The 115,343-nt window shown below is 71.4% G+C and carries 105 protein-coding genes and 2 tRNA genes; 33 read left to right on the top strand and 74 right to left on the bottom strand.

Annotated elements, in window-relative coordinates; genetic code table 11:
- Positions 1–122 precede the first annotated feature (122 nt).
- Positions 123–1,085 carry a tyrosine-type recombinase/integrase gene (locus EDF27_RS18535; protein ID WP_132050434.1) on the top strand — a complete coding sequence of 321 codons (963 nt, stop codon included), beginning with the start codon at positions 123–125 and terminating at the stop codon, positions 1,083–1,085.
- Positions 1,082–3,154, top strand: coding sequence for a hypothetical protein (locus EDF27_RS18530; protein ID WP_132050432.1), 2,073 nt, complete (start codon positions 1,082–1,084; stop codon positions 3,152–3,154). Before EDF27_RS18535 ends, EDF27_RS18530 begins: the two co-directional genes overlap by 4 nt.
- 102 nt (positions 3,155–3,256) lie before the next feature.
- Here the strand turns inward: EDF27_RS18530 and EDF27_RS18525 are convergent.
- Positions 3,257–3,330, bottom strand: a tRNA-Pro gene (locus tag EDF27_RS18525).
- 259 nt (positions 3,331–3,589) lie between these two features.
- Between EDF27_RS18525 and EDF27_RS18520 the strand changes: the two genes are divergently transcribed.
- Positions 3,590–5,077 carry a hypothetical protein gene (locus EDF27_RS18520; RefSeq protein ID WP_132050430.1) on the top strand — a complete coding sequence of 496 codons (1,488 nt, stop codon included), beginning with the start codon at positions 3,590–3,592 and terminating at the stop codon, positions 5,075–5,077.
- A 66-nt stretch (positions 5,078–5,143) separates the two neighbouring features.
- Positions 5,144–7,330, top strand: a complete 2,187-nt coding sequence (locus EDF27_RS18515) for a RecQ family ATP-dependent DNA helicase (RefSeq protein ID WP_243698424.1) — start codon at positions 5,144–5,146, stop codon at positions 7,328–7,330.
- 77 nt (positions 7,331–7,407) lie between these two features.
- Here the strand turns inward: EDF27_RS18515 and EDF27_RS18510 are convergent, their stop codons facing one another.
- From EDF27_RS18510 to EDF27_RS18475, 8 genes are all read right to left on the bottom strand, one after another.
- Entirely contained in the window at positions 7,408–8,280 is an 873-nt protein-coding gene (locus EDF27_RS18510) for an oxidoreductase (RefSeq protein ID WP_132050428.1), read from the bottom strand.
- A gap of 35 nt (positions 8,281–8,315) precedes the next feature.
- Positions 8,316–8,630, bottom strand: a complete 315-nt coding sequence (locus EDF27_RS18505; protein WP_132050426.1) for a hypothetical protein — start codon at positions 8,628–8,630, stop codon at positions 8,316–8,318.
- Between the two features lie 9 nt (positions 8,631–8,639).
- Entirely contained in the window at positions 8,640–9,128 is a 489-nt protein-coding gene (locus EDF27_RS18500; RefSeq protein WP_123656468.1) for a hypothetical protein, read from the bottom strand.
- Between the two features lie 153 nt (positions 9,129–9,281).
- Positions 9,282–9,827 (bottom strand): hypothetical protein, encoded by a 546-nt coding sequence (locus EDF27_RS18495; protein WP_123656415.1) that lies wholly within the window; start codon positions 9,825–9,827, stop codon positions 9,282–9,284.
- A gap of 41 nt (positions 9,828–9,868) precedes the next feature.
- Positions 9,869–11,395 carry a ribosome biogenesis GTPase Der gene (gene der / locus EDF27_RS18490; RefSeq protein ID WP_123656414.1) on the bottom strand — a complete coding sequence of 509 codons (1,527 nt, stop codon included), beginning with the start codon at positions 11,393–11,395 and terminating at the stop codon, positions 9,869–9,871.
- 35 nt (positions 11,396–11,430) lie between these two features.
- Positions 11,431–12,300, bottom strand: coding sequence for a (d)CMP kinase (cmk, locus tag EDF27_RS18485; protein WP_311316799.1), 870 nt, complete (start codon positions 12,298–12,300; stop codon positions 11,431–11,433).
- Positions 12,291–13,406, bottom strand: a complete 1,116-nt coding sequence (locus tag EDF27_RS18480) for a prephenate dehydrogenase (protein WP_123656466.1) — start codon at positions 13,404–13,406, stop codon at positions 12,291–12,293. The genes cmk and EDF27_RS18480 overlap by 10 nt, the downstream gene beginning before the upstream one ends.
- A gap of 5 nt (positions 13,407–13,411) precedes the next feature.
- Positions 13,412–14,116 (bottom strand): TetR/AcrR family transcriptional regulator, encoded by a 705-nt coding sequence (locus tag EDF27_RS18475; protein ID WP_132050424.1) that lies wholly within the window; start codon positions 14,114–14,116, stop codon positions 13,412–13,414.
- A 92-nt stretch (positions 14,117–14,208) separates the two neighbouring features.
- On the opposite strand from EDF27_RS18475, the gene EDF27_RS18470 reads away from it, so the two are divergent.
- Positions 14,209–15,465, top strand: a complete 1,257-nt coding sequence (locus tag EDF27_RS18470) for an NAD(P)/FAD-dependent oxidoreductase (protein ID WP_132050422.1) — start codon at positions 14,209–14,211, stop codon at positions 15,463–15,465.
- A 22-nt stretch (positions 15,466–15,487) separates the two neighbouring features.
- On the opposite strand, the gene EDF27_RS20160 is transcribed toward EDF27_RS18470, so the two are convergent.
- Positions 15,488–16,321 (bottom strand): pseudouridine synthase, encoded by an 834-nt coding sequence (locus EDF27_RS20160; RefSeq protein WP_260233443.1) that lies wholly within the window; start codon positions 16,319–16,321, stop codon positions 15,488–15,490.
- A gap of 126 nt (positions 16,322–16,447) precedes the next feature.
- Here EDF27_RS20160 and EDF27_RS20155 point away from each other — a divergent pair, with 126 nt between their 5' ends.
- Positions 16,448–17,674 (top strand): hypothetical protein, encoded by a 1,227-nt coding sequence (locus EDF27_RS20155; RefSeq protein ID WP_243698423.1) that lies wholly within the window; start codon positions 16,448–16,450, stop codon positions 17,672–17,674.
- On the opposite strand, the gene scpB is transcribed toward EDF27_RS20155, so the two are convergent.
- From scpB to EDF27_RS18420, 9 genes are all read right to left on the bottom strand, one after another.
- Positions 17,601–18,329 carry an SMC-Scp complex subunit ScpB gene (gene scpB, locus EDF27_RS18460; RefSeq protein ID WP_132050418.1) on the bottom strand — a complete coding sequence of 243 codons (729 nt, stop codon included), beginning with the start codon at positions 18,327–18,329 and terminating at the stop codon, positions 17,601–17,603. The two genes, EDF27_RS20155 and scpB, sit on opposite strands and share 74 nt — an antisense overlap.
- Positions 18,319–19,176, bottom strand: a complete 858-nt coding sequence (locus tag EDF27_RS18455) for a ScpA family protein (RefSeq protein WP_132050417.1) — start codon at positions 19,174–19,176, stop codon at positions 18,319–18,321. Before EDF27_RS18455 ends, scpB begins: the two co-directional genes overlap by 11 nt.
- Entirely contained in the window at positions 19,160–20,038 is an 879-nt protein-coding gene (locus tag EDF27_RS18450) for a ParA family protein (RefSeq protein ID WP_123656408.1), read from the bottom strand. Before EDF27_RS18450 ends, EDF27_RS18455 begins: the two co-directional genes overlap by 17 nt.
- 47 nt (positions 20,039–20,085) lie before the next feature.
- Positions 20,086–20,886 carry an SseB family protein gene (locus tag EDF27_RS18445; RefSeq protein ID WP_243698429.1) on the bottom strand — a complete coding sequence of 267 codons (801 nt, stop codon included), beginning with the start codon at positions 20,884–20,886 and terminating at the stop codon, positions 20,086–20,088.
- Positions 20,887–20,900: 14 nt separating this feature from the next.
- Positions 20,901–21,647: a bifunctional 1-(5-phosphoribosyl)-5-((5-phosphoribosylamino)methylideneamino)imidazole-4-carboxamide isomerase/phosphoribosylanthranilate isomerase PriA gene (priA, locus tag EDF27_RS18440; RefSeq protein ID WP_123702756.1), complete on the bottom strand. Its 747-nt coding sequence runs from the start codon at positions 21,645–21,647 to the stop codon at positions 20,901–20,903.
- Between the two features lie 55 nt (positions 21,648–21,702).
- On the bottom strand, positions 21,703–22,338 hold the full coding sequence (gene hisH / locus EDF27_RS18435) for an imidazole glycerol phosphate synthase subunit HisH (protein WP_132050413.1): 636 nt from the start codon (positions 22,336–22,338) through the stop codon (positions 21,703–21,705).
- Complete coding sequence (hisB, locus tag EDF27_RS18430; protein ID WP_123656404.1) at positions 22,335–22,937, bottom strand: imidazoleglycerol-phosphate dehydratase HisB; 603 nt, start codon at positions 22,935–22,937, stop codon at positions 22,335–22,337. The genes hisH and hisB overlap by 4 nt, the downstream gene beginning before the upstream one ends.
- Positions 22,934–24,040, bottom strand: a complete 1,107-nt coding sequence (locus EDF27_RS18425) for a histidinol-phosphate transaminase (protein WP_132050411.1) — start codon at positions 24,038–24,040, stop codon at positions 22,934–22,936. The genes hisB and EDF27_RS18425 overlap by 4 nt, the downstream gene beginning before the upstream one ends.
- 86 nt (positions 24,041–24,126) lie before the next feature.
- Positions 24,127–24,546, bottom strand: coding sequence for a hypothetical protein (locus EDF27_RS18420; RefSeq protein WP_185021636.1), 420 nt, complete (start codon positions 24,544–24,546; stop codon positions 24,127–24,129).
- A 239-nt stretch (positions 24,547–24,785) separates the two neighbouring features.
- On the opposite strand from EDF27_RS18420, the gene lexA reads away from it, so the two are divergent.
- Positions 24,786–25,430: a transcriptional repressor LexA gene (gene lexA, locus EDF27_RS18415; RefSeq protein WP_123656402.1), complete on the top strand. Its 645-nt coding sequence runs from the start codon at positions 24,786–24,788 to the stop codon at positions 25,428–25,430.
- A 169-nt stretch (positions 25,431–25,599) separates the two neighbouring features.
- Here lexA and hflX read toward each other — a convergent pair whose 3' ends face one another.
- Positions 25,600–27,132 carry a GTPase HflX gene (hflX, locus tag EDF27_RS18410; RefSeq protein WP_132050409.1) on the bottom strand — a complete coding sequence of 511 codons (1,533 nt, stop codon included), beginning with the start codon at positions 27,130–27,132 and terminating at the stop codon, positions 25,600–25,602.
- Between the two features lie 61 nt (positions 27,133–27,193).
- On the opposite strand from hflX, the gene EDF27_RS18405 reads away from it, so the two are divergent.
- Entirely contained in the window at positions 27,194–27,808 is a 615-nt protein-coding gene (locus EDF27_RS18405) for a methyltransferase (RefSeq protein WP_123702764.1), read from the top strand.
- A 69-nt stretch (positions 27,809–27,877) separates the two neighbouring features.
- Here the strand turns inward: EDF27_RS18405 and dapF are convergent, their stop codons facing one another.
- The 14 genes from dapF to EDF27_RS18335 form a co-directional block, all read right to left on the bottom strand.
- Positions 27,878–28,768: a diaminopimelate epimerase gene (gene dapF / locus EDF27_RS18400; RefSeq protein ID WP_123656399.1), complete on the bottom strand. Its 891-nt coding sequence runs from the start codon at positions 28,766–28,768 to the stop codon at positions 27,878–27,880.
- Complete coding sequence (gene miaA / locus EDF27_RS18395; RefSeq protein ID WP_185021637.1) at positions 28,765–29,742, bottom strand: tRNA (adenosine(37)-N6)-dimethylallyltransferase MiaA; 978 nt, start codon at positions 29,740–29,742, stop codon at positions 28,765–28,767. The genes dapF and miaA overlap by 4 nt, the downstream gene beginning before the upstream one ends.
- Positions 29,729–31,222, bottom strand: a complete 1,494-nt coding sequence (gene miaB / locus EDF27_RS18390) for a tRNA (N6-isopentenyl adenosine(37)-C2)-methylthiotransferase MiaB (RefSeq protein ID WP_132050407.1) — start codon at positions 31,220–31,222, stop codon at positions 29,729–29,731. The genes miaA and miaB overlap by 14 nt, the downstream gene beginning before the upstream one ends.
- A 28-nt stretch (positions 31,223–31,250) precedes the next feature.
- Entirely contained in the window at positions 31,251–32,150 is a 900-nt protein-coding gene (locus EDF27_RS18385) for a regulatory protein RecX (RefSeq protein WP_123702768.1), read from the bottom strand.
- Positions 32,147–33,214 carry a recombinase RecA gene (recA, locus tag EDF27_RS18380; protein WP_123656395.1) on the bottom strand — a complete coding sequence of 356 codons (1,068 nt, stop codon included), beginning with the start codon at positions 33,212–33,214 and terminating at the stop codon, positions 32,147–32,149. The genes EDF27_RS18385 and recA overlap by 4 nt, the downstream gene beginning before the upstream one ends.
- Before the next feature lie 257 nt (positions 33,215–33,471).
- Complete coding sequence (locus tag EDF27_RS18375; protein ID WP_123656394.1) at positions 33,472–33,696, bottom strand: DUF3046 domain-containing protein; 225 nt, start codon at positions 33,694–33,696, stop codon at positions 33,472–33,474.
- 100 nt (positions 33,697–33,796) lie between these two features.
- Positions 33,797–34,105 (bottom strand): helix-turn-helix transcriptional regulator, encoded by a 309-nt coding sequence (locus tag EDF27_RS18370; protein ID WP_058725115.1) that lies wholly within the window; start codon positions 34,103–34,105, stop codon positions 33,797–33,799.
- Positions 34,106–34,259: 154 nt separating this feature from the next.
- Entirely contained in the window at positions 34,260–34,742 is a 483-nt protein-coding gene (locus EDF27_RS18365) for a CinA family protein (protein WP_123703451.1), read from the bottom strand.
- A 41-nt stretch (positions 34,743–34,783) separates the two neighbouring features.
- Entirely contained in the window at positions 34,784–35,428 is a 645-nt protein-coding gene (gene pgsA / locus EDF27_RS18360; RefSeq protein WP_123656393.1) for a CDP-diacylglycerol--glycerol-3-phosphate 3-phosphatidyltransferase, read from the bottom strand.
- Positions 35,425–38,397, bottom strand: a complete 2,973-nt coding sequence (locus tag EDF27_RS18355) for a DNA translocase FtsK (RefSeq protein ID WP_123702770.1) — start codon at positions 38,395–38,397, stop codon at positions 35,425–35,427. Before EDF27_RS18355 ends, pgsA begins: the two co-directional genes overlap by 4 nt.
- Positions 38,398–38,549: 152 nt before the next feature.
- Entirely contained in the window at positions 38,550–40,226 is a 1,677-nt protein-coding gene (locus EDF27_RS18350; protein WP_123656391.1) for a ribonuclease J, read from the bottom strand.
- Between the two features lie 48 nt (positions 40,227–40,274).
- Positions 40,275–41,252 carry a 4-hydroxy-tetrahydrodipicolinate synthase gene (gene dapA / locus EDF27_RS18345; protein ID WP_132050405.1) on the bottom strand — a complete coding sequence of 326 codons (978 nt, stop codon included), beginning with the start codon at positions 41,250–41,252 and terminating at the stop codon, positions 40,275–40,277.
- A 114-nt stretch (positions 41,253–41,366) separates the two neighbouring features.
- Entirely contained in the window at positions 41,367–41,891 is a 525-nt protein-coding gene (locus EDF27_RS18340; protein ID WP_132050403.1) for a dihydrofolate reductase, read from the bottom strand.
- Complete coding sequence (locus tag EDF27_RS18335) at positions 41,891–42,721, bottom strand: thymidylate synthase (RefSeq protein ID WP_132050401.1); 831 nt, start codon at positions 42,719–42,721, stop codon at positions 41,891–41,893. The genes EDF27_RS18340 and EDF27_RS18335 overlap by 1 nt, the downstream gene beginning before the upstream one ends.
- Before the next feature lie 102 nt (positions 42,722–42,823).
- On the opposite strand from EDF27_RS18335, the gene EDF27_RS18330 reads away from it, so the two are divergent.
- The gene (locus EDF27_RS18330) at positions 42,824–43,735 is read left to right on the top strand and encodes a TIGR01777 family oxidoreductase (protein WP_132050399.1); all 912 of its coding nucleotides are present in this window, start codon (positions 42,824–42,826) and stop codon (positions 43,733–43,735) included.
- On the opposite strand, the gene EDF27_RS18325 is transcribed toward EDF27_RS18330, so the two are convergent.
- A complete protein-coding gene (locus EDF27_RS18325) occupies positions 43,732–44,139 on the bottom strand; it encodes a tetratricopeptide repeat protein (protein WP_123703455.1) in 408 nt (135 codons plus the stop codon). The genes EDF27_RS18330 and EDF27_RS18325 overlap by 4 nt on opposite strands.
- A 38-nt stretch (positions 44,140–44,177) precedes the next feature.
- Positions 44,178–44,924 (bottom strand): 4-hydroxy-tetrahydrodipicolinate reductase, encoded by a 747-nt coding sequence (dapB, locus tag EDF27_RS18320; protein WP_132050397.1) that lies wholly within the window; start codon positions 44,922–44,924, stop codon positions 44,178–44,180.
- A gap of 23 nt (positions 44,925–44,947) precedes the next feature.
- Between dapB and EDF27_RS18315 the strand changes: the two genes are divergently transcribed.
- Complete coding sequence (locus EDF27_RS18315; RefSeq protein WP_123702778.1) at positions 44,948–45,451, top strand: GNAT family N-acetyltransferase; 504 nt, start codon at positions 44,948–44,950, stop codon at positions 45,449–45,451.
- Here the strand turns inward: EDF27_RS18315 and EDF27_RS18310 are convergent.
- The gene (locus tag EDF27_RS18310; protein WP_123653899.1) at positions 45,448–46,050 is read right to left on the bottom strand and encodes a histidine phosphatase family protein; all 603 of its coding nucleotides are present in this window, start codon (positions 46,048–46,050) and stop codon (positions 45,448–45,450) included. The two genes, EDF27_RS18315 and EDF27_RS18310, sit on opposite strands and share 4 nt — an antisense overlap.
- Positions 46,051–46,058: 8 nt before the next feature.
- Positions 46,059–47,393 (bottom strand): pitrilysin family protein, encoded by a 1,335-nt coding sequence (locus EDF27_RS18305; protein WP_132050395.1) that lies wholly within the window; start codon positions 47,391–47,393, stop codon positions 46,059–46,061.
- Between the two features lie 240 nt (positions 47,394–47,633).
- On the opposite strand from EDF27_RS18305, the gene EDF27_RS18300 reads away from it, so the two are divergent.
- The 3 genes from EDF27_RS18300 (at position 47,634) to EDF27_RS18290 (ending at position 50,400) form a co-directional block, all read left to right on the top strand.
- Positions 47,634–48,284, top strand: a complete 651-nt coding sequence (locus EDF27_RS18300; RefSeq protein WP_185017162.1) for a TetR/AcrR family transcriptional regulator — start codon at positions 47,634–47,636, stop codon at positions 48,282–48,284.
- Positions 48,285–48,470: 186 nt separating this feature from the next.
- Positions 48,471–49,436 carry a ferritin-like domain-containing protein gene (locus tag EDF27_RS18295; RefSeq protein ID WP_132050393.1) on the top strand — a complete coding sequence of 322 codons (966 nt, stop codon included), beginning with the start codon at positions 48,471–48,473 and terminating at the stop codon, positions 49,434–49,436.
- Positions 49,437–49,872: 436 nt separating this feature from the next.
- On the top strand, positions 49,873–50,400 hold the full coding sequence (locus EDF27_RS18290) for a YbhB/YbcL family Raf kinase inhibitor-like protein (protein ID WP_132050391.1): 528 nt from the start codon (positions 49,873–49,875) through the stop codon (positions 50,398–50,400).
- Positions 50,401–50,472: 72 nt separating this feature from the next.
- Here EDF27_RS18290 and EDF27_RS18285 read toward each other — a convergent pair whose 3' ends face one another.
- The gene (locus tag EDF27_RS18285; RefSeq protein WP_123702784.1) at positions 50,473–52,761 is read right to left on the bottom strand and encodes a polyribonucleotide nucleotidyltransferase; all 2,289 of its coding nucleotides are present in this window, start codon (positions 52,759–52,761) and stop codon (positions 50,473–50,475) included.
- A gap of 278 nt (positions 52,762–53,039) precedes the next feature.
- Between EDF27_RS18285 and EDF27_RS18280 the strand changes: the two genes are divergently transcribed.
- Positions 53,040–54,230 carry a hypothetical protein gene (locus tag EDF27_RS18280; RefSeq protein WP_132050389.1) on the top strand — a complete coding sequence of 397 codons (1,191 nt, stop codon included), beginning with the start codon at positions 53,040–53,042 and terminating at the stop codon, positions 54,228–54,230.
- 33 nt (positions 54,231–54,263) lie between these two features.
- Here the strand turns inward: EDF27_RS18280 and EDF27_RS18275 are convergent, their stop codons facing one another.
- The 5 genes from EDF27_RS18275 to EDF27_RS18255 form a co-directional block, all read right to left on the bottom strand.
- The gene (locus tag EDF27_RS18275; protein WP_132050576.1) at positions 54,264–55,184 is read right to left on the bottom strand and encodes an FAD:protein FMN transferase; all 921 of its coding nucleotides are present in this window, start codon (positions 55,182–55,184) and stop codon (positions 54,264–54,266) included.
- A 2-nt stretch (positions 55,185–55,186) separates the two neighbouring features.
- The gene (locus tag EDF27_RS18270; protein ID WP_132050387.1) at positions 55,187–55,453 is read right to left on the bottom strand and encodes a hypothetical protein; all 267 of its coding nucleotides are present in this window, start codon (positions 55,451–55,453) and stop codon (positions 55,187–55,189) included.
- A 112-nt stretch (positions 55,454–55,565) separates the two neighbouring features.
- Positions 55,566–56,189 (bottom strand): CE1759 family FMN reductase, encoded by a 624-nt coding sequence (locus EDF27_RS18265; RefSeq protein WP_123653907.1) that lies wholly within the window; start codon positions 56,187–56,189, stop codon positions 55,566–55,568.
- 154 nt (positions 56,190–56,343) lie between these two features.
- On the bottom strand, positions 56,344–56,613 hold the full coding sequence (gene rpsO / locus EDF27_RS18260; RefSeq protein ID WP_123653908.1) for a 30S ribosomal protein S15: 270 nt from the start codon (positions 56,611–56,613) through the stop codon (positions 56,344–56,346).
- Between the two features lie 119 nt (positions 56,614–56,732).
- On the bottom strand, positions 56,733–57,179 hold the full coding sequence (locus EDF27_RS18255; protein WP_165931566.1) for a VanZ family protein: 447 nt from the start codon (positions 57,177–57,179) through the stop codon (positions 56,733–56,735).
- A 110-nt stretch (positions 57,180–57,289) separates the two neighbouring features.
- On the opposite strand from EDF27_RS18255, the gene EDF27_RS18250 reads away from it, so the two are divergent.
- The 3 genes from EDF27_RS18250 (at position 57,290) to EDF27_RS18240 (ending at position 59,760) form a co-directional block, all read left to right on the top strand.
- Positions 57,290–58,351 carry a glycoside hydrolase family 6 protein gene (locus tag EDF27_RS18250; RefSeq protein WP_132050385.1) on the top strand — a complete coding sequence of 354 codons (1,062 nt, stop codon included), beginning with the start codon at positions 57,290–57,292 and terminating at the stop codon, positions 58,349–58,351.
- 63 nt (positions 58,352–58,414) lie between these two features.
- A complete protein-coding gene (locus EDF27_RS18245) occupies positions 58,415–59,467 on the top strand; it encodes a M4 family metallopeptidase (protein ID WP_132050383.1) in 1,053 nt (350 codons plus the stop codon).
- A gap of 20 nt (positions 59,468–59,487) precedes the next feature.
- Positions 59,488–59,760: a protealysin inhibitor emfourin gene (locus EDF27_RS18240; protein WP_123653912.1), complete on the top strand. Its 273-nt coding sequence runs from the start codon at positions 59,488–59,490 to the stop codon at positions 59,758–59,760.
- 145 nt (positions 59,761–59,905) lie between these two features.
- Here the strand turns inward: EDF27_RS18240 and EDF27_RS18235 are convergent, their stop codons facing one another.
- The 3 genes from EDF27_RS18235 to EDF27_RS18225 are packed head-to-tail and all read right to left on the bottom strand — an operon-like array spanning position 59,906 to position 63,434.
- Positions 59,906–62,149 carry an ATP-binding domain-containing protein gene (locus EDF27_RS18235; RefSeq protein ID WP_132050381.1) on the bottom strand — a complete coding sequence of 748 codons (2,244 nt, stop codon included), beginning with the start codon at positions 62,147–62,149 and terminating at the stop codon, positions 59,906–59,908.
- Positions 62,150–62,208: 59 nt separating this feature from the next.
- The gene (locus EDF27_RS18230; protein ID WP_132050379.1) at positions 62,209–63,063 is read right to left on the bottom strand and encodes an aldo/keto reductase; all 855 of its coding nucleotides are present in this window, start codon (positions 63,061–63,063) and stop codon (positions 62,209–62,211) included.
- Positions 63,063–63,434, bottom strand: a complete 372-nt coding sequence (locus EDF27_RS18225) for an FKBP-type peptidyl-prolyl cis-trans isomerase (protein ID WP_123653915.1) — start codon at positions 63,432–63,434, stop codon at positions 63,063–63,065. The genes EDF27_RS18230 and EDF27_RS18225 overlap by 1 nt, the downstream gene beginning before the upstream one ends.
- 48 nt (positions 63,435–63,482) lie before the next feature.
- Between EDF27_RS18225 and EDF27_RS18220 the strand changes: the two genes are divergently transcribed.
- Entirely contained in the window at positions 63,483–64,799 is a 1,317-nt protein-coding gene (locus tag EDF27_RS18220) for an MFS transporter (RefSeq protein WP_132050377.1), read from the top strand.
- A 136-nt stretch (positions 64,800–64,935) separates the two neighbouring features.
- The gene (locus EDF27_RS18215) at positions 64,936–66,015 is read left to right on the top strand and encodes a YihY/virulence factor BrkB family protein (RefSeq protein WP_165931565.1); all 1,080 of its coding nucleotides are present in this window, start codon (positions 64,936–64,938) and stop codon (positions 66,013–66,015) included.
- 75 nt (positions 66,016–66,090) lie between these two features.
- Here EDF27_RS18215 and EDF27_RS18210 read toward each other — a convergent pair whose 3' ends face one another.
- The 3 genes from EDF27_RS18210 to EDF27_RS18200 form a co-directional block, all read right to left on the bottom strand.
- Entirely contained in the window at positions 66,091–67,578 is a 1,488-nt protein-coding gene (locus tag EDF27_RS18210; protein ID WP_123653918.1) for an aspartate ammonia-lyase, read from the bottom strand.
- A 141-nt stretch (positions 67,579–67,719) separates the two neighbouring features.
- On the bottom strand, positions 67,720–68,016 hold the full coding sequence (locus EDF27_RS18205; RefSeq protein WP_123653919.1) for a hypothetical protein: 297 nt from the start codon (positions 68,014–68,016) through the stop codon (positions 67,720–67,722).
- The gene (locus tag EDF27_RS18200; protein WP_123653920.1) at positions 68,016–69,272 is read right to left on the bottom strand and encodes an inorganic phosphate transporter; all 1,257 of its coding nucleotides are present in this window, start codon (positions 69,270–69,272) and stop codon (positions 68,016–68,018) included. Before EDF27_RS18200 ends, EDF27_RS18205 begins: the two co-directional genes overlap by 1 nt.
- A 117-nt stretch (positions 69,273–69,389) precedes the next feature.
- On the opposite strand from EDF27_RS18200, the gene EDF27_RS18195 reads away from it, so the two are divergent.
- From EDF27_RS18195 to EDF27_RS18185, 3 genes are all read left to right on the top strand, one after another.
- Positions 69,390–71,078, top strand: a complete 1,689-nt coding sequence (locus tag EDF27_RS18195; protein WP_132050373.1) for a sodium:proton antiporter — start codon at positions 69,390–69,392, stop codon at positions 71,076–71,078.
- Between the two features lie 116 nt (positions 71,079–71,194).
- Positions 71,195–72,685, top strand: a complete 1,491-nt coding sequence (locus EDF27_RS18190; RefSeq protein WP_123653922.1) for an ABC transporter permease — start codon at positions 71,195–71,197, stop codon at positions 72,683–72,685.
- Between the two features lie 19 nt (positions 72,686–72,704).
- The gene (locus EDF27_RS18185) at positions 72,705–72,989 is read left to right on the top strand and encodes a hypothetical protein (protein ID WP_123653923.1); all 285 of its coding nucleotides are present in this window, start codon (positions 72,705–72,707) and stop codon (positions 72,987–72,989) included.
- Positions 72,990–73,321: 332 nt separating this feature from the next.
- On the opposite strand, the gene EDF27_RS18180 is transcribed toward EDF27_RS18185, so the two are convergent.
- Together EDF27_RS18180 and EDF27_RS18175 are read right to left on the bottom strand one after the other, a co-directional pair.
- Complete coding sequence (locus EDF27_RS18180; protein ID WP_132050371.1) at positions 73,322–76,093, bottom strand: non-ribosomal peptide synthetase; 2,772 nt, start codon at positions 76,091–76,093, stop codon at positions 73,322–73,324.
- Positions 76,094–76,231: 138 nt separating this feature from the next.
- The gene (locus EDF27_RS18175) at positions 76,232–76,747 is read right to left on the bottom strand and encodes an 8-oxo-dGTP diphosphatase (RefSeq protein WP_165931564.1); all 516 of its coding nucleotides are present in this window, start codon (positions 76,745–76,747) and stop codon (positions 76,232–76,234) included.
- Between the two features lie 64 nt (positions 76,748–76,811).
- Between EDF27_RS18175 and EDF27_RS18170 the strand changes: the two genes are divergently transcribed.
- Both EDF27_RS18170 and EDF27_RS18165 read left to right on the top strand, forming a co-directional pair.
- The gene (locus EDF27_RS18170) at positions 76,812–77,162 is read left to right on the top strand and encodes a tryptophan synthase subunit alpha (RefSeq protein ID WP_123653926.1); all 351 of its coding nucleotides are present in this window, start codon (positions 76,812–76,814) and stop codon (positions 77,160–77,162) included.
- A 19-nt stretch (positions 77,163–77,181) separates the two neighbouring features.
- On the top strand, positions 77,182–78,072 hold the full coding sequence (locus tag EDF27_RS18165; protein WP_123653927.1) for an aminodeoxychorismate lyase: 891 nt from the start codon (positions 77,182–77,184) through the stop codon (positions 78,070–78,072).
- 29 nt (positions 78,073–78,101) lie between these two features.
- Here EDF27_RS18165 and EDF27_RS18160 read toward each other — a convergent pair whose 3' ends face one another.
- Positions 78,102–79,301: an amidohydrolase gene (locus EDF27_RS18160; RefSeq protein WP_132050369.1), complete on the bottom strand. Its 1,200-nt coding sequence runs from the start codon at positions 79,299–79,301 to the stop codon at positions 78,102–78,104.
- 206 nt (positions 79,302–79,507) lie between these two features.
- On the opposite strand from EDF27_RS18160, the gene EDF27_RS18155 reads away from it, so the two are divergent.
- Both EDF27_RS18155 and EDF27_RS18150 read left to right on the top strand, forming a co-directional pair.
- Entirely contained in the window at positions 79,508–80,596 is a 1,089-nt protein-coding gene (locus tag EDF27_RS18155; protein WP_243698421.1) for a Fic family protein, read from the top strand.
- A gap of 9 nt (positions 80,597–80,605) precedes the next feature.
- Positions 80,606–82,777: a S9 family peptidase gene (locus tag EDF27_RS18150; protein WP_132050365.1), complete on the top strand. Its 2,172-nt coding sequence runs from the start codon at positions 80,606–80,608 to the stop codon at positions 82,775–82,777.
- A gap of 127 nt (positions 82,778–82,904) precedes the next feature.
- Here the strand turns inward: EDF27_RS18150 and EDF27_RS18145 are convergent, their stop codons facing one another.
- On the bottom strand, positions 82,905–84,434 hold the full coding sequence (locus EDF27_RS18145) for a CYTH domain-containing protein (protein ID WP_132050363.1): 1,530 nt from the start codon (positions 84,432–84,434) through the stop codon (positions 82,905–82,907).
- Between the two features lie 59 nt (positions 84,435–84,493).
- Here EDF27_RS18145 and EDF27_RS18140 point away from each other — a divergent pair, with 59 nt between their 5' ends.
- Complete coding sequence (locus tag EDF27_RS18140) at positions 84,494–84,766, top strand: mycoredoxin (RefSeq protein WP_123653932.1); 273 nt, start codon at positions 84,494–84,496, stop codon at positions 84,764–84,766.
- Between the two features lie 176 nt (positions 84,767–84,942).
- Here the strand turns inward: EDF27_RS18140 and EDF27_RS18135 are convergent, their stop codons facing one another.
- Together EDF27_RS18135 and EDF27_RS18130 are read right to left on the bottom strand one after the other, a co-directional pair.
- A complete protein-coding gene (locus EDF27_RS18135; protein WP_123702814.1) occupies positions 84,943–87,069 on the bottom strand; it encodes an SNF2-related protein in 2,127 nt (708 codons plus the stop codon).
- A gap of 514 nt (positions 87,070–87,583) precedes the next feature.
- Entirely contained in the window at positions 87,584–88,828 is a 1,245-nt protein-coding gene (locus EDF27_RS18130) for an aminoglycoside phosphotransferase family protein (RefSeq protein ID WP_132050361.1), read from the bottom strand.
- A gap of 80 nt (positions 88,829–88,908) precedes the next feature.
- On the opposite strand from EDF27_RS18130, the gene EDF27_RS18125 reads away from it, so the two are divergent.
- Entirely contained in the window at positions 88,909–90,024 is a 1,116-nt protein-coding gene (locus EDF27_RS18125; protein WP_132050359.1) for an aromatic acid exporter family protein, read from the top strand.
- Positions 90,025–90,277: 253 nt separating this feature from the next.
- Here EDF27_RS18125 and EDF27_RS18120 read toward each other — a convergent pair whose 3' ends face one another.
- The gene (locus tag EDF27_RS18120) at positions 90,278–90,601 is read right to left on the bottom strand and encodes a hypothetical protein (RefSeq protein WP_123653936.1); all 324 of its coding nucleotides are present in this window, start codon (positions 90,599–90,601) and stop codon (positions 90,278–90,280) included.
- Positions 90,602–90,828: 227 nt separating this feature from the next.
- On the opposite strand from EDF27_RS18120, the gene EDF27_RS18115 reads away from it, so the two are divergent.
- Positions 90,829–91,506 carry a response regulator transcription factor gene (locus EDF27_RS18115; protein WP_123653937.1) on the top strand — a complete coding sequence of 226 codons (678 nt, stop codon included), beginning with the start codon at positions 90,829–90,831 and terminating at the stop codon, positions 91,504–91,506.
- A gap of 20 nt (positions 91,507–91,526) precedes the next feature.
- Positions 91,527–92,999: a HAMP domain-containing sensor histidine kinase gene (locus EDF27_RS18110; protein ID WP_123653938.1), complete on the top strand. Its 1,473-nt coding sequence runs from the start codon at positions 91,527–91,529 to the stop codon at positions 92,997–92,999.
- Between the two features lie 34 nt (positions 93,000–93,033).
- Here the strand turns inward: EDF27_RS18110 and EDF27_RS18105 are convergent, their stop codons facing one another.
- The 15 genes from EDF27_RS18105 to rplU all read right to left on the bottom strand — a co-directional run bounded on the left by EDF27_RS18105 (position 93,034) and on the right by rplU (position 109,025).
- Positions 93,034–96,495 (bottom strand): error-prone DNA polymerase, encoded by a 3,462-nt coding sequence (locus EDF27_RS18105; RefSeq protein WP_132050357.1) that lies wholly within the window; start codon positions 96,493–96,495, stop codon positions 93,034–93,036.
- 13 nt (positions 96,496–96,508) lie between these two features.
- Positions 96,509–98,128, bottom strand: a complete 1,620-nt coding sequence (locus EDF27_RS18100) for a DNA polymerase Y family protein (RefSeq protein ID WP_132050355.1) — start codon at positions 98,126–98,128, stop codon at positions 96,509–96,511.
- Entirely contained in the window at positions 98,125–98,955 is an 831-nt protein-coding gene (locus EDF27_RS18095) for a hypothetical protein (RefSeq protein WP_243698420.1), read from the bottom strand. Before EDF27_RS18095 ends, EDF27_RS18100 begins: the two co-directional genes overlap by 4 nt.
- A gap of 70 nt (positions 98,956–99,025) precedes the next feature.
- Positions 99,026–100,579, bottom strand: coding sequence for an anthranilate synthase component I family protein (locus EDF27_RS18090; protein WP_132050352.1), 1,554 nt, complete (start codon positions 100,577–100,579; stop codon positions 99,026–99,028).
- Positions 100,558–101,478, bottom strand: coding sequence for an aldose 1-epimerase family protein (locus EDF27_RS18085; protein WP_165931563.1), 921 nt, complete (start codon positions 101,476–101,478; stop codon positions 100,558–100,560). The genes EDF27_RS18090 and EDF27_RS18085 overlap by 22 nt, the downstream gene beginning before the upstream one ends.
- A gap of 80 nt (positions 101,479–101,558) precedes the next feature.
- Positions 101,559–101,634: transfer RNA gene (locus EDF27_RS18080), tRNA-Ala, on the bottom strand.
- 108 nt (positions 101,635–101,742) lie between these two features.
- Entirely contained in the window at positions 101,743–102,132 is a 390-nt protein-coding gene (rsfS, locus tag EDF27_RS18075) for a ribosome silencing factor (protein WP_123653943.1), read from the bottom strand.
- A 116-nt stretch (positions 102,133–102,248) separates the two neighbouring features.
- Complete coding sequence (locus EDF27_RS18070) at positions 102,249–103,814, bottom strand: hypothetical protein (protein ID WP_132050350.1); 1,566 nt, start codon at positions 103,812–103,814, stop codon at positions 102,249–102,251.
- Positions 103,811–104,410, bottom strand: a complete 600-nt coding sequence (gene nadD, locus EDF27_RS18065; protein ID WP_123653945.1) for a nicotinate-nucleotide adenylyltransferase — start codon at positions 104,408–104,410, stop codon at positions 103,811–103,813. The genes EDF27_RS18070 and nadD overlap by 4 nt, the downstream gene beginning before the upstream one ends.
- A gap of 11 nt (positions 104,411–104,421) precedes the next feature.
- Complete coding sequence (locus EDF27_RS18060; protein ID WP_123653946.1) at positions 104,422–104,622, bottom strand: hypothetical protein; 201 nt, start codon at positions 104,620–104,622, stop codon at positions 104,422–104,424.
- Positions 104,623–104,663: 41 nt separating this feature from the next.
- Entirely contained in the window at positions 104,664–105,929 is a 1,266-nt protein-coding gene (locus EDF27_RS18055) for a glutamate-5-semialdehyde dehydrogenase (protein WP_123702833.1), read from the bottom strand.
- A gap of 49 nt (positions 105,930–105,978) precedes the next feature.
- Positions 105,979–106,797: a glutamate 5-kinase gene (gene proB, locus EDF27_RS18050; RefSeq protein ID WP_123653948.1), complete on the bottom strand. Its 819-nt coding sequence runs from the start codon at positions 106,795–106,797 to the stop codon at positions 105,979–105,981.
- A 7-nt stretch (positions 106,798–106,804) separates the two neighbouring features.
- Positions 106,805–108,364 (bottom strand): GTPase ObgE, encoded by a 1,560-nt coding sequence (gene obgE / locus EDF27_RS18045; protein ID WP_123653949.1) that lies wholly within the window; start codon positions 108,362–108,364, stop codon positions 106,805–106,807.
- Positions 108,365–108,450: 86 nt separating this feature from the next.
- Positions 108,451–108,702: a 50S ribosomal protein L27 gene (gene rpmA / locus EDF27_RS18040; RefSeq protein ID WP_071298800.1), complete on the bottom strand. Its 252-nt coding sequence runs from the start codon at positions 108,700–108,702 to the stop codon at positions 108,451–108,453.
- A gap of 14 nt (positions 108,703–108,716) precedes the next feature.
- Complete coding sequence (gene rplU / locus EDF27_RS18035) at positions 108,717–109,025, bottom strand: 50S ribosomal protein L21 (protein WP_123653950.1); 309 nt, start codon at positions 109,023–109,025, stop codon at positions 108,717–108,719.
- Positions 109,026–109,215: 190 nt separating this feature from the next.
- Here rplU and EDF27_RS18030 point away from each other — a divergent pair, with 190 nt between their 5' ends.
- Positions 109,216–109,488 (top strand): DUF4031 domain-containing protein, encoded by a 273-nt coding sequence (locus EDF27_RS18030; protein WP_123702835.1) that lies wholly within the window; start codon positions 109,216–109,218, stop codon positions 109,486–109,488.
- Between the two features lie 122 nt (positions 109,489–109,610).
- Here EDF27_RS18030 and EDF27_RS18025 read toward each other — a convergent pair whose 3' ends face one another.
- A complete protein-coding gene (locus tag EDF27_RS18025; RefSeq protein ID WP_132050348.1) occupies positions 109,611–110,441 on the bottom strand; it encodes a hypothetical protein in 831 nt (276 codons plus the stop codon).
- 2 nt (positions 110,442–110,443) lie between these two features.
- Positions 110,444–113,368: an Rne/Rng family ribonuclease gene (locus EDF27_RS18020; RefSeq protein ID WP_132050346.1), complete on the bottom strand. Its 2,925-nt coding sequence runs from the start codon at positions 113,366–113,368 to the stop codon at positions 110,444–110,446.
- 336 nt (positions 113,369–113,704) lie between these two features.
- On the opposite strand from EDF27_RS18020, the gene EDF27_RS18015 reads away from it, so the two are divergent.
- Positions 113,705–114,304: a vitamin K epoxide reductase family protein gene (locus EDF27_RS18015; protein WP_243698419.1), complete on the top strand. Its 600-nt coding sequence runs from the start codon at positions 113,705–113,707 to the stop codon at positions 114,302–114,304.
- A 94-nt stretch (positions 114,305–114,398) separates the two neighbouring features.
- A complete protein-coding gene (locus tag EDF27_RS18010; RefSeq protein WP_123653954.1) occupies positions 114,399–115,253 on the top strand; it encodes a thioredoxin domain-containing protein in 855 nt (284 codons plus the stop codon).
- The last annotated feature ends 90 nt before the right edge of the window (positions 115,254–115,343 follow it).

The following is a 115,343-nucleotide window of genomic DNA, read 5'->3' as shown; positions in this document are numbered from 1 at the left end:
ACCGCGCCCCGTGGTCGTCGCCTGAGTTCGTGCGGCGCCGCGACACGCCGTCCGACCCGCGCAACCGTGCGGATCAGAAGGGTTTCGCCCAGCTGGCCAGATGCAGCCCGCATAGCCAGTGCGTGATCAACAACGGCAAGCGCCAAGAGCGCAACGAAACTGTCCAGCCCGTCCTCGCTCAGAAGATCGACGACGCCATCGAGAAGTACAGGCCCATCATCAACCGCGGCACCTACGACCACGTCGGACCCTTCGTCCGCGACGTCGTCCGCACCATGTCCCCGACCACCTACGACAACGCGCGCCGCCTGCTGTCCATGGTGTCCGGTCTGACGTCTTGGCGGTGGACGCGAACCGGCTGCGACCTCACCCCCGAGCGCATCTTCCGCGACTCCACCATCTCCCTCTACGTCAACACCGTCCTCGCCAACCACTCCCACGCATACCGCTTCGACACGACGCGGCACCTCGGCGCAGTCACTACCCGGCTCACCGGAGAACGCACCAGTCGCCTCGCCCCGCCGGCATCGGTGCGCCTGGCGCCGTACACGAGCGCGGAAATGGCTCAACTGCACTCGTGGCAGATCGCGCTGCCGACTGCACAGGCACGACGGAACGGCGCCGCCTTGCTCGCCCTCGGCGCCGGCGCCGGGCTGACCCCCGCCGAGATCATCGCTGTCCGAAGGAGTGACATCTCGACTGACAGCAACCGCCGGTGGGTGACAGTCCGCGGCGCAGCCGAACGCCACGTGCCGGTGAAGGACCAGTGGGTCCGCACGCTCGACCAGGCACTCGCGTCCGACGAGGATCTCCTGTTCCACGGGTACGACTTCGAGGAGTACGCGCCGCGACCGATCCAGTCCTTCATCACCGCGAACCCCGGACCGGTTCGACTGACCCCGATCCGTCTTCGTTCCGGCTGGATCGTCAGTCTCCTCAACGCCCACATCCCACTCGATGTCGTCGCGGAGATCGCTGGCTTCTCATCGCTCACCTCGATCACCGACTACTTCGCCCACGCCACCTCCGCGAACATCGACGGCTGGCTCGACGCGATCGCCGGTCCCTTGCGAGCGACCCGATGAGCGCCCACGGCATCACCAACGGCGACGCAATGCGGTTCTTCGAGACCGACGGCCGCAAGAAGTCCACGGTCGACGAGAGCTCCCTGTACGACATCGCGAAGGAGAAAGCTTTCCGCAAGATCCGCCTCCGCGAGCACGAGATCGCCGACACCCGTTCAGGGTTCGCGGTCTTCAACCGCAAAGCAATCCGGCTCGCCAAGGCCCGGCTCAAGGCGACCGGCGTCGTCGACGCATACGCCATCTGGCGACACGAAGACGGTTTCCGGGAGTCGAACGGAGGCGCGCCAGCACTGATCTCCATCGAGAACCTACTGATCGGGTGGATGCTCGTCACGACTGCAGGTCAGCCCCAGCTGCTCCTGCAGCTCGGATCCGTCTTCTTCGGCATGCTGACCAACGGGGCCCGCGAAGAACTCGGTCTCCCCAAGCCGAGCAGCAAGAAGTCCCTCATGAAGGTCGAGAACTGGCAGCAGAACGTCGGCAACGCCCACCGACGCTTCATCGCGATCGTCGACCCCCACCTCGGAGAAGACCGCTACACGGCAAAGACGGTCGAGGAGAACGCCGCGACCATGGAGAACCTCGACAAGGAGCGGGAAGCAATCGGCATGGCACGTCTTGCCGAGTTCATGGCCCGGTTCCTCAACATGTCGTTCTTCCTCCAGCCTCGCGCTGTCCGGAACGCCCCGGAACGCAAGGAGGTCGATGTCAGCTTCGACGGGACGCACATGTCGTCTCCGCTGACGACCGGGATGTCGCACAACAAGGAGAAGATCGCGGCGCGCATCAAGAAGGACAAGCTCCTGTCTGCAGCCGGAAAGCCACGCTCCGGCCCGGTCTCGCCCTACGCCGCGTGGAAGGTCGTCGAGACGCCCAAGCGTATCGACGCACCTCCCGGCCAGATGGCGCAGTACGAAACCGAGACGGCGTACCTCTGGGGATGGAACGCCACCCTCGCCCGTCGCGTGTTCCTCAGGCCCGACGACCGTTGCAAGGCTCCGCAGCTCATCCTCGGCGCGACCCTGAGCATTCCGGGCAGCGGGAACGTCGAGGCTGCCGCGTTCGTCCTCCAGCAGATCGTGCGGGCCGGGCACCTCCCGGGCATTGCAGATGCCGACATGGAGTACTTCGCCAATGCCAAGCCGGAGCGGCTCTACGACCCGGTCCGAGAGATCGGCTGGGAGGCCAGTACCGAATGGCGGGATGACCGTCTCGGTCCGCGCGGCGGGTTCGCCGGAGCGATCTTCATCGAGAGCGCCGCCTACTGCCCCGCCATGCCCATTTCGCTCCAGATGGCCAGCCGGCACGTCAAGGACGGAGACATCGATGAGGTCACCTATCGTGCACGCATTGATGAGCGGGAGAATTGGGAGGTGCGCCCGAAGGCACGCCCCAACCCGGACGGCAGCGTCACCATGATGTGCCCAGCATCCGGCGACAGCCCCCGCGTCAAGTGCCCGCTGAAGAAGGCCCGAGCGCGCGTCTCAGAGGCCAAGCTGCTGACGATGGACGAAGTGGACCCGAGCGAGCCCGGCTACCCGGTCGGCGATGACCGGCCCCTCATCTGCTGCCAGGACTCCGTCAAGTTCCCGAAGGAGAACCTGCCACCGCTCTCGCAGGCGTTGCGCTACAAGTCCCGCGAGTGGTCTGACTTCCACGGCTACGCCCGGAACATGGTCGAGAACAGCAACTCGATGCTGAAGGCACCGAAGTACGGATCCCTGCAGGTCCACCTCAACCGTCAGTCACGCGGGTTCGCTTCCGGTTTCGTGTTCCTGACGTTCCTGCTCGTCGCACTCAACATCAAGCAGATCTGCGACTTCCTGAAGGCGAAGGAAATCGCAGACCGCCGAGCGGCTGAAAACCGACCGCCGAGGAGACCGCCGATTCAGCGACGCCGAGACCGCGAGTTCTTCAACGACTACACCGGCACGCGTCCTGGTGGAGTGGCGGACCTCGAGGTCCGTCAGGCGCGAGCCAAGGAGCGGCGAGAGAAAGAAGCCAAGGCAGCCGCGGCCAACGCCAGTCGATCGACGCGAGCTCGGAAGGGAGCTACGAAGCAGGGCTGAGCCCACAAGACCCAGAACAACGAAGAGAGGCCCGCAGCCAACCGGCTGCGGGCCTCTCTCCGCTGTTGGGTTCTTAAGACAGTTCTTAAGACACCCCTTCGGTCGGGCTGACAGGATTTGAACCTGCGACCCCTTGACCCCCAGTCAAGTGCGCTACCAAGCTGCGCCACAGCCCGCGAGTCCTTGCGAACTCGAAGCCCCGGAGGACTCCGCCACCCGCACCCGACCGAGCGCGGAGCAGCCCGACCAGCATAGCGGACGCAGGACCCTCGCCGCGCCACCCGCGCGCACCCGCCGCGCGCCGATCGAGTGCGCAGACGTCGTGGGTGTGCGGCCACCTGGAGCACGACGTCTGCGCACTCGATCGTTCCCGCCTGCGGAAGGGCGGCAACCACGGCCACGAGCCGCCCAGCGCGCCTCCCCTAGGGTGGCCCGATGCGTTCCCGTCCCGCCCGTGCCCTCCTCGCGCTCGCGGTCACCGGCCTCGTGGTCGGTGTCGCCGGATGCAGTGGTTCCGCACCCGACACCGCCCGCCCGACGCTGACGAAGGCACCGTCCGACACCGTGACCGTCGCCGCCGAGCCGGATCCGGCCGCACGGTCGATCCGGGCGAGTCGCGCGCTCTTCGCCAGCGCTCCCGGGGCGGTCGTCGCACCGTCGGACGACGCCGAGGCGATCCGCCACGCGGCGAGCGCCGCCCGCACCGCCCACGTCCCCGTCCTGCTGACGGACGCGAAGGACACGAAAGACACGAAGAGCAACGCCGTCGGCAAGGAACTCGACCGCCTCGACGCCCGCTGGTACCAGGCCGAGGGCGACGTCGAGGTCGACACCGGGCTCGAGCGCCGCGCCGCGCCGGACGCGACGACCGCTGCGGCGACGACCCGGGCCTCCCGGCCGGCGACCGTGGTGGTGGCGGACAGGACGGCCGACGCTGCGGTCGTCGGGACGGCGACGGCGGCGGGTGCGCACGTGGTGACCATGCCGGAGGGCGTGACCGACCCGGCGGCCGCACCCGACGTCCTCAAAGCGCTCCACGCGCACCGGTCGTCGCCGACGGTCCTGGTCGGGTCCGCGTTCGCGAACCTCGGTGACCCGACGTGGACGGTCCGCGCGGCGGAGAGCGGGTGGCAGCTGCCGCACGGTGGCCAGCGGCCGTTCGACGGGCACCGGTACGTCGCGACGTACGGCGCACCGGGCGCGCCGGCACTCGGCGTCCTCGGCGAGCAGGACCCGGCCGCGTCGGTGGCGCGGACGAAGCAGCTCGCGGCGTCCTACGACAGCGTGTCGGACGAGCCGGTCACGCCCGCGTTCGAGCTCATCGCGACCGTCGCGGCGGGCAGCGCCGGGGCGGACGGGGACTACTCGAGCGAGCTGCCGGTCTCCGCCCTCGAACCGTACGTCGATGCCGCGCACGACGCCGGCATGCCGGTGATCATCGACCTGCAGCCCGGGCGCTCCGACTTCCTGTCGCAGGCGAAGCGCTACGAGTCGCTCCTGGAGCGGCCGGGGGTCTGGCTCGCGCTCGACCCGGAGTGGCGACTCGGGCCGGACCAGGTCCCGCTGGAGCAGATCGGGAGCGTCAGCGCCACCGAGGTGAACCAGGTCTCGGACTGGCTCGCGTCGCTGGTCCGGTCGGAGGGCCTGCCGCCGAAGGCCCTGGTCCTGCACCAGTTCCGGCTGTCGATGATCCAGGACCGGTCCGCGTTGCGGTCCCATCCGGAACTGGATCTGCTCATCCACGCGGACGGCCAGGGCTCGCAGCCCGACAAGCAGGCCACGTGGAAGGCGCTGCACGCCGATGCCCCGGCGGGCGTGCACTGGGGGTGGAAGAACTTCTTCGACGAGGACCAGCCGATGCTCTCCCCGTCCCAGACCATGGACGAGGTGGCGCCGACGCCGTCGCTGGTCACGTACCAGTAGCGCGAGTTCTCCACAGCCTGGAGGCCCGGTGCCGGTTTCGTCGGCGGGTCCTGACAGCATGGGGTCATGTCCACCCCCGCGCTCGGCTCCGTCCCGTCCGTCCCGGCCTCGGTTCCCGCCCCGGCACCCGCCGCGGCTCCGCCGTCGGCGGAGATCGCTGCGGAAGCGCAGGAGGCCCTCGCGGCGCTCACCGGCCGCCCGGACGCGGTCTTCCACCCCGGCCAGCTCGAGGCGATCTCCGCTCTGGTGGAGCACCGGCAGCGCGCCCTCGTCGTGCAGCGCACCGGGTGGGGCAAGTCCGCGGTGTACTTCCTCGCGACCCTGCTCCTGCGTCGTCGCGGCGGTGGGCCGACGGTCCTCGTCTCGCCGCTCCTCGCGCTCATGCGTGACCAGGTCGCGGCGGCCGCCCGAGCCGGGGTCCGCGCCGTGTCGATCAACTCCGCGAACGCACACGAGTGGACGGAGACCCAGGCGAAGCTCGCGCGCGACGAGATCGACGTGCTCCTCGTCTCCCCCGAGCGGCTGAACAACCCGAAGTTCCGCGACGAACAACTCCCGTCGCTCATCGCCAGGATGGGGATGCTCGTCGTCGACGAAGCGCACTGCATCTCCGACTGGGGCCACGACTTCCGGCCGGACTACCGCCGGCTCGCCGAGCTCATCCGCTCCCTGCCGCACGGCGTGCCCGTCCTCGCCACCACCGCGACCGCGAACGAGCGCGTGGTCGAAGACGTCGCCGAGCAGCTCACCGCCGGCCCGTCCGACCCGGTGTTCACCATCCGCGGGTCGCTCGCACGGGCCTCCCTGCGGCTCGGTGTCCTGACCCTGCCCGACGCCCGCGCGCGCCTGGGGTGGCTCCTCGCGCACCTCGGCGACCTGCCCGGCAGCGGCATCATCTACACGCTGACGGTCTCCGCGGCCGAGGACATCGCCCGACTCCTGCGGGAGAGCGGCTACGCCGTCCGCGCGTACACCGGCCGCACCGACACCGACGAGCGTGAACAGCTGGAGCAGCAGCTCAAGGGGAACGAGCTGAAGGCGCTCGTCGCCACCAGTGCGCTCGGGATGGGGTTCGACAAGCCCGACCTCGGGTTCGTGGTGCACGTCGGTGCGCCGTCCTCCCCCGTCGCCTACTACCAGCAGATCGGTCGCGCGGGGCGTGCCACCGACAACGCCGACGTGGTCCTGCTCCCCGGGTACGAAGACCAGGAGATCTGGAAGTACTTCGCCAGCGCCTCGATGCCGACGTCCGCACGCGCCACCGCGGTGCTCGGAGCGCTCTCCACGGACAGCGCCCTGTCGACCGTCGCGCTCGAAGGGCTCGTCGACATCAAGCGGTCCACACTCGAACTCCTGCTCAAGGTGCTCGACGTGGACGGTGCCGTCCGCCGGGTCGCCGGCGGGTGGGTGTCCACCGGGCAGCCGTGGGAGTACGACTCCGTGCGGTACGAGCGCGTCGCCGCTGCCCGGGCGGCAGAAGCGGCGTCGATGCTCGACTACGAGTCGACCTCCGCGTGCCGCATGCAGCTCCTGCAGCAGGACCTCGACGACCCCTCGGCCGAACCGTGTGGGCGCTGCGACAACTGCGCCGGGGTCTGGTACCCGGTCGACGTCCCCGACGGCGCAACCGCCGGTGCCGCCTCGGCGCTCGACAAGGTCGGGGTGGAGATCGCCCCGCGCGCCCAGTGGCCGTCGGGCATGTCCGCGCTCGACGTCCCCGTCCGCGGCAAGCTCGCTCCCGGTGAGGTGGTCGCACCCGGCCGCGCCGTCGCACGCCTGACCGACCTCGGGTGGGGCGGCCCGCTCCGGGCGCTCTTCGCACCGGGGGTCCCCGACGCGCCGGTGTCGCGGGAACTCCTCGACGGGTGCATCCGCGCGCTGCGGGACTGGCCGTGGGAGACCCGGCCGACCGGCGTCGTGGCGATGTCCTCGCGGTCACGGCCGCAGCTCGTCGCGTCGCTGGCGCAGGCGCTGTCGTCGATCGGCAAGCTCGAGTTCCTCGGGACGCTCGACCGCGACGGTGGGGTGCCGCGCGGGGACGGCGCGACGAACAGCGCCTATCGCCTGTCCGGCGTGTGGGAGACGTTCGCGGTCGGCCCCGAGCTGTCGGCGGCGCTGCAGTCGCACGACGGGCCGGTGCTGCTCGTCGACGACCTGGTCGACAGCCGGTGGACGATGACCGTCGCCGGGCGGGAACTCCGGCGTGCGGGGGCGTCCGCGGTACTGCCGTTCGCCCTCGCGACCGTGGCGTAGCCGCGCGCGGGTTCCAGCCAGGGGCCGGGGGCCGGGGGCCGGGCCCGGCGGCCCGAGGCCCTGGGCCCGGGCAGCGCCTACTCGGCGCCGATCGCGTCCAGTTCCGCCAGGGCGTCCTCCGGCAGCGTGAACCCCGCCGACGCCACGTTGTCCCGCAGGTGCGCCACGGACGACGTCCCCGGGATGAGCAGGATGTTCGACGAGCGCTGCAGCAACCAGGCGAGTGCGACCGTCAGCCGGGACACCTCGAGCCGCGCTGCGACGGCGTCGAGCGCCGACGACTGGATCGGCGAGAAGCCACCGAGCGGGAAGTACGGCACGAACGCGATGCCCTGCTCCGCCGTCAGGTCCACGAGTGCGTCGTCCTCCCGGCGGGCCACGTTGTAGCGGTTCTGCACGCAGACCACCGGGGCGATGGACTGGGCCTCCGCCAGCTGCTCCGCGGTGACCGTCGACACACCGAGGTGGTTGATGAGTCCCTGCTGCTGCAGCTCGGCGAGTGCCTCGAACTGCGGCGCGATGGACCCGGGTTCGGGCGCGTCGAAGCCGCCCATCCGGAGGTTCACCGCGTCGAGCCGCTCGACGCCCAGGTTCCGGAGGTTGCCGTGCACCTGTTCGACGAGTTCGTGCGGCTCCCGGGCGTTCGGCCACCCGCCTCGCTCGTCGCGTCGCGCGCCGACCTTCGTCACGATGCGGAGGTCGGCCGGGTACGGCGAGAGGGCCTCGCGGATGAGCTCGTTCGTGACGTACGGCCCGTAGTAGTCCGACGTGTCGATGTGCGTGATGCCGAGTTCCACGACGGTCCGGAGCACCCGGATCGCCTCGTCGCGATCGGCGGGCGGGCCGAAGACGTGCGGTCCGGTGAGCTGCATCGCGCCGTACCCGACACGGGTGAGTTCGAGGTCGTCGGCGAGGCGGAAGGCACCGCCGGGGAGCGTCGTGTTCGTCATGGCGTCCACGATGCTCCGCACGCCGGCGGGGACGGTCAGGCCCGGTACCCCACCAGTCGTCGCACGGCTTCCTCGACGCGTGCGCGTCGCTCACCCGGGTGGACGTGCTCGGTGAACGCGTCGTCGGGCAGGCGTGCCTCGGCGTCGACGACCGCGAGCACGTACGCCAGCAGCTCCGCCGCGTCGAACGCCTCGACGTCGACCGCGCCGCCGCCGGACTCCGCGAGTGCGGCGATCGCCTCCGCGGTCGCAGCCGGCAGCGCCCCACCGGCCACCACGGACGCGAAGAGCTCACCCGCGAACCGCGGGAGGTCGTCCGGCCGGAACCGCACGCCGAGGATGATCGCCATGGACCGATCCTACGGAGCGGTGGGCCGTGCGGGCTTCGGGAACGTCGTGCGCATGTGGTCCGAGGTGAGCACGTCACCGATGCCGATCATGAGCACGGAGAACACGATCTGCTCGACGACCATCCAGAACGGGTACAGGTTCGGGATCGCCGCGATGACGAGCGTCACGACGGGGAAGATCCGGCTGAACAACCGGAGTCGCTGGTACGCCCAGTAGTAGCCGAGCTGCGCACGCCACGCGAAGACGTAGAGGGTCAGCGTGATGAGGAGCACGACGGTCGCCCGGAACCAGACCGCCCACGGGATGGTCTGGCCCGCGTGCGTGAGGACGATCGCGATGACGATCGCGGCGAGTCCGACGACGGTCTCGGCGACGAGCAGCCACCGGATCCAGCGGAAGGACCGCACGGTGTCCGGGTGCTCGAGCATCGACTCACGGATCACGTACCCGCCCGCTCGGCCGCCGGCCAGCCGGTCGAGCCGCAGGCGGCACCACATCCGGTCGGCCAGGGTCTGCTGCGTCACCCGTCCATGGTGCCGTATCCGGCGCACCCGGCGGACCACGAGCCTCCAGTCCGGAACGACGGCCAGGAGGCTGGACACGCGTCGCCAGCGCTGGTCGCGTCCGTCCCGTGCGCGGCTCCGGGGCCGTCAGCGGCCTGGCAGGAGCTCGGCACCACCCAGGATGGTGGTCGTGTTCCAGTCGAGGACGACGAGCGAGTGCACCTCGTCCGGCAGGATCTGCGGTATGCCGACGTCGATCACGGCCGAGGTGGCGCCGTGCGGGATCACCCCGATCTCGACGGGGTCGCCGTCCGGGATCCACCGCGCACGCTGCCCGGTGCCGACGACGTCACCCCCGGTGAGCTGCACGCGGATGTCGGCCGTCGCGATGTCGGTCGTGAAACCCGTGATCGTCACGCGGATCGACCGCGCGCCGGACCGGGTGACGGTCACGTGCCCGGTGGTGTGCACGCCGATCGAGACGATCGTGCCGTCGACGGGCAACCCGGTGCGGTACCAGGGCTCGTCGAGCGGGGGCAGCGTCGCCACCGCGTTGACCGGCGCCCGGCCGACGGTCGTGTGCGCGACCGGAGGCGGCGCGAGCAACCAGAAGCACAGCGCGGCGATGATCGCGACGCTGACCGCTCCGATTGCTGCCCAGCCGTTCGGCGTGGGCCCGTGCCCGGGTGACATGCACGGAGCGTACGCCTGTGCACGTCACCCGCGCTGGTGGATCAGGTGCGCTTCCGGCGCTCGCGCACGCGCATGTTCACGGTGATCGGCGTGCCGGCGAAGCCCCAGACCTCGCGCAGACGCCTGGTGATGAACCGGCGGTACTGCGGGTCGAGGAACTGCGTCGTGAAGAGCACGAACGTCGGCGGCTGGCTCGCGGCCTGCGTGCCGAACAGGATGCGCGGCTGACGGCCACCGCGGACCGGGTGCGGGTGCTCCTGCACGAGCTCGGCGATGAAGGCGTTGACCTTGCCCGTCGGGATGCGGGTGTCCCACGACTCGAGCGCGGTCTCGAGGGCCGGGACGAGCTTCTCGAGGTGACGACCGGTGCGTGCCGAGATGTTGACGCGGGGCGCCCAGGCGACGTGCGCCAGGTCCTGCTCGATCTCGCGCTCGAGGTAGCGACGGCGCTCGTCGTCGAGGAGGTCCCACTTGTTGTACGCGAGGACCAGGGCGCGACCCGACTCGAGGACGAGGTCGATGATGCGGAGGTCCTGCACGGAGACGGGCTCGGTGACGTCGAGGACGACGACCGCGACCTCGGCCTTCTCGAGGGCGGCCGTGGTGCGGAGCGAGGCGTAGAAGTCCGCGCCCTGCTGGAGGTGCACGCGCTTCCGGATGCCCGCGGTGTCGACGAAGCGCCAGACACGGCCGCCGAGCTCGACCTGCTCGTCGACCGGGTCACGGGTGGTGCCGGCGAGCTCGTTCACGACGACGCGCTCTTCACCGGCGGCCTTGTTGAGCAGCGAGCTCTTGCCGACGTTCGGGCGACCGAGGATCGCGACGCGGCGCGGGCCACCGATCTCCTGCTTCGCGACGGCGGAGACGTCGGGGAGGGTCGCGATGATGAGGTCGAGGAGGTCCGCGACGCCACGGCCGTGGAGCGCCGAGACGGGGTGCGGCTCGCCGAGCCCGAGGTTCCAGAGCGCGAAGGCCTCGAGGTCGCGGCGGTCGTCGTCGGCCTTGTTCGCCACGACGATCACGGGCTTGTCGGTGCCGCGGAGCATCTTCACGACGTGCTCGTCGGTCGCGGTGATGCCCACCGTGACGTCGACGACGAACAGCACGGCGTCGGCGAGGTCGATCGCGACCTCCGCCTGGAGCGCCACGGACGCGTTGATGCCCTTGGCGTCGGGCTCCCACCCGCCGGTGTCGACGAGGGTGAACCGCTTGTCGTTCCAGTCGGCCTTGTAGCTGACGCGGTCACGCGTGACGCCGGGGACGTCCTGCACGACGGCTTCGCGGCGACCGAGGATGCGGTTCACGAGCGCGGACTTGCCGACGTTCGGGCGACCGACGATCGCCAGGACCGGCAGCGCGGGGAGGTAGGCGATGCCGTCCTCGCCGAGGGTGCCGGCTTCGAGGAGGGCGACGTCTTCCTCGTCGAGCTCGTAGTCCTCGAGCCCGGCACGGAGCGCGGTCGCCCGCTGCTCTGCCTCGGATTCGTCGAGGCTCGCGATCCGCTCACCCAGGGAGTCGTCGTACTCCGGGAAGTCGTCGTGCTCTGGTCCGTTGTCCAGTTGCGCCATGGTGGTTTCCTTGCCGGCGACCGTGTGGTCGCGTGTCAGTGCCCGGCCGTGCGGGCCAGGTCGACGACCGCCTGGACGGTCTGGTCGAAGTCGAGGTCGGTGGAGTCGAGCGTCGTGACACCGTCAGCGGCGTTCATGAAGTCGACGACCTTCGCGTCGGCGGCGTCTCGTCGGGCGAGTGCTGCCGAGGTCTCGGCGGCCGACTGGGTCGTGACCTCTGCCGAGCGCCGAGCCATTCTAACCTGCTCGTCGGCGGTCAGGAGGATCCGGACCTCGGCGTCGGGTGCGACGACCGTCGTGATGTCGCGACCCTCGGTGATGATGCCCCGCGCGTCGGCCTTCCGCATCACGTTCCGGAAGAGCTGCACGAGGCGTTCGCGGACCTCGGGGAGCTTCGCGATGTGCGCCACTGCTCCGGTCACCTCGGGGGTGCGGATCGCGTCGGTCACGTCGGTGCCGCCGACCCGGACGAAGTACGCGTCGGGGTCGGTGCCGATCTCGTACTCGAACGTGTCCCAGCTGGCCAGGATCGCGCTCGCGTCGTCGAGGTCGACGCCGAGCTGCAGCGCGTGCCAGGCGAGCGCCCGGTAGGCGGCGCCGGTGTCCTGGTAGCCGAAGCCGAGCGCACGGGCAGCTGCCCGGGAGACGCTGGACTTGCCGCTCCCAGCGGGGCCGTCGACGGCGATCACGAACTTGGCGACGTACGCGCCGTCGGCGAGTCCGGACGGCAGCGGGTCACGGGTGAGACCGGGCTCGCCGCCACCCTGGCCGTCGGCGCCACCGCTGCCGGCGCTCCCCGTTGCCGGCCCGGGCTGGTCCCCCGGCGTCGGGAGACCCGTGTCGGGGCTGTCCGGGCCGCCGGTCACGCCGGACTCGTCGTGCATCTGGTCGGGGTTCAGGCCCATGCTGCTGCGATCCTCCATCCGCGGCTCTCGAGTTCCTCGACGAGTCGCTGTTCCTGCTCGGGGACGACCGACACCTCGACGATGCCGATCGGTGCGCCCGGTGAGTGCTCGAGGCGCAGGTCCTCGAGGTTGATGCCGATCTCACCGATGGTCGTCATGAGTTCGGCGATCTGCCCGGGTCGGTCGTCGACGAGGACGACGACCTGGGCGAAGCGCTTGGTGGTGCCGTGCTTGCCGGGGAGGCGCTCGACACCGCGGTTGCCCGACGCGATCGTCTCGGCGATCGTGCGGGGCGCACCGGGCGCCTCGGGGTCCGCGAGTGCGTCGATGACGCGGGTGAGCTCGTCGCGCAGGTCGGCGAGCACCGGTCGGATGTGGGCGGCGTTCGCACCGATGATCTGCACCCAGAGCCCCGGGTCGCTCGACGCCACGCGCGTGACGTCACGGACACCGCCGCCCGCGAGTTCGAGCGCCGCTTCGGGTGCGTCCTGCAGGCGCGACGCCATCAGGGTCGAGACGAGCTGCGGGACGTGGGACATCATCGCGACCGCACGGTCGTGGGGCTCCGGCTCCATCTGGATGACCGTCGCCTCGAGGTCGAGGGCGAGGTCCTCGACCACGGCGGCGCGCCGGTACGTGATCGCGTCGTGCCCTGCGATCACCCACGGACGGCCGATGAACAGGTCCGCCCTGGCCGCCGTCGGGCCGCTGCGTTCCCGTCCGGCCATCGGGTGGGACCCGATGTACCGGGAGACGTCGGCGCCGGCGGCGCGGAGCCGCTCGAGCGGCACGGACTTCACGCTGGCGACGTCCGTGACCACGGCGTCGGGGTAGGCCGCGAGCTCACGCTCCACCACCTGCGCGGTGACGTCCGGCGGGACCGCCACCACGATGAGCTCCGGCGCGTCGCCCTCGGCCGGACGGCGCCCGGCGCCGTAGTCGACGGCGAGTGCCAGTGCGGCCGGTGAGACGTCGTCGAGGATCACCTCGACGCCCTTCTGCCGGAGGCCGAGCCCGATCGAGGCGCCGAGCAGACCGGCACCGACGACGCGGACGGGCCCGCGGACCCGACGGTCGACCTCGGCGGTCGTGTCGTGCTGGCTCATGTCGGTCACCGCGTAAGCCTATCGACCGGCCCCGTGCTGTCGGTCGGCGTCGGTCGGGCGGTTGCTCCTGGTGGGGTGGTTGCTCCCGATCGGGTGGTGGCTCCTGGTCGGGTGGCGGCTCCTGGTCGGGTGGCGGCTCCTGGTCGGGTGAGGGCGAGCGTCGCGGCGCGGGCGGTGGCGATGACCTCGCCCTGCGGCGCGTCGGTCCCGAGGGCGGCGAAGAGCGCGGCGCTCACGGTGTCGAAGGCCATGCGCGCGCGGAGCTTCTCGGTCCACGGGGCGTCTGCCGGGACGAGCCGTTCCACCACCTCGTCGAACCAGGAGCGGATGTCACCGCCCTCGGTCGCGAGCTTGTGCATCATCGGGCGGTTGGCGTGGGCGAAGCGCATCCCGCGGATCCGTCCGGCCGACGTCGAGTCCACCCACCGGAGCGCCGCACGCTGCAGCAGGTCCGGGGCCGGCGGCTGGTCGTCGATCCAGGCGAGGAGTTCGTCGAGCTCGCTGCGACGGTCGTCGAGGAGCGCACGGAGGATCGCTTCCTTGCTGGCGAAGTGGTAGTAGAGCGACGACTTCGTGACCCCGAGCGCTTCGGAGATGTCCCGGATCGAGGTGCCTTCGAATCCCCGGCTCGTGAAGAGCTCGAGGGCGACGCGGAGGATCTCCGCGCGGGTCTCGCTGCCCGGGCGTCGGGTCGGGGTGCTGTCGGTCACGGTGATGAGTCTACTTGCCGAACGATCGTTCGGGAGGTACTGTTCCTCCTGACCGAACGATCGTTCGGCAGACAGCGTCGACAGGAGACCTCATGAACCCGCAGCCCCGCATCGCCGTCATCGGCGCCGGCCCCGGAGGACTCCTCTGCGCCCGCGTCCTGCAGCTCGCCGGTGTGGACGTCACCGTGTACGACGCCGACGCGTCGCTGTCCTCCCGGACGCAGGGCGGCACGCTCGACCTCCACGCGGACAGCGGGCAGATCGCGATCGAGGACGCCGAGCTCCTCGACGAGTTCATCGCGCTCGCCCGCCCCGAAGGCCAGTCGAAGCGGATGGCGGCGCCGGATGGCACCGTGCTGATGGAGCACCTGGCTGCGCCGGACGAGTTCGCGGCACCGGAGATCGACCGCGCGCAGCTCCGCACGCTGCTCGCCGACTCGCTCCGCCCGGGCACGATCCGCTGGGGGCACCGGCTCACGGAAGTCCGCGGCGGCTCGCGCGGTCTGCGCTTCGCCGATGCCGACGGGGCTTCGGCCGACGTCGTGATCGGTGCCGACGGGGCGTGGTCCCGCGTCCGTTCCGCCCTGACCGACGCACTCCCCCGGTACACGGGGGTCAGCTTCGTGGAGGTCGTCTTCTCGTCGGTGTCGACGGCGCACCCGCACATCGCACGGCTCGTCGGCGACGGCCACCTCTGGGTGAACGGCGACGGACGTTCGATGATCCTGCAGCGGAACAGCGACGACGTCGTCCGGGGGTACCTGGGCATGCGCGTGCCGCTCGACTGGCTCGCCGAAGCCGGCCTCGGCGTCGCGGACGGGCGCGGTGGGCTGCTCGCGAGCAGCCCGTCCCTCGATGCGAACGCGACCCAGCGGACGGACACCGAGCGCGTCCGGGCAGAGATCCGGTCTCGGTTCGCAGACTTCTCGCCCGACCTGCTCCGCATCGTCGACGAGAGCGAAGGGACGCTGCCGAACCGCCCGATCATGGCGCTCCCGACGCCGATGGCGTGGGAGCACGTCCCCGGCGTGACGCTGCTCGGGGACGCCGCGCACGTGATGTCGCCGTTCGGCGGCAACGGGGTGAACCTCGCGATGCTCGACGGTGCGGAACTCGCGCGTGCGATCATCCTGGCGCTGCGGGACGGCACCGACCTCGACGACGCGATCCGTGCCTACGAGCACACGATGATCGACCGTGGTGCATCGATCGGTGCGGGTGCCAACGCCGCGATCGTGGAGCACTTCGCCGCCGGTGGCCCCGACCTCGACGGCGTCCCGGACTTCGACGTCGAAGCCGAACGCTGGCGTGCGGGAGCGGACGAGTACCGTGCGGCACGACGCGAGTAGCCCACGCCGTGCCGCAGCGGCGTCAGTCGCTCGACTCCTCGGCCGTCTCGTTCGCCGCGGTGCCGCGCTCGGCGGCTTCGGACGTCGCGCCACGCGCGATGCCGAGCAGCTTGCCGAGCTCGACGCCGTTCACCTCGCGGGTGCGCCCGCTCGGCAGGCTCCCGAGGTGCAGCGGACCGAACGAGCGTCGGACCAGCTCGTTCACCGGGTGCCCGACCGCGTCGAGCATGCGGCGGACGATGCGGTTGCGGCCGGAGTGCAGCGTCAGCTCGACGAGCGACTCCCCGCGGGACGACTCGAGCAGCCGGACCTTGTCCGCGGCGATCGGGCCGTCCTCCAGGTCCACGCCGTCGAGCAGGACCTGCACGGTGGCCGGCGACACGTTCCCGGCGACCTTCGCGATGTAGGTCTTCGTCACGCCGAACGACGGGTGCGCGAGCACGTGGGCGAGCGCGCCGTCGTTCGTCAGCAGCAGCAGGCCGGACGTCTCGGCGTCCAGGCGCCCGACGTTGAACAGGCGCTCCTCGAACTTGTCGACGAACTGCGACAGGTCGGCTCGGCCGCGCTCGTCGAGCATGCTCGAGACGACACCGGTCGGCTTGTTGAGGAGCACGTACCGCCGGGTCGTGTCGACCTGCACGGGGACACCGTCGACCGCGATCGCGTCCTTCTCCGGGTCCACGCGACGCCCGAGCGCCTCGACGACCTCGCCGTTGACGCTGACGCGGCCCTCGGCGATGAGGTTCTCCGCCACGCGGCGCGATGCCACTCCGGCGGCGGCCATCACCTTCTGGAGGCGCTCACCCTCCGGCTCGGCCGGGGCTGCGGCGCCCTCCGCTGCGTCCCAGTCGGGGATGATCGGGCGTTCCGGCGTGCCCTCGAGCGGAGTGCCGTTGCCGTCTCGCTGCCCTTCGGGACGCGGGGTGGTGCCACGGTCACGGTTCCGGACGGTGGCCGTCCCGCCGACGTACCGGCGCCCGTTGTGCCACACGCGGCTCGCCTCGCCGTCGCGGGACTGGGTGCTCCGACGGTCGTCGCCGCGCCCACGCTGCTCACGGTCGCGCTGGTCGCGGTCGGCGTTGTTCCACCGGGGGCGGTCCACGCGGCGGTCGCCGGTCGGAGCCGGGCGTCCCTCGCCGTCGCGGCGGCCGTACCCGCGGTCATCGCGCCGGTCGCCCGAACGGTCGTCGCGGCGATCGGTGCGGTCGTCACGGCGGTCGGTCCCACGCGGGCCCGTGCCACGGGTGTCGTGGCGGCTGTCGTCGTGGCGGACGAACCCACGGTCGTCGCGGCGCGGGGCACCGCGGTCGTCCCGGCGGACGAACCCGCCGTCGTCGCGGCGGGGCGCGCTGCGGTCATCGTCGCGTCGGCCGTACCCACGGTCGTCACGGCGGGGCGCGCTGCGGTCATCGTCACGGCGGCCGTACCCACGGTCGTCACGGCGGGGAGCACCCCGGTCATCCCGACGCGGAGCGCCGCGGTCGTCATCGCGTCGGCCGTACCCACGGTCGTCACGACGGGGAGCACCCCGGTCATCGCGGCGCGGGGCACCCCGGTCGTCATCGCGGCGGCCGTACCCACGGTCGTCACGACGAGGAGCCCCCCGGTCGTCGTCCCGCCGGCTCGGCGCGCGGTCGTCCCGCTGGCCGTACGGACGGTCGCCGCCGGTGCGGTTGCCGTAGCCACCGCGATCCGCCCCACCGGGACGGTTGCCGTAGCCACCGCGGTCGGCCCCACGCGAACGGTCGCCACCGGGACGGCTGGTGTACCCACCTCGGTCGCCAGCGCCGGGACGGCTGCCGTAGCCACCGCGATCCGCACCACCGGAGCGGCCACCGCGGTCGTCATCGCGACGCCCGTACCCGCCGCGGTCGGAGCCGCCACGGTCCGAGCCGCCGGAACGTGCACCGTACCCACCGCGGTCAGCGCCACCGGAGCGGCCACCGCGGTCGTCATCGCGACGCCCGTACCCGCCGCGGTCCGAGCCACCACGGTCCGAGCCACCGGAACGCGCCCCGTACCCACCGCGATCCGACCCGCCCGGGCGACCCGAGCCTCCAGACCGTCCGCCGCCGGAGCGGCCCGCGTCTCCACGCCCAGCACCCCCGCGACCGGCGTCGCCATGTCGTCCGTCCTCATACGCGGCCATCGGGGATCCCTTCGTTCTGCTCGAAACCGTCAGCGCCGTCTTCCAAGAGCGGCGAGATGAGCGGCAGTTCCTCGAGCGAGTTGATGCCGAGCTGCTGCAGGAGCAGATCGGATGTGACGTAGTTGATGGCGCCGGTCTCGGAGTCGGTGAACGACTCCTCGATGAGCCCGCGCGCCACCAGGGTCCGGACGACCCCGTCGACGTTGACGGCCCGGATCGATGCGATCTGGGAGCGGGTGATCGGCTGCTTGTAGGCGACGACGGCCAGCGTCTCGAGTGCGGCCTGGGACAGCCGCGACGGCCGTTCGGCCTCGACGAACTGTTCGACCACGGCGTCGAGGTCGGCTCGGACGTAGAACCGCCAGCCGCCGCCGACCTCGCGGAGTTCGAACCCGCGGCGGATGGTGCCGTCGACGCCGTCGAAGTCCGCGACGAGGCGCTCGATGGCCTGCCGCACGACGGGCACCGGCGCACCGACCGCCGTGCCGAGTGCGACGAGCGACTGCGGCTCGTCCGCGATCATCAGGATCGCCTCGAGCTGCCGGTCGACGGGCGCCTCCGACGCGGGCGCCGGCGCTGCGGCTGCGGACGTGGATGGAGACGCGGACGCCGCGGCGGCGTGCGCGCGCATCGACTCCTCGATCGCCCGTGCGTCGCCGATCTCCTCGGCGCCACCGGGTTCGGCGCTGGAGACGTCGTGGACGTCATCCGTCATAGTCGGCTCCAAGGTTGGCGAGGCTCTCGTCGGTCCAGTGCTCCGCGGTCCACCGCAGGGTGAGTTCCCCGAGCGGCTCGTCCTGCTCGAAGGTGATCGACGCGTTCCGGTAGAGCTCGAGGATCGCGAGGAAACGAGCCACCACGATACCCGTCATGTCGACGCCGGCGACCAGTTCACGGAACGAGACGTCCGGGGTGCCCGACTCGGCGCGGGTGCGGAGGATCGACACGACGACGGCCGCTTGCTCCCGGATGCTCACGAGCGGGGCGTGCAGGTGGTCGAGTCCGACGGTCGGGATCTCCCGCGGTGCGAACGCCAGCGCGGCGAGCGCGGCGAAGTCCTGCACGGACAGCGTCCAGACGAGTTCCGGGGTCGTGGCGCGGAAGCGTTCCTCGAGCCGCACGCTCCGGACGTGACGGCGCGACTCGGTCGTCCACCGCGACCCGAACCAGTCCGCTGCCTGCTTGAACGCCCGGTACTGCAGGAGTCGGGCGAAGAGCAGGTCACGGGCTTCGAGGAGCGCGACGTCCTCCGCGTCGACGAGTTCGCCCTGCGGCAGGAGCCCGACGATCTTCAGGTCGAGGAGGGTCGCGGCGACGACCAGGAACTCGCTCGCCTCGTCGAGTTCCTCGGCGGACTCGGCCTGGCGGACGTAGGCGATGAACTCGCCGGTGACGACGCCGAGCGCGACCTCGGTGATGTCCATCTCGTGCTTCGTGATGAGCGAGAGCAGGAGGTCGAACGGTCCGTCGAAGTTCGTGAGCCGGACACGGAATCCCGGCGTGTCGGACGTGCCCGACGCGGAACCGGACCCGGCCGCAGTGAGGTCAGGCGACGGCGCCACGCTGGACGAGCTCTCGTGCGAGCTGCCGGTAGGAGTGCGCCGCAGCGTGGTCCGGAGCCGTCTGCGTGATGGGGCGCGCCGACACCGTGGCGTCGGGGAACTTCACGGTGCGACCGATGACGGTGTCGAGCACCCGGTCGTCGAAGGTGTCGACGACGCGCTCCATGACTTCCCGCGAGTGCAGCGTCCGCGAGTCGTACATGGTGGCGAGGATGCCGTCGAGCTTCAGCGCCGGGTTGAGCCGGTCGCGCACCTTGTCGATGGTCTCGATGAGGAGCGCCACACCGCGGAGGGCGAAGAACTCGCACTCGAGCGGGATGAGCACCCCGTGTGCGGCGGTGAGCGCGTTCACGGTGAGGAGCCCGAGTGACGGCTGGCAGTCCACGAGGATGACGTCGTAGTCGCCGGCGACCTTGCGGAGGACGCTCGCCAGGATCTGCTCGCGGGCGACCTCGTTCACGAGGTGGACCTCGGCCGCGGAGAGGTCGATGTTCGCCGGGATGACGTCGAGGTACGGGGTGTTCGTCGGCTGGATGACCTGGTTCGGGTCCTTGATGGAGCCCATGAGCAGGTCGTAGACCGTGGGGATGTCGTGGGTCCGGACACCGAGGCCGGCGGACAGCGCGCCCTGCGGGTCGAAGTCGACGGCGAGGACCTTGCGGCCGTACTCCGCGAGCGCCGCTCCGAGGTTGATCGACGTCGTGGTCTTGCCGACGCCGCCCTTCTGGTTGCAGAGCGCGATGATGCGGGCGGGGCCGTGACCGTCGAGCTCCTCCGGCACGGGGAATGCCCGAACGGGCCGGCCGGTCGGACCGTACGTGGTCTCGCCGGTGCCGGGCTGGGTCGTCGGGTTGGTGCTCACCGGGCCATCGTACCGGCGCACCCGCGCTGACCCACGCGCGACGCGGGTCAGGCTGCGCGCAATGCGACGCGCATGCTGTCCACGCGCTCCGCGATGGCCGCGTCCGCCGACCACCGCTGCTGCAGGCGTCCGACGAGCTCCCCGACCTGGGCACGATCGAGCCCCGGGTGCAGGGCGAGACCGACCGTCAGTTCCGGGCCCGCGAAGCGCCCGAGCGGGTCGCCGGGTTCCAGCTCGACGCGAGCGACGCTCCGCTCCCCCTCGACGGAGGCCGCGAAGGCCGCAGCGACCGCGGTGTCCTCGAAGCACGGCGTCCACGGGAGGTCCCGGCCGAGCGCCCACACCGCGGGGCGACGCAGGACGAACTCGCTCGGCGAGGTCGGGTCGAGGACGACGAGCTGGGTGTCCTCGCTCGCCGCCGCCATCGCGACCCGACGCGACTCGACCGGGATCGGCCGCGCGGTGGCGTCCCAGGCCTGCATCGCGGCGACCGAGGTGAACGCCGGCATCACCGTGCGGCCGTCGGGACCGGCGACCGTGACGATGGAGAGCTCCTGGGTCTTGTCGACGAGGCGACCGTCGGGTGTCTCGCCGACCTCGCCCGCTTCGGCGACGAGCGGGATGAGCAGCCGGGCGGTGCCGAGCGCCCGCACGACGGCGCCCTGCGATCCCCCTGCCGCGAGGTCCGCGATCGCCGCCAGGACCGCCGGGTCGGCGAGTCCGTCGTCGTCCGCGAACGCGTCGTCGTGGCTGTCGAAGGTGCGGCCGGCCCACGGGAACCCGGCCGAGTCCACGGCGTGTGCGTGGCCGTCGGTGTCGTCGGGTCCTGCCCCGCGGCCGTTCGAGATGCCCGCCACGGGCGCTACTCCGACGCGATGTCGAGTGCGGCCGGCAGCGTGAACGCGCCGGAGTACAGGGCCTTGCCGATGATCGCGCCCTCGAGGCCGTGCGGCACGAGCTCGCGCAACGCGACCAGGTCGTCGAGGGTCGAGATGCCGCCGGAGGCGACGACGGGCTGGTCCGTCCGGTCGCAGACCTGGCGCAGCAGTTCGACGTTCGGCCCCTGCAGCGTGCCGTCCTTCGTCACGTCGGTGACGACGTACCGAGCGCACCCGGCCGCTTCGAGCCGGTCGAGCACCTCCCACAGGTCGCCGCCGTCCTCTGTCCAGCCGCGCGCGGCCAGCGTGGTGCCGCGGACGTCGAGCCCGACGGCGATCTGCTCGCCGTACTCGCCGATCACGCGGGCCGCCCACTCCGGGTCCTCGAGCGCCGCGGTGCCGAGGTTCACTCGTGCTGCACCCGTCGCCAGCGCCGCTTCGAGTGCTCGGTCGTCGCGGATGCCACCGGACAGCTCGACCTGGACGCCCTCGACCTCCCGGATGGCGTGCGCGATCACGCGGCGGTTGTCCCCGCGGCCGAACGCGGCGTCGAGGTCCACGAGGTGGATCCACTCCGCGCCCTGGTCGCGCCAGGTGCGCGCGGCGGCGACGGGGTCGCCGTACGACGTCTCACTGCCGGCCTCACCCTGGGTCAGGCGCACGGCCTGGCCGTCGACGACGTCGATCGCGGGCAGCAGGACGAGGGGCGGGGTGGAGGTCAGGTCGGTCATGGTCCTGTCGGTTCTGTGGCTGGTTCGAGATCGGTCGGGAGGCTCGGTGCGGGTCTCAGAGAGACCGCACCCAGTTGCGGAGCAGCTGGATGCCGGGCTCCCCGGACTTCTCCGGGTGGAACTGGGTCGCGGTCAGCGGTCCGTTCTCCACGGCCGCGATGAAGCGCTGCCCGTGCTCCGCCCAGGTGAGCTTCGGCGCGCGGAACGGGCCGTACGCCTCGAGTGGGAAGTCCGTGACGCCGTAGGAGTGCACGAAGTAGAACCGCTCGTCGCGGAGGCCGTCGAAGAGCACCGAGTCATCGGGGGCGTCGATCGTGTTCCACCCCATGTGCGGCAGCACCTCGGCCTGCAGCTGCTCGACCGTGCCCGGCCACTGCGCGAGGCCCTCGACGTCGGCACCGCGTTCGACCCCGCGGGAGAACAGGACCTGCATGCCGACGCAGATGCCGAGCACCGGACGGCCGCCGGCGAGCCGGTGGTCGACGATCTCGCCGCCCTGCACCCCCTCGAGCTGGTCGATCACGGCGGCGAACGCGCCGACGCCGGGGACCAGGAGACCGTCCGCTTCGAGGGCGGCCCGCTTGTCGGAGGTCAGGGTGACGTCGGCGCCGGCGCGCTCGAGGGCCTTCGCCGCCGAGTGCACGTTCCCCGACCCGTAGTCGAGGACGACGACGTTCGGCTTCGTGCTCACAGTGCGCCCTTCGTGGAGGGGATGCCGTCGACGCGTGGGTCGAGCTCAACCGCGCGGCGCATCGCCCGCGCGAACGCCTTGAACTCGGCTTCCGCGATGTGGTGCGGGTCCCGTCCGCCGAGCACGCGGACGTGCACGGTGATGCCGGCGTTGAACGTGATGGCCTCGAACACGTGACGCACCATCGAGCCGGTGAAGTGGCCACCGATGCGGTGGAACTCGAAGCCCTCGGGTTCCCCGGTGTGCACCAGGTACGGGCGCCCGGAGACGTCCACCACGGCCTGGGCGAGCGCTTCGTCGAGCGGGACGAGCGCGTCGCCGTAGCGGCCGATGCCGGCGCGGTCGCCGAGCGCTGCCTTCAGTGCCTGCCCGAGCACGATGCCGGTGTCCTCGACGGTGTGGTGCACGTCGATGTCGGTGTCACCGGTCGACTCCACCCGGAGGTCGATGAGCGAGTGCTTGCTGAACGCGGTCAGCATGTGGTCGAAGAACGGGACGCTCGTCGAGATGTCGGACTTGCCGGTGCCGTCGAGGTCGAGCGACAGGGACACGCTCGATTCGCTCGTCGAACGGGTGATCTCGGCGGTGCGCGCGGTCATGCTCCCAGCCTAACCGGCGGCTGTTCCCGGGCGACGCGGCGCATGGCGTCGAGGAAGGCCGTCGTCTCCGCCTCCGTCCCGGCACTCACGCGGAGGTGGTTCGGGATCCCGAGGTCGCGCACGATGACGTCCTGCTCGAGGAGCGACTCGAACGCCGCGGCGGAGTTCGCGACACCGCCGAAGAGGACGAAGTTCGACCAGGTCTCGTGCGGGGAGTACCCCATGTCACGGAGCTCGCGCACCATGCGGTCACGCTGGCCCCGGATGTCGTCGACCATCGCGAGCATCTCCGGCGCGTGCCGGAGCGCCGCGACCGCAGCGACCTGGGTCAGCACCGACAGGTGGTACGGCAGGCGGACGAGGCGGAGCGCGTCGACCACCGCCGGGTGCGCCGCCATGTAGCCGACGCGGGCTCCTGCAAACGCGAACGCCTTGCTCATCGTGCGGGACACCACGAGCCGTTCACGACCGGGCAGCAGGGTCAGCGCCGTCGGCTGTCCGGGGGGCATGAACTCCGCGTACGCCTCGTCGACCATCACGATGCCGTCGGTGGCGTCGTAGACAGCCGCGATCGTCGCGAGTTCGAGGGGCGTCCCCGTGGGGTTGTTCGGTCCGCAGAGGAACACCACGTCCGGCTGGTGTTCGCGCACGGCAGCCACGGCGGTCTCCGGGGAGATCCGGAACTCCGCGTCGCGCTCGGCAGCGATCCAGCGTGTCCCGGTGCCCGAGGCGATGATCGAGTGCATCGAGTACGTGGGCGGGAAGCCGAGCACGCTGCGGCCCGGACCGCCGAAGGCCTGGAGGAGCTGCTGGATGACCTCGTTCGAGCCGTTGGCCGCCCAGATCTGCGCAGAGGTCAGGTCGTGCCCGAGGTACCCCGCGAGTGATTCACGCAGCTCCGTGAACTCGCGGTCCGGGTAGCGGTTGACCGAGGCGAGCGCCTGCCGGATCGAGGACACGATGTCGTCCGCGACGTCCTGCGGGACCGGATGCGTGTTCTCGTTGACGTTGAGCTGCACGCTGACGTGCTTCTGCGGGGCGCCATAGGGGCTCTGACCGCGGAGGTCGTCTCGGATCGGGAGGTCTTCGAGCGTGAATGCCACCGATCCATCGTAGAGCGGAGCGCCTCCACGATGACCGGCCGTCCGGACGGTCCTGCCGGTCCTGACGGTCGGGTCCTTCTTGCGCGCTACTTCGCGTCCGCGTACTTGGCCGGGATCGCGATCTGCTCCCCCGCCTGCACCCCGGAGCCGTCGAGCGCGTTGAGGCTCACGACGTCCTGGATGAAGTCACGCGGGTCGGCGTTCGGCGCAGTCTGTTCGGCGAGCTGCCAGAGCGTCTCACCGGGCTCGATCGTCACCGTCTGGAAGTGCACGTTCGCCGCGGTGTTGCCGGCCGAGGCCTGGCCACCGTTCAGCGCGAACAGGCCGACGATCAGCAGCAGCGGGATCGCGGCCAGCGTCGTGAAGACCACACGGCCACGGCGGGTCAGGCGGAGCCGCGTGCGAACAGTCCCGCCCTGCACGGTGCCGCCCTGCACGGAGCTGCGCTGCACGGAACCGCGCTGCGAGGTGCTGCGCTGCATGTCTGCGAGTGCGATGGTGCTCATGTCGTGGTGCCTTCCTGCTCAGGTGAACCGAAGCGATGTACCGAACATACGTTCGAACGGACGGCCGCACAAGTCCCCTGGAGAGATTTCCGGGGAGTTTTCGTGCGACACGCTCGAACAGGTGTTTGTCCGGCGTCATGCGGTCGGATACTGTTTCGACTGACTGGGACAAGTCTCACGGGGACCACCGACATTCCCCGATCGGCAGTCCAAGGGTCGCGACGAGAAGGCGAGACGACGTGCCGGACGAACTGCGGGGACAGAAACCGCTGACCGCGAAGCAGCAGGCGATCCTGGACGCGATCCGCGCCTCCATCGCGAGCCGCGGCTACCCGCCGAGCATGCGCGAGATCGGCGATGCGGCCGGCCTCTCGTCGCTGTCGAGCGTCTCGCACCAGCTCGGGCAGCTCGAACTGGGCGGCTGGATCCGCCGTGACCCGAACCGTCCCCGTGCCCTCGAGGTCCTGGTCGACGAGCCCTCAGCGGCCGCCGACGGTCCCGACGTCGATGCCACCACCCTCGTGCCACTGGTCGGCCGGATCGCCGCGGGTGTCCCGATCACCGCCGAGCAGCACGTCGACGAGATCATCCCGCTGCCCCGCCAGCTCGTCGGCTCCGGCGACCTCTTCATGCTCAAGGTCGTCGGCGAGTCGATGATCGACGCCGCGATCTGCGACGGCGACTGGGTCGTCGTGCGGTCGCAGCAGACCGCCGAGAACGGTGACGTCGTCGCCGCCATGCTCGACGAGGAAGCGACGGTCAAGGTGTTCCGCCAGCGGGACGGTCACACCTGGCTGCTCCCCCGCAACACCGCGTTCGAGCCGATCCTCGGCGACGCCGCGACCGTGCTCGGCAAGGTCGTGGCGGTCCTCCGCTCCCTCTGACCTCTGCGCGGAGCCGCTCGATCGACGCCGCACAACCAAAGCCGGTCCGAACCACGTGGGTACGTGGTTCGGACCGGCTTTCGTTGTGCGACTGCGGACGGAACTGCGCACCCAGCCGGGGTTCCTGGCGGACGCCAGCCGGGCCTCCCGGCCGGGTCGGGACCGGACCCTAGGCGGACGGAACCGGTGCGGCGGGCGTGACCACGTACGGGTCGAGCTCCGCGACCTGCCGCTGGAAGACCTTCACCCGGAGGCGCGTGCCGGACTCGACGTAGTCCACCGTCTCGACCGATCCGGTGTCGTGCAGCTGGGAGACCAGGTCCCCGCGGTCGTACGGCACCACCACGGTGAGCGAGACGTCCGGCTCGGGGAGCCGGTCCTCGATCGCTGCGAGCAGGTCGCCGATGCCCTCGCCGGTCCGCGCCGACACGAAGACGGCGTCCGGGGCGAGACCCACCAGCACCAGCCGCTGGGCCTCGTCGATGAGGTCCGCCTTGTTGAACGCGACGATCTCGGGGATGTCCCGGGCACCGACGTCGCCGATCACCTCGCGCACGGTCGCGAGCTGCGCGGCCGGGTCCGGGTGGGAGCCGTCGACGACGTGCACGATGACGTCCGCCTCGCCCACTTCCTCGAGCGTCGAGCGGAAGGCCTCGACGAGCTGGTGCGGCAGGTTCCGGACTAAGCCGACGGTGTCGACGAACGTGAACTCGCGGCCCTTCGTGCTCTCCGTCCGGCGGACGGTCGCGTCGAGGGTGGCGAACAGCTGGTTCTGCACGAGCACGCCTGCGCTCGTCAGACGGTTCAGCAACGAGGACTTGCCGGCGTTCGTGTAGCCGGCGATCGCGACGCTCGGGACCTCGTTGCGGTGCCGGTCGGCACGCTTGGCCTCTCGAGCGGGTCGGAATCCGGCGATCTGGCGGCGCAGCTTCGACATCCGGGTGTGAATGCGGCGGCGGTCCAGCTCGATCTTCGTCTCACCGGGACCACGCGAACCCATGCCCGCACCGCCCGAGACCTGACCACCGGCCTGGCGGGACATCGACTCACCCCAACCGCGGAGTCGCGGGAGGAGGTACTCGAGCTGCGCGAGTTCGACCTGCGCCTTGCCCTCACGCGACTTGGCGTGCTGGCTGAAGATGTCGAGGATCACCGCGGTGCGGTCGATCACCTTGACCTTCACGACGTCCTCGAGCGCACGGCGCTGCGAGGGCGCGAGCTCGGTGTCCGCGATCACCGTGTCGGCGCCGGTCGCCTTGACGACCATCGCGAGTTCCTCGGCCTTGCCCTTGCCGAGGTAGGTGGAGGGATCCGGGTGCGGCCGGCGCTGCAGGAGCCCGTCGAGGACCACGGCGCCCGCGGTCTCGGCGAGGGCCGACAGTTCACGGAGGGAGTTCTCGGCGTCGGCGGCGTCGCCCTGGGCGTACACGCCGATCAGGACGACCTGCTCGAGCCGGAGTTGCCGGTACTCGACCTCGGTGACGTCCTCGAGTTCGGTGGAGAGACCGGCGACCCGTCGGAGCGCCGCACGGTCCTCCCGGTCGTACTGGTCGCCGTCGCCGGCCCAGCCCTGCTCGTCGACCGAGCGGGTCTGGATCGCTTGTGCCGGCGCGAAGATGGACGAGCTGGCTCGCGAGTCGGCGTTGCGCAGCACGCGCTCGACGACGCCGTCGCCTTCAGCTTGGTTGTGGGTATCCGTCATGCTGTCCACAGGGTACCTCCGCAGCCCGCAGGACACACGGGGTTCCCGGTACGGTTCTTCCATGGCGAACGACCACTACTTCTCGGCCACCCCGGAGAGTCAGGCGCGACCGCGTCAGATCGCCGTGACCCTGGCGGGGCGTTCGCTGTCGCTGACCACGGCGGCGGGGGTGTTCAGCCCGGACGGGCTCGACCGGGGCACCCGGGTCCTGCTGAACTCGGTGCCGCCGCCCGCGCACGACGGGGCGCTGCTCGACGTCGGCTGCGGCTGGGGTCCGATCGCGATCACCATGGCGATCCACTCGCCGGACGCGCAGGTCTGGGGCGTCGACGTGAACGAGCGGGTGCTCGACCTCGCGCGACGCAACGCGTCCACCGCCGGGGCGACGAACGTCTCCATCGCCTTGCCCACCGACGTCCCCGCGGGGCTCCGGTTCCGGACGATCTGGTCGAACCCGCCGATCCGGGTCGGCAAGGACGAGCTCCACGACATCCTGATGACCTGGCTCCCCCGGCTCGAAGTGTCCGGCGACGCCTGGCTCGTCGTCTCGAAGGATCTCGGCGGCGACTCCCTGCAGCGCTGGCTCCACGACACGCTCGGGCCGTCGTTCCACGTCACGCGGGCGACGACGGACAAGGGCTTCCGCGTGCTGCGGGTGCACCGCACGGCGGAGTAGCGCGCGGCGGGCGCGCGCACCGCGCACGCATCGCCGCACAGAGCGGCGCGCCCCGCGCCCCCGCGCGCGTCAGACCGTCAGGTCGCCCGAGAACACCAGGTCGGCCGGGCCCGCCAGCGCGACGTGCTCCCCGTCCTCCGCCGCGAACATCCGCACGGTGAGCACACCACCGGGAACGCGCACGCGCCAGGTGTCCGGCGCCGCCGACCCCGCCCAGTGCCGGGTGGCCAGCGCCGCGGCGACCGCCCCGGTCCCGCACGACAGGGTCTCGCCGCTGCCGCGTTCGTGCACGCGCATCGTGATCTGCCCGACGCCGTCCTGCACCAGCGGATCCCCCGGCAGCACGAACTCGACGTTCGCCCCCGCGGAGGGTGCCGGGTCGAGCACCGGCACGTAGGTGAGGTCCACGTCGGCGAGCTCGTCCTCGGTCGCGACGGCGACGACCACGTGCGGGTTGCCGACGTCGATGCCGAGCCCGGGCCGCGCGGTGTCGAGGTTCTTCGCGCGCACCATCACGTCGTCGGACCCGCGGCCGTCGATGCCGAGGCCCCAGCGGCCGAGGTCGGCGGAGAACCCGTTCGCCTGCCGCTGGATGTCGACGATGCCCTTGCGGCTGCCGACCGACAGGGTCTCGCCCGGTGCGAGGTCGACGAGCCCGGATTCGGTGAGGTACCGGGCGAACACCCGGATGCCGTTGCCGCACATCTCGGCGACCGTGCCGTCGGCGTTGTGGTAGTCCATGAACCAGGTCGCGTCGGGGTCTTCCGCGACGATGGCCTGCCCTTCCGGGATCGCGTCCGAGCGGACGGCGCGGATCACGCCGTCGGCCCCGACACCGAAGCGCCGGTCGGCGATCGCGCGGATCCGGTCGGGGGTCATCTCGACCGTGGCGTCGGGGTCGGCGAACAGGACGAAGTCGTTGCCGGTCCCCTGGCCCTTGGTGAAGTGCAGCTCGGTCACGGGACGATCCTACGGGCCAGCGCCGTGAGCCCGTCGCGGTCGGCGCCGGTCACGTCGAGGTCATCGGCCTCGGCGTACCGCTTGAACCACGAGACCTGTCGTCTGGCGTACTTCCGTGTCGCGATGCCGGTCGCCTCGACGGCTTCGGCGACGGTCGAGGATCCCCGCAGCACTTCGAGCGCCTGCGAGTACCCGATCGCCGCTCGCGCCGTCCGGCCCTGTTCGAGTCCGACGTCGCGGAGCCCGGCGACCTCGTCCACGAGCCCGTCGGCGAACATCCGCTCGGCGCGGGCGTGCAGCGCGGTCACGAGTTGCTCGCGATCACGACGCAGGTGCAGCACCCGGGCTGGTCGCCACGCGCGGGGCGCGGACGGGAGGCTCGTGGTGACCTGGTCCGATCGGCTCGCGATCTCCACGGCGCGGATCAGCCGCCGCGGGTTGCGTGCGTCGATGGTGTCGGCTGCCGCGGGGTCGAGTTCTCGGAGGCGTGCGAGGAGGACGCTCGGCCCGTGTTCCGCGTGCTCGCGCTCGAGCTCGGCGCGGAGCTCGGGGTCGGTCCCGGGGAAGTCGAGCTCGTACAGGACGGAGGACACGTACAGTCCGCTCCCGCCCACGAGCACGGCCACGCCACCGTCGTCGGCGATGTCGGCGATCACCGCGCGGGCGCCGCGCTGGTACGCGGCGACGCTCGCCTCGTCGGTGACGTCGAGCACGTCGAGCTGGTGGTGCGGGATGCCGTGCCGTTCGGTGACCGGGACCTTCGCGGTGCCGATGTCCATGCCGCGGTAGAACTGCATCGCGTCGGCGTTCACGATCTCGGCGCGACGACCCTGCTCGCGGTGCCGGTCGGCGATGGCGATGGCGAGGTCGGACTTCCCGGTGCCGGTGGCCCCGACGACGGCGATCAGCCCGGCCGAACCGGGGTCCGCGAACGTCCCAGGCGCATCCGCGCCGACGTCCTCAGCGGCCGACACGGAGCGTCGGCAGGCCGAGCGAGACCGGCTTCGGCCCGTCGCTCGGCGAGGAAGGCGTGGGAACGCCGCAGGATTCGGCCTGCGCACGGTCCCAGGCTTCCCCGGCGCGGGTCCGTCGGATCCGGAGCGGCGCGTCGGTGTCCGCGATCAGGAAGTGCGGCGCCGCGCGGGTGATCTCGACGGTGACGACGTCGCCGGGGCGCGGGACGTCGGACCCGGCCGGGACCGAGAAGTGCACGAGCCGGGAGTCCTCCGCGCGACCGGACAGCCGGTGCGTGGTGTCGTCCTTCCGGCCTTCCCCGGTCGCGACCAGCACCTCCACGGTGCGGCCGACCTGGTTCGCGTGTTCCTCGGCGGTGATGCGGTCCTGCAGGGCGACGAGTCGCTCGTACCGGTCCTGGACGACCGCCTTCGGGAGCTGGTCGTCCATCGTCGCAGCAGGCGTCCCCGGGCGGATCGAGTACTGGAACGTGAACGCCGAAGCGAACCGGGCCTGCTCGACGACGCGCATGGTGTCCTCGAAGTCGTCCTCGGTCTCGCCGGGGAACCCGACGATGATGTCGGTGGAGATCGCCGCGTTCGGGATCTTCGCGCGCACCCGGTCGAGGATCCCGAGGAACCGCTCGCTCCGGTAGCTGCGACGCATCGCCTTGAGGACCCGGTCCGACCCGGACTGCAGCGGCATGTGCAGTTGCGGCATCACGTTCGGGGTCTCCGCCATGGCGTCGATGACGTCGTCGGTGAAGGCTGCCGGGTGCGGGCTGGTGAAGCGGACCCGCTCGAGCCCCTCGATCTGGCCAGCGGCGCGGAGCAGCTTGCCGAACGCCTGACGGTCGCCGAACTCGACGCCGTAGGAGTTCACGTTCTGCCCGAGCAGGGTGACCTCGATCGCACCGTCGTCGACGAGCGCCTGGATCTCGGCGAGGACGTCCCCGGGGCGTCGGTCCTTCTCCTTGCCGCGGAGCGAGGGCACGATGCAGAACGTGCAGGTGTTGTTGCAGCCGACCGAGATCGACACCCAGCCGCTGTGGGTCGAGTCGCGCTTGGTCGGGAGGGTCGAGGGGAAGACGTCGAGCGACTCGAGGATCTCGAGCTGCGCCTCACCGTTGTGCCGGGCGCGTTCGAGCAGCGTCGGCAGCGACCCCATGTTGTGCGTCCCGAAGACGACATCGACCCACGGCGCCTTCTCGAGGATGACGTTCTTGTCCTTCTGCGCCAGGCAGCCGCCGACCGCGATCTGCATGCCGGGGTGCTCGCGCTTGATGCCGGCGAGCTGCCCGAGGTTGCCGTAGAGCCGGTTGTCCGCGTTCTCCCGCACGGCACAGGTGTTGATCACGACGACGTCGGCCTGCGCACCGTCGGCAGCGACGTACCCGGCCGCCTGCAACGACCCGCTCAGGCGCTCGGAGTCGTGCACGTTCATCTGGCACCCGTAGGTGTGGACTTCGTAGGTGCGGGGGCGCGCTGCGACGGTGGCCATGGTCGTCCCAGTGTAAATCGCGGGGCGACTACTCGAAGCGCACGGGCCCACGCGGCCCGCCGGAGCGCGGACCGGCCCCACGCCCACCGCCGTCGAGCGCACGCTCCACCGCGATCCGGACGATGCCGCCGTTGTAGCCCTTGCGCATCAGGAACCCGGACAGGCGCCGCTCCGCAGTCGCACGGTCGAGCCCGCGGAGCTGCCCGGCACGCTTCACCGCGAGGTCGATCGCCCGGACGAACTCGTCGTCATCGTCGTCCGTCGCTGCGTCGAGCGCGGCGTCGATCGCCGTCTGGTCGATGCCGCGACGACGGAGTTCCGCGACGACCCCCTGCTTGCCGAGGCCCTTGCGGTCGTGCAGCCGGTCCACGAGATCGGTCGCGAGGGCGACGTCGTCGAGCAACCCCACGCGGGTCAGGCGGTCGATCTCGTGCTCGACGACGTCCGGGTCGAGGTCGTTCTTCGTCAGGGTCGTGCGGAGCTCGGATGTACTGACGCCCTTGCGTCCGAGCGCCCGCATGCTGAGGCGTTCGGCATCAGCGCGCTGTTCGTCGAGGGGACGGGGGGCGTCAGCGGGGTCTATCTCGTCCCCGCCGACGATCGAGAACACCGACGCGGTGCTGGCATCGGCACCAGAGTCCTCAGCGTCGTACCCGGCCATCTCGGCCCGGGCACTCCGCCCGGAACCGTCGCCGACGACGGGCGACACCCAGTCGGCCTGAGCGCGGGGGCCACGCAGCGGCAGTGGCACCGGGGTGTCCGCGTCCGCGCCCTCGTCGAGCATCGACGACGGGGGCATGCGCACGTCGCCGTCGCCGCCGTCGTCACCGGCGGTGGGTTCGGGCTCCGGAGTTGCACGACGGCGGGTCCTCGCACCGAACAGGTCGGTGACCGGTGCGAGGTCCGCTTCGTCGTCGCGGGTGGTCACGCGCCCTTGCGTGCAGCGAGCTTGGGCTCGATGGACTCGACCGGAGCGGCGTCCGCATCGGCCTTGGCCCCACCGATGCCGAGCTTGGCGAGGATCTTGCCTTCGATCTCGGCGGCGATCTCCGGGTTCTGGATCAGGAAGGAACGCGAGTTCTCCTTGCCCTGCCCGAGCTGGTCGCCGTCGTAGGTGTACCAGGCGCCCGACTTCTTGACGATGCCGTGGTCGACACCGAAGTCGAGCAGCGAGCCTTCCCGCGAGATGCCCGTGCCGTACAGGATGTCGAACTCGGCCTGCTTGAAGGGCGGCGCCATCTTGTTCTTGACGACCTTGACGCGGGTGCGGTTGCCCACCGCGTCGGTGCCGCTCTTGAGGGTCTCGATGCGACGGATGTCGAGACGGACCGAGGCGTAGAACTTGAGCGCCTTACCGCCGGAGGTGGTCTCCGGGGAGCCGAAGAACACCCCGATCTTCTCGCGCAGCTGGTTGATGAAGATCATCGTGGTCTGGGTCTGGTTCAGCCCACCGGCCAGCTTGCGGAGCGCCTGCGACATGAGGCGTGCCTGCAGACCGACGTGGGAGTCACCCATCTCGCCTTCGATCTCGGCGCGGGGCACGAGCGCCGCGACGGAGTCGATGACGATGAGGTCGATGGAGCCGGAGCGGACGAGCATGTCCGCGATCTCCAGTGCCTGCTCGGCGGTGTCCGGCTGGGACACGAGGAGGGCGTCGATGTCGACACCGAGCTTCTTCGCGTACTCCGGGTCGAGCGCGTGCTCCGCGTCGATGAAGGCCGCGATGCCACCGTTGCGCTGGGCGTTCGCGATGGCGTGGATCGTCAGCGTGGTCTTGCCCGAGGACTCCGGGCCGTAGATCTCGATGATGCGGCCGCGCGGGAGTCCACCGATCCCGAGCGCGACGTCGAGGGCGACGGAACCGGTCGGGATCGTGGCGACCGGGGCGCGCTCGTCGGAGCCGAGGCGCATGACAGCACCCTTGCCGAACTGCCGGTCGATCTGCGCGAGTGCGGTCTCGAGGGACTTCTCGCGGTCTGCTGGTGATGGCATGGTGTGCTTCCTTCGTGCTCGATGTCTGCCGCCTGTAGGCTGTCTGATCCCCGGGGGCCGATGGTGCAAGGCCCCTGGTTCTCGGACAAGGCTTCGGGCGTTCCCGATGACTCGAACCTAGGGCGGGCCACCGACATCACTGCCGGTCACCGCGCTGCCTGTGGACGAACTCGTCGTTCTGCGCCGCTGTGGAGGAAGCTACCACCCGTCGAACACGTGTTCGAGCGACACGCCGAACAGGTGTTCGGAGAATCCGGTCAGTCCCGGGGCTCCAACAGTCCCTTGCCGTGGCGACGGTCCTGCGGCACGTCCTGGGAGTCGCAGAGCGCGTCCCAGACCTTGCGGGTGTCGATCCCGGCGGCGATCGCATCGGCGGCGGAACGGCCCCCGAGCTCCTCGAGCACGACGTCGCGGGCGACGACCGCACCGTAGGCCTCACCGAAGACCTGGTCGACGGCTCGCCAGAACTCACTCACGCGCATCCCACCAGCCTAAACGCGGAGCCCGGCGAACGAGCACGGCCCGCAACGAGCGAACGCCCCCGCCGGCGAACCGGCGAGGGCGTTCGTGGTGCAGTGCGGGTCAGCGCACCGCGAGGTCGTTGTCGAACTCGGCGACGAGTTCGTCCGGGAGCGTGTCCGGGACCGGGGTGAGTCCTTCCACGACGGCGAGGCGGTCGCCCACTTCGCGCATGATCGTGGAGATGGGGGTGTCCAACGCATCCGCAACGGAAGCGAGGATCTCCGAGCTGGCTTCTTTCTGCCCACGCTCGACTTCACTGAGGTACCCGAGAGCAACACTGGCCTTGGACGCGACCTGACGGAGGGTCCGGCCCTTCTGCAAGCGGAAGTCCCGCAGAACGTCGCCGATTTCCTGACGAACGAGAACCATGAGAACTCCTCCTCTCTGTCGTCTCCAAAGCCCGATGGGTCGGGATGACCGTCACGGGTTCAGCAACAGTAGCGTTGCCGGTTGCAGCATGCTAGCCACCTGGGCTGCCGTCCTGCTGGAGATTGCGTGAGATGTAACCCAGCGGTAACGCGGGCTATTCCCCGGTCGCCAGCTCGTCGAGCAGCCGTACCAGGAGTTCGGAGACGGAGGCCCGACGGATTGCCTCGCGGTCGCCCTCGAGGTGCAGTTCGACCGCCCGTGATCCGGACGCGGACGCGATCCCGACGAACACGGTCCCGACGGGCTTGCCGTCCTGCGGGTCGGGTCCGGCCACCCCGGTCGTCGAGATCCCCCACGTGGCGGGCACGCCGTCCACCGCCAGGGCGGTACGCACCCCTTCCGCCATCTGCGTGGCGACGTCCGGGTCGACGGCCCCGCGTTCCGCGAGCAGGGACGAGGAGACCCCGAGGACGGACGCCTTGATCGGCGTCGCGTACGCCACCACCCCACCGCGCACCACAGCGCTCGCGCCCGGCACCTCGACGAGTTCGGATACGACGAGGCCGCCGGTGAGCGACTCGGCGACCGCCACGGTCTCCCCGCGGACGGTCAGTTCCGCGATCAGCCTCGGCGCGATCCGGACAGGAGGCTCGGCGTGCGACACGTCGGAGGCTCCGTTCACGCGGCGGTCCGGTTGTGCTTCCACGCCTGCCAGAGGTAGTCCAGGCCGCTCAGGACGGTGGCGATGAACGCCGCGGTCATCAGGATGCCGTTGGTCCAGTGCGCGAAGTCGCCGGCGAAGTTCCACCACGGGAAGAGCGCGAGCGTGATCGCGACGGCCTGCAGCACGGTCTTGATCTTGCCGCCGCGGCTGGCCGGGATGACGCGGTCGGACAGCACCGCGAACCGGAACACCGTGATGCCGATCTCCCGCACCATGATCAGGACGGTCACGTACCAGGGCAGTTCGCCGAGGATCGAGAGCGCCACCAGGGCACCACCGATGAGCACCTTGTCGGCGATCGGGTCGACGAGCTTGCCGAAGTCCGTGACGAGGTCCTGCCGACGCGCGATGATGCCGTCCGCGCTGTCGGTGACGATCGCCACGACGAAGATCACCGCCGCCCAGATCCGGACGGGGCCGTCGTGGCCGGCGTCCGACAGGAGCAGCACGAAGAACAGCGGCGCCATCAGGATGCGGATGACGGTGATGATGTTCGCGACGTTCGCCGTCGACGCGGGACCCGGACCCTTGCGGATCAGCCGTCCGCGCCACGGGAACCGCTTCGTGTTGGTGCCTTCCGAGGCGGTCATCGTGTTCACTCCCTGCCGGTGAGGCCCCAGGCGTCCTCGTCCGGTTCGTCCTCGACTTCATCGTACCCGCGGGTCATCTCCCCCACCGGGTCGGCACCGTAGCGGTCCCCGCCGTCCGACGGGCCTGCTGTGGCCGGGCCGGCGGCCGGGGCTGCCGGAGCGGCGGGCGCGGGGGGCTCTTCGCCGCGGAGCTTCGCGAGCACCGACGGCAGCTGATCGGTCGTGACGAGCACGTCGCGGGCCTTGGAGCCCTCGGACGGACCGACGATGTCGCGGGACTCCATCAGGTCCATCAGGCGTCCGGCCTTCGCGAACCCGACGCGGAGCTTCCGCTGCAGCATCGACGTCGAGCCGAACTGGGTCGACACGACCTGCTCGACGGCGGCGAGCAGCAGCTCGAGGTCGTCGCCGATGTCCGCGTCGATCTCCTTGCGCTCGACCACCGCGGCGACGTCCTGCCGGTACTCGGGCTGGGCCTGCCGGGTGACGTGCTGGACGACCTCCGCGACCTCGCTCTCCTGCACCCAGGCACCCTGGACGCGCACGGCCTTCGAGGAGCCCATCGGCAGGAAGAGCCCGTCGCCCTGCCCGATCAGCTTGTCGGCGCCCGGCTGGTCGAGGATGACCCGGGAGTCGGTGACGCTCGTGACGGCGAACGCGATCCGCGACGGGACGTTGGCCTTGATCAGACCCGTGATGACGTCGACCGACGGGCGCTGCGTCGCGAGGACCAGGTGGATGCCGGCGGCGCGGGCGAGCTGGGTGATGCGGACGATCGACTCCTCGACGTCGCGCGGGGCGACGAGCATGAGGTCGGCGAGCTCGTCCACCACGACCAGCAGGTACGGGTACGGCTTGAGCTTCCGTTCGCTGCCCGCCGGCAGCACGATCTCGTTGTTCTCGATCGCCTTGTTGAAGTCGTCGACGTGCCGGAACCCGAACGACGCGAGGTCGTCGTACCGCATGTCCATCTCCTTCACGACCCACTGCAGCGCTTCCGCCGCCTTCTTCGGGTTCGTGATGATGGGGGTGATCAGGTGCGGGACACCGGCGTAGATCGAGAGCTCGACGCGCTTCGGGTCGACGAGGACCATGCGGACCTCGGACGGCTTCGCACGCATCAGCAGCGACGTGATCATCGAGTTGATGAACACCGACTTGCCGGAACCGGTGGAGCCGGCGACGAGCAGGTGCGGCATCTTCGCGAGGTTCGCGACGACGAAGCCGCCCTCGACGTCCTTGCCGACGCCGATGGTCATCGGGTGCTTGGACTTCCGCGCCGCGTTCGAGCGGAGGACGTCGCCGAGGGAGACGATCTCACGGTCCGTGTTCGGGATCTCGACGCCGATGGCGCTCTTGCCCGGGATCGGGGAGAGGATCCGGACCTCGTTCGAGGCGACCGCGTACGACAGGTTCTTCGAGAGTGCCGTGACGCGCTCGACCTTGACACCCGGGCCGAGTTCGATCTCGTAGCGCGTCACTGTCGGGCCACGCGAGAAGCCGGTGACCTTCGCGTCGACCTTGAACTCGGTGAGCACGCCGGTGATCGCCGCGACGATGTCGTCGTTCGCCTGGCTGCGCGCGACGGATGGGGTCCCCGAGCTCAGCGTGGTGGCCGCGGGGAGGCGGTACGGGCGGGAGGGGTCGTCCGCAGCGCCTGCCGCGGGGAGGTCGTCGGGTTCGTCCGCCGCGCCCGTCACGTCGTCCACGGGGTCGGCCGGGAGGCTCGGGGAGACGACCGCAGGGACGCCACCACTCGGACGGATCACCGCGGTCGCGTCGTCCGGCACCGGCGCGCCGAAGTCGCGGAGGGCCTGCTCGGCGCGCTCGAGGTCGGCCGCGACCTCGGTCTCAGCGGAGCCGCCGAGACCCGCAGCGTCGTCGAGGCCTGCAGAGCCGCCGAGACCCGTGGAGTCGTTGAGGTTCACCGATGCCGGTTCGGCCGGCGTGTGGTCGATCAGCCCGGCCGCCGCCCCAGCGTTCGGGGACGGTGCCGCGGACGGAGCGCCGGCGTTCGCCGCCGGGATGACGGGGCTGTCGTACGCGGGGTCTTCTTCGCGCCCGGACTTGTTCCGGCGCCACCAGGGGATGTTGCCTTCCGCGGCACCTTCCGCCGGTTCGTCCCCGTCCTCGCCGAAGCCGAGGTCCTCGAACAGCTGCAGGCCCTGCGAGTCGGTCTTGTTGGCGCGCTTCCGCGACGGCTTCGTGGCGGCGGGTGCTGCCGTGTCCGGCTCCGGCTCGGCCGCGGGTGCCGGGGCGCCGAACAGGTACGCGTAGAGCTCGTGCAGCCGACGACCGACCTTGTTCGGCGGGGTCTTCGTGATGATGAAGAGCGAGAGCACCAGGAGCACGATCGCGACCGGGACGGCGATCCACGCGGTCGCGACGGCCACCAGCCAGCCGATGACGACCCAGCCGATCACGCCGCCGGCAGCGGCGAGGGCCGGCATGCCGTCCGAGGCGCTCGGCTGCCCGCCGAAGACGTGGCAGAGCGAGGAGATCGAGACGAGGAGGAGTCCCAGCCCGATCCCGATCCGGGTGTTGTCGTGCACGGACGCCGGGTGCCGGAACAGCCAGCCGGCGAACACGACCATGATCACCGGGAGCGCGAACGCCAACCGGCCGAACAGTCCGCCGAACGTGTACGCGTCGAGCGCGATCGAGACGGCGTTCGTCGGGTTCAGCCACTCCACCACGGCGCCGGCGATCGCCAGCACGAACAGGAAGAACGGGAAGCCGTCGCGGCGCTGGTCCTTCTCGAGGGACTCCTTGCCGAGGAGCCGGAACATCGCGCCGACGCCGTGCGCCATCGCGAGCCAGGCGGTGACCAGCGGGTTCTGCCCGCTGAACTCCACCGCGGGGGCTGCCTGCGGGAGCTTCTTCGTGGTGGCCTGGGTGCGCGACGAAGGACGCGACCCGCTTCCGCGGGACGACGAGGACGCGCGCGAGCGCGTGGTCGACTTGGTGCCTCCGGCCATGGGCAGAACCCTAACGCCACCTGGGGACGTTCCCGGGGAGGCGCGCACGGCTGTGGACAACGGCAGGAGGCCCGCCGCACGTCCGAGACGGACGTGGGACGGGCCTCCAGGCCGACAGCCGACAGCCGACAGCCGACAGCAGCAGCCGAGCGCTACGCCTCGATGATCACCGGGACGATCATCGGGCGACGACGGTGCTTCGTGTTGACCCACCGGCCGACGGTCCGACGGACCACCTGGCTGAACGCGTGCTGGTCCCGCGTGCCGTTGCCGGCCGCGTCGGCCAGCGCACGCGCGATCTGCGGGCGGACGTCGTCGAAGACGGAATCGTCCTCGGCGAAGCCGCGCGACTGGATCTCCGGGCCGATCACGCACTGGCCGGTGGCGAAGTCCACGGCGCAGAAGACGGAGATGAAGCCCTCTTCGGCGAGGACGCGGCGGTCCTTGAGGTCGGCGTCGGTGATCTCGCCGACGGTCGACCCGTCGACGTAGACGTACCCGATGTCGAGCTGCCCGGCGACGTTCACGACGCCGTCCTTCAGGTCGACGACGATGCCGTCCTGCCCGAGGATGACGTTACGCGGCGGCACCCCGGTCTGGATCGCGAGGTCCGCGTTGGCGTACAGGTGGCGGTGCTCGCCGTGCACGGGCAGGACGTTCCGCGGCCGCAGGATGTTGTAGCAGTAGAGGAGCTCGCCGGCGGAGGCGTGTCCGGAGACGTGCACCTTCGCGTTGCCCTTGTGCACGACCTTCGCGCCGAGCTTGGTGAGCCCGTCGATCACGCGGTACACGGCGTTCTCGTTGCCCGGGATGAGGCTCGACGCCAGGATGACCGTGTCGCCCTCGCCGATCTCGATCTGGTGCTCGAGGTTCGCCATGCGCGCCAGGACGGCCATCGGCTCGCCCTGGGACCCGGTCGACATGTAGACGATCTGGTCGTCCGGGACGTTCTTGGCCTTCTTCGTGTCGATGAGCACGTTCTCCGGCACGCGGAGGTACCCGAGGTCGGCGGCGATCGTCATGTTGCGGATCATCGAGCGGCCCATGAACGCGACCTTGCGGTTCGCGGCGGCCGCGGCGTCGAGGACCTGCTGCACGCGGTGCACGTGCGAGGAGAAGCTCGCGACGACGACCTTCTTGCGGGCGCGCATGATGATGTTCTCGAGCACGGGTCCGATGTCGCGCTCGGGGGCGGTGAAGCCCGGCACGTCGGCGTTCGTGGAGTCCGGCAGGAACAGGTCGACACCGGCTTCACCGAGGCGCGCGAAGGCGCGGAGGTCGGTGATGCGGTCGTCGAGCGGGAGCTGGTCCATCTTGAAGTCGCCCGTGTGCAGCACACGACCGGCGGGGGTCGTGATGGCGACGGCGAGGGCGTCCGGGATGGAGTGGTTCACCGCGACGAACTCGAGGTGGAACGGGCCGAGCTGCTCGGTCTGGTCCTCGGCGACGACCAGCGTGTACGGCTTGATCCGGTGTTCCTTGAGCTTCGCCTCGACGAGGGCCAGGGTCAGCGTGGAGCCGATCAGCGGGATGTCGTCGCGGAGCTTCAGCAGGTAGGGGACGGCGCCGATGTGGTCCTCGTGGCCGTGCGTGAGCACGACGCCGAGGACGTCGTCGAGGCGGTCCCGGATCGGCGCGAAGTCCGGCAGGATCAGGTCGACGCCCGGCTGGTGCTCTTCGGGGAAGAGGACGCCGGCGTCGACGATGAGGAGCTTGCCCTCGTACTCGTAGACGGTCATGTTGCGACCGATCTCGCCGAGGCCACCGATCGGGATGACGCGGAGGGTGCCCGGCTCGAGGGGCTGGGGTTCGGAGACTTGCGTGGGCATTCGGTCCTGACTGCTTCGGCGGCGCGCGATCCCGCGCGCCGCGGTCGATCAACGGGTGGTGCCTGGCACCTTCGGAAGCGCACCGCCGGCGGCCGCGTTGCGGTCCGGGCGGAAGTTGGAGAAGTCGGCGCCGGGGATCCCGTGCACCGCTTCGAGGGAGGTCTCGATGGCGTACGCCTCGGAGTCCTCCGGGCCGACGAGCGGCAGACGGACGCGCGGGCTGCCGATGCGGCCGAGCCCGTGCAGGATGTACTTCGCCGCGACGGTGCCGGGCACGTGGGTCATCACGGCGCGCACGAGCGGCTCGATGCGCTGGTGCTCGCGGGTGGCCGTGGCGAGGTCCCCGACGTTCACGGCGTCGATGATCGTGCGGTACGGCGTGCTGGTGATGTTGGCCGTCACGCCGATGAGCCCGGTGGCGCCGATCGAGAGGTGCGGGAGCACGTTGGTGTCGTCGCCGGAGAAGTACATCAGGTCGGTGTTGTTCAGCACGCGGGACACCTCGGCGAAGTCGCCCTTCGCGTCCTTCACGGCGAGGATGTTCGGGTGGTGCGAGGCCCGCACGATGGTCTCGTACGTGATCGGGATGCCGGTACGGCCGGGGATGTCGTAGAGGATCACCGGCAGGTCGGTGGCGTCGGCGATCATCCGGAAGTGCGTCAGCACGCCCGACTGCGTCGGCTTGTTGTAGTACGGCGTGACGATCATCACACCGTCGGCGCCGGCCTTCTCGCTCTGCTTGTAGAGGTGGATCGCGTGCGCGGTCTCGTTCGAGCCACCGCCCGTGATGATCTTCGCGCGGCCGCCGGCGACGGACTTGCCGACCTCGACCAGGCGGAGCTTCTCCGGGTCGGTGAGCGTCGAGGTCTCACCCGTGGTGCCGGTGACGACGATGCCGTCGGCGCCGGCGGTGATGCAGTCGTCGATGTGCTGCTCGACGCCGGGCCAGTCCACTTCGCCGTCAGCGGTGAACGGGGTCACGAGGGCGACGAGGACCTGACCGAAGGGATTCTCACGCGGGGACACGGGCACCAGCGTACCGGGGATGCGGACCGGTTCGGCCGTCCGGATGGACGGTGGTCGGACGGGAGGCCCGGTGCGGCCCCGTCACGCCGGTGGCGACCGGCGTGCGGGCGCGTCTCAGGCGCGGCGTCGCCACTCGACGAAGCGGTAGCGGACGCCGCCGTTGCGGGACTCCTGCCAGGCGCCGTCGTCGACGACCTGCCAGGTGTCGGTCTGGTCGCCGATCGCCGGCGCGGTCGTGTCGCCGGGGACGTCCGTGTCGATCACGGTCTCGGACACCCGGTCCGCGAACGGCAGCGCGGCCGCGTAGACCTGGCCACCGCCGATGATCCACACGGGTTCGTCGGTGTCGAGCGCCGTCGCCAGGTCGTGCACGACCTCGGCGCCCTCGGCCGTCCACGACTCGTCACGGGTCAGGACGACGTTGCGGCGGCCGGGCAGGGGTCGGAAGCGCGGCGGGAGCGAGTCCCAGGTGCGCCGACCCATCACGACGGTGCCGGAGCCGGTGACCTGCCGGAAGTGCGCCAGGTCTTCCGGGACGTGCCACGGCATCCCGCCGTCCGCGCCGATGACCCCGCCGGTCGACCGCGCCCAGACCATCCCGACTCCGCGGATGGGTTCCGACCAGGGTTCGGTCGGCATCAGACGGCGACCGCGCCCTTGATCGCCGGGTGGTGGTGGTACCCGACGACCTCGAAGTCCTCGTACACGTAGTCGTCGATGGAGTCGCGCGGCGCGATCTCCAGCGTCGGCGGCGCGTACGGCGTGCGGGAGAGCTGCTCCTCGACCTGCGCGACGTGGTTGTCGTAGATGTGGCAGTCACCGCCGGTCCAGACGAAGTCGCCGACCTCGAGCCCGGTCTGCGCCGCGATCATGTGCGTCAGGAGCGCGTACGAGGCGATGTTGAACGGGACGCCGAGGAACATGTCCGCGCTCCGCTGGTAGAGCTGGCACGAGAGCTTGCCGTCGTTGACGAAGAACTGGAAGAACGCGTGACACGGGGCGAGCGCCATGTCCGGGATGTCCGCGACGTTCCACGCCGAGACGATCAGCCGGCGGGAGTCCGGGTTCGACTTGATCTGCTCGATCACCTGGGCGATCTGGTCGACGTGCTCCCCCGAGGGCGTCGGCCATGAGCGCCACTGCACGCCGTACACCGGACCGAGGTCGCCGGACTCGTCAGCCCACTCGTTCCAGATCCGGACGCCGTGCTCCTGCAGCCAGGTGGCGTTGCCGTCGCCGCGGAGGAACCAGAGGAGTTCGTACGCGATCGACTTGAAGTGCACGCGCTTCGTGGTGATGAGCGGGAAGCCCTCGGACAGGTCGTAGCGGAGCTGCGCGCCGAAGACACTGCGGGTGCCGGTCCCGGTGCGGTCGCCCTTCGGAGCACCCTCGGTGAGGACGCGGCGGAGCAGGTCTTCGTACGGGGTGGCAACGGTGGCGTCGGGCTGGACGGTCGCAGTGTCGGTCACGGCAGAAGCCTAAACGGGACCACCCACACTGGCGAGCCGACCTGCGCGGCGTACCCCGGGCCTCCAGTCCGGATGCGTACCGTTGCTGCCAAGGAGGCCCACATGGCGGAACAGCCGCTCTCGATCCTGGTGGCCGGCGCGTCCGGCTTCATCGGGACCCCCCTGGTGCGCGCGCTGCGCGACGCCGGGCACCACGTCTCGACCCTGGTGCGGCGCGAACCGCACTCCCCCACCGAGTTCCGCTGGGCGCCGGGCAGCCGCCCGCTCGACCCGGCCGTGCTCGACGGCGCGGACGTCGTGATCAACCTCGCCGGTGCGAACATCGGCAAGCTGCCGTGGACCGACTCCTCCAAGCAGGAGATCGAGCGCTCCCGCATCGACGCGACCGACACCCTGGTCGAGGCCATGCGGCACGCGAGCACCCCGCCGCGACTGTTCCTCTCCGGCTCCGCGTCCGGCGTCTACGGCGACCGTCCGTCGGACGTGTTGCAGGACGACGCCGCAGCGGGGTCCGGGTTCCTCGCCGAGGTCTGCACCGCGTGGGAAGCAGCGGCGAACCAGGCGCCGGACGGGGTGCGCGTCGTGACCCTGCGCACCGGGATCGTCATCGGGCAGGGCGGCGGCGCGCTGGCTCCGCTCATCCCGCTCACGAAGTTCGGCCTCGGCGGTCGGCTCGGCACCGGCGGACAGCACTGGCCGTGGATCGCGCTCGAGGACGAGGTGGGGGCGATCGTGCACCTCGCGACCGCACCGGGTGCCACGGAGGTCACCGGACCGGTGAACCTCGCGGGACCGGAGCCCGCCGTCGCCGACCGCATCACGAAGCGCGTCGCCGAGGACCTGCACCGGCCGTACGTGTTCCGGATCCCGGAGTTCGCGCTGAAGACGCTGCTGCGGGAGGCCGCTGACGAGATGCTCCTGTCGAGTCAGCAGATGGTGCCGACGAAGCTCCTGGAGTCCGGGTACACGTTCCGGTACACACGCGCCGAGGACGCGGTCGACGCGGTCTTCTAGCGCGCGTGCGTCAGCGCGGTCCGCATCGCCGCCCGGGCCCGCTTCCGGTCCCCCGCGGCGTCGTAGACGACCCCGAGCCGGAACCACGCGCGCCAGTCGTCCGGCGCCGCCTCGACCGCGGCCTTGTACTGCGGGAACAGCTCGTCCGCGGCGGCCCGGTCCGGCCGCCCCGACGGACGGACGGGGACGACGTCACCGGGTGTGCCGCCTTCGCGTTCGAGCCGGGCACCGAGACGCGTGATCCGCAGCCCGAACCGGAACTCGAGCACGAGCAGCAGTGCCCCGATGACCGCGATCACGAACAGCGCGACACCGATGGCGATGCCGATCGCCAGACCCGTGGCGATGAAGGCGACGGCGCGCTGGCCGACGAGCACGATGTACAGCGCGAGCAGCACCGTCATCAGGGCTGCGCCCCAGAACGGCGAGCGGATCCCCACGGTCAGCCGATGCCGAGCACGGAGCCGAGCCCGACGGTGATGCCGCGGAGGTCGACGACCGCGGACAGTGCGGCGCGGATGCCCGGCGCGTAGGCGATGTCGTCGTTGGTGTCGTGCCGGATCGTCAGCGTCTCCCCCGGGCCACTCAGCACCACGTCCTGCACGGCCTTCACGCCGGGCAGTCGCAGCGAGTGGATCGGCACGCTCGCGACCTGCTGCCCACGGGCGCGCTGGTCGACGTGCGGGGCGTCGACGGGGCCGACGACCCGGCGCGCCTCGGAGATGAGCTCCGCAGTGCGCACCGCGGTGCCGGACGGGGAGTCGATCTTGCCGGCGTGGTGCGTCTCGATGATCTCGATCGCCGGGAACCACGGCGCGGCGATCGTGGCCAGGTGCGTGCCGAGGACGGATCCGATCGAGAAGTTCGGGACGACGAAGGCCCCCTGCTCCGGCCGTTCCGCGAGCGCGGTCCTGAGCGATGCCAACCGACTCGCCGACCAGCCGGAGGTGCCGACCAGCACGTTCGCGCCGCTCTCCAGCGCGTTCGAGACGATCGCCGGGCTGAGCGCCGGGACCGTCACGTCGACGACGACCGCGGCACCGTTGAACACCGACGGACCGGCTTCGTGCGCGCCGTCCTTCGACGACAGGCTCGCGACGAGCTCGAAGCCCGGCAGTTCCTCGACCACGGCGGCGACGAGGCCCCCGAGTCGACCGGTGGCGCCGACGACGGCGACGGGAGTGACCATGCGCTCCATCCTAGGATCGACGCATGACCATCGATCGCACCCCGGTCACCGTGCGCACCGTCCCGGCGGACCTGCCCGAGGTCGATGCGCTCCTCGACGCCTACCTCGACGAGCGCGAGGCGACGTTCCCGAGCGCGCAGGGGACGTACTCCCGGAAGCGCACGCCGGCGGTGGAGTTCACGCCGCCGCGGGGGGTGTTCGTCGTGGCGTACGACCCGGACGGCGTCCCGATCGGCTGCGGCGGACTCCGGCGCATCACGGACGACGGCGACGACGTCCGGTTCGAGGTCAAGCACGTGTTCGTCTCGCCGGCGGGCCGCGGCCGCGGGGTCGCGACGGCGGTCATGGACGAACTCGAACGCGCGGGTGCCGCACTCGGGGCGACGGCGATCGTGCTCGACACGAACGACTCCCTCGTCGCGGCCGGCGCGATGTACCGCAGCCGCGGCTACGCCCGCGTCGACCCCTTCAACGACAACCCGAACGCGACCGCCTGGTACCGCAGACCCGTCGGGCAGCGTCCCTAGACCGGCTGGGCGACCGGCAGCCCCGTCCGCAGCTCGACCGGCAGGTGCGCCGTGTCGTTGAGCGTCACGAGCTCGGCGGGCTTCGCGGACCGGATCCGGATCACCGTCAGCGCCGTGTGTGCGACGTTCGTGCCCATCCAGCGCCACTCCGGCGCCTGGAAGACCTCTCGCACGAACCACCCGATCACGGCGTTGTGCGTGATGATCAGGTCGTGCCGGTCCTGCATGGCCGGGGTGAACCACTCCGCGACGGCGTCGCCCATCTGGGCCTGCCCGGCGATGATCTCCTCCTCGGTGATCCCGCCGTAGAACTTCTTGTACGCGGTCGGCATGTCCGGGGTGGGACCGGACGGGATGCAGTCGAAGAGCAGCGTCGACGGCTCCGGCTGGATCGCCGGCAGTCGCTGCGCCAGGAACGACGCGGTCTCGGTCGGCGCGTCGAGCGGCGAGTGGTAGACGCCGTCGAAGGGCACCCCGCCGAGCCGGTCGGCGATGAGCATGGACTGCCGCTTGCCGCGCTCGGACAGCTTGCCGTCGCGGAGGCCGTGCTCAGCGTCCTGGTGCTCGCCGTGGCGCACGAGGTAGAGGTAGTGCGACATCTCCCGCATCAACCGCCGATGCCGATCGCGCTCTCGAGAGCCGCGCGCTCGACGTCCCCGACGACCGCGGTGATCTTCGGGCGGGTCAGGAGGTCACGTGCCAGGTCGAGCACGTCGCCCCTGGAGACCCGGTCGACCCGCTGGAGGGCGGTGTCGAGATCGGTGAACTCGCCGGTGCCGAGCTCGGCGCGACCGAGGCGGGTCATCCGGGCGTCCGAGTCCTCGAGCGAGAGCGTCAGCGCGCCCTCGATCTGGCCCTTGGCGCGACGCAGCTCGTCGTCCGTGATGCCCGAGTCGACCATCCGCTCGAACTCGGCGTCGACGATGTCCATCACACCGACGACGTTGTCCGGGGCGCAGCCCGCGTAGACCCCGAAGGCGCCGTTGTCGAGGTAGGCAGGTGCGAAGGACGACACCGCGTAGGCGAGACCGCGGCGCTCGCGGACCTCCTGGAAGAGCCGGGAGCTCATGCCCCCGCCGAGGACGGCGTTCAGCACGCTCAGCACGGGGCGGCGTTCGTCACGGAGGTCGAGGCCCTGCGAGCCGCGCAGCATGCTGACCTGCTCGGTGGGGCGGTGCACGACCGTGAGCTGTTCGGCGGCGCGGTCGGCGACGGGCTTCGCGGTGCGCCGCGCGACCGGGGCCGCCTTGTCGGCGTTCTGGAAGACCTCTTCGACGAGGGCGCAGAAGCGGTCGTGGTCGACGGCGCCGGCGGCGGTGATGACCAGCCCGCTCGGCGCGTAGTGCTCGGCGTAGTGCGCCATCACCTCGTCGCGCTGCACAGCACGGATGCTCTCCGGGGTGCCGCCGATCGGACGGCCGAGGGCGTGCCCCTCGAAGGCGGAGGCGAAGAACGCTTCTCCGGCGAGGTCGGCCGGGTCGTCCGCGGCCATCGCGAGTTCTTCGAGGATGACCCCGCGCTCGATGTCGAACGCCTGCGGCTCGAGCACCGAGTTGGTCACCATGTCACCGATCACCCGGACGGCCATCGGGACGTCTGCGTCGCGGACGCGGGCGTAGTAGCAGGTGTACTCCTTGGCGGTCGCGGCGTTGTGCTCGCCACCGACGGAGTCGAACGCGACGGCGATGTCGAGTGCGCTGCGCGTGGTCGTGCCCTTGAACAGCAGGTGTTCGAGGAAGTGCGTGGAGCCGAACTGGCCTTCGCGTTCGTCGCGGGAGCCGACCCCGACCCAGTAGCCGATGCTCGTCGAGTGGGACGCCGGAACGGCCTCGGTCAGCACGCGGACGCCCGACGGGAGGACGGAACGGCGGACGAAGGATCCCCCGGACGTCAGGAACGACGTGTCCGGGGCCTGGAGGGGCAACGGCACTGGGTGGTTCATCGCCATCGAGCCTACTGACTCTCCGGGGTGCCTCATCCAGCATCTGGACTGTGCCTCGAAGTGGGGTACAGAAATTGAGGACAGACCGACTCGTCTGTCTGTCCTCCTTGTGCTACAGTCGTGCATGCCGGATCGGTAGTCCCCCTAGATTCCGATCCGGTGGCTCGGGACATCAGTCCTCGGCGGCACGAGTCCCCCCGCTCAGCCGCGGAGCCGATGAGTCCCAAGGAGAGCCACGCTGTGACGGTCGATTCCCCCCAACCGGCCGTCCAGCGTCTCCTTGGACCGAGCGATCCGAACCTTCCGTCGCCGGACGGGTCGAGCCTCCCCCCGGCTCCCCGTCCCGGCGGCGCGAAGGTCCGGATCCTCGAGACGGCAACGCGGCTGTTCTACGAAGAGGGCATCCACAGCGTCGGCGTCGACCGCCTCATCTCCGAGGCGAGCGTCACGAAGGCGACGTTCTACAAGCACTACGGGTCGAAGGACAACCTGATCCTCGCCTACATCCGGGCGCAGCACGACCACGTGCAGGACCGCTTCGAGCGACTCATCGCCGACGCCGACTCCCCCGCGCAGGCCGTCCGGTCCTGGGTCACCGCCGTCGCGGACGAGGTGCACGAGCCCGGTTTCCGCGGTTGCGCGTTCCTCAACGCCGCGGCGGAGTACCACGACCCGCGCGACCCCGTGCGCGAAGTCGTCGCGAGCCACCGCGACTGGTACACCGAGCGCCTCGCCGACCTCCTGCAGGAAGCGGGTCACCCGCTGCCCGGCGACGGCGCGGACGAGCTCATGCTCGCCCGGGACGGCGCGATGTCCGGCGCGTACGCGGGCGATGCGATCGCCGCGACGGCGGCGCTCGGCCGGGTCGCCGAGCGCGTCCTCGCCGGCTGAGCGAACGGGCTGAGCGCGCCTGCCGAGCAGGCCGACCGCCGCTTTCCGCGCACCCCTGGTGATGCCCCCTCTTCGGGGGTAGCTTGACGCGCACGATCGACCAACCCGCCGATCGCGATCCCGTCGACCCGTTTCCCTGCAGCGTCGGCGGGACCTCAGTGCTGCCAGCACGACTCGAGGACAACGATGTTCGACAACGCCTTCATCCGCCATGCCGTCGACCGGAGCGCCGAGAACGCTCTCGACCGCCGACGCTTCTTCGCAGCCGCCGGTGTCGCCGGCGCCTCAGCCGGCCTCGCCGCGCTCGGCACCTCGGTGCTCTCCGCCGCTCCCGCCGTCGCCACCCCGCAGGAGGACGGCGCCGTGTCCGACGCCGCCATCCTGAACTTCGCGCTCAACCTCGAGTACCTCGAGGCCGAGTTCTACCTCCGCGCCGTCTTCGGCACCGGCCTCGCCGCCAGCATGACCGGCGGCATCGACCCCCAGGGGCCGGTCGTCGGCGGCCGCCGGGTCCCGTTCAAGACCCCCGCCATCAGGGGCATCGCGACCGAGATCGCGAACGACGAGCGGGCGCACGTCGCGTTCCTCCGGTCCGCGCTCGGCGGCGCCGCGGTGGCCCGGCCGAAGATCGACTTCACGAACAGCTTCACCGCGGCCGCCCGGGCCGCCGGGGTCGTCGGGCCGACCGGCAGGTTCGACCCCTTCGCGAGCGAGGAGAACTTCCTGCTCGGCGCGTACGTGTTCGAGGACGTCGGGGTCACCGCCTACAAGGGTGCGGCGCCGCTGATCACCAGCAAGACGTACCTCAGCGCCGCCGCGGGGATCCTCGCGGTGGAGGCCTACCACGCCGGCATCATCCGCTCGAAGCTCTACGACAAGGGACTGCAGGTGCCGGCGAACAAGATCTCCGACGCCCGCGACTCCCTCGACGGCGGCACCGACGACGACCAGGGCATCACGACCAGGGCCGGCGCGGTGAACTTCGTCCCGACCGACGCGAACTCGCTCGCGTACGGCCGCACCGCGGAACGCGTGCTCAACATCGTGTTCCTCAACCCGAACCAGATCGACAAGGGCGGCTTCTTCCCCGAGGGCGTGAACGGCGCCATCGTCGCGAGCGGCAACCCCGGCAGCGCGACCGGCCCCGCCTGATCCGCCGGTCTCGACCGCGCGCCGCGCGCCGCGCGCCGCGCGCCGCGCGCGTCGCGCGCGTCGTGCGCTCCCGCTGAGATCGCACCATCTGTCGCTCCGCCGCGGCGGACCCGACACGGATCGCGATCTCGGCGGCGCACCAACGACGTGTCCCGCGACCACGACCGGACGGGCGCGCCCCGCTCAGCGGCAACGCGAAGCGTTGCGCGGGGCGCGCCGACCGAGCCTGCGAGGGAAGGGTGCCAGCTGGCACCGGGCCTCCCGTCCGCCCCCAGGGCACGCGCACGCTCGCTGAGATCGCGCCATCTGTCGCCCGGCACCGTCAGACGCGACAGGTCCTGCGATCTCGGCCGCGGGACGCCGTCTCGGTCGTCCCCTGGGGGCGACCGGGACGCCGTCCCGGTCGCCCCCAGGGGACGGGTGGTTGCCTGGGTGCATGGCCAACGACCCGCTCTGGCGCCTCCCCGAGGTGCCCACCTTCACCCTGACCAGCCCCGAGTTCACCGACGGGGGCGAGCTGCCCACCTCCGCACGCGGCTCCGACGTCGGCGGCGAGGACCGTTCCCCCGAACTGACGTGGTCCGGCGCACCGGAGGGCACCCAGAGCTACGTGCTCACCGTGTACGACCCCGACGCCCCGACCGGCTCCGGCTTCTGGCACTGGGCCGTGTCCGACATCCCCGGTGACGTGACCTCGCTCCCCGCCGGTGCCGGGACCGACGACGCCCTGTTGCCGGCCGCCGCACTCCGACGTCACAACGAGTTCGGTTCGGACACGTTCCTCGGGGCCGCACCGCCCGCCGGACACGGCTCACACCGGTACTTCTTCACGCTGAGCGCCCTCGAGGTCCCGCTGCTCGAGGTCCCCGTCGACGCGACCCCCGCGGTCGTCGGGTTCATGCTCCGCGACCACCTGCTCGCCCGCGCCGTCCTGATGGGCACGCAGGAGACCCCCGCCGCCTGAGCCCGCACACGCGGAACGGCCGCCGCCCTGAGGGGGCGACGGCCGTTCGTGCTGTCAGGCGACTGGCTGGGTTCAGCCCTCGGCCGGCGCGGTGGCGTGGGTCTCGTGACCCGCGCCGCCCTCGACGTCGACCTCGTCCGCCACGACCGGCGCGAGCGAGAGCTTGCCGCGGTCGTCGACCTTGGTGACCTCGACCAGGATCTTCTGGCCGACGCCGAGGACGTCCTCGACGTTCTCCACACGCTTGCCACCGGCGAGCTTGCGCACCTCGGAGACGTGGAGCAGACCGTCGCGACCCGGGAGCAGCGACACGAAGGCGCCGAAGGTGGCGATCTTCACGACGGTGCCGAGGAACTGGTCCCCGATCTCCGGGTTGGTCGGGTTCGCGATCGCGTTGACCTGGGCGCGAGCCGCCTCGGCCGACGGACCGTCGACGGCGCCGATGTAGACGGTGCCGTCGTCCTCGATGGAGATGTCGGCACCGGTCTCGTCCTGGATGCCGTTGATCGTCTTGCCCTTCGGGCCGATCAGCTCGCCGATCTTGTCGACGGGGATCTGCACGGAGATGACACGCGGCGCGGTGTCCGCCATCTCGTCGGGGGCGTCGATCGCCTCGGTGAGGACACCGAGGATGGCCGAACGGGCTTCCTTGGCCTGCTTCAGCGCGGCGTCGAGCACCGACGACGGGATGCCGTCGAGCTTGGTGTCGAGCTGGATCGCGGTGACGAACTCCGAGGTACCGGCGACCTTGAAGTCCATGTCGCCGAGTGCGTCCTCGGCACCGAGGATGTCGGTCAGCGCCGCGTAGCGGGTCTGGCCGTCGACGGTGTCGGAGACGAGGCCCATCGCGATGCCCGCGACCGGTGCCTTGAGGGGCACACCGGCGTTGAGGAGCGACAGGGTCGAGGCGCAGACGGAGCCCATCGACGTCGAGCCGTTGGAGCCGAGGGCCTCGGACACCTGACGGATCGCGTAGGGGAACTCCTCGCGCGAGGGCAGCACCGGCACGAGGGCGCGCTCGGCGAGGAAGCCGTGCCCGATCTCGCGACGCTTCGGCGAACCCACGCGGCCGGTCTCGCCGGTCGAGTAGGGCGGGAAGTTGTAGTGGTGCAGGTAACGCTTCTTCGTGACGGGCGACAGCGAGTCGATCTGCTGCTCCATCTTGAGCATGTTCAGCGTGGTGACGCCCAGGATCTGGGTCTCGCCGCGCTGGAAGATCGCCGAACCGTGGACGCGCGGGATCACGGCGACCTCGGCGTCGAGCGGACGGATGTCGGCGAGGCCGCGGCCGTCCATGCGGATCTGCTCGGTCAGGATGCGGCCGCGGACGACCTTCTTCGTGACCGACTTGTAGGCGCCGCTGACCTGGCCGTTGGCGCTCTCGGGGAGCTCGCCGGCCGTCACCTTGGCGGCGATGGCCTCCTTGACGCGGGCCTTGAGGGCGTCGTCCGCGTCCTGGCGCTCGAGCTTGCCGGCGATCTTGTAGACGTCGCCGAGCTCGGCGAGGGCGATGGCCTCGACCGCGTCGTAGACCTCGGGGGCGTACGGCGGGAAGACCGGGTAGTCCTGGATCTCCTTGGCCGACTGCGCGGCCATCTTCGCCTGCGCCTCGACGAGGACCTTGAGGAACGGCTTCGCCGCCTCGAGACCCTGCGCGACGACGGCCTCGTCGGGCTTGGTGGCGCCGCCCTGGATGAGGTCCCAGCTGTGCTCGGTGGCCTCGGCCTCGACCATCATGATGGCGACGTCCTCGTTGCCCGCCTCGTCCGTGACGACACGGCCGGCGACGGTGAGGTCGAAGACGGCGTCAGCGAGCTGCGACGCCTTCGGGAACGCGACCCACTGGTCGGTGCCGTTCGCGCCGGGGATGAGCGCGAGGCGCACGCCGGCGATCGGGCCGGAGAACGGCAGGCCGGAGATCTGCGTGGACGCCGATGCCGCGTTGATCGCGAGCGCGTCGTAGAACTCGTCCGGAGCGATGCTCAGGACGGTGATGACGATCTGGACCTCGTTGCGGAGGCCGTCGACGAACGACGGGCGCAGCGGCCGGTCGATGAGACGGCAGACGAGGATCGCCTCGGTCGAGGGGCGGCCTTCACGACGGAAGAACGAGCCGGGGATCTTGCCGGCAGCGTACGAGCGCTCCTCGACGTCGACCGTCAGCGGGAAGAAGTCGAAGCCCTCACGCGGGTGCTTGCCGGCGCTGGTGGCCGAGAGCAGCATGGTCTCTTCGTCCAGGTACGCGGCGACGGCACCCTGTGCCTGCTGCGCGAGACGGCCGGTCTCGAACCGGACCGTCCTGGTGCCGTAGCGACCGTTGTCGATGATCGCTTCAGCGAACTTGATTTCGGGACCCTCCAAGAGGATGCCTCCTTGCGTCTGTGATGCAGCAGACCCGGCCTCGGGCACACGCGTGCACGTGCGCTCCACGACGCGGAACGCATGCCTGGCCAGCAGTAGAAGCAGTCGGGACGTGATCGGCCCGCATGCCACCACCGATGACCAGCTTCGTGCCGGTCTGCGTGCGATGTTGTGTGTCGTCTCGGGAAACGGTCCCCAGACACCGCGACTTTAGCATTCAGCGGTGCATCGACGGCGAGGCTGGTGGCGAACGGGCGTGTCCCCGATAGCCTTCGACCATGCGTCGATCCCCTGTCAGACGCGTGCTCGTCGCGGCCGCAGTGCTCGTCGGTGCGCTCGTCGCCCCCGTCGTGACCGCCGTCCCCGCGAGCGCGACGGACTACCCGAGCTGGCAGGACGTCGAGAAGGCCAAGGGGAACGAGCAGGCGAAGGCCGCCGAGGTCGACAAGGTGCAGGCCGCGCTGCAGTCCGCCCAGGCCGAGGCCGCGACCAAGTCGCAGGCCGCGCTCGACGCATCCGCGAAGGCGACCGCAGCCGAGGCGGACCTGAGTGAAGCCACCCAGACCGCCACGAGCCTCCAGGCCCAGGCCGACCAGGCGTCGGCGACCGCGAAGCGCGCACAGACGCGTGCCGGACAGCTCGCCGCCAACCTGTACCGCGACGGGTCGACGAACCAGATGACCACGCGCATCGCGACCGCGAAGGACCCCGACGAGCTGCTGTACCAGCTCGGCGCGCTCGACCAGCTCTCGAGCAGCTGGGCGGGCGTGATGGACGAGGCGTCCGTCGCCGCGAAGACCGCGTCGTCGCTGCACGACCAGGCGAAGCGCGCCGAGACCGAGCGAGCCTCCCTCGCCCAGGCCGCCGAGGAACGTTCGGCCGAGGCGAAGTCGGCGGAGCAGGTCGCCGACGCAGCCGTCGCGTCGACCAAGGACCACAGCGACGAGCTGTACGCGCAGCTGGCATCACTCAAGGACACCAGCGCCGCGACCGAGCAGCAGTACGAGGTCGGGCAGGCGGTCGCGGCCCAGGCTGCGGCACAACGTGCGGCGGCGAAGGCGGCCGCGGAAGCGAAGGCATCGGCTGCCGCGACCACGACCACGGGGAGCTCCGCGAGCGCCGGGACGTCCTACCCGAGCACCGCCGGCGTGACGGTGGACCCGGCGGCGGCGAAGGCCTACGCCCGGAGCGTCCTCGGCAACTACGGCTGGGGCGACGACCAGTACGGCTGCCTCGTCTCGCTGTGGACGCAGGAGTCGGGCTGGCGGGCGAACGCGCTGAACTCCTCGAGCGGTGCGTACGGCATCCCGCAGTCCCTGCCGGCGAACAAGATGTCCGCCGCCGGAGCCGACTGGCGGACGAACCAGAACACCCAGATCAACTGGGGCCTGGCCTACATCAAGAGCTCCTACGGCAGCCCGTGCGGCGCGTGGAACCACGAGATGAGCGTCAACCCGCACTGGTACTGAGCGACAGTCCCTGAGCGGCCGCCAGCGCCTCGTTCAGGCGACCTCGCGCTCCTCGGGCCAGCCGCCCATCCGGATGACCTCGCCGTCCGCGGCGACGAGCCGGGCGGCGACACCGTGCTCGCGGAGCATCGGCAGCGCCCGGTGCCCACGGACCACCGCCGCGGTGGTCATCGTGTTCGCGGCGACACAGGACGGCGCGACGACCGTGACGCTCCGCCACACCGGGTCCGCCGGGAGTCCCCAGCGCGGGTCGAGGATGTGGTGCCGGGCCGTCCCGTCCTGCTCCCACCGGCGCTTCTGCGTGCTCGAGGTCGCCACGGACCAGCCGGCACCGAGGGTGATCCGGTCCTCGGGGTCGTCGTCCAGGTCCCGCACGCGCACCTGCCACCCGCCGCGCGGCTCCGGGCCGGCGGTGGCGACGTCCCCGCCGAGCGCGACGAGCACGCCGACGCCGAGCCGGGCGGTGACGCTCGCGGCGGCCAGGTCGGCGGCCACGGCCTTCGCCGTCGCGCCGAGGTCGAGGACGACGCCGTGCGGCACCCGCAGGAAGGTCCCGGAGAGCAGCACCCGTCGCCACGCCGGACGTCCGTCGAGCGCCGCCGCGAGTTCGGCGGGCTCCGGGACGACCCGGGCGTCGGCGAACGCTGCGTCGTAGCCGAGCGACACCATCCGGGCGCCGAGCGTCGGGTCGACGTCGCCGGACGTGGTCTCGGCGGCGTCGAGCGCCTGGTGGACGAGGCTGGCGAGGAGCGGGCTGACCACGGCGCCGCGCTCGAGCTCCCCGGCCCGCGCGAGCAGTTCCGAGTCCGGCCGGAACCGGCTGCACGCGGCCTCGACGGCTGCGGTGACCTCGCGCACGCAGGACTCGGCGGCGGCGAGGTGGCGGCGGTCCCGGTGGTCGAGGACGACCGAGGCGGTGGTGGTCCAGAGGTCCCACGACGTGCTGGCGCGCATCGTCACGACCCCGTCGTCATCGCGTCGGAGCTGGCAGCACGGCCCGGGGCGACACCCGAGTCGGCGGCCGCCAGGGTCACAGTCGCCTGAGTCGCAGCCGCCTGAGTCGCGTCCGCCAGGGTCGCAGTCGCCTGAGTCGCGTCTGCCAGGGTCGCGTCCGCCTGGTGCCCGACCCAGAACCCGCCACCGGTGACGAGCGCCACCGCGAGCCCGCCCGCGCCGACGATCGCCGTCGTGGTCCGTCCGGACCGTTTGCCGTTGGTGTCCATCGTTCCTCCTCGCCGTCACCACGAGGTTGGCAGCCGGGACGATGGATTCCCCGGGCGGGTGCTGCACCCGGGCCCGGGGATCCCTGTGTCGGCGATGAGAGCGCCGGTCGGACTAGTGCCCGAGTCCGCCGAGCAGGCTCGCGAAGTCCGCCACCTCCGGCAGGGCGTCCGCCTCCTGCGGGTTCCGACGGGAGGCTCCGATCGCCCAGGCCAGGTCGGCCCCGGCCCGGCGGATGCGTCCGTCGAGTGCCGCCTGGTCACCTCGGGTGCCCCAGTCGTCGGTCGCGGCGAACACGCCGGTGGGCACGACGGCCGCGCGGAGGTACGCGAACACGGGACGCATCGCGTGCTCGATCGCCAGCGAGTGGCGGGAGGTGCCACCGGTCGCCGCCAGGAGGACCGGCATGTCCGCGAGGGCGTCCTTGTCCATGACGTCGAGGAACGACTTCGCGAGCCCGCTCATCCCCGCGGTGAAGATCGGCGAGACGAACACGAGCGCGTCGGCCTCGACGACCGCGGCGGTGGCTGCTGCCAGCGCCGGCGCCTGGAACCCGGTGAGCATCGCGTCGGTGATCTCGTGGGCCAGCGGACGCAGGTCGACGTGCACGACGCGGGGCGAGCCTCCCGTCCCGGTCGTCTCGATGGCGGCGACGGCGGACTCGGCCAGCCGGTCGGCGAGCAGTCGGGTCGACGACGGCTCGGAGAGCCCGGCGGAGACGACGGCGATGGTGGTCATGGTGACTCCCGATCTTTCAATGCGTTTGCATGAACATCGTAGCCAACCGAGGAGGGAACGCAAGCATTCCCGGCAACGGAGAACGCCCCGGTCCTCAGCGAAGAGGACCGGGGCGTTCGATCAAGCCGTGTGTTCGTCGACTAGCGGCGATGCCTTATCGACGCAGGCCGAGGCGCTCGATGAGCGCACGGTAGCGAGCGATGTCGACGTTGGAGAGGTAGCCGAGGAGACGGCGACGCTGACCGACCATGAGCAGCAGACCACGACGCGAGTGGTGGTCGTGCTTGTGCTCCTTGAGGTGCTCGTTCAGGTCGTTGATACGACGCGTCAGAACGGCGACCTGGACCTCGGGGGATCCGGTGTCGCCCGGGTGGGTCGCGTACTCTTCGATGATCTCCTGCTTGACCTGTGCGTCAAGTGCCATTGGTGATCCCCTTTCGATCCGTTGCGCGGTGCCCATGCCTGATGCATGGGCGCTCTTTGTCCGCGGCCGTTCTACGGCAACCGCACAAGACTACCAGAGCGCGAGCGGCACCAGGGGCGTCAGACGGTCCGTGCTCGCAGGCGTCGCCGCCGGGGTGCTGGCATCAGGCTGCGCACGAGGCCGACGAGCGTGGCGCCGAGCAGGCCGCCCATGCCGTTCGACAGGACGTCGCGCGGGTCCGAGACACGGTTCGGCAGCAGTGCGCCCTGCGCGAGCTCGATGCCGCCGGACAGGCCGACCGCGATCAGCACGCCGAGGAACCACCAGCGGCGCGGGAGCCACATCGCGGCGATCATCCCGACGGGCACGAACATGGCGATGTTGGCGAGGAACTCGGTGCGGTCGTAGGTCAGCCACGAGCCGTGCGGCAGGTGCTGCGCCCAGGCGAGCGCGTGCAGGACGAGGGAGTTCTCGGCGGACGTGAACACGTGCGGCGTCAACGTCATCCGCCAGATCACCCAGGCGTACGCCGCCGTGAGGGCGAGCAGGAGGAGTTTCCGGAACATCCCGACAGTGTGGGTCATCTGCCTGCCAGAGTCCTGGAGCGCTCCTGGGGAGATCCGTACGATGGTGACGACGAGCCCGACGGGACACGGTCAGATCAGGAGCACCGCCGATGCCGGACCAGGACACGACGAAGCACCGACATCGACGACGGCTGTCGAGCGCTGCACGCCAGTGGGTGCTCATCGGCGCGGTCGCCGTCGTCGTGGCCGCGGTCGTCGTGACCGTCTCGGTGTGGCTGCCGAGCCGTCCGAACGGGCCCGACGGGCGCCGGATCGTCGAGCGGGCGACGGCCGCGCAGGCCTTCCCCGGCGGCCTCGCCCGGCAGCCGGCGAGCGAGAACCAGCCCGGCATGCGTGAACGGGTGGCGCGCCAGGACGGCGAGGACACCACCGCCGACCGCATCGCCGAGATCGCGGACCAGCCGATCGCGACCTGGCTGACGAACACCTCGGTCACGAAGACCCGCGCCACGATCCGGCAGGTGGTCGCGAACGCGGCGTCGCAGGACAAGACGCCGGTGTTCGTGCTCTACAACGTGCCCGACCGCGACTGCGGCAGCTACTCCAAGGGCGGCACGACGGCGTCGGAGTACCTGCCATGGGTGCGCTCGGCCGTGCGTGCGATGGCGGGGTCGCACGCCGTGGTCCTCGTGGAGCCCGACGCCATCGCGCAGATCCAGGTCTGCAAGCGCCTGCTCGACTCACGGCTGCCGCTGCTCCGGAAGGCGGTCAGCGAACTCTCCGGACACGGGCTGACGGTGTACCTCGACGGCGGGAACGAGAACCGTGTCCCCACCGCGAAGATGGCCGGGTGGCTGCGGAAGGCCGGGATCGACCAGACCCAGGGCTTCTTCACCAACGTCTCGAACTTCTACCGGGTGGACCAGGAGCGGACGTACGCGGACGGCCTCGCGGACGCGATCGGCGGCGATCCGCACTTCGTCATCGACGTCTCCCGGAACGGCCAGGGCTGGCGCGGCACGTGGTGCAACCCCGACGGCGCGGGGCTCGGCCAGGATCCGCACGTGGCCGCGGGGTCGTCCCGGCTGGACGCGCTGCTGTGGGTGAAGACCCCCGGGCTCAGCGACGGCACCTGCAACGGCGGCCCGGCCGCGGGTCAGTGGTGGGAGTCGTACGCGCTCGCACTGGTCGAGAACCGCAAGGGCAGCTGAGGACATCCGATCGGGAGGCTGAACCGGCGTCCGATGTCGGTGCCCGGGGGTTGCATGGGCACCATGACCGCCGCCCAGCTCCGATCCGTCGTCCCGCCGTACCTGCTGCGCGCCATCGCGGACGCGCCCACCGACGCGTTCCCCCGCGCCACCCCGGCGGCGCGCACGGCGCTCGCCTCCCTCGAGACCGTCCAGGCACCCAAGCGCGAAGCCCGGCTCGGCGTGCGTCACCCGGCCACGGCGCCGGACCGCTCACCACAGCGGAGCATCTTCGACGCGAAGGGGTCCACCACGCTGCCGGGCACGCTCGTCCGGAGCGAAGGGGGCCCCGACTCCGGCGACGCCGCCGTGGACGAGGCGTACGCGGGCCTCGGGGCGACGCACGCGTTCTGGCTCGACGTGTTCGGCCGCGTGTCGATCGACGGCGCCGGGCTCCCGCTCGACGCCAGCGTGCACTACGGGCAGGACTACGACAACGCGTACTGGGACGGAACCCGGATGGTCTTCGGCGACGGTGACGGCGAGGTGTTCAACCGTTTCACGATCGCGCTCGACGTGATCGGCCACGAGCTCACGCACGGCGTCACCCAGTACACCGCGGACCTGACGTACCAGGGGCAGTCCGGCGCCCTCAACGAGTCGATCAGCGACGTGTTCGGTTCCCTGGTCGCGCAGTACACCGCGGGGCAGACCGCCGAGCAGGCGACGTGGCTGATCGGCGAGGGGCTGTTCACCGCCGCGGTGCACGGTGTCGCGCTGCGGTCCATGAAGGCCCCGGGGACCGCGTACGACGACCCGGTGCTCGGGAAGGACCCGCAGCCGGGGACGATGGCCGGGTACGTGGAGACCACCGATGACTCCGGCGGCGTGCACACGAACTCGGGCATCCCGAACCACGCCTTCTTCCTTGCCGCGACCGCGATCGGCGGGAACGCGTGGGACGGCGCCGGGGCGGTCTGGTGGGACGCCCTGACCTCGCCGGACGTCACCGCGTCGATCGACTTCGCCGGCTTCGCGCGGGTCACGGTCGCCGCGGCGCACACCCGCTTCGGGTCCGGCTCGTCGCAGTCGGCCGCGGTGACCGAGGCATGGCGGAACGTCGGCGTCCTGGCCTGAGAGCGCGTATTTTCGGGAGCATGCACATCGTCGTCCGCCGCAGTGGTGGCTTCGCCGGCCTCACCAGGGGCTGGCGTGTGGACACCGACGCGTGCGACGACCCCGACGGCTGGTACGACCTGGTCGGGTCACTCCCCCGCGAGTCGCCGCCGCGCCGCCGGAACTCGGTGCCGGACGACTTCGAGTGGACGATCACCGTCGCCCGCACCACCGTGCGGATGCCCGGCAGCCAACTCGACGGACCGTGGGCCGCGCTCGTGGACCGGGTGCGTGCCGAGGGCGAGCCGACCTGACGGACGGGCGCCGGGCCTCCCGTCCGGTCGTGACGCGACGCCGCTGCCGGATCGCGCCCCAGCAGCGGCATCGCAGCGGCATCGCGCCCCGGCATGACGGGGCGCGATGTTCGCACGAGAGCGCAACCGGAACTGCGCGCGCCCGTCAGGTGACGTCGATGACCGTCAGGCGACGGGTGGGGCGCGTCATCGCGACGTAGACCGCCGCGGCGGCACGGGCCGCGTCGGCACCGACGCCGTCGGGGTCGACGAGCAGGACGCCGTCGAACTCGAGTCCCTTCGCGTCCGCACCCGTGAGGACCGTCACGGAGCCCGGCCGCGGCGACCCGAGCGACCGGACGTCCACGTCGGCTCCCGCCAGTCGCTGTCGGACCGCCTCGACCTGCGCGTCCGGGACGATCACGCCGGTGGTCCCCGCACCGATGTGCTCGCGCTCGCGCACGACGGTCGCGGCGATGGCGTCGAGCACGCCGGCACGTGGCACCCGGAGGCGCACGACGGGGTCGCCGTCACGGACCGCCTGGTTCGCCGTCACCGTGAGCCCCGCGGCCGCAGCGAACTCGCCGGCTGCCTCGACGATGGAGCGCGGCGTGCGGTAGTTGACGGTGAGTTCCTCGACGCGGTGGTCGAGCGGGACCTGGGGCGCGCGGCCACGACGGCGGCGTGCGAGTGCCCCGATGACGTCGTCCCACGTGCGGGCGGCGCCGGGCGACGAGCCCTGCGCCATGTCCCCGACGATCGTGAACGACCGGAGCGGGTTGCGGCGGGCGAGCACGCGCCACTGCATCGGCGAGAGCTCCTGCGCCTCGTCGACGACGATGTGACCGTACGTCCACTCGCGGTCCTCGGCGGCACGCTCGGCCGTCGTGCGCGGGTCCCCGCCCTCGGCGAAGGCCCCGGCGACCTGCTCGGCGGAGACGATGCCCTCGACACCCATGTTCTCGATGGCCTGGCGGGCGTTCTCGATGTCGCGGTTCCGGCTGGCCTTCGCCTGCCGCTTCGCCGCGCCGCCCGTCGGGTCGAAGGTGCCGAGGAGCTCGGCGGCCTCGTCGAGGAGCGGGACGTCCTCGACGGTGAAGCCCGCACCGCGCTCACGGGTGAGCAGCGCCCGGCGCTCCGGGGACCAGTTCGGGGTGAGCGACGCCAGCCAGTTCGGGCGGGCGTAGAGGTCCTCGATGAGCTTCTCCGCGGGCAGCGGGAGCCACGCGGTGTTGAGCAGCACGCGGGCGTCGTACGAGGACCGGATGTCCTCGCGGAGGACCTTGATGTCGGCGTCGTCCACCGTCGTGCCACGCTGGCGCAGCTGCTCGGCGAGGAGCTTCGTCATCGCGTCGAGCGCGGACTTGTTGAACGAGACGCGGGCGGCGTTGTGCGGCTTCCCACGGTCCTGCGCACGGTGCATCGCGTCGGCGACGAGCTGCGGCGGGACGACGAGCCGCTCGCCCTCGACGTCGAGCGTGACGGACTCGGTCGGCACGACCTGGCGTGAGCGGACCGCACGGCGCAGCAGGTCGGCCATCTCCGCCGAGCCCTTCACCGCGGCGACGTCCCGGCGGTCGTGCTTCGCGGTGTCGATCCCCGGGTACAGCGACCCCAGGGACGCCATCACGACGCCGGTCTCGCCGAGGGACGGCAGGACCTGCTCGATGTAGGTGAGGAACGCCGGCGACGGACCGACGACGAGCACGCCGGAGCCCCGGAGGCGCTCGCGGTAGGAGTAGAGCAGGTACGCGGCCCGGTGCAGCGCCACGGCGGTCTTGCCGGTGCCGGGACCGCCCTGCACGATGAGCACGCCCTCGAGCGGGGAGCGGATGATGCGGTCCTGCTCGCCCTGGATCGTCGCGACGATGTCGGTCATCCGACCGGTGCGCTCCGCGGTGACGGCGGCGAGCAGTGCGCCCTCGCCCTGCAGGTGGGTGCGCTCGTCGTCGTAGAGGGTGGCGTCGAAGACCTCGTCCTCGACGCCGACGACACTGCGGCCCTCGAGCGAGAGGTGGCGACGGGCGCGCATCCCCATCGGGTGCGCCGCGGTCGCCTGGTAGAAGGCGCTCGCGCCGGGGACGCGCCAGTCCAGCAGGAGCGGGCGGTGCTCGGCGTCCCGCAGGCCGACGCGGCCGATGTAGCGGAAGGCGTCCTCACCGGTGGGCGGGTCGGCGACCTCGAGCCGGCCGAAGACCAGACGGTCCCCGACACGCTCCAGCGTCTGGATCGTGTCCTCGTACAGCTTCGCGAACGCGTCGCGCTCACTGCGGCTCTGGTGGTTCCCGCCGACCGCCTGACGACGGGTCTCGGCGAGACGCTGCTCGGCCTCGGCGGTCAGTTCGTCGAGTCGGGCGAAGAGCCCGTCGACGTACGCACGCTCACGGTCGATCTCGGTCGGTTCGGACACACGCCACCCTTCGGGACAGGGGTATCCAGTGTAGTCCCCTGTCCCTCCGGGCGATGCCGCTACATCTCTTCGTGCGTGTCCGGGTCGCCGTCCCACAGCCGTCCGCGCTCGAGGCCGGAGATCGCCGCGACCTCGTCCTCGGTCAGCGTGAACCCGAACACGTCGAGGTTCTCGCGCTGCCGGTCCGCGTCGCCGGACTTCGGCACCGGGATCGCACCGAGCTGGGTGTGCCAGCGGAGCACGACCTGCCCCGGGGTGACCCCGTGGGCGGCGGCCGCGGCGGTGATCGGCTGCTCGGTGAGGAGCTCCGAGCGCTTCGCGAGCGGGCTCCAGCTCTCGGTGACGATGCCGAGGTCCTGGTGCACCTGACGGAGCGCACCCTGCGGGAAGTACGGGTGCAGTTCGACCTGGTTCACGGCCGGAGCGACACCGGTCGCCTCGATGATCCGGTCGAGGTGCGCCGGCGTGAAGTTCGAGACACCGATCGAGCGGACCTTGCCGCTGTCCCGGAGGTCGACGAACGCCTTCCAGGTGTCCACGAACTTGTCCACCGAGGGGTTCGGCCAGTGGATCAGGTAGAGGTCGACGTAGTCGAGGCCGAGGTTCCCCAGGGTCTCGTCGATCGACCGGTGCGCCTCGTCCCAGCCGTGGTGGCGACCCGGGAGCTTCGACGTGACGAAGAGCTCCTCGCGCGGCACGTCCGAGTCGCGCACGGCACGGCCGACCGCGTCCTCGTTGCCGTAGTTGAGCGCGGTGTCGAGCAGCCGGTAGCCGCTCGAGATCGCGGTGCCGATCGCCGCAGCGCCCTCGTCGCCGTCGAGCGAGTAGGTGCCGAGACCGAGGACGGGCATCTGGTGCCCGTCGTTCAGCTCGACGGTCGGAGCGGTCGGGACGCTCGGTTCGCCGGTCGGCATCAGCGCACGCCCAGCAGGTCGATCACGAAGATCAGGGTCTTGCCGGAGAGGAAGTGGCCGCCGCCGGCCGGGCCGTAGGCGAGCTCCGGCGGGACGACGAGCTTGCGGCGCCCGCCGACCTTCATGCCGGGGATGCCCTCCTGCCAGCCGCGGACGAGCGCCGCGAGCGGGAAGTCGATCGGCTCGCCACGGTTCCAGGAGCTGTCGAACTCCTCACCGGTCTCGTACTCGACGCCGGCGTAGTGCACCTTCACGGTCGAACCGGCGCTCGCTTCGTCGCCGGAACCCTCGACGATGTCGGTGATGACGAGGTCGGTGGGCGCGGGGCCCTCGGGAGCGTCGAACTCGGGCTTGCTGTTCAGGTCAGTCATGCCGCAAGTCAACCAGAGACGGCGGACAGGCCCCAGAATGGTTCCACCGTGACACGATCCCCCCAGCAGCAACGCCGCCGTCTCTTCGCCGACCTCACCCCGCTCCGCCGCTCCCCCGCGTTCGCACGGCTCTGGGCCGGCACCGCGATCGCCGGCATCGGCACGCAGATGACCACCGTCGCGGTCGGCCTCGAGGTGTACGAGATCACGCACTCCACCTTCGCCGTGGCCCTCGTCGGCGTGATCGCGCTGCTGCCGATGGTCGCCGCCGGGCTCTACGGCGGGATGCTCGCCGACGCATTCGACCGCCGGACGGTGGCACTGGTGTCGAGCATCGTGGCGTGGGCCGCGGTCGCCCTGATCGCCACGCACTCCTGGCTCGGGCTGCACAGCGTCGCACTGCTCTACGTCCTCGCCACGGTCAACGCCGTGGCCGCGACCGTCAGCAACGCCTCCCGCTCCGCGATCGTCCCCCGCCTGGTCGGCACCGACCTCCTGCCCGCGGCGAGCGCCCTCGGCGGGATCGCGTCCGGCTTCCAGGTCACCGTCGGCCCCGCGATCGCCGGTGTCCTCATCGCGAGCGTCGGGTTCGCCCCGACCTACACGATCGACGTGGTGCTCTTCACGTTCGCGTTCGCCGGGGTGTTCACCCTGCCGCGGATGGCCGCCGACCACGACGCGCTCCGGCCGGGGCTGAGCTCGCTGATCGAGGGTGCCCGGTTCCTCCGGCGCTCGCGGAACATCACGATGACCTTCGTGCTCGACATCATCGCGATGACGTTCGGGCAGCCGCGCGTGCTCTTCCCCGCGATCGGCGCGCTCGTGATCGGCGGCGGGGCGATCACCGTCGGCACGCTGACCGCCGCGTACGCGATCGGGGCGCTCCTCTCGAGCGTGTTCTCCGGACCGCTCGGCCACGTCCGTCGCCAGGGCGAGGCCGTCGGCTGGGCGATCACGGCCTACGGCGCCGCGATCGCCGCGTTCGGCGTGGTCGTCGCGCTCGCACACGTGCTCGGCGGTCGCGCCGGAGAGTCGTTCAGCACGGCGATCCTGCCGGCACTGGGCTTCGCTTCGCTGTTCCTGGCGCTCGCGGGCGGCGCCGACAACGTCAGCTCGGTGTTCCGCAACACGATCCTGCAGGCGGCGTCCCCGGACGGGATGCGCGGACGGTTGCAGGGGATCTTCATCGTCGTGGTCACGGGCGGCCCGCGTCTCGGCGACCTCTACGCCGGTCTCGCGGTCGCGGTCGGGTTCGCGTTCCCGCCGATCCTCGGCGGCATCGCGATCATCGGCCTCGTCGCGCTGCTCCTGCGACTCGTCCCCTCCTTCCGCCGCTACGACGCCCTGCACCCGCACGCGAACTGACGGGCGCACCACGCGCCGTGGTCGCGACCACGACCGGACGGGAGGCGCGGTGCCAGCCCGACGCGGGCCTCCCGTCCGGCACCGAACCGGCCCACCGCGCGCCGGGAGACGACAGGTGACCGGTAGATTCATGTGCATGCCGGAACGTGGGACGCGCGACCTCCAGCGGACCGGGGTCCGCGCCGTCGCGCGTCGTACCTACCACTCGGTCATCCGGCACCGCGTCGTGGACGCCGCCGCGTCGCTGACGTTCTTCGCACTGCTGACCGTGTTCCCGACCGCGCTGACCGTCGTGTCCGGCCTGTCGATCGTGGACCGCCAGGGCGACAGCCTGTCGGACATCATCGAGATCCTCGGGTTCATCGTCCGCCCGGAGACCGCGGCGCACCTGGAACAGCCGCTCCGCCAGCTGCTGACCCTCGACAACCCGGGCCTCGGGTTCGCGATCGGGATGGTGCTGACCCTCTGGTCGCTCTCCGGCTACGCGACCGCGTTCGGCCGCGCGATGAACACCGCGTACGAGGTCGAGGAGGGACGCCGGATCTGGAAGTTCCGCAGCATGATGCTCCTCGTCACGCTGCTCGTCATGGCGGGCGGTGCGATCGCGATCGTCATCCTGCTCGGCACCCCGACGATCGCCGCGGCCGTTGTCTACCAGCTCGGTTGGGCGAACTGGATCGACGACGTCTGGAACATCGCGAAGTGGCCCGTCCTGGCGGTGGACCTCGTCGTGATGGTCGCGGTGCTGTACTACGCGACGCCGAACGTGAAGGCCCCGCAGCTCCGCTGGGTCTCCGCGGGCGCGGGCTTCGCCATCGGCACCTGGGCGATCGCGACGTTCGGCTTCGCGCTGTACGTGGAGACGATCGGCGGCGGCAACAAGGCGTACGGGTGGCTCGGCGGCGCGCTCCTGCTGCTCGTCTACCTCTACATCTCGAACTTCGTGCTCGTCGTCGGCGGCGAGCTCGACTCCGAGGTGATCCGGATGCGGCAGCTCCTCGCCGGGATCGACGCGGACGAGGCGATCCGGTTGCCGCTCCGCGACGTGACCCGCAACTTCACGCTCGCCCGGTGGCGGGACGCCGACGTCGCGGCCGCGCACGCCGTCCGGACTGCGGCGCAGGAACTCCCGCGGGAGGAACCGCCCACGCCGCGCGAGGAGCACCTGCGCGACGTGGCCTCGCAGGTGCGGGTCGGCGAGCCGCCGCTCCCCTGAGCGGTCGGCGCTCGGGCGTTGCTGCGCTGCTGCGCTGCCGCGCTGGGGAGGTGCGGCACTCGGGCGGTGCGGCGGTCAGCGCTTGCGGTTCGCCTCGGCGTCCAGCATCTCCTCGGTGATCACCGGGATCGCGCCCGTCGCGAGCTCGATGCCGGACAGCCGCGCCGGGCTCAGCACGCGCTGCACCTGGTCCTCGTCCATCAGTCCCGCGGCGGTGACGAGCGTCGAGATCGGCGTCGAGGTCGTCAGCGCCGTGTGCGCGATCGAGGCGGCGGCCGCGTAGCCGATGTACGGCGTCAGGGCGGTGACGACGCCGACGTTCGTGTCGACCTGCGCGGCGAGCTTGGCCTCGTTCGCCTCGATGCCGGTGATGCAGTGCTCCCGGAGCGTGGCGCAGCCCCGGGTCATCCACTGCAGCGACTGCATGATCGAGTGCGCGATGATCGGCTCGAAGGCGTTCAGCTGGAGCTGCCCGGCCTCGGCCGCCATCGTGACGGTGGTGTCCGCGCCGGCGACCGCGAACGCGATCTGGTTCACCACCTCCGGGATCACCGGGTTCACCTTGCCCGGCATGATCGACGACCCGGCCTGTCGCGCCGGGAGCGTGATCTCACCGAACCCGGCCTGCGGCCCGGACGCGAGGAGCCGGAGGTCGTTGCAGATCTTCGAGAGCTTCGCGGCGCTGCGCTTCACCGTGCCGGAGAGGGTCATGAACGAGCCGGCGTCGCTCGTCGCCTCGATGAGGTCCGGCGCGGTGACGACGTCGATGCCGCTGGCGTCCTGCAGCTGCCGACGGACCTCGTCGCGGTACAGCGGGTCCGCGGTGATGCCGGTGCCGATCGCCGTCGCGCCGAGGTTCATCTCCGCGAGCAACGGCGTGACGCGGCGGAGCAGCACCGCGTCTTCCTGGATGGTGTGCGAGAAGCCGGTGAACTCCTGCCCGAGGGTCATCGGGACGGCGTCCTGCAGCTGGGTGCGCCCGACCTTCAGCACGTCGGCGAACGCGGCACCGCGCTCGGCGAAGGCCTCGGAGAGCTGCTCGAGCTGGTCGATGAGCCGCCGGACGCCGAAGATCATCGCGAGCTTCACGCTCGTCGGGTACGTGTCGTTCGTGGACTGGCTGCGGTTCACGTGGTCGATCGGGTGCAGGTACGCGTAGTCGCCCTTCTCGCGCCCGAGCAGCTCGAGGGCCCGATTTGCGAGCACCTCGTTCGTGTTCATGTTCGTGCTGGTGCCGGCGCCGCCCTGGACGACGTCGACCACGAACTGGTCACGGAGGGCACCGTCGCGGACTTCCTGCGCGGCGCGGTCGATGGCGTCGGCGCGCTCCTCGTCGAGCACGCCGATGGCCTTGTTCGCACGGGCGGCAGCCTGCTTCACGGTGACGAGGGCCTCGATGAGGTCCGGGTACACCGCGATCGGGACGGACGTGATCGGGAAGTTCTCCAGCGCCCGGAGGGTGTTGATCCCCCAGTAGGCGTCCGCCGGCACCTCCCTCGAGCCCAGGGAATCGGTCTCGGTGCGGGTACCAGCACTCACGTGCGCCTCCTCGTCGTGGTTCACGTGACGAGGCTAGCCCAGTCCGTCTGGCCGGTCCGGGAGCGCGCGGTGCGCGACGCGGGTGGCGCCGGACGGGAGGCACGGGTCAGCACCGACCCGAGCCTCCCGTCCGGTCCGGAACCGGCCCGGCGTCGACGGGACGTGTCAGTGGAACTGCGGGACGATCAGGTAGATGCCGTAGAGGACGACCGCACCGCAGACCGCGAAGCACAGGACGGCGAGCGAGCGGAACGCCCGGACCGCGGCGGTCGCGCCCTGCGGGTTCGGGAACCCGACGGTCGCCGGGCCGATCGTGCCGTCGTCCTTCACGGTGAACTTGCCCGCGCGGGTGTCGGCGGCGCTCCAGAAGCGGAGGCCGACCGAGTACACGGCGACGACGAAGCACGAGGAGACCACGGCGACGAGCGCCACGGTGACGAATGCGAGCCAGTCGATGCCCATCAGCGACGGCCTCCCTTGCGTGCGGCCATGCGCCGCAGTGTGCGCTCGCGGCTCAGTTCGGCGCGGCGCGCTGCGACGTTCTCGGCGCGCTTCTTGCGCTGCAGGTCGCGCAGTTCCTTGCGGGTGTACACCGCGTTCGCGGCGACGTCGATCTCGATCGCGGCGGCCTGCTCGTGCGGCTTCCGGAGGGACCAGAGGTAGAGGCCGAGGATCACGACGGCACCGATGACGGCGTCGAGGACCAGGCCGACGATGCCGAAGCGGGCGAGTCCGGACGCGACCGCGCCGACCGCGGCCGAGGCCGGCAGCGTGATGAACCAGGCGATGACGATCTTGCCGGCGGTGGACCACTGGATCTTCGAGCCGCGGCGTCCGAGGCCGGCACCGATGATCGAGCCGGACGACACCTGCGTGGTGGACAGCGCGAAGCCGAGGTGGCTCGACGCCAGGATCGTGGCGGCGGTGGAGGCTTCTGCGGCGAAGCCCTGCGTCGCGCGGATCTCGGTGATGCCCGAGCCGAGCGTGCGGATGATGCGCCAGCCACCGGTGTACGTGCCGAGGGCGATCGCGAGCGCACAGGCGACGACGACCCAGAGCTGCACACCGCTGTTCGAGCTCTGCGCGCCGGACGCGATGAGCGTCAGCGTGATGACGCCCATCGTCTTCTGCGCGTCGTTCGTGCCGTGTGCGAGCGACACCATCGACGAGGTGAAGATCTGGCCGATGCGGAAGCCGCCGCGCTCGTTCGGGAACACCGGGCGCTTCGTGATCCGGTACGCGATGCGCGTCGACAGGAACGACACGAACGCCGCGATGACCGGGGACAGGAACGCCGGGATGATGACGACGGTCATCAGCGCGAGGTAGTTCACCGAGTCGAACCCGGCACCGACGATCGCGGCGCCGATCAGCCCGCCGAACAGCGCGTGCGAGGACGACGACGGCAGCCCGCGCAGCCACGTGATCATGTTCCAGACCACCGCACCGATCAGCCCGGCGAAGATCATCTCGGGGCTGATGGCGACGCCACCCGGCCCCTCGTTGATCAGGCCGTGCGAGATCGACGTCGCGACGGCGGTGCTGAGGAACGCACCGACGAGGTTGAGCACCGCGGCGACCGTGACCGCCACCTTGGGCTTCATGGCCCCGGTTGCGATCGGTGTCGCCATCGCGTTGGCGGTGTCGTGAAAACCGTTTGTGAAGTCGAAGAAGAGGGCCAACGCGATGACCAGGACGACTATGAGTGTGATGTCCACCGCGGGCCAGTGTTCCGCATCCGGGGGCTTCCGAGCAAACCTGATCGAGAACTCGTCCCGGGCTCCCCCTGCAGACTCGTTCAGTTTCGGAAGCATGCCGATGGGAGAATGGGTCCCATGGACACCGTGGAGCTCCTCATCCTGCTGATCGGATCGCTCGCGGTGACCGGGTTCGCGCGGGCCAAGGGCCTCCCGGCACCGCTGCTCGTCACCGCGGTCGCGCTCGCGGCGTCCTTCCTGCCGGGGCTGCCGCACATCGAGATCGACTCGGAGATCATCCTGACGGTGGTCCTCCCGCCGCTGCTCTACTCGGCGGCGCTCGACGTCTCGTGGCAGAGCTTCCAGACCTCCATCAAGCAGATCCGCCGCCTCGGCATCCTGCTCGTGATCGTCACCGCGCTCGCGGTCGGCGCCGCCGCCTACTTCCTCATCCCGGACATGACCTGGCCGGCCGCGATCCTGCTCGGTGCGATCGTCGCCCCGCCGGACGCCGTGTCCGCTGCCGCCATCGGGCGGAAGCTCGGGCTCCCCCGCCGGGTGATGACGGTGCTGTCCGGGGAGAGCCTGATCAACGACGCCGCATCGCTGACGCTGGTCCGGGTGTTCACCCTGATCATCGCCGGTGCCTCGTTGACCATCTGGCAGGACCTCGGGATCTTCGCGCTCGCGATCGGCGTCGGGCTCGTCGTGGGCATCGTGCTCGGCGTCCTCGTGCACTGGATCCGGATGCGGATCAACGACCCCGTGGTCGAGACGATCATGAGCATCCTGCTGCCGTTCGTCGCCTACGTCCTCGCCGAGGACCTCTCCGGCTCCGGCGTGATCGCGGTCGTCACCGCCGGGCTCTACATCGGCTACAACTCGCCGAAGGAGGGCTACGCCACCCGGCTGCAGGAGCGCCCGCTCTGGACGAGCATCGACGTCATCCTCGAGGGGTTCGTCTTCGCGCTCATCGGGCTGCAGCTCAACAGCGTCGTGCAGGACCTGGTCGAGAGCGAGCGCAGTCTCGGGCAGGTCATCACGGCAGCGGCCGTGGTCCTCGCGGTGGTGATCCTGGTGCGGCCGGCGTTCGTGTTCGAGTCCTACGTGCGCAACCGCTTCAACGGCCGATGGCTCAGACCGCTCCGGATCAAGCTCTCCCGCGGGCACCGGTCACTGCGGTGGATGCGTGGTTCGGCGGAACCCAAGCTGAACTGGCGCGAGCTCACCGTCATCTCGTGGACGGGGATGCGCGGCGTGGTGACGCTCGCGGCCGCGGTGTCGGTCGTCGCGAGCCCGACGAAGATCCCGGCGCAGGACACCATCTTCGTGATCGCGTTCTTCGTCACGGTCGGCACGCTGCTGCTGCAGGGCCTCACGCTGCCGTTCGTCATCCGCGCCCTCAAGGTGCAGGACCCGGCCGAGGGCGAAGAGGACATCCGGAGCGAGATGCGTCTCAACCAGCGCACCACCGAAGCGGCGATCGAGCTGCTCGACAAGCGCCGCCCGGACTGGGCGCAGCAGTTCGGGCAAGAGGCGGTCGACACCGTCGTCAACCGCTTGAAGCTCCGGCTCGAGCGCCAGGCCGAGACCTTCCGGCGCGACGCCGAGGAAGAGGAGTCCGAGGAACGGAACGCCCCCGTGCGGCTCCGCGGCTCGCAGATCCAGGACATCCGGCGCGAGCTGCTCGACCGGCGGCGCGAGATCGTCCTCGAGGAGCGTGAGCGCGGCAACCTCGACGAAGAGGTGATGCGCCGCGTGCTCGTGACGCTCGACGCGGAGGAGCTCGCGATGGACTCCGCGCAGGCCTCCCGCAGCCGCTCGTAGCGGGCTCCGGGCAGCGCCGATCAGCGCCTGCCCGGGCGTGCGCTCCCCCGGACCGCGGTCAGTCGTGCGGCGTATCCTCGACTGACCCGACACGAGAACCAGGAGCACAGCGCCGAGTGAGCACGCCCCGGAACGACGTCCCGAAGCACACCGACACCCCGGAACGTCCCGGGTCGTCGGCACCGAAGTCCGCGCCGAAGCAGCGCAGCACCAGGCCGTCGGCCCGCGGGACGAAGCCCCGTCGCGGCGCGAAGGTCGCTGGCTCGAGCCGTCCGACGCCCCGCCGGCAGGCCCCGGTCCCCGCACCGCAGAAGATCAGCGCGTACCGCCGCTGGTACGGCACCCTGCACCCGTCGCTGCAGCTCATCGGGCTGCAGCTCTGGATGCCGCTCTTCTTCATCGTCGGCTTCTGCCTCTGCTACGTCTTCGCGTTCCACGCCCCGCACCCGCACGACGTCCCGATCGCCCTGGTCGGCAGCGACCCGACGTTCATCGCCGCGGTGCAGAAGGCCCTCCCCGGGGAGTTCGTGTTCCACACGTACGACTCGCTGATCGCGGCCAAGCGTGACGTGCTCGCCGGGTCGATGGCGGTCGCGTACGACCCGTCGACGAACGAGTTCTTCAAGGCGAGCGCGCACCAGTTCCAGGTCGCGAGCCTGGTCCCGGCGACCCTGTCCGCGGTGCTCACCGGCATCGGCGTCGCGACGCCGAAGGTCACCGAGCTCGCGGCACTGCCCTCGTACGACGAGTACGGCACCGTGGCGATGTACGTGATGCTCGCCTGGTGCATCGGCGGCTACATGGTCGCGATGTTCATCGGCATCATGGGCGGCCCGCTCCGGCACCGCACCCGCATGACGGTGATCGTCGTCGGCGGCCTGGTCATCTCCCTCATCACGAACACCCTCGCCGGCCCGGTCGTCGGTGCGATCCACGGGCACTGGATCGAACTGGTCCTCATCGCGTGGGGCTGGATCGTCGCGATCGGCCTCGCCGTGAACGGCTTGAGCTACTTCGTCGGCCGGTTCATCGCCGCGCCCGCGATGATCTGCTTCGTCTTCCTGTCGATGCCGTCCTCCGGCGGCGCGTACCCGAAGTGGTTCATGCCGGAGCCCTTCGCCTGGCTCAACAACGTCGTCGTCGGGTCGAGCATGGTCGACATGATCAAGCACCAGATCTACGGCGTCGGCCCCGGCCCTGCCCGTGGGCTGATCACGATGGCCTGCTACGCCGGCGCCGGCCTGGTGCTGATGTACTTCGGCAAGATGTGGTGGGAGCGCCGCCGCATCCGCGCGATCGTCACCGGGCGCACCACGATGTTCCAGGACGCCCAGACGGCGAACCGCGAGTTCCTCGGCAGCCAGCGCGACGCCGAGCTCGAGCGGCACGGGCTCTCGTCGACCGAGACGGGGACGCTGCAGGTCCTGCGCGAGTCCGACTGGGAGGACGAACGCGCCGGCGGGGACGTCTTCACGGGCGGTCGCGACGGCCTCGAGAACGAGCCGCTGACGACCGGCCGGATCCCGGTGATCCGCCAGCAGCCGCCGCAGCGCTCCACCGAGCAGCGTTCCACGGAGAAGCCGCACAGTCGGCACGCCGCACGCTGAGCGGTATCCTGGGCCGATCATGACCCGTTCCGCCTGGCACCGCCTGCTCATCACCCTCGTCGTCGTCCTGCTGGCGCTGACCGTGGTGTTCTACGTCGCGAGCGTCGTGCTCGCACCGGCGGACGGCCGCAACACCGCCGGGCTCTTCGTCGGCTGGGCGATGTTCGCGATGGTCGGCGCGATCGTGTTCGGGATCATCGACTTCTTCGTGCGCCCGCTCGGTGGGCGAAGCGGCGACGCCGACGTGATGGCCGCCGCCGAACAGGCGCGAACGGGCAGCACGCGCACCCAGCAGCCCCGCTAGAGCCGGCGCGCGGGCTCGCGCGCGCCCGCTCGCGGGCTCGCGCCCGACGAGACGCCGCTCGGTGCGCGAGACGCCGCCGCTTCCGGCGGCGTCTCGCGCGTCGAGCGGCGTCTCGGGGACTCAGCGGCGTCTCGCGCCGCACCACGGGACGGACGGGAGGCCCGGTGCCAGCTGGCACCGGGCCTCCCGTCCGTTCCTTCCCATGACGACCGCGCTGGGAAGGTGATTCGCGCGCGGGAGGTGGAAACTTCCGACCCACTACGCGCGAAACGACTCCCTACGCGCGTTTCGACAGGCGCAGGCGCGCCGGGCGGGCGCGCGAACGCGGCGCGCTAGCGCGACAGCGCGGCCGCGACGTCGGCGACGTGCGGTTCGCGGAGCACCGAGCTGTGCTCGGAGTGCACACGGACCTCGTCGACGGCGCCGGTCAGGAACGGCGCCCACCGTGCCGCGCCGGTCTCGTTGCCGTCCGCGATCACGAGCGTGACGTCCCCGGCGTAGACCGTCGGGCGGTGCCGGCGGGACACGACGAGCGCGTGGTCGAAGAACGCCCGGAACTGGCGCTGCCCCTTCCAGCTGAAGACCCCCGCTCCGTAGGCACGTGCGTGCCGTCCGAGCTGGGCAACGGGCGTGACGGCCCGCTTCCGGAACGCCGCGGTCCGGTCGGCGAGCGCCTTCCCGATGCCGGGGAAGGCACGCCGCGTCGACTGGCCGAGGTCCAGCTCGCCGAACTCGACGCGGTCCGCCTGCTCCGCGGACTGCTCCGGCAGGTAGGTGTCCAGGAGCACCACGCGGCGCACCTCCTGCCCGGCCGCGGTGAGGATCGCGGCCATCTCGATCGCGACGAGACCACCGAAGGAGTGCCCGATCAGGGTGTACGGGCCGCGGGGCTGCACGACGCGCATGAGCTCGACGTAGCGGCGGGCCATCGCGTCGATGCTCCAGTCCGGGACGGACCGGCGCTCGAGGCCGTGCTGCTGGAACGCGTACACGGCACGGCCGCCGAGCCGACGGGTCAGCGGGACGTAGGTCAGGCCGAGCGCGCCGGCGCCGGCGACGCAGAACAGCGCCTCCTCGGTGCTGTCCGCGCCGTCCGAGAGCGTCACGATGTCGGGGTGACTCGGGACGGCGGCGGCGCCACGACGCGTGCGGGCGGCGAAGGTGCGGACCGTCGGGTCCTCCAGGAGCGCGGAGGACGGCAGGTCCACCCCGAGGCGGTCCTGCACGGCGGCGAGCATCTCCTCCGCGGAGAGCGAGTCGCCGCCGAGTGCCGCGAAGTCGTTGTCGAGCCCGACGGCGGGGAGCCCGAGCGGGCCGACTGCGGGGAGCCCGAGCACCTCGGACCAGATCTGTGCGACGGCGAGCTCCCACTGGTCGTAGGTGTCCTCGTCGATCCCGGCACCGCCGTCGGCGCCGATGGTCATCGCGAGCGACGGCGCCTCCGGGAGCTTCGCCCGGTCGACCTTGCCACGCTCGTTGCGGGGCAGCACGGTCATCGGCACGATCGCGGTCGGGACCATGTAGTCCGGCAGCAGGTCGCGCAGTGCCTTGCGGATCGCTGCGGGCGACGGGGCACGGCGCCCCGGCCGGGTGACGAAGTACGCGACGAGGCGTGTCGGCGCCGGCGGTGCCTTCACCGCGATGACCGCGGCTTCCTGCACCGCGTCGACGGTGCGGAGCGCGGCTTCCACCTCGCTCGGCTCGACCAGGTACCCGCGCACCTTCACGGCGTCGTCGGCCCGGCCGAGGAGCGTGAGCCGTCCGTCCTCGTCGAAGCGGCCGAGGTCGCCCACCGACCACGTGGGAGTGCCGTCCTCGGTGACCCCGGCGCGCGCCGCGGTGACCTCGGGCGCACCCCAGTAGCCGGTCGTCAGGGCGTCGGAGACACAGACGATCTCGCCGGTCTCGCCGACGTCGGCGACGGTGCCGTCGGGTCGGCGGAGCACGACGCGCTTGCCGGCCACGATGCGGCCGGACGGGATGTTCCGCTCCGGGATCGGGTCGCCGGCGGCGATCTCGTTGACGGCGTAGACGTTCGTCTCGCTCGAACCGGTCCAGTTGAAGAACGACGCGGTCGACCCGAGGAGCGGTCGGAGGGCGGCGATGTCCGCGCCGGTGATGGCCTCGCCGACGGTCGCGACCATCCGCAGGCCGTGCAGGCGGGTGTCGGCGGGGTCGAGTGCTGCCACCACCGACCGCACCAGGTGCGGCGTGGTGTGCAGCGTCGTCAGCCGGGCGTTCTCGATCCAGGCGAGCAGACGGTCGATCCCGGTCCGTCGGGGGTCGACGACGTGCACGGACGCTCCGGTGAGGAGCGTGGAGAGGACGAGCATGAACCCCGCCGCGAACCCGTGCGGGAGCACCGAGGCGATCCGGTCCTCCGGCACGAGGCGGAAGAGCTCACGTTCCGCCACCGTGTCGACGAGCGCCTGTCGGTGCGTCGTCACGACCCCCTTCGGGGCACCGGTGGAGCCGGAGGTGAAGATGATGTCGAGTGCGTCACGCCCGCCGCGTTCCGCAGCGCCGGGCACCGCGGGGATCGCCGCGACGGTCGCCGCGACGGCGCGGGCCTCGGTGAGCAGGGCGCCGAACGGGAGGACCGTCCCCGGCTCCGTCACCAGGGCCTCGGCCTGCGCGGTGTGCGTCTCGTCCGCGATCACGTCGACGATGCCGGCCAGCGTCATCACGTGGTGGAGCCGCGCCTCCGGCAGGAACGGGTCGAGGGCGACGATGATCCGCCCGGCGTGCACGAGCCCGAGCAGTGCGACCACGGACCCCACCCCGTGCGAGACCATCACGCCGACCGGGACGGAGGCGCCGTGCTGTTCGGCTCCCACCCCGCGGCCGCTGTGGTCGTCCGGAGTCAGCCGGTCGTGCAGGAGCGCCCCCAGCGCCCGTGTCACGCGGTCGAACTCCCGGTGCGTCATCTCGGTGTGCTCGTCGGCGACGGCGAGTGCGTCCGGCGTGCGCGAAGCGACTGCGGCGAGCCCGGCGAGCAGCGACGACGGCGGGACCGGTGCCCCGGCGTGGTCCGAGCGCGCGGCCGTGTACGGCGTCGTGGGCGGCGTCGCGACGACGGGAATGGATTCGGTCGAGCTGAGCACGTGGTCCCCTTACCATGCTGGACTTTGATCTGCACCAGACGGTAACTCGGGTCCTCTGCGGGTCGGCGCGCAGGCAGGGGCACCTGCGGGAACCCGCGCGACTCCTGCGACAAGCCGCAGGTGCCCCGTGCGGTGCCGCTACGGTGCGTCGACCCCGACCCCGGTGAAGCCGGCGACGGTCGCGTCGTCCTCGGCGAACGTGAAGCGCGCGTCCACCGTGCCGCCGTCCAGCACGGCCGGCAGCCAGTACTTCGCGTCGTCCCACATCGCCGCGTAGGGCACCGCGTCGACGGGGATCCACCGCGGCTCGAGCTCGTCGCTCGCCGTCGGGGTGCCGGACCAGTGCCGGCAGACGAACACGTCCGAGACCTGGGACCAGGACGGCCGGTACGGGAACCGGTAGTCCAACGTGCCACGAGCCTCCAGATCGGCCGGGTCGAGCCGCAGGCCGACCTCTTCAGCCACCTCGCGCACGGCGGTCTCGACCGCCGCCTCCCCCGGCTCACGCTTGCCGCCGGGCCCCACCAGCCGACCGGTCCCGAGCCCGCGGCGCTTCTCGCCGAGCAGGACCTCAGGGCCCTCGGCGCCGTCCCGCAGCAGGTACACGACGACCACGCGGGGGTGCTGGTTCTTCGTCTCGTCGCGCTCGCTCACGTGTCCAGTGTGGCCGATCATCTGGCGTACGCTCGTTCCATGGCAGGCGTGCTGCGGGGGCACCATGGCTGAGCACCGGCGATTCGGGCGCAGCCTCGAAGTGCTGCGCGCGGAGGCCGCCGAGGAGATCTCGATGATCGTCGAGCACCGCTCCCGGCAGGGCGACGACCCGTGGGACTTCATGCCGATGCTGCCGACCGTCGACGAGCAGGTCGTGCTCATCCTCCGCGCCGAGGCACTCGAACTCGACGCGGCGATCGGCCAGCGCAGCGCGCAGTGGTCGATGCACCCCGCGTCCGGACACGGCACCCAGCTCGGCGAGGAGTACCACCGCCTGCGCCGCATCGCGCTCCAGCACCCGGAGCTCACCGAGGCGGTCTGGAAACTGATGGGCGCCCTGCCGAAGCAGCAGTGACGTGGGGTTGGATGGGTGCATGACCGAAACCGTGCTCGCCGTCCTCAACCAGCCCTCCCGTGACGCCGCGCCGCACGACCCGTCCGCCGACGCGTTCACCTTCGCCGCCCCGCTCGAGGAACACGTGCAGGTGCAGGACCTCGGGATCATCCGCGGCGACGGGGTCTTCGAGACGATCACGGTCGTCGACGGCCGGCCGCAGGCACTCGAGGCGCACCTCGACCGGTTCGTCCGCTCCGCACGCATGCTCGACCTGCCGCTGCCCGACCTCGACGCCTGGCGCCGCGCGATCGAAGCCGTCTGCGCCGAACTGGACCCCGTGCACGAGGCGTTCGCGAAGACCGTGCTGACCCGCGGCGTCGAGGGTTCGGACCGGCCGACGGGCTGGGTGTACGCGGCCGCGTCCGGGGACTCCACCGCGGCACGGACCCGCGGGATCTCCGTCGTCACGCTCGACCGCGGGTACCGGCACGACGTCGAGCGGACCTCCCCGTGGCTGCTGCAGGGCGCGAAGACGCTGTCCTACGCGGTGAACATGGCCGCCCTCCGCGAAGCGGTCCGTCGCGGGGCGGAGGACGCCCTGTTCGTCTCGACCGACGGCTACGTGCTCGAAGGGACCCGGGCGAACCTGATCCTGTCGGTCGGTGGCCGGCTCGTGACGCCGCGGACCGACATCGGGATCCTCGCCGGGACGACCCAGGCGGACGTGTTCCGCTTCGCCGAGACCGAGGGCATCGAGACCGCCTACGAGCTCGTCACGCTCGACGACCTCCGGGCCGCTGACGCCCTGTGGCTGGTGTCGAGCGTGCGGCAGGCGGCGCCGATCCGGCTCGTGAACGGGGACGAGCGGGCGATGGACCTGCCGCTCACGGAGCGGATCAACGAGTTCCTGCTGTCGCGCGAGTCCTGACGGGGCGCGGGGTGCGGGTGCGGGCGCCGCTACCAGCGCGGGGTGGTGACGCCGACGCCGTCGGCCCACTCGAACACCTGCCGGCCGTCGATCCACACGCGGTTCGCGCGGCTCGTCGCGTCGAGCGGATCGCCGGACCAGAGCACGAGGTCCGCGTCGTACCCGGCCTCGAGCCGGCCGACGCGGTCCCCGAACCCGAGGAACGTCGCCGGGTTCGTCGTGAGCGCTTCGAGCGCCGTCTGACGCGGGAATCCGTCCCGCACGGCCATGGTCGCCTGGGTGACGAGCATGGCGATCGGGACGACGGGTGCGTCGGTCGTGATCGCCACCCGCACCCCGGCTGCGGCGAGCGCCGCGAGGTGCGGGATCCCGCGGTCCCGGAGCTCGACCTTCGACCGGCTCGTGAACAGCGGGCCGTAGATCACCGGGATGTCCTTCGCCGCCAGCACGTCGGCGATCTTGTGCGCCTCGGTGCCGTGGTTCACGACGAGGCGGTAGCCGAACTCCTCGGACAGGCGGATCGCGGTCGCGATGTCGTCGTGGCGGTGGGTGTGCTGGTCCCAGGCGAGCTCGCCGTCGAGCACGCGGGCGAGCGTCTCCTTCGTGAGGTCACGCTCGAACGGCTCGCCCTTCGACTCCGCTGCGGCACGGGCCTTCCGGTAGTGGTCGGCGGCCGCGAACGCCTCTCGGATGACCTTGGCGACGCCGAGCCGTGTGGAGGGGGTCTGGCCCTTGTCGCCGTAGACGCGCTTCGGGTTCTCGCCGAGGGCGCTCTTCACGCTGACGGCGTCGGAGACCAGCTGCTCGTCGATCGTGCGGCCGCCCCACGTCTTGATCGCGACGGACTGCCCGCCGATGGGGTTGCCCGAGCCCGGCTTCACGACGATGGCCGTGACGCCGCCGGACAGGGCGTCCCGGAAGCCCTCGTCGTCGATGTCCACGGCGTCGATCGCGCGGACGGCCGCCTGGTTCGGGCCGGTGAGCTCGTTCGTGTCGTTGCCGGCCGGGCCGTTCGCTTCCTCGTGGATGCCGACGTGCCCGTGCGCCTCGACGAAGCCGGGCAGGAGCCACGCGCCGGCGGCGTCCACCACGGGGATGCCGGGCGGCGGGACCACGTCGGGCCCGAGCGCGGTGATGCGACCGTCCTCGACGACGACCGCTCCGCCGTCGAACTCCGGAGAGGTGACGGGGACGACGTGGGCACCGGTGATCGCGAAGGAGTTCGTCATGTCGTCCACCGTATCGAGGGGATCCGACACGGAGCCGAAATGCGAAATACAGACCGTTGGCGCCCCGCGCTCGTTCGTGCCTACGGTTCTGGGAACAGGAGGCGGACATGGACCGGACCGGACACGATCGACTGGCAGAGGTGCCACGACACACCACGACCGAGCGACCCTGGCGAAGCGCGCTCCGGGGACCGCGGGCCGACCGGATGACGACGTCCGTCACGGCGTCGGTCCCACCCCGGATCGCCGAGCTCGTGGTCGCGCCGCTGCCGGACGACCTCGCCCTGCTCGACCGCGCGGCCGATGCGCTCCGGACCCTGGACGACGACCACGGCGCCCGGCTCGCGCCACTCGCCGCCCTGCTCGCCCGCACCGAAGCGGTGGCGTCCTCCCGGATCGAGGACGAGCACGCGGATCTCGACGACTACGCCCGCGCCGTCGTGGGCATCCGCGCGAACACGAGCGCCACCCTGATGGTCGCCGCGACCGCGGCCGTTCGTCGGCTGAGCGCGGACGCCGGGCGCGGCGCCATCACCGAGCGATCGATCCTCGCCGCACACCACGAGCTCATGCGGGACGACCCGGTGGACGGCCGGGCTGCGGGCTCCTACCGGACGGTGCAGAACTGGATCGGCGGTGGCAGCACCCCGCGGCTCGCGACCTACGTCCCGCCGCCTCCGGAGCTCGTCAGCGACGCGATGGCCGACCTGCTCGCGTTCCTCGCCCGCGATGACGTGCACCCCATCGCACAGGCAGCGATCGCGCACGCCCAGTTCGAGTCGATCCACCCCTTCACCGACGGCAACGGGCGGATCGGCCGAGCGCTGATGGGCGCAGTCTTCCGCCGGCGCGGGCTGACGACCACGTTGACGGCACCGGTCGCGACGGCGTTGGTCGCCGACCGGGCGCGGTACTTCGACCACCTGGTGCGGTACCGCTTCGGGTCCGTGCACGACTTCGTCGCCGACCTGGCGATCGCGGTCGGCACCGCCTGCGACGAAGCATCGGTGACGGCGCTGCTCCTCGGCGAGCACACGTCGGACGACGGCGGGGACGGCCTGCTCGACGACCCGGTCCTCACCGAGGACCGGGCGCTCGAACTCGCTGCGGCGGCCGGCGTGACGACCGACGACCACGTCGACCGTCTCATCCGTGCCGGCGTCATCCGTCCGGTGACCACCCGACGCCGCAACCGCGCGTGGCTGGTCACCGGCGTCGCGACAGAGCTCGACGCGTTCGCCGAGCGGGTGCGCGCAGCGGTGCTGCGCGGGGAGCCGCACGGGGATGCGGCCTAGGCTGGACCGGTGAGCAGCGAGCACGAAGCGACCACCCCGCCGACCGCCGAGAAGCGTCCGGTGACCCGAACGCACCACGGCATCGACTTCGTCGACGACTACGAGTGGCTGCGCGACAAGGAGTCCCCGGACACCATCGCGTACCTCGAAGCGGAGAACGCCCACACCGAGGCGTCGACGAAGCACCTCGCCGCACTGCGGGAGCGCATCTTCGGGGAGGTCAAGGGCCGCGTGCAAGAGACCGACCTCTCCGTTCCGGTGCGCATGGGCGAGTGGTGGTACTTCACCCGCACCAGCGAAGGCAGCCAGTACGGGGTCCAGTGCCGCGCACCGATCAGCGGCCCGGACGACTGGACACCGCCGACGCTCGACGACGGCGCGGCGACGCTCCCCGGCGAGCAGGTCGTCCTCGACGGCAACGCACTCGCCGACGGCCACGACTTCTTCTCGCTCGGCTCCTACGACATCACCGACGACGGCACCCGGCTGGTGTACGGCGTCGACGTCGCCGGTGACGAGCGCTACACCCTGCACGTCCGTGACCTCACCACCGGCAACGACCTCCCCGACGTGGTCGAGAACACCGGCTCCGGTGCCATGTTCGACCCCTCCGGCCGGTTCGTGTTCTACCCGACGGTGGACGAGTCCTGGCGCCCGGACCGGATCTGGCGGCACACGGTCGGCACCGCGGCGACGGAGGACGTCGTCGTGTTCGACGAGCCGGACGACCGCTACTGGGTCGGTGTCGGCGTGACCCGGTCCTCGCAGTACATCGTCATCGAGCTGGGCTCGAAGATCACCTCTGAAGCGTGGATCCTCGACGCGGCCGACCCCACCGGAGAGTTCCAGGTCGTCTGGCCCCGCCGGGACGGCGTCGAGTACGAGATCGAGCACGCCATCGTCGGTGGCAGCGACCGGCTGCTCATCCTGCACAACGACGGCGCCGAGAACTTCGAGCTCGTGGACGTCCCCGCCGATGACCCGAACTCCGAGACCGACCGCCGCATCGTCGTCGCGCACCACACCGAGCGCCGCATCGAGTCGGTGGACGCGTTCGCCGGGCACCTCGCGCTCGAGTACCGGGCCGAGGCGCTCCCCCGCGTCGCGATCATCCCGATCGACGGCGACGGCTACGGCGACGCGAACGAGGTCCACTTCGACGAGGCGCTGTTCTCCGCCGGCCTCGGCGGCAACCCGGAGTGGGAGCAGCCCACGCTCCGCATCGGGTTCACCTCGTTCGTCACGCCGTCGGAAGTGAGCGACCTCGACCTCGCGACGGGCGAGGTCACCGTGCTGAAGCGCCAGCCCGTGCTCGGCGGCTACGACCCGGCCGACTACGTGCAGGAGCGGGACTGGGCCACGGCGGAGGACGGCACCCGCGTGCCGGTCTCCCTCGTCTGGCGCCGTGACGCCGTCGATCCCGACGCGCCGTCACCGCTGCACCTGTACGGGTACGGCTCGTACGAGCACTCCATCGACCCGGGCTTCAGCGTGATGCGCCTGTCGCTGCTCGACCGCGGCGTCGTGTTCGCGGTCGCGCACGTCCGCGGCGGCGGCGAGATGGGCCGGCACTGGTACGAGAACGGCAAGACCCTCACGAAGAAGAACACCTTCACGGACTTCGTCGCGGTCGCCGACCACCTCATCGCCACCGGCCGCACCACCGCGGACCGGCTCGTGGCCGAGGGCGGCAGCGCCGGCGGACTCCTGATGGGCGCCGTCGCGAACATCGCCCCCGACCGGTTCGCGGGCATCGTGGCGGCAGTCCCCTTCGTCGACGCGCTGACGAGCATCCTCGACCCGGACCTGCCCCTCACGGTCATCGAGTGGGACGAGTGGGGCGACCCCCTGCACGACGCCGAGGTCTACCGGTACATGAGCGAGTACACGCCGTACGAGAACGTGCGCGACGACGTCCGGTACCCCGCGATCCTCGCCGTCACGTCGATCAACGACACCCGGGTGCTCTACGTCGAGCCGGCGAAGTGGACCGCCAAGCTGCGGGAGGTCGGGGCGCCCGTGCTCCTGAAGACCGAGATGGCGGCCGGCCACGGTGGTGTCAGCGGCCGGTACGCATCGTGGCGGGAGCGGGCCTTCGAGCTCGCGTGGATCCTCGACACGCTCGGGCTGGCCGAGGTCTCCCCCGCGGCGGCCACGGCAGCCCCGATCGCCGCCGGCTGAGCCGGGCCAGGCCCGGGCGGGCGGGCGCGGTCGAGTGCGCAGGAATGGGCTCCCAGCACCCCTTCGCGCGCATCGTCTGCGCACTCGATCGACCGGCGACCCGCGCCCGCGGCCCGGCGCCCCGTCGTCACACGCGGTTGAGCGCGTGCACCGCCTCGTCGTAGGACTCCTCGGCGAGACGCACGCGGTCCCCCGCGAGCACCCCGTACCCGAACGTGCCCTCGCCACCACGCTCCGCGATCCCGGCGTTCGTCCGCAGCGCGTCGAGCGCGTACAGGGACCGCACCCGCTCGGTGAGCACGTCCGCCGCGGTCCCGATGCGCTTCCAGAGCGCGTGCGGGAACGCGTCGTCCCCGAGCACGTCCATCGCGAGCCGCGCCCGCATCGTGCCCTGCCATGCACGCTCGGTGGCCTCGCGATCGGCGGTCTCGCGCTCGGCGGCCGTGTCCGAGGTGTCGTCGGCGACGGCGTCGCGGACGAGCTCCCGCACGTGCGGCTTCACCGTCGCGGAGACGTCCTGCGCGACCTTCTTCGGCGACCGCAGCGCCCACTCCGTCGGCGCGGGACGCTCGACCGCGTCGTCGAGGGCGTCGAGCAGCTCCAGGAACGGCTCGCCGTGCAGGGCCGCAACGACGTCGCGCACGGCCTGGTCGCGCCGTTCGCGCGTGGCCGCGAGGATCCGCTCACGCGTCATCGCGTCGACGAGCGCGTCCTGCGCCGGTGTCGAGGCACGCGGCAGCCGCTCGATCAGGTACTCGGCGAGGGCGGCGCGAGCGGTCACCCCGGCGAGGTCGTCCGCCGCTGCCGCTGCACGGTCCACTGCTTCGGTCGCGGGGAACGCCGGACGGTACGCACCGAGGATCGCGGCGATCTCGAGCGTGGTCGCGGCCGTCTGCCGGAGTTCCGCGTTCTCACCGGACCGCAGCCGGGCCTCCTGGCCGAGCAGCGCGGAGCGCAGCTTCCGGAGTCGCTTCGTGAGGATCCGTGCGGTCGTGCCCTTCTCGGGTCGGTCGACGGTCTGGAGGCGCGGTGCCGGTGCTCCTGCCAGCCCACGTGCCAGCTTGGACGCGACGGCGGCGGGGCCGGCCCCCACGGCCTGGAAGCGGCCGTCCAGCGATGCGAAGAACTCGTGGGCGATCTGCGGGTCGACGCCCTCGACCGTCTCCACCTCGACCTCGCGCCATGTGCGCGGGTCGGCGGGGGCGTCGTCGTCGAGGCGCTGCGCGCTGACGCGGTCGTCGGCGAGCTCGGCGATCTGGTCGCCGTCCTCGTCGAGGAGCCGGGTGACGGTCCGGGTCGTGGTGATCCGGACGACGGGGCGGAGGCCACGGCCGCGGCGTTCGGTGAACAGGGCGGCGAGGACGTCCACCGGCACGGTGTCCGGGTCGTCGGTCAGCGGGAAGTGCTGCTCGTGCCGGACCGTGTCCGACTCGGCGCGCTTGATGTGCCACCCGGCGTCGGGTCCACCGGTCCGGCGCCGCACGGTCACCCGGGAGGCGACGAGGTCGTACCGCTCGGTGTCCCAGTAGGTGGCGTCGAGCTCGAAGGGCTCCTGGCGGTCGAGTTGCAGGATCCCTCCGGCGCCGATCAGGTCGGGGAGGTCGGCCCCGTCGGGCAGGTCGTACGTGCGCTCGATCTCGAGGTGCGTGTCCGTCACACGCTCTTGTCTACCAGGCCGTGCGGGGAGCTCCGAACCACGCGGGTTAGCCTGAGCGCATGAGCGAGACGATCACCCGCGACGCGTTCGTGCCGGAGGCCGGCGCCGTCACGATGTTCACGACCACCTGGTGCGGCTACTGCGCCCGCCTGAAGAACCAGATGTCGAAGGCCGGCGTGCCCTTCCGGGAGGTCGACATCGAAGCGACCCCCGGTACCGCCGAGCTCGTCGCCGAGGTCAACGGCGGCAACCAGACCGTGCCGACCCTGGTGTTCCCGGACGGCAGCACCGCGACGAACCCGTCCCTCGCCGAGGTGCAGTCCCGCATCTGACGCGGCGACGCCCGCGGGACGCCGACGCCGGCGCCCGGCCGTTGCACAACAGAAAGCAGTCCGCACCACGCGATCACGTGGTGCGGACTGCTTTTGGTTGTGCGGGAGCGAACGGCACCGGCACCGCACGGGCACCGGCGCGGCACGCGGCCGCCGGCGCGGGCGCGGCCGCCGGGTCAGCCGCCGAGCGCCTCCGTCAGCATCGCCGCCATCGCGTCGAGCTGGATGTCGCCGGAGTCGACGAGTTCCTCGTCGGAGCCGTCGAGCGCCCGCGCTGCCAGCCCGGCCTTGGAGTCGATGAGCTCCGCGATCTTCGTGTCGATCGTCTGCGCGGCGATGATCCGCCACGCGGTGACGGGCTCTTCCTGCCCGATGCGGTGCACGCGGTCGATCGCCTGCGTCTGCTCGGCGCTCGTCCACGACAGCTCGGCCAGGACGACGTTGGACGCCACCTGCAGGTTGAGGCCGACGCCCGCCGCGGTGAGCGAGCAGACGATGACGGCTACGTCGGGGTCGTTCACGAACGAGTCGATCTCGGCGGTGCGCTGCGCGGGCGTCTGGTCGCCGCGGACGGTTGCGGTGCGGAGGCCCCTGCGCGCGAAGACCTCTTCCGCCTGGTCCATCACGTCGAGGTGCTTCGCGAAGAACACGACCTTGCCGACGTTCGAGGCGAGCTGCGCGGCGTAGTCCGCCGCGAGCTGGGCCTTGGCGCGGCCGATGCGTCGGACCATCGAGAACACGTTCTCGCCGGTCGACGATGCGTCCTGGTCCTCGAGCTCCCAGCGGGCGACCTGCCGGACGAGCCGGTGGTCGATGCCCTCGACCGGGTCCTGCCCCGTGCGGGCGTCGAGCGCCTGGTGGTAGCGCTTGACCAGCTTCGCGGTGAGCTCGCGCTCGGCGTCGCGGATCGAGCGGCCCTCTTCGCCGTCGAGCTCGACGGGGATGTCGGCGATCCGACGGGCGGGGATGTCCGCCGCGACGTCGACCTTGCGGCGTCGGACGATGCCCATGTCGATCACGGCGCGCCGGGCCTCGACGAAGAAGCCCTGGTCGGCCGGGGTGAGCCCGATGTCCTCGAGCTCGTTCATGAGCTTCGCACGGGGCTTCTTGTCGTCGATCCAGCCGAGGTACTCCCAGATGGTGCGGAAGTCCTCGACGGAGTTGATCAGCGGGGTACCGGTCAGCGCCATCAGGAGCGGCGAGGAGGACCGCGAGCGGATCTTCTCCGCGAGCTGCAGCACGAACTTCGATCGCTGCGAGTCCTTGTTCTTGATGAAGTGCGCCTCGTCGACGACCATGCCCTTGAACCCGAAGGCACCGAGCCAGCCGAAGTGCCGGTCGAGGATCTCGTAGTTCACGATGACGATGTCGGCGAACCCGTCGAGGTCGTCCCCGTCGCCGTGGATCACGGTCGCGCGGCGGTTCGGCACCCAGCGCTCGGCTTCACGCGCCCAGTTGGTCTTGACGACGTTCGGGACCACGACGAGCAGCGGGTACGCGCCGGCGGCCTCGGCGGCGAGCAGCGACTGCGCCGTCTTGCCGAGCCCGGGCTCGTCGGCGAGCAGGAACGTCCGGTGCCCCTGTGCGGCCGCCGCGACGAGCTCCGCCTGGTGCTGCATGAGGTTGGTGCCGGACAGCGTGCTGAGCGTCGACGGGTCGGGCAGCGGCATCGTCGCCGCGCCACCACCGGCGCCGTACTCGAACGACTTGAACAGCGGGCCGAAGAGCTCCCAGTTCGCCAGGCGCCGCGGGTGTGCGACGGGCTGGTCCGCGAGCGCGAAGTCCGGCGGCAGGAACGGGTTCGCGAGCTGCCGCTGCACGACGGCCTGCGGGACGACCGCGCGTTCCTGCGTGGCGGCGACCGGTGCGGGCTCGGCTGCGATGACCAGGTCCTGCGGCTGCATCTCCATGCCGCCGGCGATCATCATGTCCCGCTTGACGGTGCGCGTCGCCTCGGAGACGGACGCTTCCTCGGCGAGCAGCTGGATCACGCTGGTGTCGCGCGCCGCCGTCTTCGCGAGGATCTGCGCCACACCGTCGAGCCGCTTCATCTGCTCGGCGCGCTGCGCGTCGGTGAGCTCCGTGTCGGCTTTCACCCGGGCGCGTTCCTCGCGCATGAGCAGGGCGACCGCCTGGAACTTCGTGCGGTTCGTCGTCTTCAGCGGTCCGCGTTGCGCGGCCGCCTCGACCTCGCGCACGGCGCGGGCGAGCACCGGGATGACACCGTCGTTGTCGAGCGGCCGGGTCCGGCGCGACGCGGTCCGCGTCCCACCGGCTGCACGCCGCGTGCCTGATCGAGCCAAGGCTCCTCCTGTTCCACCCCGCGACCGGGGCGAGCCGCCCGTGCGGGCGGAAGTCTCGTCGGTGCGTCCGTCGCACCGTTCGCCGGCGGCGGGCCACCGTGGCCCGCCGATCCCCGCGACGTGGTGTGCGACCGTTCGCATCGGAGACACCCGGGTGGTGTCCGTGGCCGATGCCGTGGTCTGCGCGGAGGATCCGGCGCCGTCGCACGCACGCGATGCTCGGGACTGTGTCGTCCCAGGGCGGTCGCGGACCCGGTGCTCGCGTCCTTCAAGTGAACGACTGTCGTGTCCGGAATCGACGCGACGCGCGAGCACGCGGTGCGTGCGCGCTCAGTTTACTCCCGGACCACCGACGGAGGCGAGTCGGCGCACCCCGCGCGAGTCGAGCCTCCCGTCCGGTCCGTGGGTTGCTCCGTGCGTTGGTTGCCGGAACGTGCGTTGGTGGTCCTTCCTTCCGGCCCCCGACGCGCGATCCCGCTTTCCAGCGCGCGCGGCATGGGCAGGAACGGACGCCTCAGACGCGCGGTGCGGACCGCGGACGGGCCGCTGGGTCGGACGGGAGGCTCGGTTCCGGTTCCACGAGCGCGGCACGTGTCGCCGCCAGCAGCTGTTCCGCGGTGGCGATCCCGTTCGCGGAGCCGGTGGTGGCCTGGCCGCCGGCGTGCGCCAGCAGCTGGGCGCCGATCGCCGGTCCGAGGCGCTCGGTCTCGGCCGGGTTGCGAGCCGCCCAGTCCCGGGCGATCGCGTCGGCGAGCCGCTCCGCGGCGGCCCCACGGTCCGCGTCGCCGCGGGACCGGTGCCAGAGTCCGGTCACCACCAGGTGCGCGACGACCGCTCCGATGTCCCGGACGGGGTAGCCCCAGCCGGCCGTGTCGATGTCGAGGAGCCCTGAGATGCGCCACGGCTCGGCCTCGTCGACGAAGACCTGCTCGAGGTGCAGGTCCCCGTGCACGACCTGCTTCGTCGCCGCAGCCCACCCGATCGACCGGCGGCCGATCGCGTCGTAGAGCTCGTCGATCTGCTGCGCGTCCTGCGGGAGTGCGGCGACGAGCGTCTTCCGGTGCCAGTCCGCGTGGTCCATCGCGTCCGCGCGGGCCTGCTGCGTCATCGGGACCGTCGCGATGCGCCCCGTGAGCGCCGCGAGCGAGGCGACGAACCGCGGGTCGTCGGCGATCTCGAGGATGCGACTGCCCGCCGGCACGCCGCGGATCCGCTCGAGGACGAGCAGCCCGTCCCCACGGCTCGACAGCACGCGCGGCACCGGGAGCCCGGCGGCGACGAACTGCTCGTGGGTCTTCACGATCGGCGCGACCCGGTGCGGACGGACGACCTTGAGGAACAGGGTCCCCTCCGGCGCGTCCACACGGACGACCGCGCGCTTGCCCGGCCGGTACGCCGCGACCGTCAGGGTCGGGTTCGTGACGGGCATGCCGAGGGTGGTGAGGAGCTCGGCGACCGCGTCACGGTAGGTGACCTGCGGCAGCACCGGCAGGCCCGGGTCGTTCGGGTACGCCCACACCGAGACGGGCTCGTGCGTCGCCGGGTCGGTGACGAGCGCGCTGTTCTGGTCGTGGGTCCCGCCGGTGTCCACGTAGGTCAGGACGGTGGCGCGCTGGCCGTTCCGGTCGACGGTGTCGACCTCGTACCCGTAGAGGTAGCCGTTGCCCGACGGTTCCACCGAGTGGGCGCGTGCGGCCACGACGGTGGTCCCGGAGCCGACGAAGGCCTCCGGGATGACTCGCTCGTGATTCGGCCACACGACACCAGTCAACCGTGTCCACGGGCTTTCGTCGCCTTCGTGCACGGCTCGGCGTGCGTCCGGTGGCTAGCGTTGACGACGTGAACCCGGTCGCGCGCCTCCGCAGTTCGAGCCGCACGCCGTTGCTGCAGGTCGTGAAGACCGCGGTGGCGGTCGTGGCGGCCGTGCTGCTGTGCCAGGTGGTGATCAACGGGCCGTTCCCGACCTTCGCCGCGATCGCCGCGCTGCTGGTCGTGCAACCGAGCATCAACCAGTCGTTCGTGAAGGGGCTCGAGCGGAGCGCCGGGGTCGTCCTCGGGGTGCTGCTCGCGACCGGGCTGCACTTCCTGCTCGGCGACTCGGTCTGGGTCGTGCTGCTCGTCATCGTCGTCGCGATCCTCATCGCGTGGGCGCTCCGCCTCACCCCGACCTCCGCGACGCAGGTCGGCATCAGCGGGATGCTCGTCCTCACCGCCGGGGTCGTCACGCCGAACTACTCGGCGGACCGGATCCTCGAGACCGTGCTCGGCGCCGCAGTGGCGCTCGTCGTGAACGCCGTGATCGTCCCGCCGGTGCTGCTCCGGCCCGCGCACCTCGCCGTCGCGCGGCTCGCCCGGGACACCGCGGTGGCCTTCGAGCGGGTCGCGATCGGCCTCACCGAGGGGTGGGACCACGACCGCTGGCACGACGCCCTCGTCCGTGCCCGGGCACTGCGGCAGCAGCACGCGAAGGCGGAGGCGGCGCTCACCTCGGCGCAGGAGTCCCTCACCATGAACCCCCGCGGCGGGCGGCACCGGACGATCCTCGAGCGGGACGTCGTCGTCGCGGAGCACCTGCGGGTCCTCGTGACGCGGGTCACGGGCATGACGCGGGCGATCCGGGACAACACCGCGCCGGACCTCCGCGCGGACCCGATGGTGGGGCGGATCGCGACGGAGGTGGCCCGCATCGGGGCGGACCTGCGGGCGCTCGGGGCGCGGGTGGAGGCGCCGGCGAACGGTGGTCCCGGCGTCCTGGACGCGGGTCCCGGCCCCGGGCCGGATGCCGGCGCGGGTCCGGGGTCGGGTTCGGGTTCGGGTTCGGGTCTCGACGCCGAGCCCGCGCTCACCGCGCCGCTCGAGGTCATCCGGCCGAACTCACGGCACTGGATCCTGATCGGCGCGCTGCTCGAGGACATCCGGCGCGTCCGTGAGGAGCTGCTCGGCGAGGACGACTGACGCGCGGCTCCCCCGCTGCCCGCGCGCGCTGCTCCTTCGGTGCGTGTTCCTCCGCCGTTGCGCGTTCCCCCGCGCGCTGCGCGTTCGTCCGCGCGCGCTGCGCGATCCTTCCCACACCGCGTGCTGTGGAAAGTGGTTTCGCGCGTGGGAGGTCCTTTCTTCGGGCCCCCTACGCGCGATTCGACTGCCGACGCACGATTTGACTCGCCTGCCACGGGCAGGCGCAGGCGCGCGCGGGCGCAGGCGCGCGCGGTCAGGCGCAGGCGGAGGCGGGGGCGGCCGCCGCGGCCTCGGCAGCCGTGCCGATGATCTCGCCCCAGATCGTCCGGGTCGGGACCGCGGGGTCCGAGGTGACCACGTCCGCATCCGCGAACCGTGCGATCTCGGCGACCACGGCCTCCTGTCCGGCCTCGCGCGCGGCGCGGCTGGCGACGTCCGGGACGGCGGCGCGGAGTTCGGCGACGATCCGGTCGCGGCGGTCACGGTCCATCTGTCCCAGGGCGCCGATGCCCTTCCACGCGGCGTCGAGTTCGGCGCGCAGGCGGATGATGGCCGGGTGGTCCGGCTGGTCGTTCATGGGTCCCCCAGAGACAGGACGTTCTGTCGGGTACAGCGTCCGGCCGGGAGCCTATCAACGAAGCAAGCAGTGCTCATGTCCCTAGATCACGGGCCACGGGCGGTGCGCCCGGGCGCGTCCGACGTGCCGAGCCAGCCGCGCTCGCTGTGACGAGATTCAGTCAGGATGCCCGTCGGTGCACCCTCCGGGCGTGGTTCGATGCCACGATGGGTCGCAGGAGGTCCACTATGCGGTTGTTGGTGGTCGAGGACGACGACGAGATGCGCGCGCTCATGGAGCGCGGACTCGCGGCCGAGGGGTACCGCGTCACCGCGGTCGAGAACGGCGTCGAGGCGCTCATCGCGCTCGGAGAACAGGCGTTCGACCTCGCGGTCGTCGACGTGATGATGCCCGGCATGTCCGGCTTCGAGCTCGCCCGGCGGATCCGCGAGCGAGAGGACCCCGTTCGCATCCTGCTCGTCACCGCGCGCGACGCCGTCGACGACCGGGTCTTCGGGCTCGACGCCGGCGCGGACGACTACCTCACGAAGCCCTTCGCCTTCGCCGAACTCACCGCCCGCCTGCGTGCACTCGGCCGGCGCGAGGCCACCGGTGCCCCCCGCACGATCGAGGTCGGGGACGTCTCCATCGACTCCGAAGCCCGCCGGGTCTCGATCCAGGGTCAGCGCGTCGCCGTCAGCCCGACCGAGTTCGCGCTCCTCCGGCTGCTCGCCCGCTCCGTCGGCACCGTCGTCGACCGTCCGAAGATCCTCGAAGAGGTCTGGGACGGGTCGCAGCACGTCGACCCCAACGTCGTGGAGCAGTACATCTCGTACCTCCGCAAGAAGCTGACGGCGCACGACGCGACCGTCGCCATCGCCACCGTGCGTGGCCGGGGCTACCGCCTCGACCTGCTCGGCTCCTGACGCCGAGGCCCGTCGTACCGATGCGCTTCTTCAGGCCGCTCCGGCTGCTCTCGCTCCGGTCGCGGATCACGATCGGGTCGACGGCGATCGCCGCGGTCGTCATCGTGCTGCTCGTCCTGGTGATGCGGTTCCAGGTCGTGAGCGTCGTCGCGTCGGCCACCAGGACCCTGCTCGACGCCGACGCCGACCCGTACGTCGCGACACTCGAGGTCGACAGCGACCCGGACCTGTCGCCGCCCGGCAACGCGCAGCTCGTCGCGGTGGTCTCCCCCGCCGGCGACATCGTGCTCTCCACGATGCCGACCCGGGTCGAGCGGGCACTCGGCAGCCTGACGACGACCTCGGCCGGCACGAGCGTCATCGACGTGTCCGGCTCCCAGTACCGCGTCGTCGTGGAGCACCCGGTGAACGGTGCCGGTCGCTGGACGGTGGTGGCCGCCCGCAACTCGCAGGCCGAGGCGATCGTCGTCGACGACCTCACCACGACCCTCTCGATCACCGGCCTGGCCATCCTGGTCGCGTTCGGCATCGCGTCGTGGGTCCTGGCGACCGCCGCGCTCCGCCCCGTGAACCGGATGCGCCGCGAGGCCGAGCGCCTCTCCGTCGCACCCGAGCGCGCCGAACTGCCCGTCGGACCGGCCCAGGACGAGCTGGCGTCCCTGGCGACCACCCTCAACGCGTTCCTCGCCAGGACCCGCCAGGCGACGGAGCGGGAACGCCAGATGGTCTCCGACGCCAGCCACGAGCTCCGCACACCCCTGGCGATCCTCACCACCCAGCTCGACCTGGCATCGCTCGACGCCGACGACGCCGCAGCCCTCGCCGGCCACATCGAACGAGCGAAGAACAACGTGGCGCGGCTGTCCCGCCTGGCGAACGACCTGCTCACGCTGTCACGCATCGAGGAGTCCGAACGGCGCTCCGAAGACGGCGACCAGCGGCCGCTCACCGCGTGGTCGGACCTCGGTGACGAGGTGATGGCCGCCGTCGACCGCGTCCGGCTCATCGCGAGCGCGAAGGACATCACCGTCGACTTCGACCTCGAGCCGCCCGTCGCCGTCGGCGGTTCCGGTCCGGGCATCGGCGGCGGGACCGTCGAGCCGCGGTACCGGCTCGACACCGGCGGCATGGCACAGCTCGTGACGAACATCGCCGGCAACGCCGTCGCCGCGCTGCCTCGGGGCGGCGGGATCCTGGTGACGTGGCGAACCGCCGGGAACGCCGGGGAGCTGCAGGTCACCGACGACGGCCCCGGCGTGCCGGAGTCGTTCGTGCCCGTCGCGTTCGACCGCTTCACCCGGCCCGACGAGGCCCGGAAGTCGCGACCGAACCCAGACCCGGCGACCGGCGGGATCCCGGTGCCGGGTGGCTCCGGCCTCGGGCTCGCGATCGTGCGGGCGGTCGCGGAACGCGCGGGAGGCACGGCGTCCCTCCGCAACGTCCGCTCCGGTGGCCTCGAGGTCACCGTGCGCATCCCCGAGGCGCAGCAGTAGCGCCGGCGCTCGCCGCGCTCACTGCCCGCGCCGCTCACTGGAAGTCCCGGGGACGGGTCCGGACGGACAGGGACAGGTGCTCGATGCGGTCCGCGACCACGTTCACCACGCCGTCCGGCGACCGCTCGAGGATCCCCCGCACGATCACCGCCGGCGACTCGCGCGCCACCCGCCGGTAGCGCCCCCACACCCCGACGCTGCAGATCACGTTCACCAGGCCGGTCTCGTCCTCGACGTTCATGAACGTGATGCCCGACGCCGTCGCCGGTCGCTGCCGGTGCGTCACGATGCCGCCGACCTCGATCCGCCGCCCGGTCTCCGCCGTCGCGAGGTCCCCCACGCTCAGCACACGCTTCGCGACGAGCCGGTCCCGCACGTGGCGCACCGGGTGGTCGTCCGTCGTCATGCCCGTCGACCACATGTCCGCGATGAGGACGTCGCCGCTCGTCATCTGCCCGAACAGCGGCGGCTGCACGACCACCTGCGTGTCCGGGAGCTGGTCGGCTCGTTCGGCCGCTGCCTGCGCGGCGGACCACATGCCGCCGCGGCGGTCCACACCGAACGGCGCGAACGCATCGGCGGCGGCGAGTGCCTCGAGCTGCGCCGTCGTGAGGCCGACCCGGCGGGCGAGGTCGGACATGTCCACGAACGGGCCGTTCGCGTCGCGCTCGGCGACGATCCGCTCGGCGCTCTTCCGGCCGAGGGACGCGACCTCGGCAAGGCCGAGGCGGACCGCGAAGGCCCCGTCGCGACGGTGCCGGGCGGTGTCGTCGGGCAGCGCCTTGTCGAAGGGCAGCACGGGGTCCTGCTCGGTGGCGAGACAGCCGTCGTCACCGAACCCGTGTCCGTGCCCGTCCGCGTGCCCGTGCGCGACGGGATCGGCGCCGGCACCGGCAGGCGCCCCGGCCGGTTCGAGCGTCGCGTCCACGCCGGAACGCAGGATGTCCGGCCGGAGCACCGTCACCCCGTGCCGCCGGGCGTCGGCGACGAGCGTCTGCGGCGAGTAGAAGCCCATCGGCTGCGCCCGGAGCAGCGCCGCCAGGAATGCCCCCGGGTAGTGCAACCGCATCCACGCGCTGGCGTAGACGATGAGCGCGAAGCTGATCGAGTGGCTCTCCGCGAAGCCGAAGTTCGCGAACGCCTGGATCTTCGCGTAGATCGCGTCCGCGTCCTCGCCGTGGATGCCGTTGTCGGCCATCCCCGCGTAGAGCTTGTCCCGGAGCCGGTCGATCTTCTCGTGACCGCGCTTGGACCCCATCGCCCGCCGGAGCAGGTCGGCGTCGTCGCCGGAGCAGTTGCCGACCGCGATCGCCATCTGCATGAGCTGCTCCTGGAACAGGGGCACCCCGAGGGTCCGTTCGAGCACGGGTTCGAGCGACGGGTGCATGTACGTGATCGGCTCTTCGCCGGTGCGCCGACGGATGTACGGGTGCACCGCGCCGCCCTGGATCGGCCCCGGGCGGACCAGCGCCACCTCGATCACGAGGTCGTAGAACCGCCGCGGGAGCAGCCGGGGCAGCGTGCCCATCTGCGCGCGCGACTCCACCTGGAACACCCCGATCGTGTCCGCCCGGCAGAGCTGGTCGTAGACGCCCTGTTCCTCCTTCGGGATGGAGTGCATCTCCCAGCGCTCCCCGCAGTGCTCCGCGGCGAGGTCGAAGGAGTACTGCAGCGCCGCGAGCATCCCGAGCCCGAGCATGTCGAACTTCACGAGCCCCATGTAGGCGCAGTCGTCCTTGTCCCACTGCAGCACGGTGCGGCCGTCCATCCGGGCGTGCTCGATCGGCACGACTTCCCCCACGGGGCGGTCGGTGAGCACCATGCCGCCGGAGTGGATGCCGAGGTGCCGCGGGAAGCCGAGGACGTCGCTGGCGAGCCCGACGACGCCCGCCGGGATGTCGTGATCCTCGCTCTCGGTCACGGAGCCCCACCGCTCGACCTGCTTCGACCAGGCGTCCTGCTGCCCCGGGCTGTGGCCGAGCGCCTTCGCCATGTCCCGCACGGCGCCCTTCGGCCGGTAGGTGATGACGTTCGCGACCTGTGCGGCGTTGTACCGGCCGTACTTGTCGTAGACGTACTGGATCACTTCTTCCCGCCGGTCGGAGTCGAAGTCGACGTCGATGTCGGGTTCTTCGTCGCGCATCGCGGAGAGGAACCGCTCGAACGGCAGCCCGTACCGGATCGAGTCCACCGCGGTGATCTCCAGCAGGTAGCAGACCGCCGAGTTCGCCGCGGACCCCCGGCCCTGGCAGAGGATCCCCCGCCCGCGGGCGTACTGCACCATGTCCCGCACGATGAGGAAGTACCCGGGAAAGTTCTTCTCCTGGATCACCGACAGTTCGCGTTCGATGCGCTCCCGCTTGTGTGGGTCGACGCCGTCGGCGCTGCCCGGGTACAGCCGTCGCGCGCCGTCCCAGGTGAGTTCGCGCAGCCACGACATCGCGGTGTGCCCGTCCGGCACGTCGAGATCGGGCAGCCCGGGCTTGACGGTCTTCAGCTGGAACCCGAGCTCGTCGGCGAGCGTGACGGTGTGCTCGATCGCCCCGGGGTACCGCGCGAAGCGCCGTGCCATCTCGGCGCCGGAGCGCAGGTGCGCGGTGTCCGCCGCAGGCAACCAGCCGTCGATCTCGTCGAGACTCCGCCTGGCCCGGACCGCGGCCAGCGCCGTCGCCACCGGGAACCGGTCCGGGGTGGCGTAGTGCACGTTCCCCGTCGCCACGACCGGCAGCGCGTGCTGCGCCGCGAGGGCCGCGAGGACGTCGTTCCGGGCGCTGTCGAGCGGGTCGCCGTGGTCGAGCAGCTCGACGATGACGTTCCCGGTGCCGAAGCGGTCGAGCAGCGCGCGGAGGGCGGTCTCCGCCGCGGACTCCCCGCCCTGCTCGAGGGCTCGGCGGACGGTGCCCTTCCGGCACCCCGTGAGCACCCGCCAGTGTCCGCCCGCCCGTGCGGCGAGGTCGTCGAGGTCGTACCGCGGCCGGCCCTTCTCGGACCCCGCGGCGAGGTGCGCGCTCGTCACCGCCCCCGCGAGCCGGTGGTAGCCGTCCTGGCCGTCGGCGAGCAGGAGCAGGTGCGAGCCCTCGGGGTCGGGGACGCCGTTCTGCGGCTCCGTCAGCCCGAGGGAGAGCTCGGTGCCGTAGACCGTGCCCACGCTCGGGTAGGCCTCTGCCACCTCTGCCATCCGGGCGGCACCGTAGAAGCCGTCGTGGTCGGTGAGCGCGAGGGAGTGCAGGCGCAGCCGTGCCGCTTCTTCGAACAGGTGCTCCGGCTGGCTGGCGCCGTCGAGGAAGCTGAAGGTGGAGTGCGCGTGCAGCTCGGCGTACGGGACCACCGGCCCGGTGTCACCGTCCGGCAGGCCTGCGGGCTGGTACGGCGCACGCTTCCGCGACCACGCCGGACTGTCGCCGCCGTCACCGTCCGTCGCCGTCCCCGGGCTCCGCTTGTCGGAGAGGGCACGCTCGAACTGGGACCACGGGATGGGTGGATTGCTGTAGCCCATCAGGCTGCTCCGTTCACGTCGCCACGGCTTCCGCCCACCACCGGTGGTCCGCGAGCACCAGGTACCAGGCCCGCCCGTCGGCGTCGACGAGCTGCAGGCGGTGCAGTCGTCGGCCGCCGGCATCCCACCACCGCACGACGAGGGGCCACGGGCCCGCCCACGCCGTGACCGCGGCGAACCGGCCGCCGCGGTCACCATCGGCGCGGAACCGCTCCGGCACCCCGGAGAGCACCCCGCGGTCGTCGACGTCCACGCTGCCGCCGTCCCCGGCGACGACGTCCACCGGCCGCGGGCGTTCGAGCACCGTGGCCGGCGGCGGCCCCGGGAGCTTGCCGGGCCACGGGCGGTCGCGCACCGCGGCGAGGTCGGCGGGTGGGGCGTCACCCCACGGCACGAGCACCATCCGCTCGGACAGCGTGCGTCCGCCGCCGATGCGCGGGGTCACGACGCCGTCGTGGCCGACCATGCCCTGCACCCGGGCGAGACCGTGGTGCACGCGTTCGTCCGGCCCCGAGCCCCAGAGCCCGCGCTCGTGGTTCGCCATGTCGTCGACCGCGACCGGCTCGAGCACGACCGAGGTCACCGGCGCTTCGAGGCCGGTCGGGTCGACCCCGCCGGCGAGCTGCCAGCGCACCCGGTCGACCACGTCGGCGGCGTCGAACCAGCGCGGGTGCGTCCAGGTGCGTTCGAGCAGGATGTCCCGCTCGTCGACGATCCCCACCCGGATGCTCGTCGCGACGAGCCCCGCGGCACGGAGCCGTGCGGCGAAGTCGTCGGCCGAGCGGCGGAACGCGAACGCGATCTGGTCGGCACGGTCGAGTGGCGGTTCGAAGGAGGCTTCGATCCGGAGTTCCGGCGGCACGTCGCGCGCGGAGATCTCCCGCGGGTCGCGTCCGCTCGCCAGCCGGTGCAGGAACGCCCCGGCGACGCCGAACCGGTCACGGACCTGTTCGTCGCCGAGCGCGGCGAACTGCCCCAGCGTGACGATGCCGAGGCGGTCGAGCACCGATGCGAGGTCGGGGTCCCCGAGCACCCCGAGCGGCAGCCGCGCGAGGAAGTCCGCCGAGCCCGACACCGGCACGATGCGCACCCGCTCCCCCGGGCGCACCGGCCGGGCACGTGCTGCCTGCTCCGCCGCGAACGGAGTGTCCGCCACCCCGGCCCGCACCGCCGGGGCGCCGTGGTCGGCGGCGATCCCCGCGAGGGTCACCGCGGCGGCGCGTTCACCGCCGTAGTACCGCGCCGGCCCCCTGGACCGCAGCGCGAGGGTGCCGGGCCGCACGACTTCGACCCCGGGGACCGCGGCTTCCACCGCGCGGATGACCGGCTCGAACGCCCGGTGGTCGAGGGCGTCGTCGTAGGGCTGCACGACGAGTCCCGGGCAGCGTGCCTGGGCTTCCCGGACGCGGAGCCCGCGGGCGACGCCGTCCTGCCGCGCGGACGCCGAGCACGCGAACACCAGCCCCTTCACGATCAGGGCGAACGGCTGTTCCGGCGGCGCACCGGCAGCCCGGGCCGCGGCGATCACCGGCCAGTCCGGGCACCAGAGCACGATGGTCCGGGTGGGCGGTGGCTCGGGCAGCGCACCGCCCCGGGCGACCGCGTCCGCACGGACGCGCCCCGACGCGATCACGACGCCACCGCCACGGGACGGAGGTCCCTGCGGAACCCGTGGCCGTCGCCCGGCAGCTGGACCGGCACCGGCGACGCTGCCCGGACCGCGCCGTCCGCAGCGGGCAGCAGCAGCTCGGCGGTCGTCGGGCGCACCGCACCGGCACGTCCGGTCGCCGTCACGGTCGCCCGACGCTCGGTCAGGTGCCCGTGCCCCTGCCCGATCCCGCTCCACTCCGACGCGGTGACCCGCAGCGTGACGTCGGCCCCCGGCCAGGAGCCGAGCGCCACGAGGGCACCGCCGCGCTGCCGCAGCCGGGCCGAGAGCCGTGCGACGTCGCCGGGGACGACCCGGCCGAGGGGACGGGTGAGGACGATCTGGGCGACGTCGGCCATCGCCGCCGTCACCGCGAGCCACTGGTCCCCCGGGTCCGGCACCAGCACGAGCCGCTCGAGGTCGATGCCGGCGGCCGCCGCGGCTTCCACCCCGAAGGACGGCACCCCGACCACCGCGCACCACGCCCCCGCCGCCGAGGCCGCCTGCAGCATGGTCATCGCGAGCAACACGGACTCCGGGACGGCGTAGGTGCCCCCGACGCGGATCGCGCCACCGGGCAGCAGGGGTTCCAGCGCGGGCGCCGTGGGGAGCCCGGCGGTGTCCACCCGGGTCGACTCCATGTCGGCGACCCGGGAGCGCAGCGACGTGATCCGGTCGAGCGCAGCACGGGCGTCACCGATGTGGTCGGTACCGGCAGCACCGGCAGCGCGCGCACCGGGTGTGCGCCCGACCCGATCCGGGCCGGACGACCGGAGTGCCGTCGCCGTCTGCATCCCCTCATATTCGAACATGTGTTCGATGATGTCAATCAGCACCGACATCGTGTGGACAACCAGGTCGAACACCCGTTCGATCCACAGGTCACCAGCGGGCGACGGCCCCCAGACTGCCGAGCACCGAGCGCGTCTTCGTCTCGACCTCGGTCGCCTCGTCCGCCGGCACCGACGACCACGTCACGGCCCCACCGGCCCCGAGCGTCCGCGAACGGACCACGGCACCAGCATCAACACCAGCACCAGCACCAGCACCAGCACCGAGACCAGCACCGGGCCCGACCACCGTCACCAGTGTGCGGATCACCACCGACAGATCGACCGCCCCGCTCGCCGAGAAGTACCCGATCACCCCCGAGTAGACCCCGCGCGGTGCCCCCTCGAGCCGGTCCGCGATCGCCATCGCACTGATCTTCGGCGCTCCCGTCATCGACCCCGGCGGGAACGCCGCCCGCACGACGTCGGCACGGGAGACCCCCGGCGGCAGCGACGCACCGATCGTCGACACCATCTGGTGCACGCTCGCGTAGGTCTCCACGTCGCACAGCCGGTCGACGTGCACCGATCCGGGCACCGCCGTCCGGAGCAGGTCGTTCCGCAGCAGGTCGACGATCATCACGTTCTCCGCGCGGTCCTTGACGCTCGCCGCGAGCTCGTCCCGGGCCGCCGCGTCAGCCGCAGCGTCGGCGAGTCGTCGCCTGGTCCCCTTGATCGGTTCGGCGAGGACGGACCCGTCCGCGTCGATCCGCAGGAACCGCTCCGGCGACCGGCTCGCCACGCGGAGCGGTCCGAGCCGCAGGTACGCACCGAACGGGACGGGGTCCGTCGCGCGCATCCGCAGGTACTCGTCGAGCTGCGGGTCCGCACCGGGGCCGACCCGAGCCTCCCGTCCGGTGCCGGGGAGGGCGAAGGCGGTGGTGAGGCAGACCTGGAACGCGTTGCCGTCGCGGATCTCCGCACGGCACGCGTCGACCGCGGACTCGTGGGCGGCTCGCGTGACGCGGCCGGTCGCCTCCACGCCGGACGGGAGGCTCGGGGACACGTCGCGGACGTCGGTGGCCGCTGCCAGGGTGGCCACCGAGTCGAGCCACGCCCGGTTCGCGGACGACGCGTCCGGTTCCGTGTCCACCACGAACGCCAGCGCCCACGACGCCCCGTCGTCACGGACCACGACGGCCCGGTCGACGAACCGCACGTCGGCGTCCGCGTGGCCGTCGGCGGTCCGGTCGGGGCCGCCGGACTCCCGACCGAGTTCGTACCCGAGGAACCCGACCCAGCCGAGTGCGAACCCGAGCCCCTCGATCGGTCCGTCCAGTGCCGGGGTGGCGGCGAGGAGCTCGGCGAGCACGGTGAAGGCCGGTTCGTCCGCAGCACGACTCGCGCCGAACCATGCTCGTGCGGGCATGGACACGTCCAGGACGGCTCGCCGGTCCTCGTGCCGGAACCGGGCCGCGAACGGGCCGTCGCACGGTGTGAGGATCGACCACCGGGCCCGCGCGTGCGCAGCCGACGGAGCACCGTGCGGCACGGCCGAGTCGAGCCAGACGAACTCGTCCCGTTGTGCTCGTGCGAGCCGGCGCAGGTCGATCCCGTCCAGCCGGCGGGACTCGATCCGCGGGGTCAGACCGCCTGGATCGTCCACGATGCGGGGAACGAGGCACCCGGGTCGAGCACGACGAGTCCACGCTCGGCACCCGCGTTGAAGGCGTCGGGGGCGCACGTCATCGGCTCGACCGCGAGCCCGGCACGGTGGTACTCCGGCACGACGTGGTCGGCGGTGTGGACCTGCGCCCAGGCGCACTCGTCGCCGAAGACCATCCGGACACCGTGACCGTCGGCCGCGGTGAGGGTGATCGACGCGGTGCCGTCCGCGCGGTCGAAGCCGGTGAACGCGTGGTCGATGAACCGCGTGCCGATCAGCGTCGGCGTGCGGAGGTCGAACTCGTCGTGCACGGGCACGAGCGCCGTGGGGACCAGCCGGTCCTCGGTGACCTCGAGCACCTCGGCCGCAGGCAGGGTCAGCGTCCAGTCGTCGACGGTCCCGGTGCCGGCGGAGAGGTACGGGTGCGGGCCGGTCCCCCACGGAGCCGGCCGGTCCCCGGTGTTCGTGCCGGTGACCGTCGTGTGCAGCCCCTGCTCGTCGACGCGGTACTCCACGCGCACGACGACACGGAACGGGTATCCCTCCTGTGCCGCGATCGTCGTCGTCAGGACGACACGGTCCGGCGCGACGGACTCGACGTCGAAGTCGGTCCAGCCGACGAGCCCGTGCAGGGCGTGGGAGCGCTTCGGTTCGGTGAGCGCGAGCTCGTGGTCCTGGCCGTCGAACGTGTAGCGACCGTCGACGACGCGGTTCGGCCACGGGGCGAGGACGGCGCCGCGGAACACCGGGCGGACCTCGTCGGCGGCGAACGGCACCACGAGGTCACGGTCCTGGTGCTGCAGGCTCCGGAGCGTGGCCCCGACGGTCGCGATCTCGGCCGTGTAGCCGGCCGCGGCGATGGTCAGTTGCGTTCCGGACAGCGGGGCGTCGTTGCTCATGGGCTCAGCGTAGCGAACCGCTCGAGTCGATCGGCGGACACGGAAAAGCCCCGCGCTTCCGGAGAAGAGCGGGGCTTCGTTGGTGGATCTGAGGGGACTCGAACCCCTGACCCCCTGCATGCCATGCAGGTGCGCTACCAGCTGCGCCACAGACCCAGGTCGTTGCTGCTTTCGTGACTCCGGCTTCCCGGAGGCACCATAGAAGCGTACACCATCGCCGACCCGGGGAACGAAATCGAACCCGCACCCCGGGCGCGTCGGGGCTTACGCCGAGTGCTCGGCTGCGGACGCCGCAGCAGCGACGTCGAGCGGGATGGTCGGGCAGTCCGACCAGAGGCGCTCGAGCGAGTAGTACTGGCGGTCTTCTTCGTGGAAGACGTGCACGACGACGTCACCGAAGTCGATGAGGACCCAGCGGCCTTCGCTCCGACCTTCGCGACGGAGGGTCTTCGCGCCCGCCTGGAGCATGCGGTCCTCGACCTCGTCGGCGATGGCCATCACGTTGCGCTCGTTGCGCCCCGTGGCGAGCAGGAACACGTCGGTGAGCTGCAGGGGGCCGGTCACGTCGAGGGCGACGAGGTCTTCGGCCTGCTTGGCGTCGGCCGCACCAGCGGCGACCTGCACGAGTTCCAGTGCGCGTGTGGAGGCGGTCACGGAGTCCTTCCGGTTGTCATCCAGCACGGTGCCGGATCGGACACGATCATAAGCCACGCCACCGACGGCGGCGAGGGCGGGGCGCGACGGGGAGTCGGCCCCTCGTGAGAGCGGGGTCAGCCGCCGAAGAAGTTCGTCGACACGAGCGCGACGACGATCACGGCGGCCGCGGCGACGCAGACGCTGCCGACGGTCACGGCGAGCACGACCGGCACACGCGATTCCTTCGGCTTCGCGGCGGCGAGCACCACCTGCCGGGTCGAGGTGTGGCTCGACACGGCACGACTGGCACGCACGGGGCTGGCGTCGGTCTCGGGCTGCTCGTCGTGCTGCTCGAGGAGGCGGTCGACCTCGGCGCCGTCGATCGGCCGGTGCGACCCGGTCGAGGACAGCGAGGCGGGCAGGTCGATCGATCCGGTGAGGATGACCTCGCCGGTGGCGTTCAGCGCGCCCGTGGGGTCGGCCAGGGCGGAGTTCGGCAGGATGATCGCGTTCGTCCGGGTCTCGGCGATCCGGCGCGTGCCGGTCTCCTCGTCGTGGACCTCGGTGTCGTGCGAGTCGTGCGCCTGCGTGGACCAGTGCCCCACCGGCGGTTCGAAGGCGGTCGTCAGCGGCTTCGGCTCGGGCGTGCGGCGGAACGCGACACCGGGAGCGTCGTCCGCCGGCTGCGGGGCGCTCTGGACGGGGACCTCGTTGGTGTCGTCGTCCTCGGCGTCGAGCGAGAGCGGGAACACCCCGGGGGTGGCTGCGGCAGCGGCGGTCGGAGCCGGCGGGACCGTGGCGATCGGCGCAACGTCAGCAGGCGCTGCGTCGACCGGCGCTTCGTCGGCAGGCGCTGCGTCGGCCGGTGCGGCATCGGCCGGTGCGGCATCGTTCGTCGCAGGTTCTGCAACGGGGGTCGGCTGCTCGACGGCGGACTGGTCGTCTGCGGACTGGGGCGCCCACGTCGAACGGTGCCGGCGCGGTTCCTCGGCGTGCGCGGCTGCTTCCTCGAGCGGCTCGAGCGCATCCGGTGACCCGTCGGCGGAGGTCGCCTGTTCGACCGCGGCCTCGTCGAGCCGTGTGGTCTCGGGGGTGGGTTCCTGCCAGTCCGACGGCGCGGCGTGCGGCTCGGGAGCGGACACCGGCGCATCGGATGCGGGCGACCCGACCGATGCGGCAGCGGGCCCGGCAGCAGGCGCAGGCGCGGGCGTGCTCGGACCGGCGAACCCGGACGGGGCGGTCGGCGGGGTGGTCTGCTCGTCGTCGTCCTCCAGCGACGCGACGGTCCCGAGGACGTCCTGCACGGTGCGGTCCGAGGACTGCGGCGTGGGGTTCTGGAGCGGGACCGGTCGGACACCCTGTCCCTCGGCCTCGCGCATCTGCCGGATCTGGCGACGGGTGAGCCCACCGGTGCCGGGGACGATCTCGGTCGCGGATGCCGGCGGCTGCTCGGGCACACCACCAGCGGGGAGCTGCACCGGCACGGACCCGGGCGCGGACGCGATCGGCGCAGCGGACTGCGCCGGCGCGGGTGCAGCCGGCGCGACGTGCGAACCGGGTCGGCGACGAGCGCCGGGCTCCGGGGTGGTGGAGGGGACGGTCGGCGGCGGGGTCACGGGCTGCGCGCCGCCCGAGGCGGCGCGCTCGCGCTCGCGCGCCTGACGCCGCGACAGTGGCGGCTGCGCGTCGGACGGACTCATGCAACGCTCCGATACAGATGGTGCTTGGTGATGTACTGGACGACACCGTCGGGGACCAAGTACCACACGGGATTCCCGCGTTTCACCCGGTCGCGGCAGTCGGTCGACGATATGGCCAGCGCGGGGACTTCGAGCAAGCTTACGTCGCGCTCGGGCAATCCGGTGATGCTCAAGTTGTGCCCTGGGCGGGTCACGGCGACGAAGTGCGCGAGGTCCCAGAGGCCATCATGGTCTTTCCAGTCGACAATCTGCTGGACGGCGTCTGCGCCGGAGATGAAGACGAGCTGTGCGTCGGGGCGCTGGTCGTGCAGGTCCCGGAGCGTGTCCACCGTGTAGGTCGGGCCGGGACGGTCGATGTCCACGCGGCTGACGGTGAACATCGGGTTCGATGCGGTCGCGATGACCGTCATCAGGTAGCGGTGCTCCGCGTCGGTCACACCGGACTTCATGTACGGCTGTCCGGTGGGGACGAAGACCACTTCGTCGAGGTCGAACGACTTGGCGACTTCGGACGCGGCCACGAGGTGACCGTGGTGGATGGGGTCGAACGTCCCGCCCATCACACCGATGCGTGGTCGCCCCGAGCTCTCGAGCATCGAGCAGTGCGTCAGATCTTGGTGTGGCCGAACTCGTCCACACCGGTCTCGTGGGTGCGGGTGGCTTCGAACTTGTTCGAGTGGCGGTACGCGACGTCACGGAAGGACCAGGTGACGAACCCGAGGAACGCGAAGAACGCGGCAGCCACGACCGGGAAGATGAACGCGGGGACCGACGAGGCGTGCTCGGCGGCTTCAGCGAGGAGGGTCATGGTGCGATGCTCCGATCGGTCGAGGAAGGCTGCGGACCAGTCTAGCCGCGGATCTGGCCCTGTCCGCGCACGACCCACTTGGTGCTGGTCAGTTCGGGCAGCCCCATCGGCCCCCTGGCGTGCAACTTCTGCGTGGAGATGCCGACCTCGGCGCCGAACCCGAACTCGCCGCCGTCGGTGAAACGCGTCGACGCGTTCACCATCACGACCGCCGAGTCCACCGCGGCGAGGAACCGCTCCGCCGTGTCGACGTCGTTCGTGACGATGGACTCGGTGTGGTGCGTTGACCACTGCGCGATGTGCGCCATCGCGGCGTCGACGTCCGGCACGACGCGGATCGACAGGTCGAGGTCCATCGACTCCGTGGCCCAGTCGACGTCCGTGGCCCGGAGCACGCCCGGCACGATCGCCCGGGTCTCGTCGTCCCCACGGAGCGTCACGCCCGCGGCACGGAGCCGGGCGGCGAGCGTCGGGAGGAGCCGTTCCGCGGCGGACCGGTGCACCAGCAGCGTCTCGAGGGCGTTGCACACGCTCGGGCGCTGCACCTTGCTGTTCAGCACGATGTCGACGGAGCGGTCGAGCGGCGCGGACTCGTCGAGGAAGACGTGCACGACGCCGGCGCCGGTCTCGATCACGGGGACCTGCGACTCGGTGACCACCGTCTGGATGAGCGACGCGCTGCCCCGCGGGATGAGCACGTCGACCAGCCCGCGGGCACGCATCAGTTCGGTCGCGCCCTGCCGCCCGAACTCGTCGATCGTCTGCACGACCGCCCGCGGGAGCCCGACGGACTCGACGGCGTCCTGCAGCCGGGCGACGAGCACCGCGTTCGTGCGCTCGGCAGCGGACCCGCCGCGGAGCACGACCGCATTGCCGCTCTTCAGGGCGAGGCTGGCGATGTCCACCGTGACGTTCGGACGCGCTTCGTAGATCGCACCGACGACCCCGAACGGGACCCGGACCTGGGAGAGCTGCAGGCCGTTCGGCAGGACGGACCCGCGGACCGACTGCCCGACCGGGTCGGTGAGACCGACCACGTGCTCCACCGCGACCGCGAGCGCTTCGATCCGGGCGGGGTCGAGCCGCAGCCGGTCGAGCAGGCCACCGGAGAGCCCGCTGTCCTCACCGGCGACGAGGTCACCGTGGTTCGCGGCGACGATCTCGTCGGTCGCGGCCCGGACCGCTCGGGCGATGGCTCGGAGCGCGCTGTCCTTCACCGCGGTGGTCGCCGTCGCGAGTGCGGCGGCCGCAGCGCGTGACGCGACGAGCTTGTCCGTGAGGGTCGGTGCGGGTGCGGTCAGCGACATGGCTCGATTGTAGGTCGGCCACCAGCACCGTGACGGTGCGCGACGCCCGTCAGGGACGTGGGGCCGCGTGGAACCAGGTGCCGACGGGCTCGCCCGCCAGTGCCTGCTCCACGAGCGCGGTCGCCGTCACGAGGACCGACGTGCCCGCCTCCGCGGCGAGCCGGGCCGCGGCGACCTTCGTGCCGGCTCCCCCGGTGCCGACCCCGGACTTGCCCACCGATCCGAACGTGACCCCGGCGAGCTCGTCGCCGAACGGGACCTCGTCGATGCGGGTGGCCCCCGGCAGCTCCGGCGGCCGCGTGTACAGGGCTTCGACGTCGGAGAGCAGCACGAGCGCGTCGGCGCCGAGCAGCCGCGCCACCAGGGCCGCGAGCCGGTCGTTGTCGCCGAAGCGGATCTCGTGCGTGGCGACCGTGTCGTTCTCGTTGACGATCGGGAGCACGCGGAGCGCGAGCAGCCGGTCGATCGCCCGCTGCGCGTTCACCCGGTGCGTGGGGTTCTGCAGGTCCCCGGCGGTCAGCAGGATCTGCGCCGCGACGACGTCGTGCCGGTCGAGCTGCTGCTGGTACCGGAACATCAGGACGTTCTGCCCGGTGGCCGCAGCCGCCTGCTGGGTGGCGAGGTCGTCCGGGCGGCCCTCGAGCCCGAGGAACGGGAACCCGGTCGCGATCGCCCCCGAGGAGACGAGCACGACCTCGGTTCCCCGCCCGTACGCCGCGGCCAGGGCATCGACGAGGGCACCGATCTGCCCGGTGTTCTCCCCGCTGACCGACGAGGAACCGACCTTCACGACGATCCGGCGGGCGCGCGGGATGTCCGAGCGCTCCCGGACGGTGCCGAGCGCGGTGCGGTTCGTCGTGTCGGTCATGCCCGGATCAGTCCCTGCTGTCGCTGCCGTCGTCGCCGGCCGCGCTGCCGCTGGCCGCGCTGTCTCCGTCGTCCGCCCAGAGCCCGGAGACGCGCTCCTGCTCGAGCTCGGCACGTGCTGCGGCCTTGGCGTCCATGCGCTCGAAGTACTCTTCGCGACGCTGGTTGCGGGTCGGGCGCATGTTCATGTCGACACGGGCATCCGTTCCGCGGGCGCTCGTGATGAGCTCCGCGGTGGACGTGAGGGTCGGCTCCCAGTCGAAGATCATGCCGCCGTCGCCGCCGATGACGACGGTCGACCCCGCGACGGCGCCGGCCTTGAACAGGCCGTCCTCGACGCCGAGCTTGGCGAGCCGGTCGGCGAGGTAGCCGATCGCCTCTTCGTTCTCGAAGTCGGTCTGCTGCACCCAGCGCTCCGGCTTCGACCCGCGGACGCGGTAGAAGCGGTGCTCCTCGCCACCCTCGGCCTTGACCGTGAACCCGCCCTTGGCATCGACGGCCTTCGGACGGATGATGATGCGCTCGGCTGCGGGCTCGGACGCCTTCGCCGCGCGGGCCTGCTCGACGATGCCACCCAGCGCGAACGAGAGCTCGCGGAGGCCCTGGTGGGACGCGGTCGAGATCGCGAAGACGCGGTAGCCGCGGGCTTCGAGCTCGGGGGTGACGAACGCGGCGAGTTCCGCGGCGTCCGGGACGTCGATCTTGTTGAGCGCGATGAGCTGGGGGCGCTCGAGGAGCGGCACCTGCCCCTCCGGCACCGGGTACCGCTCGAGCTCGCGGAGCAGCACGTCGAGGTCGCTGATCGGGTCGCGGCCCGGGTCGAGCGTGGCGCAGTCGATGACGTGCAGGAGCACCTCGCAGCGCTCGACGTGGCGGAGGAACTCGAGGCCGAGGCCCTTGCCCTCCGATGCACCCTCGATCAGCCCGGGGACGTCGGCGACGGTGAAGCGCACCTCACCGGACTCGACGACGCCGAGGTTCGGGGTGAGGGTCGTGAACGGGTAGTCCGCGATCTTCGGCTTCGCGGCGGAGATCGCGGCGATGAGCGAGGACTTGCCGGCGCTCGGGTACCCGACGAGTGCGACGTCGGCGATGGTCTTCAGCTCGAGCCGGACGTCGCCGCCTTCGCCTTCGGTGCCGAGGAGCGCGAACCCGGGGGCCTTGCGCTTCGTGGTCGCGAGTGCGGCGTTGCCGAGACCACCCTGACCGCCCTGGGCCACGACGACGCGCATGCCGGGCTCGGTCATGTCGGCGAGCAGGTCGCCGTTGTCCTCGTACACCACGGTGCCGACGGGCACGGGCAGCTCGAGGACCTCACCGGAGACCCCGCTGCGCATGTCGCCCATGCCGGGCTGACCGTTCTTGCTGGAGCGGTGCGGCGACCGGTGGTAGCCGAGCAGGGTCGTGACCTGGGGGTCGGCGACGAGGACGATGTCCCCACCGTCACCGCCGTTGCCGCCGTCCGGGCCGGCAAGCGGCTTGAACTTCTCGCGACGAACGGACACGCAGCCGTTGCCGCCGTTCCCCGCGCTGAGGTGCAGGATCACGTCGTCGACGAACGTCGCCATCGGGTGTCACTCTTTCGTAGAAATGGGAAGGAGGGGCAGGCACTCGGCCTGCCCCTCCTCCTGAAGTACTGCGTCGTCAGTGGTGCTTACGCGTTGACGATGTTGATGACCTTGCGGCCACCCTTGGTGCCGAACTCGACCGAGCCGGCTGCGAGGGCGAACAGCGTGTCGTCGCCACCGCGACCGACGTTCGCGCCCGGGTGGAAGTGCGTGCCGCGCTGGCGGACGATGATCTCACCGGCGTTGACGACTTCGCCACCGAACCGCTTCACGCCGAGGCGCTGTGCGTTCGAGTCGCGACCGTTGCGAGTGGAACTCGCACCCTTCTTGTGTGCCATTGTCTACTCCCGCCTTACGCGATCTTCGTGACCTTGACGCGCGTGAGTTCCGCGCGGAAGCCCTGGCGCTTCTTGTAACCGGTCTTGTTCTTGAACTTCTGGATGATGACCTTCTTGCCGCGGAGGTCCTCGAGCACCTCGGCGGTGACGGTCACCTTGGCCAGGTCGGTCGCGGCGGAGGTGATGTTGTCACCGTCCACGAGGAGCACGGGCGCGAGCTCGATGTTGCCCTTGTCATCGGCCTTGGCGCGATCGATGGTGATGATCGTGCCGACCTCGACCTTCTCCTGACGGCCGCCGGCGCGCACTACTGCGTAAACCACGTGGAAATCCTTACGTAACTCTGCTTGAGGGAAGTCTCGGGTGCCCAGGCGCGATCTGGCCGGTGGGAACCGGTGATCGGCGACACAGGCAGCAGGGCCGATTGACCAGACCGCACAGTGACACCAGGGATCGAGAATACTCGATGGGCATGGGTCCGGTCAAACGGCGACACGCACGTAGCATGTCTGAGTGACCGTGTTGATCGACCCGCCGACGTGGCCCGCACACGAAACCGTGTGGTCGCACCTCGTCAGTGACCTATCGTACGCGGAACTCCACGACTTCGCGGCACGTGCCGGTGTGCCACGCCGTGCGTTCGACCACGACCACTACGACGTGCCCCTCGCGCGCTACGAGGAACTGGTGTCGCTGGGGGCCACGCCGGTCACCGGGCGCGAGCTGGTCCTGCGGCTCATCGCCAGTGGGCTGCGGGTCGCGCAGCGCGACAAGCGCGCGCACTGACGACACGCGCACTGACGACGCGCGCACTGACGACCGGCCTGGAGGCGCGGCTCGGCCCCGGCTCGCGGGTGCGGGCCGGGAGACGGCGCGTCGACCGCCGCGCTCCGGCCCCCGCGGCGCGCTCAGCGCGCGGCCGGCGGTCCCCACGGGTTCGCGGGCGGCGCGGACTGCTGTGGCGCCGGGGGTGCCTGCTGCTGCGGCGTCTGCTGCTGCGGGGGCGCGAAGCTCGTCGCAGGCACCGCGTCCGCCGGACGGACCGTGCCCGGGGTGCCGGGAGCGCCGGCGCCGGGACGACCACCACGAGGGCGGCCGAGCCACAGCCACGCCACGGTGGCCGTCGCGAGGAGCATCACGGTCAGCGGGATGCCGCGCTGTACCGGGGAGGTGAGGACGTCGATGACGAGCCGCTTCGGCCCGGACCCGATCGCCCCGTACGCCCCAGTGAAGACCCCCACGAGCGCCAGCGCGACGGTCCCCGCGGCACCGCCGAGCACGGCGCGGAGCAGCACGACGGGCAGTGGGCTGCGCCGGGTGATCGGCGTCAGGAAGGCCAGCCCGAGGAAGGCACCCGCGTAGAACGGGAAGGGGCTGAGGAACACCGCGGTCGCGAAGCCGAGCACCACGCTCTGGCCGCCGTAGGACCCGAACGGCCCGATGTACAGGCTCGTCCCGATCATGCCGACGAGCCCGGAGGCGGCCTGGACCGCCAGGACCGCGACGACGGCGATCGCCGCACCGGCAGCGGCGGATGCCGAGGCTCCCGGCGCGAACACCGTGGTCGGGCTCCCCGGCGCACGCGGCGTGCGGGGCGGCCGCGGGGGTGCGTACGGCCCGGTGCCGTACCCACCACCCTGCGGCTGCTGTGCGGGCGGCTGCTGCGCGGGCGGCTGCTGCTGCCACCCGGCGCCGTAGTACCCCCGGCCGTCCCCCGGACGCTGCTCCGGACCGCTCACGCTCAGTTCCCCAGGATCACGGGGCCGTCGTCGGTCGGGGTCTCCCCCGAGGTCGCCGGAGCGCTGATGCTGCCGGACGACACCCGACGCGAGCGTGCTCGGCCCTGACCGGGCTGCTTGGGCTCCGGGAGCGCCTGCAGCACCGAGTCGAGGAGCGAGTCGGCGTCGGGCGCCTTGCGGGGCTCGCGCTTCGTCACCGCGACGGGGATGTCGAGGATCGCGACGGTGGTGTCGGTCGGGGTGACCGGCGCCGAGGACGAGACACGACGGCGCGTCGGCGCTGCCGGGGCCGTGGCCTCGGGCGCGACCGCCGGCGCAGCGGCAGCAGCCGGCGCGGCGGCCGGAGCAGCAGTGGCCGGGGCAGCAGCAGGCGCGGCAGCCGGTGCGGACACCGTCAGGATGCCGTCGTCGGTCGTCGGCGCGGACTGCTCGGAGCTCGCACGGCCACCACGACGGCGGCGGCGCTTCGACCCACCGGAGGACTCCCCCTGCGGCTCGGACGCCTCGGGCGACGACGAGGAGGGCGCTGACACCGGGGACTCGACCGTGGCCGGGGACGAGGGCGCCGAAGCGGCGGCCTCTTCCTCGTGCGCGAGGGTGGAGGCGGCGATCCGGGACAGCGCGTTCTTCACGTCGTCCGTGATCTGGTGCGCCTGTGCCGACTTCGACTCGCCACCGTTGTGGCCGCCGGCCCCGGACCCGCCGTTGCCGCGCGAGGCGTTCCCGTTGGAGCCGTTCCCGTTCCCGGTGGAACCGTTGCCGTTCGACCCGTTGCCGTTCGACCCGTTGTCGGACCCGTTGCCACGACCCTTGCGGCGACCCTTCGAGGGGCCGGGGTCCGCGTTGTTGTCGTTGACCTTGGCGTTGACCTCGTCGAGGGACTCGCGGAGCCCGACGCCGATCTTCTTGCGGGTCATCTGGACGAGGCCGAGCGAGGTGACCTCGGCGACCTGGTGCTTGGTGCGGTCGCGGCTGAGGCACTCGACGAGACGACGGAGCACGAGGTCCCGGTTCGTCTCGAGCACCATGTCGATGAAGTCGACGACGATGATGCCGCCGATGTCGCGCAGGCGGAGCTGACGGACGATCTCCTCGGCGGCCTCGAGGTTGTTCTTCGTGACGGTCTCCTCGAGGTTGCCCCCGGAGCCGACGAACTTGCCCGTGTTGACGTCGATGACCGTCATGGCCTCGGTGCGGTCGATGACGAGCGAACCGCCGGAGGGCAGCCAGACCTTGCGGTCGAGCGCCTTCTCGATCTGCTCGTTGAGGCGGTACTCCTCGAAGGAGTCCGGGCCGTCGTACAGCTCGACGCGGTCCTTGAGGTCCGGCGCCACGGCGGTGAGGTACTCGTCGATGGTCTCGCGCGCGGCGTCGCCGTCGATGATCAGCTTCGTGAAGTCCTCGTTGAAGACGTCGCGCACGATCTTGACGAGCAGGTCCGGCTCCGAGTGGAGCATGACCGGCGCGTGACCGTTCTCGACCTTCTTCTGGATGGCTTCCCACTGCGCGGTGAGGCGCTGGACGTCGCGGGTGAGCTGCTCCTCGGTCGCACCCTCGGCAGCGGTGCGGACGATCACGCCCGCGTGCTCCGGCAGCACTTCCTTGAGGATCTTCTTCAGGCGGGCACGCTCGGTGTCCGGGAGCTTCCGCGAGATGCCGTTCATCGAGCCGTTCGGCACGTACACCAGGTACCGGCCGGGCAGCGAGACCTGGCTGGTCAGCCGGGCGCCCTTGTGGCCGACCGGGTCCTTCGTGACCTGCACGAGGACCTTGTCACCCGGCTTCAGCGCGGCTTCGATGCGACGACCGTGGTTGCCGGTCTCGACGGAGTTCCAGTCGACCTCACCGGCGTAGAGCACGGCGTTCCGGCCGCGGCCGATGTCGACGAACGCGGCTTCCATCGACGGCAGGACGTTCTGCACCTTGCCGAGGTAGACGTTGCCGATGAGCGAGACGTTGTGCGACTTGGTGACGTAGTGCTCGGCGAGGACGTTGTCCTCGATGACACCGATCTCGATCTTCTGCGCGCTCGAGCGGACGATCATCTGCCGGTCGACGCTCTCGCGGCGGGCGAGGAACTCGTCCTCGGTCACGACCTGGCGCCGGCGTCCGGCATCGCGGCCGTCACGGCGGCGCTGCTTCTTCGCCTCGAGGCGGGTGGAGCCCTTGATGCGCTGCGGCTCGGTGATGAGCTCGACCTCGCGGCGGCGCGGCTCCTGGTGGTCACGGGGCTCGCGGTGGTCGCGCGGTTCGCGGTCGGCGCTCGAGCCACGACGGCGGGTCCGGCGACGGCTGCCGCCCTGGACGTCGTCGTCCTCGTCGTCCCAGCGGTCGTCGCGCTCTGGGCGGGCGGCGCGGGTGGGCAGCTCCGGCAGGACCGGCGCGTGGAAGATCAGGCTGAGCGTCGAGGTCGCCTTCGGCGTTTCCGGCTCGGGCGCCGCGGGCGTCTCGTCCGGCTGCTCGGCGACCTCGGCCTCGGCCTCGGTGTCCTGCGCGGCGGACTCGGCGACGGCGGTCGCCTCGGCAGCAGCGGCGGCGCCGGCATCAGCGGCACCGGCGTCATCGGGCTCGGCCTCACCGGGCTCGGCGACGACCGGCAAGTCACCGGTCAGTGTGCTGACGTCGCTCGGCGCGTCCGTCGTCGCGGTCGCGACCGACACCTCGACGGAGACCGTCGCGTCGGTCGCGGTGCCGTCCTCGACCGGACGGGAGGCACTGCTCGCCTCAGGCGTCGCGGTCTGGTCGGTCTGCGCGACCGTCTCGGTGCCCTGGTCGGTGACCGTGTCGACCGCGTCGGTCGACTCGGTCGACCCGCCACGGGCCTCCTGGCCGGACCGGGCGCGGCGACCGCCGAACAGGCGGCCCCGTCGCTTCGGTGCGGCGTCGTCGTGGTTGTTCGTTCCGTTGTTCTCGTTCTGCTCCACCATGGACTGGTGCACTCCTCGGCCCCGCTCCCACCCCGAGGGGCGGCGGGAATTCTGTAGTTGTGGCGGGCGGCGGCGACGCCACCCACACTCGCTGGTCAGTGACCGTCCGGCGTCGACATCTTGTGCGGTCCGCGCTCGTTCCGTGCGGAGCACCCGGCCCCGCTCGGCTCGGCGTCGGAGTGACGCGTCGTCCGGTCACGGCACGCTCTCACCGTGCCTGATCGTCCGGGCTGGTGCCCGGAAAGCTCTCGTCGTCGGGTGGATCTCCCACCCGACCCTGTGATTATCGCACGCGACGCCCGGGAAGGCGCGGAGCCGTCGTGTCATGATGACGCTGTGAGTACGACTGCACCAGCCACCCGTCGCCCGGTCGCCATCGCGGTCCTGCTGCTCGTGACCGGCGCGGTCGCCTTGTACGCGGCGTTCCGGCTGGTGCTCGACGAGTTCGAGAAGTACGCGAACCCGGACGCGGTCCTCAGTTGTGACGCCAGTCCGTTCATCAGTTGCTCGGACGTGATGGCGAGCTCGCAGGGGCACCTGTTCGGCTTCCCGAACCCGCTGCTCGGGCTGATGGGCTTCGTCGCCCCGATCGCCGTCGGGGTGGTCCTGCTCGCGGGCTTCCGCGGGACGCGGTGGTTCTGGATCGTGTTCAACGCGGGCGTGTTCCTGGCCTGGGTGTTCGTCACGTGGCTCTTCACGCAGACCGTCTGGTCCATCGGCGCGCTCTGCCCCTGGTGCATGCTCGTCTGGGCGATGACGATCCCGATGTTCTGGGTCTTCACGGTCTGGAACATGTCCCGCGGCACGTTCGGTGCCCGCGGTCAGCGCATCGGGAAGGCACTGTTGCCGTTCTGCTGGGCGATCCCGCTCGCGAACTACCTGGTCATCGTGGTGGTCGTCCTGATCATGTTCCCGACGGTGCTGACCTCGCTCTGAGCCGCCGCAGTTCGGTGACACGTCACCTGATTCCTGGACTCTTCTCAGCCAGGAGGGCCCGTCGGCGCGTCGTCAGCCGTTACGCTCGTTCCCGATGAGCGACAACGAGAGCAGCAAGAAGGCTCGCCGGAACGCCGCACGGGAACGTGCCGCCGCCCAGCGCGAGAAGGAGAAGTCCCGCCGGCGCCGCAACCGCACGCTGACGATCAGCGGCATCATCGTCGGTGGTCTCGCCGTGATCGCGGTCGTCGTGCTGGTGATCGCCAACTCGATCCAGCCCGTGGGCCCCGGACCGAAGAACATGGCGAGCGACGGCATCCTCTTCAAGGGTGAGAACAGCCAGATCGTCCCCGTGACGACGAAGGCCATCCCCGAGGGCGGCAAGCCGACCGCCACGAAGCAGGACGACTCCCTCGCGAACATCACCGTGTACGAGGACTACATGTGCCCGTACTGCAACCAGTTCGAGACCGCGCAGATGACCCAGATCAAGCAGTGGGTCCAGAGCGGGTCCGCCACGCTCGAGATGCACCCCTTCAACCTGCTCGACCGCTCCTCGCTCGGCTCGAAGTACTCCACCCGGGCCGCTGCGGCCGCCGCGTGTGTCGCGAACTACCAGCCCGACGCCTTCCTCGACGTGAACGCCGCGTTCTACGAGAACCAGCCGTCGGAGAACACCCGCGGTCTCTCGAACGCGAAGCTCGCCTCGATCGCGAAGAAGGCCGGCGCGACGGACAAGGACATCGCGTCCTGCATCACCGACCAGAAGTTCGCCGGCTGGGTCGGTGACGCCACGAACCGGGCGCTCACCGAGAAGATCCCGAACTCGTCGCTCGACAAGCTCACCGGCACCCCGCTCGTGCTCGTCAACGGCAAGCAGTACAGCGGCACCCTGACCGACACCGACGCGTTCGCCGCGTTCGTCGAGCAGAACGTGAGCGCCAGCTAGCTGTAGTTCCCCGGGACGTTGTGAACGGGTGACGTAAGTGAAGACCTCCGGGACGATGTGAGTTACCACACACCACGTCGTCACCGGAGG

This window comes from Curtobacterium sp. PhB136, assembly GCF_004346855.1.
Taxonomy (GTDB): domain Bacteria; phylum Actinomycetota; class Actinomycetes; order Actinomycetales; family Microbacteriaceae; genus Curtobacterium.
This window is presented reverse-complemented; position numbering and strand designations above follow the sequence as displayed.

Bases quoted from the DNA above. Each gene is read 5' to 3' on its own strand.
- EDF27_RS18530 (WP_132050432.1), top strand. From the start codon at position 1,082: ATGAGCGCCCACGGCATCACCAACGGCGACGCAATGCGGTTCTTCGAG.
- EDF27_RS18520 (WP_132050430.1), top strand. From the start codon at position 3,590: ATGCGTTCCCGTCCCGCCCGTGCCCTCCTCGCGCTCGCGGTCACCGGC.
- EDF27_RS18515 (WP_243698424.1), top strand. From the start codon at position 5,144: ATGTCCACCCCCGCGCTCGGCTCCGTCCCGTCCGTCCCGGCCTCGGTT.
- EDF27_RS18510 (WP_132050428.1), bottom strand. From the start codon at position 8,280: ATGACGAACACGACGCTCCCCGGCGGTGCCTTCCGCCTCGCCGACGAC.
- EDF27_RS18505 (WP_132050426.1), bottom strand. From the start codon at position 8,630: ATGGCGATCATCCTCGGCGTGCGGTTCCGGCCGGACGACCTCCCGCGG.
- EDF27_RS18500 (WP_123656468.1), bottom strand. From the start codon at position 9,128: ATGTGGTGCCGCCTGCGGCTCGACCGGCTGGCCGGCGGCCGAGCGGGC.
- EDF27_RS18495 (WP_123656415.1), bottom strand. From the start codon at position 9,827: ATGTCACCCGGGCACGGGCCCACGCCGAACGGCTGGGCAGCAATCGGA.
- der (WP_123656414.1), bottom strand. From the start codon at position 11,395: ATGGCGCAACTGGACAACGGACCAGAGCACGACGACTTCCCGGAGTAC.
- cmk (WP_311316799.1), bottom strand. From the start codon at position 12,300: ATGGGCCTGAACCCCGACCAGATGCACGACGAGTCCGGCGTGACCGGC.
- EDF27_RS18480 (WP_123656466.1), bottom strand. From the start codon at position 13,406: ATGAGCCAGCACGACACGACCGCCGAGGTCGACCGTCGGGTCCGCGGG.
- EDF27_RS18470 (WP_132050422.1), top strand. From the start codon at position 14,209: ATGAACCCGCAGCCCCGCATCGCCGTCATCGGCGCCGGCCCCGGAGGA.
- scpB (WP_132050418.1), bottom strand. From the start codon at position 18,329: ATGACGGATGACGTCCACGACGTCTCCAGCGCCGAACCCGGTGGCGCC.
- priA (WP_123702756.1), bottom strand. From the start codon at position 21,647: ATGACCGACCTGACCTCCACCCCGCCCCTCGTCCTGCTGCCCGCGATC.
- hisB (WP_123656404.1), bottom strand. From the start codon at position 22,937: ATGACCGCGCGCACCGCCGAGATCACCCGTTCGACGAGCGAATCGAGC.
- EDF27_RS18420 (WP_185021636.1), bottom strand. From the start codon at position 24,546: ATGAGCACCATCGCACTCGCAGACATGCAGCGCAGCACCTCGCAGCGC.
- hflX (WP_132050409.1), bottom strand. From the start codon at position 27,132: ATGACGGATACCCACAACCAAGCTGAAGGCGACGGCGTCGTCGAGCGC.
- EDF27_RS18405 (WP_123702764.1), top strand. From the start codon at position 27,194: ATGGCGAACGACCACTACTTCTCGGCCACCCCGGAGAGTCAGGCGCGA.
- miaB (WP_132050407.1), bottom strand. From the start codon at position 31,222: ATGGCCACCGTCGCAGCGCGCCCCCGCACCTACGAAGTCCACACCTAC.
- recA (WP_123656395.1), bottom strand. From the start codon at position 33,214: ATGCCATCACCAGCAGACCGCGAGAAGTCCCTCGAGACCGCACTCGCG.
- EDF27_RS18375 (WP_123656394.1), bottom strand. From the start codon at position 33,696: ATGCGCGTGAGTGAGTTCTGGCGAGCCGTCGACCAGGTCTTCGGTGAG.
- EDF27_RS18370 (WP_058725115.1), bottom strand. From the start codon at position 34,105: ATGGTTCTCGTTCGTCAGGAAATCGGCGACGTTCTGCGGGACTTCCGC.
- EDF27_RS18355 (WP_123702770.1), bottom strand. From the start codon at position 38,397: ATGGCCGGAGGCACCAAGTCGACCACGCGCTCGCGCGCGTCCTCGTCG.
- EDF27_RS18350 (WP_123656391.1), bottom strand. From the start codon at position 40,226: ATGCCCACGCAAGTCTCCGAACCCCAGCCCCTCGAGCCGGGCACCCTC.
- EDF27_RS18340 (WP_132050403.1), bottom strand. From the start codon at position 41,891: ATGCCGACCGAACCCTGGTCGGAACCCATCCGCGGAGTCGGGATGGTC.
- EDF27_RS18330 (WP_132050399.1), top strand. From the start codon at position 42,824: ATGGCGGAACAGCCGCTCTCGATCCTGGTGGCCGGCGCGTCCGGCTTC.
- EDF27_RS18325 (WP_123703455.1), bottom strand. From the start codon at position 44,139: ATGACGGTGCTGCTCGCGCTGTACATCGTGCTCGTCGGCCAGCGCGCC.
- dapB (WP_132050397.1), bottom strand. From the start codon at position 44,924: ATGGTCACTCCCGTCGCCGTCGTCGGCGCCACCGGTCGACTCGGGGGC.
- EDF27_RS18315 (WP_123702778.1), top strand. From the start codon at position 44,948: ATGACCATCGATCGCACCCCGGTCACCGTGCGCACCGTCCCGGCGGAC.
- EDF27_RS18310 (WP_123653899.1), bottom strand. From the start codon at position 46,050: ATGTCGCACTACCTCTACCTCGTGCGCCACGGCGAGCACCAGGACGCT.
- EDF27_RS18305 (WP_132050395.1), bottom strand. From the start codon at position 47,393: ATGAACCACCCAGTGCCGTTGCCCCTCCAGGCCCCGGACACGTCGTTC.
- EDF27_RS18295 (WP_132050393.1), top strand. From the start codon at position 48,471: ATGTTCGACAACGCCTTCATCCGCCATGCCGTCGACCGGAGCGCCGAG.
- EDF27_RS18290 (WP_132050391.1), top strand. From the start codon at position 49,873: ATGGCCAACGACCCGCTCTGGCGCCTCCCCGAGGTGCCCACCTTCACC.
- EDF27_RS18280 (WP_132050389.1), top strand. From the start codon at position 53,040: ATGCGTCGATCCCCTGTCAGACGCGTGCTCGTCGCGGCCGCAGTGCTC.
- EDF27_RS18275 (WP_132050576.1), bottom strand. From the start codon at position 55,184: ATGCGCGCCAGCACGTCGTGGGACCTCTGGACCACCACCGCCTCGGTC.
- EDF27_RS18270 (WP_132050387.1), bottom strand. From the start codon at position 55,453: ATGGACACCAACGGCAAACGGTCCGGACGGACCACGACGGCGATCGTC.
- EDF27_RS18265 (WP_123653907.1), bottom strand. From the start codon at position 56,189: ATGACCACCATCGCCGTCGTCTCCGCCGGGCTCTCCGAGCCGTCGTCG.
- rpsO (WP_123653908.1), bottom strand. From the start codon at position 56,613: ATGGCACTTGACGCACAGGTCAAGCAGGAGATCATCGAAGAGTACGCG.
- EDF27_RS18255 (WP_165931566.1), bottom strand. From the start codon at position 57,179: ATGTTCCGGAAACTCCTCCTGCTCGCCCTCACGGCGGCGTACGCCTGG.
- EDF27_RS18250 (WP_132050385.1), top strand. From the start codon at position 57,290: ATGCCGGACCAGGACACGACGAAGCACCGACATCGACGACGGCTGTCG.
- EDF27_RS18245 (WP_132050383.1), top strand. From the start codon at position 58,415: ATGACCGCCGCCCAGCTCCGATCCGTCGTCCCGCCGTACCTGCTGCGC.
- EDF27_RS18240 (WP_123653912.1), top strand. From the start codon at position 59,488: ATGCACATCGTCGTCCGCCGCAGTGGTGGCTTCGCCGGCCTCACCAGG.
- EDF27_RS18230 (WP_132050379.1), bottom strand. From the start codon at position 63,063: ATGCCGACCGGCGAACCGAGCGTCCCGACCGCTCCGACCGTCGAGCTG.
- EDF27_RS18225 (WP_123653915.1), bottom strand. From the start codon at position 63,434: ATGACTGACCTGAACAGCAAGCCCGAGTTCGACGCTCCCGAGGGCCCC.
- EDF27_RS18215 (WP_165931565.1), top strand. From the start codon at position 64,936: ATGCCGGAACGTGGGACGCGCGACCTCCAGCGGACCGGGGTCCGCGCC.
- EDF27_RS18205 (WP_123653919.1), bottom strand. From the start codon at position 68,016: ATGGGCATCGACTGGCTCGCATTCGTCACCGTGGCGCTCGTCGCCGTG.
- EDF27_RS18195 (WP_132050373.1), top strand. From the start codon at position 69,390: ATGGACACCGTGGAGCTCCTCATCCTGCTGATCGGATCGCTCGCGGTG.
- EDF27_RS18185 (WP_123653923.1), top strand. From the start codon at position 72,705: ATGACCCGTTCCGCCTGGCACCGCCTGCTCATCACCCTCGTCGTCGTC.
- EDF27_RS18170 (WP_123653926.1), top strand. From the start codon at position 76,812: ATGGCTGAGCACCGGCGATTCGGGCGCAGCCTCGAAGTGCTGCGCGCG.
- EDF27_RS18165 (WP_123653927.1), top strand. From the start codon at position 77,182: ATGACCGAAACCGTGCTCGCCGTCCTCAACCAGCCCTCCCGTGACGCC.
- EDF27_RS18160 (WP_132050369.1), bottom strand. From the start codon at position 79,301: ATGACGAACTCCTTCGCGATCACCGGTGCCCACGTCGTCCCCGTCACC.
- EDF27_RS18155 (WP_243698421.1), top strand. From the start codon at position 79,508: ATGACGACGTCCGTCACGGCGTCGGTCCCACCCCGGATCGCCGAGCTC.
- EDF27_RS18140 (WP_123653932.1), top strand. From the start codon at position 84,494: ATGAGCGAGACGATCACCCGCGACGCGTTCGTGCCGGAGGCCGGCGCC.
- EDF27_RS18120 (WP_123653936.1), bottom strand. From the start codon at position 90,601: ATGAACGACCAGCCGGACCACCCGGCCATCATCCGCCTGCGCGCCGAA.
- EDF27_RS18115 (WP_123653937.1), top strand. From the start codon at position 90,829: ATGCGGTTGTTGGTGGTCGAGGACGACGACGAGATGCGCGCGCTCATG.
- EDF27_RS18110 (WP_123653938.1), top strand. From the start codon at position 91,527: ATGCGCTTCTTCAGGCCGCTCCGGCTGCTCTCGCTCCGGTCGCGGATC.
- EDF27_RS18105 (WP_132050357.1), bottom strand. From the start codon at position 96,495: ATGGGCTACAGCAATCCACCCATCCCGTGGTCCCAGTTCGAGCGTGCC.
- EDF27_RS18095 (WP_243698420.1), bottom strand. From the start codon at position 98,955: ATGTTCGAATATGAGGGGATGCAGACGGCGACGGCACTCCGGTCGTCC.
- EDF27_RS18085 (WP_165931563.1), bottom strand. From the start codon at position 101,478: ATGAGCAACGACGCCCCGCTGTCCGGAACGCAACTGACCATCGCCGCG.
- EDF27_RS18070 (WP_132050350.1), bottom strand. From the start codon at position 103,814: ATGAGTCCGTCCGACGCGCAGCCGCCACTGTCGCGGCGTCAGGCGCGC.
- nadD (WP_123653945.1), bottom strand. From the start codon at position 104,410: ATGCTCGAGAGCTCGGGGCGACCACGCATCGGTGTGATGGGCGGGACG.
- EDF27_RS18060 (WP_123653946.1), bottom strand. From the start codon at position 104,622: ATGACCCTCCTCGCTGAAGCCGCCGAGCACGCCTCGTCGGTCCCCGCG.
- EDF27_RS18055 (WP_123702833.1), bottom strand. From the start codon at position 105,929: ATGTCGCTGACCGCACCCGCACCGACCCTCACGGACAAGCTCGTCGCG.
- proB (WP_123653948.1), bottom strand. From the start codon at position 106,797: ATGACCGACACGACGAACCGCACCGCGCTCGGCACCGTCCGGGAGCGC.
- obgE (WP_123653949.1), bottom strand. From the start codon at position 108,364: ATGGCGACGTTCGTCGACGACGTGATCCTGCACCTCAGCGCGGGGAAC.
- rpmA (WP_071298800.1), bottom strand. From the start codon at position 108,702: ATGGCACACAAGAAGGGTGCGAGTTCCACTCGCAACGGTCGCGACTCG.
- EDF27_RS18020 (WP_132050346.1), bottom strand. From the start codon at position 113,368: ATGGTGGAGCAGAACGAGAACAACGGAACGAACAACCACGACGACGCC.
- EDF27_RS18010 (WP_123653954.1), top strand. From the start codon at position 114,399: ATGAGCGACAACGAGAGCAGCAAGAAGGCTCGCCGGAACGCCGCACGG.